The 115,320-nt window shown below is 38.1% G+C and carries 119 protein-coding genes, 4 pseudogenes and 2 riboswitches; of the genes and pseudogenes, 75 read left to right on the plus strand and 48 right to left on the minus strand.

Annotation, left to right across the window (positions count from 1 at the left end; genetic code table 11):
- Window positions 1-93 precede the first annotated feature (93 nt).
- Window positions 94-510, minus strand: a complete 417-nt coding sequence (locus BZK16_RS09425) for a hypothetical protein (protein WP_077928639.1) — start codon at window positions 508-510, stop codon at window positions 94-96.
- Between the two features lie 257 nt (window positions 511-767).
- Between BZK16_RS09425 and lolA the strand changes: the two genes are divergently transcribed.
- Genes lolA through BZK16_RS09440 form a run of 3 tightly spaced genes read left to right on the plus strand, consistent with a single transcriptional unit; the run spans window position 768 to window position 3,350 of the window.
- On the plus strand, window positions 768-1,385 hold the full coding sequence (gene lolA, locus BZK16_RS09430; protein ID WP_077928640.1) for an outer membrane lipoprotein chaperone LolA: 618 nt from the start codon (window positions 768-770) through the stop codon (window positions 1,383-1,385).
- The gene (locus BZK16_RS09435; RefSeq protein WP_077928750.1) at window positions 1,372-2,688 is read left to right on the plus strand and encodes a replication-associated recombination protein A; all 1,317 of its coding nucleotides are present in this window, start codon (window positions 1,372-1,374) and stop codon (window positions 2,686-2,688) included. Before lolA ends, BZK16_RS09435 begins: the two co-directional genes overlap by 14 nt.
- Window positions 2,689-2,741: 53 nt before the next feature.
- Entirely contained in the window at window positions 2,742-3,350 is a 609-nt protein-coding gene (locus tag BZK16_RS09440; protein ID WP_096777516.1) for an ankyrin repeat domain-containing protein, read from the plus strand.
- Window positions 3,351-3,368: 18 nt separating this feature from the next.
- Here the strand turns inward: BZK16_RS09440 and BZK16_RS09445 are convergent, their stop codons facing one another.
- Window positions 3,369-3,845, minus strand: a complete 477-nt coding sequence (locus BZK16_RS09445) for a macro domain-containing protein (RefSeq protein WP_077928642.1) — start codon at window positions 3,843-3,845, stop codon at window positions 3,369-3,371.
- 180 nt (window positions 3,846-4,025) lie between these two features.
- Between BZK16_RS09445 and BZK16_RS09450 the strand changes: the two genes are divergently transcribed.
- From BZK16_RS09450 to BZK16_RS09485, 8 genes are all read left to right on the plus strand, one after another.
- The gene (locus tag BZK16_RS09450; protein ID WP_077928643.1) at window positions 4,026-5,249 is read left to right on the plus strand and encodes an aminotransferase-like domain-containing protein; all 1,224 of its coding nucleotides are present in this window, start codon (window positions 4,026-4,028) and stop codon (window positions 5,247-5,249) included.
- 177 nt (window positions 5,250-5,426) lie between these two features.
- Window positions 5,427-5,936: a pilin gene (locus BZK16_RS09455; protein WP_158076840.1), complete on the plus strand. Its 510-nt coding sequence runs from the start codon at window positions 5,427-5,429 to the stop codon at window positions 5,934-5,936.
- A 50-nt stretch (window positions 5,937-5,986) separates the two neighbouring features.
- Window positions 5,987-6,094, plus strand: a riboswitch (TPP riboswitch).
- A gap of 18 nt (window positions 6,095-6,112) precedes the next feature.
- Entirely contained in the window at window positions 6,113-6,733 is a 621-nt protein-coding gene (locus BZK16_RS09460; RefSeq protein WP_077928645.1) for a thiamine phosphate synthase, read from the plus strand.
- A gap of 1 nt (window position 6,734) precedes the next feature.
- On the plus strand, window positions 6,735-6,941 hold the full coding sequence (thiS, locus tag BZK16_RS09465; RefSeq protein ID WP_077928646.1) for a sulfur carrier protein ThiS: 207 nt from the start codon (window positions 6,735-6,737) through the stop codon (window positions 6,939-6,941).
- Window positions 6,942-7,709, plus strand: a complete 768-nt coding sequence (locus BZK16_RS09470) for a thiazole synthase (protein WP_077928647.1) — start codon at window positions 6,942-6,944, stop codon at window positions 7,707-7,709.
- Window positions 7,709-8,023 (plus strand): ThiF family adenylyltransferase, encoded by a 315-nt coding sequence (locus tag BZK16_RS09475; protein WP_077928648.1) that lies wholly within the window; start codon window positions 7,709-7,711, stop codon window positions 8,021-8,023. Before BZK16_RS09470 ends, BZK16_RS09475 begins: the two co-directional genes overlap by 1 nt.
- A complete protein-coding gene (locus BZK16_RS09480) occupies window positions 8,023-9,060 on the plus strand; it encodes a ThiF family adenylyltransferase (protein WP_233145264.1) in 1,038 nt (345 codons plus the stop codon). Before BZK16_RS09475 ends, BZK16_RS09480 begins: the two co-directional genes overlap by 1 nt.
- 78 nt (window positions 9,061-9,138) lie before the next feature.
- Window positions 9,139-10,494: an esterase-like activity of phytase family protein gene (locus BZK16_RS09485; RefSeq protein WP_077928649.1), complete on the plus strand. Its 1,356-nt coding sequence runs from the start codon at window positions 9,139-9,141 to the stop codon at window positions 10,492-10,494.
- A gap of 54 nt (window positions 10,495-10,548) precedes the next feature.
- Here the strand turns inward: BZK16_RS09485 and prpR are convergent, their stop codons facing one another.
- Complete coding sequence (prpR, locus tag BZK16_RS09490) at window positions 10,549-12,174, minus strand: propionate catabolism operon regulatory protein PrpR (RefSeq protein WP_077928650.1); 1,626 nt, start codon at window positions 12,172-12,174, stop codon at window positions 10,549-10,551.
- A 242-nt stretch (window positions 12,175-12,416) separates the two neighbouring features.
- On the opposite strand from prpR, the gene prpB reads away from it, so the two are divergent.
- The 6 genes from prpB to putP all read left to right on the plus strand — a co-directional run bounded on the left by prpB (window position 12,417) and on the right by putP (window position 22,422).
- On the plus strand, window positions 12,417-13,304 hold the full coding sequence (prpB, locus tag BZK16_RS09495) for a methylisocitrate lyase (RefSeq protein ID WP_077928651.1): 888 nt from the start codon (window positions 12,417-12,419) through the stop codon (window positions 13,302-13,304).
- 38 nt (window positions 13,305-13,342) lie between these two features.
- Window positions 13,343-14,503, plus strand: coding sequence for a bifunctional 2-methylcitrate synthase/citrate synthase (prpC, locus tag BZK16_RS09500; protein WP_077928752.1), 1,161 nt, complete (start codon window positions 13,343-13,345; stop codon window positions 14,501-14,503).
- A 42-nt stretch (window positions 14,504-14,545) separates the two neighbouring features.
- Entirely contained in the window at window positions 14,546-15,973 is a 1,428-nt protein-coding gene (locus tag BZK16_RS09505; protein ID WP_077928652.1) for a bifunctional 2-methylcitrate dehydratase/aconitate hydratase, read from the plus strand.
- Between the two features lie 136 nt (window positions 15,974-16,109).
- Window positions 16,110-17,429, plus strand: coding sequence for a CitMHS family transporter (locus BZK16_RS09510; RefSeq protein ID WP_077928653.1), 1,320 nt, complete (start codon window positions 16,110-16,112; stop codon window positions 17,427-17,429).
- Window positions 17,430-17,656: 227 nt separating this feature from the next.
- Window positions 17,657-20,812 carry a bifunctional proline dehydrogenase/L-glutamate gamma-semialdehyde dehydrogenase PutA gene (gene putA / locus BZK16_RS09515; RefSeq protein ID WP_077928654.1) on the plus strand — a complete coding sequence of 1,052 codons (3,156 nt, stop codon included), beginning with the start codon at window positions 17,657-17,659 and terminating at the stop codon, window positions 20,810-20,812.
- A 62-nt stretch (window positions 20,813-20,874) separates the two neighbouring features.
- On the plus strand, window positions 20,875-22,422 hold the full coding sequence (gene putP / locus BZK16_RS09520; protein ID WP_408645571.1) for a sodium/proline symporter PutP: 1,548 nt from the start codon (window positions 20,875-20,877) through the stop codon (window positions 22,420-22,422).
- 116 nt (window positions 22,423-22,538) lie between these two features.
- Here the strand turns inward: putP and BZK16_RS09525 are convergent, their stop codons facing one another.
- From BZK16_RS09525 to BZK16_RS09540, 5 genes and pseudogenes are all read right to left on the minus strand, one after another.
- Window positions 22,539-23,873 carry a CoA-disulfide reductase gene (locus BZK16_RS09525; RefSeq protein WP_077928656.1) on the minus strand — a complete coding sequence of 445 codons (1,335 nt, stop codon included), beginning with the start codon at window positions 23,871-23,873 and terminating at the stop codon, window positions 22,539-22,541.
- Between the two features lie 121 nt (window positions 23,874-23,994).
- Window positions 23,995-24,150: pseudogene (locus BZK16_RS14890) on the minus strand (CoA-disulfide reductase); the annotation flags it as partial.
- Window positions 24,151-24,173: 23 nt separating this feature from the next.
- Complete coding sequence (locus BZK16_RS09530) at window positions 24,174-25,613, minus strand: L-cystine transporter (RefSeq protein WP_077928657.1); 1,440 nt, start codon at window positions 25,611-25,613, stop codon at window positions 24,174-24,176.
- A gap of 36 nt (window positions 25,614-25,649) precedes the next feature.
- Window positions 25,650-26,324, minus strand: a complete 675-nt coding sequence (locus tag BZK16_RS09535; RefSeq protein WP_077928658.1) for an MBL fold metallo-hydrolase — start codon at window positions 26,322-26,324, stop codon at window positions 25,650-25,652.
- Between the two features lie 10 nt (window positions 26,325-26,334).
- Window positions 26,335-27,180, minus strand: a complete 846-nt coding sequence (locus BZK16_RS09540) for a sulfite exporter TauE/SafE family protein (protein WP_077928659.1) — start codon at window positions 27,178-27,180, stop codon at window positions 26,335-26,337.
- A 225-nt stretch (window positions 27,181-27,405) separates the two neighbouring features.
- On the opposite strand from BZK16_RS09540, the gene BZK16_RS09545 reads away from it, so the two are divergent.
- The 6 genes from BZK16_RS09545 to thiE all read left to right on the plus strand — a co-directional run bounded on the left by BZK16_RS09545 (window position 27,406) and on the right by thiE (window position 31,415).
- On the plus strand, window positions 27,406-27,720 hold the full coding sequence (locus BZK16_RS09545) for a DMT family transporter (protein ID WP_077928660.1): 315 nt from the start codon (window positions 27,406-27,408) through the stop codon (window positions 27,718-27,720).
- The gene (locus BZK16_RS09550) at window positions 27,720-28,160 is read left to right on the plus strand and encodes a DMT family transporter (RefSeq protein WP_077928661.1); all 441 of its coding nucleotides are present in this window, start codon (window positions 27,720-27,722) and stop codon (window positions 28,158-28,160) included. The genes BZK16_RS09545 and BZK16_RS09550 overlap by 1 nt, the downstream gene beginning before the upstream one ends.
- 123 nt (window positions 28,161-28,283) lie before the next feature.
- Window positions 28,284-28,991 carry a fumarate/nitrate reduction transcriptional regulator Fnr gene (fnr, locus tag BZK16_RS09555; protein WP_077926341.1) on the plus strand — a complete coding sequence of 236 codons (708 nt, stop codon included), beginning with the start codon at window positions 28,284-28,286 and terminating at the stop codon, window positions 28,989-28,991.
- A 48-nt stretch (window positions 28,992-29,039) separates the two neighbouring features.
- A riboswitch (TPP riboswitch) is annotated at window positions 29,040-29,135 on the plus strand.
- A gap of 31 nt (window positions 29,136-29,166) precedes the next feature.
- Window positions 29,167-29,949, plus strand: coding sequence for a hydroxyethylthiazole kinase (gene thiM, locus BZK16_RS09560; protein ID WP_077928662.1), 783 nt, complete (start codon window positions 29,167-29,169; stop codon window positions 29,947-29,949).
- A 6-nt stretch (window positions 29,950-29,955) separates the two neighbouring features.
- Window positions 29,956-30,768, plus strand: a complete 813-nt coding sequence (thiD, locus tag BZK16_RS09565; protein WP_198932452.1) for a bifunctional hydroxymethylpyrimidine kinase/phosphomethylpyrimidine kinase — start codon at window positions 29,956-29,958, stop codon at window positions 30,766-30,768.
- Entirely contained in the window at window positions 30,765-31,415 is a 651-nt protein-coding gene (gene thiE / locus BZK16_RS09570; RefSeq protein WP_077928664.1) for a thiamine phosphate synthase, read from the plus strand. The genes thiD and thiE overlap by 4 nt, the downstream gene beginning before the upstream one ends.
- A gap of 38 nt (window positions 31,416-31,453) precedes the next feature.
- On the opposite strand, the gene BZK16_RS09575 is transcribed toward thiE, so the two are convergent.
- A complete protein-coding gene (locus BZK16_RS09575) occupies window positions 31,454-32,425 on the minus strand; it encodes a quinone oxidoreductase family protein (RefSeq protein WP_233145265.1) in 972 nt (323 codons plus the stop codon).
- Window positions 32,426-32,512: 87 nt separating this feature from the next.
- Between BZK16_RS09575 and BZK16_RS09580 the strand changes: the two genes are divergently transcribed.
- Window positions 32,513-33,112, plus strand: a complete 600-nt coding sequence (locus BZK16_RS09580; RefSeq protein ID WP_077928665.1) for a TetR/AcrR family transcriptional regulator — start codon at window positions 32,513-32,515, stop codon at window positions 33,110-33,112.
- Here BZK16_RS09580 and BZK16_RS09585 read toward each other — a convergent pair.
- The 3 genes from BZK16_RS09585 to BZK16_RS09595 all read right to left on the minus strand — a co-directional run bounded on the left by BZK16_RS09585 (window position 33,104) and on the right by BZK16_RS09595 (window position 34,466).
- Window positions 33,104-33,502, minus strand: a complete 399-nt coding sequence (locus tag BZK16_RS09585) for an Rrf2 family transcriptional regulator (RefSeq protein WP_077928666.1) — start codon at window positions 33,500-33,502, stop codon at window positions 33,104-33,106. The genes BZK16_RS09580 and BZK16_RS09585 overlap by 9 nt on opposite strands.
- A gap of 71 nt (window positions 33,503-33,573) precedes the next feature.
- A complete protein-coding gene (locus BZK16_RS09590; RefSeq protein WP_077928667.1) occupies window positions 33,574-33,978 on the minus strand; it encodes a RidA family protein in 405 nt (134 codons plus the stop codon).
- 17 nt (window positions 33,979-33,995) lie between these two features.
- Complete coding sequence (locus BZK16_RS09595) at window positions 33,996-34,466, minus strand: DUF2938 family protein (protein WP_077928668.1); 471 nt, start codon at window positions 34,464-34,466, stop codon at window positions 33,996-33,998.
- Window positions 34,467-35,598: 1,132 nt separating this feature from the next.
- On the opposite strand from BZK16_RS09595, the gene BZK16_RS09605 reads away from it, so the two are divergent.
- Both BZK16_RS09605 and BZK16_RS09610 read left to right on the plus strand, forming a co-directional pair.
- Window positions 35,599-36,552 (plus strand): AAA family ATPase, encoded by a 954-nt coding sequence (locus tag BZK16_RS09605; RefSeq protein WP_456300696.1) that lies wholly within the window; start codon window positions 35,599-35,601, stop codon window positions 36,550-36,552.
- Window position 36,553: 1 nt separating this feature from the next.
- A complete protein-coding gene (locus BZK16_RS09610; protein WP_077928671.1) occupies window positions 36,554-37,426 on the plus strand; it encodes an HNH endonuclease in 873 nt (290 codons plus the stop codon).
- Between the two features lie 107 nt (window positions 37,427-37,533).
- Here BZK16_RS09610 and gyrB read toward each other — a convergent pair whose 3' ends face one another.
- The 4 genes from gyrB to BZK16_RS09630 all read right to left on the minus strand — a co-directional run bounded on the left by gyrB (window position 37,534) and on the right by BZK16_RS09630 (window position 42,603).
- The gene (gene gyrB / locus BZK16_RS09615) at window positions 37,534-39,939 is read right to left on the minus strand and encodes a DNA topoisomerase (ATP-hydrolyzing) subunit B (protein WP_077928672.1); all 2,406 of its coding nucleotides are present in this window, start codon (window positions 39,937-39,939) and stop codon (window positions 37,534-37,536) included.
- Between the two features lie 69 nt (window positions 39,940-40,008).
- Complete coding sequence (gene recF, locus BZK16_RS09620) at window positions 40,009-41,103, minus strand: DNA replication/repair protein RecF (protein ID WP_077928673.1); 1,095 nt, start codon at window positions 41,101-41,103, stop codon at window positions 40,009-40,011.
- Window positions 41,104-41,106: 3 nt separating this feature from the next.
- Entirely contained in the window at window positions 41,107-42,207 is a 1,101-nt protein-coding gene (gene dnaN / locus BZK16_RS09625) for a DNA polymerase III subunit beta (protein WP_077928674.1), read from the minus strand.
- 36 nt (window positions 42,208-42,243) lie between these two features.
- Window positions 42,244-42,603, minus strand: a complete 360-nt coding sequence (locus BZK16_RS09630; RefSeq protein ID WP_077928754.1) for a response regulator — start codon at window positions 42,601-42,603, stop codon at window positions 42,244-42,246.
- 143 nt (window positions 42,604-42,746) lie between these two features.
- Here BZK16_RS09630 and pheA point away from each other — a divergent pair, with 143 nt between their 5' ends.
- The 3 genes from pheA to folB are packed head-to-tail and all read left to right on the plus strand — an operon-like array spanning window position 42,747 to window position 44,428.
- Window positions 42,747-43,673 (plus strand): chorismate mutase, encoded by a 927-nt coding sequence (gene pheA, locus BZK16_RS09635; RefSeq protein ID WP_077928675.1) that lies wholly within the window; start codon window positions 42,747-42,749, stop codon window positions 43,671-43,673.
- On the plus strand, window positions 43,627-44,046 hold the full coding sequence (locus BZK16_RS09640) for a prephenate dehydratase (protein ID WP_158076841.1): 420 nt from the start codon (window positions 43,627-43,629) through the stop codon (window positions 44,044-44,046). The genes pheA and BZK16_RS09640 overlap by 47 nt, the downstream gene beginning before the upstream one ends.
- Before the next feature lie 19 nt (window positions 44,047-44,065).
- Entirely contained in the window at window positions 44,066-44,428 is a 363-nt protein-coding gene (gene folB, locus BZK16_RS09645) for a dihydroneopterin aldolase (protein WP_077928677.1), read from the plus strand.
- Here folB and BZK16_RS09650 read toward each other — a convergent pair.
- The 3 genes from BZK16_RS09650 to ffh all read right to left on the minus strand — a co-directional run bounded on the left by BZK16_RS09650 (window position 44,414) and on the right by ffh (window position 47,177).
- Complete coding sequence (locus tag BZK16_RS09650) at window positions 44,414-44,677, minus strand: hypothetical protein (protein WP_233145266.1); 264 nt, start codon at window positions 44,675-44,677, stop codon at window positions 44,414-44,416. The genes folB and BZK16_RS09650 overlap by 15 nt on opposite strands.
- A gap of 122 nt (window positions 44,678-44,799) precedes the next feature.
- Window positions 44,800-45,789: a S49 family peptidase gene (locus BZK16_RS09655; protein WP_077928678.1), complete on the minus strand. Its 990-nt coding sequence runs from the start codon at window positions 45,787-45,789 to the stop codon at window positions 44,800-44,802.
- 32 nt (window positions 45,790-45,821) lie between these two features.
- Window positions 45,822-47,177, minus strand: a complete 1,356-nt coding sequence (gene ffh, locus BZK16_RS09660) for a signal recognition particle protein (RefSeq protein WP_077928679.1) — start codon at window positions 47,175-47,177, stop codon at window positions 45,822-45,824.
- Between the two features lie 114 nt (window positions 47,178-47,291).
- Here ffh and BZK16_RS09665 point away from each other — a divergent pair, with 114 nt between their 5' ends.
- From BZK16_RS09665 to rsmD, 9 genes are all read left to right on the plus strand, one after another.
- Complete coding sequence (locus tag BZK16_RS09665; protein ID WP_077928680.1) at window positions 47,292-48,086, plus strand: cytochrome C assembly family protein; 795 nt, start codon at window positions 47,292-47,294, stop codon at window positions 48,084-48,086.
- Window positions 48,087-48,088: 2 nt separating this feature from the next.
- Complete coding sequence (tatC, locus tag BZK16_RS09670) at window positions 48,089-48,829, plus strand: twin-arginine translocase subunit TatC (RefSeq protein ID WP_077928681.1); 741 nt, start codon at window positions 48,089-48,091, stop codon at window positions 48,827-48,829.
- Between the two features lie 53 nt (window positions 48,830-48,882).
- On the plus strand, window positions 48,883-49,512 hold the full coding sequence (locus tag BZK16_RS09675) for a LemA family protein (RefSeq protein WP_233145267.1): 630 nt from the start codon (window positions 48,883-48,885) through the stop codon (window positions 49,510-49,512).
- A gap of 21 nt (window positions 49,513-49,533) precedes the next feature.
- On the plus strand, window positions 49,534-50,943 hold the full coding sequence (gene gltX, locus BZK16_RS09680) for a glutamate--tRNA ligase (RefSeq protein ID WP_077928756.1): 1,410 nt from the start codon (window positions 49,534-49,536) through the stop codon (window positions 50,941-50,943).
- Window positions 50,944-51,015: 72 nt separating this feature from the next.
- Window positions 51,016-53,088: a glycine--tRNA ligase subunit beta gene (gene glyS, locus BZK16_RS09685; RefSeq protein ID WP_077928682.1), complete on the plus strand. Its 2,073-nt coding sequence runs from the start codon at window positions 51,016-51,018 to the stop codon at window positions 53,086-53,088.
- A 1-nt stretch (window position 53,089) separates the two neighbouring features.
- A complete protein-coding gene (locus BZK16_RS09690; RefSeq protein ID WP_077928683.1) occupies window positions 53,090-53,641 on the plus strand; it encodes a D-glycero-alpha-D-manno-heptose-1,7-bisphosphate 7-phosphatase in 552 nt (183 codons plus the stop codon).
- A 73-nt stretch (window positions 53,642-53,714) separates the two neighbouring features.
- Window positions 53,715-54,008, plus strand: coding sequence for a lysophospholipid acyltransferase family protein (locus tag BZK16_RS09695; RefSeq protein ID WP_456300697.1), 294 nt, complete (start codon window positions 53,715-53,717; stop codon window positions 54,006-54,008).
- Entirely contained in the window at window positions 54,008-54,691 is a 684-nt protein-coding gene (locus BZK16_RS09700) for a lysophospholipid acyltransferase family protein (protein ID WP_077928685.1), read from the plus strand. The genes BZK16_RS09695 and BZK16_RS09700 overlap by 1 nt, the downstream gene beginning before the upstream one ends.
- Entirely contained in the window at window positions 54,691-55,263 is a 573-nt protein-coding gene (gene rsmD / locus BZK16_RS09705; protein ID WP_077928686.1) for a 16S rRNA (guanine(966)-N(2))-methyltransferase RsmD, read from the plus strand. The genes BZK16_RS09700 and rsmD overlap by 1 nt, the downstream gene beginning before the upstream one ends.
- Here rsmD and BZK16_RS09710 read toward each other — a convergent pair.
- From BZK16_RS09710 to hemE, 5 genes are all read right to left on the minus strand, one after another.
- On the minus strand, window positions 55,243-55,782 hold the full coding sequence (locus tag BZK16_RS09710) for a biotin transporter BioY (protein ID WP_077928687.1): 540 nt from the start codon (window positions 55,780-55,782) through the stop codon (window positions 55,243-55,245). The two genes, rsmD and BZK16_RS09710, sit on opposite strands and share 21 nt — an antisense overlap.
- 50 nt (window positions 55,783-55,832) lie before the next feature.
- Window positions 55,833-57,065 (minus strand): amino-acid N-acetyltransferase, encoded by a 1,233-nt coding sequence (gene argA, locus BZK16_RS09715; RefSeq protein WP_233145268.1) that lies wholly within the window; start codon window positions 57,063-57,065, stop codon window positions 55,833-55,835.
- 1 nt (window position 57,066) lies between these two features.
- Complete coding sequence (locus tag BZK16_RS09720; protein WP_077928688.1) at window positions 57,067-57,453, minus strand: response regulator; 387 nt, start codon at window positions 57,451-57,453, stop codon at window positions 57,067-57,069.
- A gap of 95 nt (window positions 57,454-57,548) precedes the next feature.
- Complete coding sequence (locus BZK16_RS09725; RefSeq protein ID WP_077928689.1) at window positions 57,549-58,010, minus strand: NUDIX domain-containing protein; 462 nt, start codon at window positions 58,008-58,010, stop codon at window positions 57,549-57,551.
- A 19-nt stretch (window positions 58,011-58,029) separates the two neighbouring features.
- Window positions 58,030-59,088: a uroporphyrinogen decarboxylase gene (hemE, locus tag BZK16_RS09730; RefSeq protein ID WP_077928690.1), complete on the minus strand. Its 1,059-nt coding sequence runs from the start codon at window positions 59,086-59,088 to the stop codon at window positions 58,030-58,032.
- A 278-nt stretch (window positions 59,089-59,366) separates the two neighbouring features.
- On the opposite strand from hemE, the gene rpsB reads away from it, so the two are divergent.
- The 4 genes from rpsB to BZK16_RS09750 all read left to right on the plus strand — a co-directional run bounded on the left by rpsB (window position 59,367) and on the right by BZK16_RS09750 (window position 61,930).
- A complete protein-coding gene (gene rpsB, locus BZK16_RS09735; protein ID WP_077928691.1) occupies window positions 59,367-60,116 on the plus strand; it encodes a 30S ribosomal protein S2 in 750 nt (249 codons plus the stop codon).
- 97 nt (window positions 60,117-60,213) lie between these two features.
- Complete coding sequence (gene tsf / locus BZK16_RS09740) at window positions 60,214-61,089, plus strand: translation elongation factor Ts (protein WP_077928692.1); 876 nt, start codon at window positions 60,214-60,216, stop codon at window positions 61,087-61,089.
- Window positions 61,090-61,215: 126 nt separating this feature from the next.
- Entirely contained in the window at window positions 61,216-61,431 is a 216-nt protein-coding gene (locus BZK16_RS09745; protein WP_077928693.1) for a hypothetical protein, read from the plus strand.
- Entirely contained in the window at window positions 61,412-61,930 is a 519-nt protein-coding gene (locus BZK16_RS09750) for a hypothetical protein (protein ID WP_077928694.1), read from the plus strand. Before BZK16_RS09745 ends, BZK16_RS09750 begins: the two co-directional genes overlap by 20 nt.
- Window positions 61,931-61,996: 66 nt before the next feature.
- Here the strand turns inward: BZK16_RS09750 and BZK16_RS09755 are convergent, their stop codons facing one another.
- From BZK16_RS09755 to BZK16_RS09765, 3 genes are all read right to left on the minus strand, one after another.
- Entirely contained in the window at window positions 61,997-63,703 is a 1,707-nt protein-coding gene (locus tag BZK16_RS09755) for a proline--tRNA ligase (protein WP_077928695.1), read from the minus strand.
- A 76-nt stretch (window positions 63,704-63,779) separates the two neighbouring features.
- Window positions 63,780-64,286, minus strand: coding sequence for a DUF4124 domain-containing protein (locus BZK16_RS09760; protein WP_077928696.1), 507 nt, complete (start codon window positions 64,284-64,286; stop codon window positions 63,780-63,782).
- 51 nt (window positions 64,287-64,337) lie between these two features.
- Entirely contained in the window at window positions 64,338-65,540 is a 1,203-nt protein-coding gene (locus tag BZK16_RS09765) for an amidohydrolase (RefSeq protein WP_077928697.1), read from the minus strand.
- 190 nt (window positions 65,541-65,730) lie between these two features.
- Here BZK16_RS09765 and ndhC point away from each other — a divergent pair, with 190 nt between their 5' ends.
- The 23 genes and pseudogenes from ndhC (at window position 65,731) to BZK16_RS09880 (ending at window position 86,281) form a co-directional block, all read left to right on the plus strand.
- Window positions 65,731-66,084, plus strand: a complete 354-nt coding sequence (ndhC, locus tag BZK16_RS09770) for an NADH-quinone oxidoreductase subunit A (RefSeq protein WP_077928698.1) — start codon at window positions 65,731-65,733, stop codon at window positions 66,082-66,084.
- A pseudogene (locus tag BZK16_RS14090) lies at window positions 66,075-66,179 on the plus strand (NADH-quinone oxidoreductase subunit B); the annotation flags it as partial. The gene ndhC and the pseudogene BZK16_RS14090, both read left to right, overlap by 10 nt.
- 4 nt (window positions 66,180-66,183) lie before the next feature.
- Window positions 66,184-66,348, plus strand: a pseudogene (locus tag BZK16_RS15015) (NADH-quinone oxidoreductase subunit A); the annotation flags it as partial.
- On the plus strand, window positions 66,339-66,824 hold the full coding sequence (locus tag BZK16_RS09780) for a NuoB/complex I 20 kDa subunit family protein (protein ID WP_077926311.1): 486 nt from the start codon (window positions 66,339-66,341) through the stop codon (window positions 66,822-66,824). The pseudogene BZK16_RS15015 and the gene BZK16_RS09780, both read left to right, overlap by 10 nt.
- A 9-nt stretch (window positions 66,825-66,833) precedes the next feature.
- The gene (locus BZK16_RS09785) at window positions 66,834-67,529 is read left to right on the plus strand and encodes an NADH-quinone oxidoreductase subunit C (RefSeq protein WP_077928700.1); all 696 of its coding nucleotides are present in this window, start codon (window positions 66,834-66,836) and stop codon (window positions 67,527-67,529) included.
- Window positions 67,529-68,779 carry an NADH-quinone oxidoreductase subunit D gene (locus tag BZK16_RS09790; RefSeq protein ID WP_077928701.1) on the plus strand — a complete coding sequence of 417 codons (1,251 nt, stop codon included), beginning with the start codon at window positions 67,529-67,531 and terminating at the stop codon, window positions 68,777-68,779. The genes BZK16_RS09785 and BZK16_RS09790 overlap by 1 nt, the downstream gene beginning before the upstream one ends.
- 29 nt (window positions 68,780-68,808) lie before the next feature.
- Entirely contained in the window at window positions 68,809-69,324 is a 516-nt protein-coding gene (locus BZK16_RS09795; RefSeq protein WP_077928702.1) for an NADH-quinone oxidoreductase subunit NuoE family protein, read from the plus strand.
- Window positions 69,324-70,613 carry an NADH-quinone oxidoreductase subunit NuoF gene (gene nuoF / locus BZK16_RS09800; protein WP_077928703.1) on the plus strand — a complete coding sequence of 430 codons (1,290 nt, stop codon included), beginning with the start codon at window positions 69,324-69,326 and terminating at the stop codon, window positions 70,611-70,613. The genes BZK16_RS09795 and nuoF overlap by 1 nt, the downstream gene beginning before the upstream one ends.
- Window positions 70,606-72,906, plus strand: a complete 2,301-nt coding sequence (gene nuoG / locus BZK16_RS09805; RefSeq protein WP_077928704.1) for an NADH-quinone oxidoreductase subunit NuoG — start codon at window positions 70,606-70,608, stop codon at window positions 72,904-72,906. The genes nuoF and nuoG overlap by 8 nt, the downstream gene beginning before the upstream one ends.
- Before the next feature lie 3 nt (window positions 72,907-72,909).
- On the plus strand, window positions 72,910-73,953 hold the full coding sequence (nuoH, locus tag BZK16_RS09810; protein ID WP_077928705.1) for an NADH-quinone oxidoreductase subunit NuoH: 1,044 nt from the start codon (window positions 72,910-72,912) through the stop codon (window positions 73,951-73,953).
- Between the two features lie 14 nt (window positions 73,954-73,967).
- Window positions 73,968-74,459 (plus strand): NADH-quinone oxidoreductase subunit NuoI, encoded by a 492-nt coding sequence (nuoI, locus tag BZK16_RS09815; protein WP_077926302.1) that lies wholly within the window; start codon window positions 73,968-73,970, stop codon window positions 74,457-74,459.
- 12 nt (window positions 74,460-74,471) lie between these two features.
- Entirely contained in the window at window positions 74,472-75,137 is a 666-nt protein-coding gene (locus tag BZK16_RS09820; RefSeq protein ID WP_077928706.1) for an NADH-quinone oxidoreductase subunit J, read from the plus strand.
- A 2-nt stretch (window positions 75,138-75,139) separates the two neighbouring features.
- Window positions 75,140-75,472: an NADH-quinone oxidoreductase subunit NuoK gene (nuoK, locus tag BZK16_RS09825; RefSeq protein ID WP_077928707.1), complete on the plus strand. Its 333-nt coding sequence runs from the start codon at window positions 75,140-75,142 to the stop codon at window positions 75,470-75,472.
- A gap of 4 nt (window positions 75,473-75,476) precedes the next feature.
- Window positions 75,477-77,480, plus strand: coding sequence for an NADH-quinone oxidoreductase subunit L (nuoL, locus tag BZK16_RS09830; RefSeq protein ID WP_077928708.1), 2,004 nt, complete (start codon window positions 75,477-75,479; stop codon window positions 77,478-77,480).
- A 10-nt stretch (window positions 77,481-77,490) separates the two neighbouring features.
- The gene (locus BZK16_RS09835; RefSeq protein WP_077928709.1) at window positions 77,491-79,011 is read left to right on the plus strand and encodes an NADH-quinone oxidoreductase subunit M; all 1,521 of its coding nucleotides are present in this window, start codon (window positions 77,491-77,493) and stop codon (window positions 79,009-79,011) included.
- Between the two features lie 16 nt (window positions 79,012-79,027).
- Window positions 79,028-80,476: an NADH-quinone oxidoreductase subunit N gene (locus BZK16_RS09840; RefSeq protein WP_233145269.1), complete on the plus strand. Its 1,449-nt coding sequence runs from the start codon at window positions 79,028-79,030 to the stop codon at window positions 80,474-80,476.
- A 13-nt stretch (window positions 80,477-80,489) separates the two neighbouring features.
- Window positions 80,490-81,053 (plus strand): molybdopterin adenylyltransferase, encoded by a 564-nt coding sequence (gene mog, locus BZK16_RS09845; RefSeq protein WP_077928710.1) that lies wholly within the window; start codon window positions 80,490-80,492, stop codon window positions 81,051-81,053.
- A gap of 236 nt (window positions 81,054-81,289) precedes the next feature.
- A complete protein-coding gene (rmuC, locus tag BZK16_RS09855; RefSeq protein WP_077928712.1) occupies window positions 81,290-82,708 on the plus strand; it encodes a DNA recombination protein RmuC in 1,419 nt (472 codons plus the stop codon).
- A 74-nt stretch (window positions 82,709-82,782) separates the two neighbouring features.
- Window positions 82,783-83,265, plus strand: coding sequence for a hypothetical protein (locus tag BZK16_RS09860; RefSeq protein ID WP_077928713.1), 483 nt, complete (start codon window positions 82,783-82,785; stop codon window positions 83,263-83,265).
- Window positions 83,266-83,465: 200 nt separating this feature from the next.
- Window positions 83,466-83,624, plus strand: coding sequence for a hypothetical protein (locus tag BZK16_RS14285; RefSeq protein WP_158076842.1), 159 nt, complete (start codon window positions 83,466-83,468; stop codon window positions 83,622-83,624).
- Between the two features lies 1 nt (window position 83,625).
- Window positions 83,626-85,434: an aminodeoxychorismate synthase component I gene (pabB, locus tag BZK16_RS09870; RefSeq protein WP_077928715.1), complete on the plus strand. Its 1,809-nt coding sequence runs from the start codon at window positions 83,626-83,628 to the stop codon at window positions 85,432-85,434.
- Between the two features lie 58 nt (window positions 85,435-85,492).
- On the plus strand, window positions 85,493-85,705 hold the full coding sequence (locus BZK16_RS09875) for a hypothetical protein (protein ID WP_077928716.1): 213 nt from the start codon (window positions 85,493-85,495) through the stop codon (window positions 85,703-85,705).
- Window positions 85,706-86,281 carry an anthranilate synthase component II gene (locus BZK16_RS09880; RefSeq protein WP_077928717.1) on the plus strand — a complete coding sequence of 192 codons (576 nt, stop codon included), beginning with the start codon at window positions 85,706-85,708 and terminating at the stop codon, window positions 86,279-86,281.
- Here the strand turns inward: BZK16_RS09880 and BZK16_RS09885 are convergent.
- The 13 genes from BZK16_RS09885 to BZK16_RS09950 all read right to left on the minus strand — a co-directional run bounded on the left by BZK16_RS09885 (window position 86,278) and on the right by BZK16_RS09950 (window position 97,555).
- Entirely contained in the window at window positions 86,278-87,096 is an 819-nt protein-coding gene (locus BZK16_RS09885; RefSeq protein WP_077928718.1) for an oxygen-binding di-iron domain-containing protein, read from the minus strand. The two genes, BZK16_RS09880 and BZK16_RS09885, sit on opposite strands and share 4 nt — an antisense overlap.
- Before the next feature lie 96 nt (window positions 87,097-87,192).
- A complete protein-coding gene (locus BZK16_RS09890; protein WP_077928719.1) occupies window positions 87,193-87,846 on the minus strand; it encodes an ABC transporter ATP-binding protein in 654 nt (217 codons plus the stop codon).
- Window positions 87,847-87,855: 9 nt separating this feature from the next.
- The gene (locus tag BZK16_RS09895) at window positions 87,856-88,512 is read right to left on the minus strand and encodes an ABC transporter ATP-binding protein (RefSeq protein ID WP_077928720.1); all 657 of its coding nucleotides are present in this window, start codon (window positions 88,510-88,512) and stop codon (window positions 87,856-87,858) included.
- Window positions 88,503-89,216, minus strand: a complete 714-nt coding sequence (locus tag BZK16_RS09900; RefSeq protein ID WP_077928721.1) for an energy-coupling factor transporter transmembrane component T — start codon at window positions 89,214-89,216, stop codon at window positions 88,503-88,505. The genes BZK16_RS09895 and BZK16_RS09900 overlap by 10 nt, the downstream gene beginning before the upstream one ends.
- Window positions 89,213-89,788, minus strand: coding sequence for an ECF transporter S component (locus BZK16_RS09905; RefSeq protein WP_077928722.1), 576 nt, complete (start codon window positions 89,786-89,788; stop codon window positions 89,213-89,215). Before BZK16_RS09905 ends, BZK16_RS09900 begins: the two co-directional genes overlap by 4 nt.
- Window positions 89,789-89,810: 22 nt before the next feature.
- Window positions 89,811-90,239 (minus strand): PPC domain-containing DNA-binding protein, encoded by a 429-nt coding sequence (locus tag BZK16_RS09910; protein ID WP_077928723.1) that lies wholly within the window; start codon window positions 90,237-90,239, stop codon window positions 89,811-89,813.
- Window positions 90,240-90,508: 269 nt separating this feature from the next.
- The gene (locus BZK16_RS09915) at window positions 90,509-90,832 is read right to left on the minus strand and encodes a putative quinol monooxygenase (protein ID WP_077928724.1); all 324 of its coding nucleotides are present in this window, start codon (window positions 90,830-90,832) and stop codon (window positions 90,509-90,511) included.
- Window positions 90,829-91,311, minus strand: coding sequence for a hypothetical protein (locus BZK16_RS09920; RefSeq protein WP_143691164.1), 483 nt, complete (start codon window positions 91,309-91,311; stop codon window positions 90,829-90,831). The genes BZK16_RS09915 and BZK16_RS09920 overlap by 4 nt, the downstream gene beginning before the upstream one ends.
- Before the next feature lie 422 nt (window positions 91,312-91,733).
- Window positions 91,734-92,132 carry a hypothetical protein gene (locus tag BZK16_RS09925; protein WP_143691165.1) on the minus strand — a complete coding sequence of 133 codons (399 nt, stop codon included), beginning with the start codon at window positions 92,130-92,132 and terminating at the stop codon, window positions 91,734-91,736.
- Window positions 92,133-92,191: 59 nt separating this feature from the next.
- The gene (locus BZK16_RS09930; protein WP_143691166.1) at window positions 92,192-93,139 is read right to left on the minus strand and encodes a hypothetical protein; all 948 of its coding nucleotides are present in this window, start codon (window positions 93,137-93,139) and stop codon (window positions 92,192-92,194) included.
- A 434-nt stretch (window positions 93,140-93,573) separates the two neighbouring features.
- A complete protein-coding gene (uvrC, locus tag BZK16_RS09940; RefSeq protein ID WP_077928729.1) occupies window positions 93,574-95,382 on the minus strand; it encodes an excinuclease ABC subunit UvrC in 1,809 nt (602 codons plus the stop codon).
- Window positions 95,383-95,446: 64 nt separating this feature from the next.
- Window positions 95,447-97,225: an N-acetylglutaminylglutamine amidotransferase gene (locus tag BZK16_RS09945; RefSeq protein WP_077928730.1), complete on the minus strand. Its 1,779-nt coding sequence runs from the start codon at window positions 97,223-97,225 to the stop codon at window positions 95,447-95,449.
- 15 nt (window positions 97,226-97,240) lie between these two features.
- The gene (locus BZK16_RS09950) at window positions 97,241-97,555 is read right to left on the minus strand and encodes a HesB/IscA family protein (protein ID WP_077928731.1); all 315 of its coding nucleotides are present in this window, start codon (window positions 97,553-97,555) and stop codon (window positions 97,241-97,243) included.
- A gap of 329 nt (window positions 97,556-97,884) precedes the next feature.
- Here BZK16_RS09950 and BZK16_RS09955 point away from each other — a divergent pair, with 329 nt between their 5' ends.
- The 3 genes from BZK16_RS09955 to BZK16_RS09965 are packed head-to-tail and all read left to right on the plus strand — an operon-like array spanning window position 97,885 to window position 101,033.
- Window positions 97,885-98,802 (plus strand): hypothetical protein, encoded by a 918-nt coding sequence (locus BZK16_RS09955; RefSeq protein WP_158076843.1) that lies wholly within the window; start codon window positions 97,885-97,887, stop codon window positions 98,800-98,802.
- Window positions 98,803-98,804: 2 nt separating this feature from the next.
- Window positions 98,805-99,914: a hypothetical protein gene (locus BZK16_RS09960; protein ID WP_077928733.1), complete on the plus strand. Its 1,110-nt coding sequence runs from the start codon at window positions 98,805-98,807 to the stop codon at window positions 99,912-99,914.
- A gap of 9 nt (window positions 99,915-99,923) precedes the next feature.
- Complete coding sequence (locus BZK16_RS09965; protein ID WP_077928734.1) at window positions 99,924-101,033, plus strand: hypothetical protein; 1,110 nt, start codon at window positions 99,924-99,926, stop codon at window positions 101,031-101,033.
- Here the strand turns inward: BZK16_RS09965 and BZK16_RS14895 are convergent.
- Together BZK16_RS14895 and BZK16_RS14900 are read right to left on the minus strand one after the other, a co-directional pair.
- The gene (locus BZK16_RS14895; RefSeq protein ID WP_233145271.1) at window positions 101,000-101,530 is read right to left on the minus strand and encodes a DUF4166 domain-containing protein; all 531 of its coding nucleotides are present in this window, start codon (window positions 101,528-101,530) and stop codon (window positions 101,000-101,002) included. The two genes, BZK16_RS09965 and BZK16_RS14895, sit on opposite strands and share 34 nt — an antisense overlap.
- 45 nt (window positions 101,531-101,575) lie before the next feature.
- Window positions 101,576-102,004 (minus strand): annotated as a pseudogene (locus BZK16_RS14900) (thiol-disulfide oxidoreductase DCC family protein); the annotation flags it as partial.
- A 141-nt stretch (window positions 102,005-102,145) separates the two neighbouring features.
- Between BZK16_RS14900 and BZK16_RS09975 the strand changes: the two are divergent.
- A complete protein-coding gene (locus tag BZK16_RS09975) occupies window positions 102,146-102,961 on the plus strand; it encodes a DUF2314 domain-containing protein (protein ID WP_077928736.1) in 816 nt (271 codons plus the stop codon).
- Between the two features lie 65 nt (window positions 102,962-103,026).
- Here BZK16_RS09975 and BZK16_RS09980 read toward each other — a convergent pair whose 3' ends face one another.
- On the minus strand, window positions 103,027-103,788 hold the full coding sequence (locus tag BZK16_RS09980; RefSeq protein WP_077928737.1) for a methyltransferase domain-containing protein: 762 nt from the start codon (window positions 103,786-103,788) through the stop codon (window positions 103,027-103,029).
- Window positions 103,789-103,832: 44 nt separating this feature from the next.
- On the opposite strand from BZK16_RS09980, the gene coaD reads away from it, so the two are divergent.
- The 3 genes from coaD (at window position 103,833) to BZK16_RS09995 (ending at window position 106,091) form a co-directional block, all read left to right on the plus strand.
- Window positions 103,833-104,324: a pantetheine-phosphate adenylyltransferase gene (coaD, locus tag BZK16_RS09985; RefSeq protein WP_077928738.1), complete on the plus strand. Its 492-nt coding sequence runs from the start codon at window positions 103,833-103,835 to the stop codon at window positions 104,322-104,324.
- Window positions 104,317-105,399 (plus strand): tRNA epoxyqueuosine(34) reductase QueG, encoded by a 1,083-nt coding sequence (gene queG / locus BZK16_RS09990; RefSeq protein WP_077928739.1) that lies wholly within the window; start codon window positions 104,317-104,319, stop codon window positions 105,397-105,399. The genes coaD and queG overlap by 8 nt, the downstream gene beginning before the upstream one ends.
- 80 nt (window positions 105,400-105,479) lie before the next feature.
- Window positions 105,480-106,091 carry a pilin gene (locus tag BZK16_RS09995; protein ID WP_077928740.1) on the plus strand — a complete coding sequence of 204 codons (612 nt, stop codon included), beginning with the start codon at window positions 105,480-105,482 and terminating at the stop codon, window positions 106,089-106,091.
- A gap of 48 nt (window positions 106,092-106,139) precedes the next feature.
- Here BZK16_RS09995 and BZK16_RS10000 read toward each other — a convergent pair whose 3' ends face one another.
- The 4 genes from BZK16_RS10000 to BZK16_RS10020 all read right to left on the minus strand — a co-directional run bounded on the left by BZK16_RS10000 (window position 106,140) and on the right by BZK16_RS10020 (window position 111,900).
- Window positions 106,140-106,352, minus strand: coding sequence for a hypothetical protein (locus BZK16_RS10000; RefSeq protein ID WP_077928741.1), 213 nt, complete (start codon window positions 106,350-106,352; stop codon window positions 106,140-106,142).
- Between the two features lie 576 nt (window positions 106,353-106,928).
- Entirely contained in the window at window positions 106,929-108,059 is a 1,131-nt protein-coding gene (locus BZK16_RS10010; protein WP_077928743.1) for an ABC transporter permease, read from the minus strand.
- Window position 108,060: 1 nt separating this feature from the next.
- The gene (gene rbbA, locus BZK16_RS10015; RefSeq protein ID WP_077928744.1) at window positions 108,061-110,787 is read right to left on the minus strand and encodes a ribosome-associated ATPase/putative transporter RbbA; all 2,727 of its coding nucleotides are present in this window, start codon (window positions 110,785-110,787) and stop codon (window positions 108,061-108,063) included.
- An 18-nt stretch (window positions 110,788-110,805) separates the two neighbouring features.
- Window positions 110,806-111,900, minus strand: a complete 1,095-nt coding sequence (locus BZK16_RS10020) for an HlyD family secretion protein (protein WP_077928745.1) — start codon at window positions 111,898-111,900, stop codon at window positions 110,806-110,808.
- A 236-nt stretch (window positions 111,901-112,136) separates the two neighbouring features.
- On the opposite strand from BZK16_RS10020, the gene ettA reads away from it, so the two are divergent.
- From ettA to tsaB, 3 genes are read left to right on the plus strand one after another with little or no spacing between them, the layout of a single operon-like run.
- A complete protein-coding gene (gene ettA / locus BZK16_RS10025) occupies window positions 112,137-113,804 on the plus strand; it encodes an energy-dependent translational throttle protein EttA (RefSeq protein ID WP_077928746.1) in 1,668 nt (555 codons plus the stop codon).
- 24 nt (window positions 113,805-113,828) lie between these two features.
- Window positions 113,829-114,005 carry a zinc-finger domain-containing protein gene (locus BZK16_RS10030; protein ID WP_077928747.1) on the plus strand — a complete coding sequence of 59 codons (177 nt, stop codon included), beginning with the start codon at window positions 113,829-113,831 and terminating at the stop codon, window positions 114,003-114,005.
- Entirely contained in the window at window positions 114,002-114,709 is a 708-nt protein-coding gene (gene tsaB / locus BZK16_RS10035) for a tRNA (adenosine(37)-N6)-threonylcarbamoyltransferase complex dimerization subunit type 1 TsaB (protein ID WP_077928748.1), read from the plus strand. Before BZK16_RS10030 ends, tsaB begins: the two co-directional genes overlap by 4 nt.
- A gap of 68 nt (window positions 114,710-114,777) precedes the next feature.
- Here tsaB and BZK16_RS10040 read toward each other — a convergent pair whose 3' ends face one another.
- Window positions 114,778-115,095, minus strand: coding sequence for a hypothetical protein (locus BZK16_RS10040; protein WP_077928749.1), 318 nt, complete (start codon window positions 115,093-115,095; stop codon window positions 114,778-114,780).
- Window positions 115,096-115,320 lie beyond the last annotated feature (225 nt).

Raw genomic sequence — 115,320 nt, forward strand, 5'->3', positions numbered from 1 at the left:
AAATAGTCCGCCAATCTTTTTGGATTGCCAGTGAATTGAGCCAATTGCTCGTAGATATTTTCTTGCGTCATAGAATTACTCTCTGATGGGAATTTAGAATCGTCTGCCTGCGAGGAATGTTAACCGAATGAATGTCACGGTTGCGTCATTGGGCAATGAAAAAGGTTGATCAAGCGTTGCTTCATCATCATTGATGAATACGCGATATAAACCATCTTCCAACGCTTGTAAGGCATTATCAATGGCGGGTTGTAGAGCTTGCTCGGCATCGTTTTTACGATCATTGAAGCCAATCTTGCCAACATATTCACCATCTAAATAGGCTTCAGTTGTGAGATAGGGCATCAAAGGTGCATCAATCGCTTTTTGATTGTAAGCAGCAACTTCATTCGTCACGATCATGGTAATGAAATCTTGTAATGATTCGGGAGTTTTAGGTAGATGATAAGCATGCTTTTCTAAGATTGCTTTGCGTTTACCTGCTGCTTTGATTTGTAAGTGAGTTTTCATAAAGGCATTCAAATTAAAGATATTCTGCGAAGAATAGCACAGAATATTACACAGTTGTGTCCTAGAGAATATATCGAAAAATATTTTAAATTTTGCTTTCTCGCCTTAGGCGAGAAAGCTTCTAAACAAATGTTTCATAAATCTTGAAAGCTTGTGAATATATAGCGAGGCTATACATTAAAAATAACTATATTGAGATATGATTGATCATCATGAATACAGAGCCGTATAATGGGAAACAATTTTGAGGAGGCTGTATGTTAAAAAAAGTGAGTTTATTGAGTGCATTAGCAACTGTAATGTTTGTGCCAACATTCGCCAATGAAACATTTTTGGTGAATTATTTTAATGATCTATCCACGATTGAAGCGGATTTTGAGCAAACAGTCGTCCAACAGAAAAAGAAAGAAGTATCATCAGGTGAACTGAAAATTCGTAAGAAAACTGCTAAAAATTCAACAGCAGGTTTCTATTTTGACTACACAATGCCATTTGAGCAAAAGCTCATCAGCGATGGTAAAAAACTGTGGCATTATGATGTGGATTTAGAACAAGTTGTTATTAAAAACCTTGCAAATTTTGAGCAAGATTCACCAATGTTTATGATCTTTAATAATCAATCATTGAATGCACAGTTCGAGATTAAAACGATTAAAAATGAATCCAAATATCGCTTAACACCGAAGAGAAAAGGTGATGTGAATTATATTGAGATCGAGTTCAGCAAGGGTAATATTTCAAAAGTATCCGCGAAACAAGTGAATGGCTCGTTAGATTTGAAATTATCGAATGTGGATGTGAATCCAAACATTAATAACAGCGTATTCACGTTGAAAGTACCGAAAGGCGTTGATGTCATTGATGAAACAAAATAGTTTATTTGGTGGCAATGACCAAGATTTTGCACCATTAGCCGATCGCATTCGCCCGAGTAAAATCAGCGATGTGGTTGGGCAATCTCATTTGCTCGGTGAAAATAAGCCATTAACCATGGCATTTTCAGCGCAAAAGCCACACTCTATGATCTTTTGGGGGCCGCCGGGTGTTGGTAAAACAACATTGGCACGTTTATTGGCGGAAGTTTACGATTGTGCTTATATCGCGTTATCTGCGGTATTTTCGGGTGTGAAAGAGATTCGTGAAGCCATCGAAGAAGCGAAAAACTATCAGTTACAAGGCAGACAAACGATTCTATTCATTGATGAGATTCATCGTTTCAATAAAAGTCAGCAAGATGCGTTGTTGCCATATATTGAATCAGGTTTAGTGGTTTTTGTGGGCGCAACCACAGAAAATCCATCCTTCGAGATCAATCGTGCACTCTTATCTCGAGCAACGGTTTATCAATTAAAGCCCATTGATTCTGCTGATTTAGCTGAATTAGTGCAAAAAGTGATGGCAGAGCATTACGCGGATATTGCGATTGAAAGTGGTGCAGTGAATCATCTCGTTGAATATGCGGATGGTGATGCCCGCCGTTTATTGAATCGTTTAGAACAAGTATTGAATATCGCAGTTGCACAGAATATTATGAATGTCACGACTGAGTTTTTAACGGAAGTATTAACAGAACAACCGAAAGCTATGGATAAAGGCGGGGATCAATTTTATGATTTGATTTCAGCATTGCATAAATCTGTGCGTGGTTCTGATCCTGATGCTGCTTTATATTGGTTCTTTAGAATGCTTGAAGGCGGTGTTGACCCTCGTTATTTAGCTCGTAGAATTGTGCGCATTGCGTGGGAAGATATTGCGTTGGCTGATCCTCGTGCGATGCAGATCGCTAATGATGCTGCCACAACTTATGAGCGTTTAGGTTCGCCAGAAGGTGAATTGGCGCTTGGTACAGCATTGGTTTATTTGGCATGTGCGGCAAAATCGAATGCGGCATACAATGCGTTTAATATGGCACGCTCTTATGTGAAGCAAAATCGCTCGTATGAAGTGCCATTACACTTGCGCAATGCACCGACAAAATTGATGGCAGATATGGATTATGGCAAAGAATATCGCTATGCCCATAATGAGCCTTATGCTTATGCAGCAGGTGAGAAATATTTCCCTGATGAAGTACAAGAACAAACATGGTATGAACCCACAGATCGTGGCTTAGAGCGTAAAATTCAAGAGAAATTAGCATTTTTGGCGGAGTTGGATAGAAACTCAAACAATAAATAATAGGAGAAATGATGGTTAGAAATTTTCGTACATTATTGTTACTAGGAGGATTTATGACATTATCAATCTTTGCACATGGTCAAGCTTTACATGATGCCATTAAAAATAATGATATTGAAGCAGTAACTCAATTAGCAATTAAAGAGAATTTGGAAATTCGTGATCATCAGCAAAATACGCCCTTAATGTTAGCGACTCAAAATAATAATGCCAAAATTGCTGAAATTCTTATTTTAGCAGGTGCGGATGTGAATGCTAAAAATGGGATTCAAGATACACCGCATTTATTATCAGGTGCACAGGGTTATAACAAAATATTAGCACTGACTTTAGCGCATGGGGCAAATCTTAAAGACACAAATCGTTATGGCGGTACTGCAATTATTCCAGCAGCAGAGAAAGGTCATCCTGAAACAGTTAAAATGCTTTTAGCAGCTGGTGCTGACCCAGATCATGTGAATAATTTGGGTTGGACGGCATTAATGGAAGCGGTTTTGTTAGGTAATGGTTCTCAAACATATTTGGAGATTGTAACAATTTTATTAGAAGGTGGCGCTAATCCGAATATTCCAGATAATGATGGCGTAACGCCATATAAATATGCCAATCAAAAAGGTTTTAAAGATATTGCTGATGTGATTCAACAGCATGGCGGACAGTAAACAGATCATTGATCTTTTCTATTTTTTATAAATAACAATGCTAATCTGTGTATCTGTTGGTTGTTCATTCAATGTTTCCATAATCCACTGTTGAACCAATTCTGCTTTTTTGCCACCTGTGCCTGCACCAATTAATGGAAAAGCGACAGATTGAAAGCCTTGTTCATTCACAATTTGCATTGCCGAACGTACAGATTGGCGAATGGATTTTTCTGTGGAAACCCAAAATGCATTTAATCCTGCAACATGAATGATGCCTTTGTACGGGAGCTTTCCTGCGCTTGTTAAAACAGCACCACCTAAAGGCAATATTCCCACTTTAGATAATTCAACAAAAGGGCGAAAACCTGCTTTCTTTTTAATCGCGCCAGAAACGCCTTGCGGTAAAAGCAACCACCACGGGATAAAATTGCGATTCCAAGGATTCACAATGACATCAACTTCTTGAGTTAATAGGTCGCCATGGATGATGTGAATACTATTAATATTATGCATATTGCTATGAGAATTTAGTTATTTATATATAGAAATAACATTTTAGCCATTATGTTGTTGTATCACCAATAAAAACATTATTAAAAAATAATTTGTCTGATGTAACTATTGCAGAGGCTGTTTAAATTGACTATAACAATACTATTTGCACACATAAATTAGTATCAATAGGGAAAGGAAATGGAAGATTTAAACGCGCTTTTCGCCAGCAGAGTTGTTGGTGCACAGAGTTCAATTGTTCGTGAATTATTAGCATTCAGTAAAATGCCTCATATTATCTCATTGGCAGGCGGTATTCCTGCTGCAGATATGTTTGATCTTGAAGGCATTGAAGCTGCAACACTTGAAGCGATGAAAATGGGTGTTTCGGCGTATCAATACAGCGTCACAGATGGTGAGCCTGAACTGCGTGAGCGTGTTACACATTTGATCGCAGAGCGCGGTATTGAATCTGATAAAGAGCAAGTTGTGATTACAAGTGGCTCGCAACAAGGTTTGGATTTAGTGGCTCGTACTTTCATTGATGCAGGTGATGTTGTTTTGGTTGAACAGCCAACATACTTGGCAGCAATTCAGGTATTCCGTATGGCAGGCGCTGAAATTGCTTCGATTAAAGGTTCAACTGAAGGTTTAGATTTAGATGATCTAGAAGTACAAATCAAAGCACTCAAAGCGCAAAATAAGCGCATCAAAGCATTGTACATCGTGCCGACATTTGCGAACCCAACAGGTTCAACAATGAGTGAAGAAAACCGTGTGCGTTTGTTGTCACTTGCTGTTGAGTATAACTTTGTGATTTTAGAAGATGACCCTTATGGCGAAATTCGCTTTGAAGGTGATCGTGTGCCATCTATTTATGGTTTAGCAAAGCGTACAGAAACAGGTGAAGATCATGTTGTTTACTTGTCTTCATTCTCAAAAATTTTAGTACCTGGTTTACGTTTAGGCTTCATCGTTGCGAATAAAGCCATCCGTGAAAAAATCGTATTAGTGAAGCAATCTGTGGATTTACATACGCCAGTATTGCCACAATTAATTGTTGAAAAATATTTGGCAAGTGGCCGTTTGAAGGATCGTATTCCTGCGATTTCTTATACTTATGGTCAGCGCTGTACTTCCTTAATGAAAGCTTTAGATGAATATGTTGGCGAAGATTTGGAATATCAAAAACCAGTCGGCGGAATGTTCTTATGGGCTCGTTTGAAAAACGGCATCAGTGCAACAAAATTATTGAATTACGGTAAAGATGCTGGTGTTGTATTTGTACCTGGCTCTGCTTTCTATGCAGAAGGCGCTGATGATTCAACATTGCGTTTATCATTTGCGACAGTGAATCCTGAAGGAACGATAGAAGCAGCAAAACGTTTAGCTGTAGCAATTCAGAAATATAAAGAGAGTAATTAATAAAATTAATCTTACAAGAACCTGCTTTTTAGCAGGTTTTTTTGATTCAGGTTATGAAACTACGTACTTTTGAGCAAATGTTGTGTAAAACCATATAAATTCCATTTCTTTATATTAAGATAAAAAATATTAATGATTCGTGAGAATGTTTCTCAACTAGCACAAAGGAAAATGGGGATGAAGTATAAAGGTTTTACATTGATTGAATTGATGATCGTAGTGGCAATTATGGGAATCCTTTCGATGTTTGCGATGCCAGCTTATCAAAATTATACAAAGCGCACGTACATCTCCGAAGGTTTAGCACTTGCTGGGATTGCTAAATTAGCCATTGTGGAAACAGTTGCTGCAACAGGTGTTTGGCCATTATCAAATGAAGACGCAGGATTACCACCTGCGGAAGAAGTGATAGGGCAAGCCGTGAATGCGATGGGCATTGTGAGTGCGCATAACTTTGGTGGTAATAAAATTTCCTCTATTGTGATTCGTTTTAATGAGAAGGTGATTGAAGATCTAGTTATTTCACGTGATCCAACAAATTTTAAAAATGCTGTGGTGATTGAACCCAAGTTAGTAGGCGATGCAAAGAAGTATGGCTCATATCAATGGAAATGTTTTGCTTATGATAAAGAAAGCATTAAGGTCCAATGGTTGCCAGGCACTTGCCGCGATGAATTGAAAGTTTAGAGCATTATCACTCTTGCCATTGCAATAATAATTTTCCTTGATTATACTTTTCCCTTCACTAGAGGTGCTGTTGTGAACAGCTGAGATTGAAGTAAACTTCGGGACTCTTATGACCTGATCTAGTTAATACTAGCGGAGGCAAGTGTTCATGTCGCTCATCTCCGCAATGGAGAATTATGTTTCAAATACATGCAGTGACGAATGATCAATCATCAGAATCTATCGAATCTTTAAGCGAGCGCATTATTGCTCTGTCGCCGTTTGTGGATTTTATACAGATTCGTGAGAAATCTCGCTCACCGCAATCCATTGCGAAACTCATTGAGCTGATTTTAAACCATATGGACACTGCCAAGCTAATCATCAATGACAGGGCGGACATTGCGTTTGCAATGGGTTTATCACGTGTTCATTTGACGGAATCAAGCTTATCTTTATCTCAGTTACAAAATGTATTCCCCACATTAAAATTTGGGCGATCATTTCATGCTGTTGAGCCTATCCTTTCACATTTACACGATTATGATTATGGTTACATTGGTCATATTTTCCCGACTGCCTTAAAAACATATCTCCCTTTTGGTTTGGCACAATTGCAGTTGTTGGCAAATCAGCGAACACAAGGGCGATTGATAGCCATTGGTGGCATTGATGAAATAAATATTACAGAAGTTGCACCATTGGTTGGTGGTATTGCTGTGATGTCAGGTTTTTTTGCGAAATCCATTGAAGATAGCATTGCACATGCTCGTAGTCTTCGTTCATTGGCAGAGAATGCCATTACTGAAAGGAAATGATATGGAAATTATCGTGAATGGTGAAGTGATGACAATTACTGATGATGTGAAAACAGTTGCGGATTTAATTGCATCGTTGGATATTGCGCATCGCAAATATTTTATCGTGGAAAAAAATCGAGAAGTGGTGATGAAAGAAGATTACGAAAAAGAATCTGTGAATCACCAAGATTATTTTGAGATCGTACATTTTGTGGGAGGTGGTTAAATGACATTAAAAATTGGGGAATTTGAATTCAATTCGCGCTTATTTTTAGGCACAGGCAAATATCGTTCGTTTGAAGAGCAAAAAGGTGCTGTAGAAGCGAGCGATTCACAAGTATTAACATTTGCTGTGCGCCGTATGAACATTTTTGATGACAAGCAACCTGATCTATTGGAGCAGTTGGATTTATCTAAATATAAATTGCTACCTAATACAGCAGGTGCAAGTACAGCAGAAGAAGCTGTACGTACAGCGAGATTAGCAAAGGCATCAGGTTTATGTGACATGATCAAAGTTGAGATTATTGGTTGCCCAAAAACATTGTTGCCTGATCCTGTGGAAACATTGAAAGCGACAGAAATGTTGTTAGAAGAAGGCATGACAGTTTTAGTTTATACATCGGATGATGTTGTGCTTGCGCGTAAATTACAAGAATTGGGTTGTCATGCAATCATGCCAGGTGCTTCACCCATTGGTTCAGGTTTGGGCATTGTGAATCCTTACAACTTACATTACATCATTGATGATGCAAAAGTGCCAGTGATCGTGGATGCAGGTTTAGGTACACCAAGTGACGTTGCGATTGCAATGGAAATGGGTGCAGATGGCGTATTGTTAAATAGCGCAGTTGCGTATGCACAAGATCCTATCAAAATGAGCCGTGCAATGAGTTTGGCTTGCCAAGCAGGGCGATTGGCATTTGAAGCAAAACGTATGCCGAAGAAATTAACTGCCACAGCAAGTAGCCCATTAACAGGATTGATTGGTTAATGGCAAATATCTCGATTGATCCAAGATATCATCGCTTAGCGCGATTTCATCGTATTCAAAATGCAGGTGTTGAAAAGCTCAATGACGCAACGGTTGTAATTTTAGGTTGTGGTGCTTTGGGATCACAACATGCGGAAACATTGGCGCGTTCTGGCATTGGACATTTGATATTGATTGATCGAGATTTTGTGGAGCTGACAAATTTACAGCGTCAAACCTTATTTACAGAAGAGGATGCAAAATTATCTCTGCCCAAAGTGATCGCCTTAAAAAATCATTTAGCAGAGATCAATTCAACTATAAAAGTTACNTAATGGCAAATATCTCGATTGATCCAAGATATCATCGCTTAGCGCGATTTCATCGTATTCAAAATGCAGGTGTTGAAAAGCTCAATGACGCAACGGTTGTAATTTTAGGTTGTGGTGCTTTGGGATCACAACATGCGGAAACATTGGCGCGTTCTGGCATTGGACATTTGATATTGATTGATCGAGATTTTGTGGAGCTGACAAATTTACAGCGTCAAACCTTATTTACAGAAGAGGATGCAAAATTATCTCTGCCCAAAGTGATCGCCTTAAAAAATCATTTAGCAGAGATCAATTCAACTATAAAAGTTACAGCGCATATCGCCGATGTTTCAGGTGATAATATTGTGAATTTAATTAAAGGCGCTGATTTATTGCTGGATGGCACAGATAATCTAGCCCTACGTATGTTGATCAACGATGCGTGTTATCAATTAAATATGCCGTGGATTTTTGGCTCAGCTTTGGAAAGCTATGGCATGAGCCATAATTTTAATTTCCCACGTTTACCTGAATTGCCATGTTTGCGTTGTATTTTAGGGGCGATTCCCCTAGAAAGTGGCGATACTTGCAGTTCAGTTGGCGTGATTCAGCCCATTTTACAGCTGATTTCTAGCGTACAAACCATAGAAGCGATGAAATTTTTTGTGGATGCTGAAAGTTCGAGAGATACATTGTTTACTATGGATTTATGGGTTTCTCGATCACAAAATGTGAATTTAGTTAAGCTTAAAAATCCCAATTGCCCAACTTGTGGCAATCATCCCACTTATCCATCATTGCAAGAGAAGAAACGAGAAGCTCAGAGATTATGTGGTGATGGTTCTGTGATGATCAGAGAAGTTGAGCCTTTGGATCTAGCGAAAATTCAACAAAGCCTAGCAAAAGACAATATCAAACATCAATTCAATGAGTATTTTCTCAATATTCATTTAGAAAATCATCGTGTGATTCTGTTTAAAGATGGTCGCGGAATTGTGTATAACACGAGTGATATTGGTGAAGCCTTAGCTATTTATAAACGTGTTGTAGAAAAATAATTTCAGATTCAATTCGTTTGTAATAAAGCTGTCACAAAGCATTTATATAATCGCGCTATCTATTACAGGAGCGTTAAAATGCGTTTAAAACAGACTTTAGTTTCAATGGCTTTATTATCCAGTTTGAGTTTTGCTTGGTCGAATGAGATTGTCATTGATCGCTACGAAGTGGCATTTCCAGAGCAAAAGTCCGTTGCTTATCAAGGTAAATTTGCGGCTCAATTTCCTGAGGGATTACCAATAGGCATCGGCTCAGGTTTGTACTTTATCGGTGAAGACAATGGCGAATTGAAGTTTGTAACAGTGACAGATCGTGGCCCAAATGCGGATTCTCCTAAAGTTGATGGTACAGAAACGAAAATTTTCATTGTGCCAAATTACACGCCATTGATGATGGATGTGGCGGTTGGTAAAAATGGTGCAATCGCGACAAATGCTCGACCATTGCATGATGATAATGGCAATATTTCAGGTTTGCCATTACCAAAAGGTTTGGTGGGTTCAACACACGAAATTCCTTTAACTGAAACATTAGATATTTTAGAAAGCAAAACAAATGGTTTGGATGTTGAAGGCATTGTTGCTGATGGCAATGGTGGTTACTGGCTAAGTGATGAATATGGTCCTTTCTTAATTCATATTGATGCGAAAGGTAAAATTTTAGAGCAATTGGGGCCAACGCCGAACGAAGCTGAGAAAGGTATTGCGACAGGTTTGCCGAATATCATTAAATGGCGCCAGCCAAATCGTGGCTTTGAAGGCATTGCAAGATTACCTGATGGTACGATCGTTGCGCCTGTGCAAAGTACTTTAGATATTGATAGTAAAACTGCGAAGAAAGCGAGTTTTACAAGGTTAGTGAGCTATCATCCTGAAACTAAAGCCACTCAAATGATCGCTTATCCAATTGATGTGGATGCTTATGAATCACCAAAAGATGCGAAGATTGGTGACATCGTTGCATTGGATCAAGATCGCATTTTGATCGTGGAGCAAGGCAAAGATAAAAAGGGCGAAATGCGCAATTTAGTTTATGTTGTGAATATGAAGAATGCCTCTAATCTTGCACCATTTGATGAAAAACAGGCACCAGAATTCAATACAGCGGCTGAATTGAATCAGCGTGGCATTCAATTGGCTGAGAAAGAGTTGCTGATTGATCTGCGTGAATATGGGTGGAGACAAGAAAAAGCAGAAGGTTTGGCGCTCGTGAATGATCGCACAATTGCATTGATCAATGATAATGACTTTGGCGTGCAAACAACATTAGTGAACCCTGTTGGCAAAATCAAAATGAAGGATTATTCATTGAATGCTGATAAGCAATTGATGCTCGATGGCAAAGTTGTGGATACAACAATTGCAATTGAACCATTACCAACGCCTGATAATATCAGCGATTTCTGGGTGATTAAGTTCCCTGAGAAAATCTAAGGATTTGAGAAAATAAAAAGCAGCTAAATGATTTTTAGCGGTTTTTTTATTGGGTTAATTTTCTAGCTGTGCGGCTTTCAATTTACGCCACAATGTCGTGCGGCTCACGCCCAAATAGTTGGCAATGGCTTGTTTATCGCCTTTGAACTGCTTTAATAATTCACGCAAATGCTCTTCCTCTGATTGTGTTTTAGATTCCAAAGGATTGTTATTTATTTCATCGCTGTAAATATAGCGCTCATCCGATAAATCCAAGATCAATTCATTCGTGGGTAATTGGCGCGGATTGGCTTTGAGATAAATGGCAATGCGCTCCATGATATTACGCAATTCGCGAATATTGCCCGGCCAGTCATAATTTAATAGAGAATCATCACATGCTTGTAAGGCTGTCATATATTCTTGGCGAATGGGCATGTTTAATGAGGTTAACGCTTGGCGCAATAAGCTCTCAGCAAGCAGAATAATATCGCGACCACGTTTGCGTAATGGTGGATTAAAAATTCTTAATACGCCCAAACGATAGAATAGATCGAGCCTGAATTTTCCTTCTTTCACCCATTCATCCAAATGGGCATGTGTTGCTGCAATGATTTTGACATCCACAGGTATGGGATTATAACCGCCCACGCGCACAATGCTTTTTTCTTCCAAAACACGGAGTAAGCGGTTTTGCAGTGATAGTGGCATTTCACCAATTTCATCTAAAAACAGTGTGCCATTGTGGGCAATTTCAAAAACGCCCGCTTTACCGCCACGGCGCGAACCTGTAAATGCACCATCTTCATAGCCAAAAAGCTCAGATTCTAATAATGATTCAGGAATCGCACTACAGTTGATGGCGACAAATGGGCGCTGTTTTTTCCCTGTTTTATGTTGAAAGTGAGCCGTATATTCATGGTGAATTGCATGGGCAATGAGCTCTTTCCCTGTACCACTTTCCCCTTGAATCAATGTTGGTGCGGGTGTTTTTGCATAGAGCATAATGGCAGAACGCACGCGTTCAATGCTTGGGGAGAATCCTTTAATATCATTGAGATGGTATTTTGCATGGAGCGAAAAGTTATTCTCTTTGGTATGGCGATCTCGGAGTGCCATGGATTGCTTTGCAATCTTAATCGCATTTTTAAAAGCATCACGAATACTGTCTGTGGAATATAAAAATACAGAAGGCATATTTGCCAATCGACACAGCTCTGTGATCATGCCTGCGCCCACAATCACGCCAATACCAGCTTGCTTCATCTCATTGATCATGATCTTGGCATCATCTTTCGTGTAATAAGTGCGTTCAGTGATATTGATGTTAAATGCATCACGGAATTGTTCTAAAGCAGGAAAGGGTTTTCTGTAGCTGATGATCCCGATTTGTGAGCTGATCATTTTAGCGCGAGCGAGCGCATGCATTAAATCAAAACCGCTCTCTTTCACTGTAATCACAGGGATTGAGAGGCGATCTTTCAAATATGCACCATTAGAACCTGCGGCAACGATTGCATCGCAATGAAGCTCTTTTGTAGTTGTTCTAATGTAGCCTACAGCATCTTCAAAGCTCATTTTTACAGGAATTATTTCAGCAATTTCTGAGAATTCATTACTAATTTCCTGAAACGTTTCATAGAGATGTGTAATGGAAACAGTCCAAATTATGGGGCGATTTAAATTTTTACTCTGATTCATAGTTATTTTGTTTCAAATTTGAATAATGTGTTTCAATTGTTTCATAGATACTGAATTAATGAAACATTAATGTTTAATATAATAATTTATTTATCGAAAGATAAAATATTTTTCCAGTTATATAAAACAAGCAGATAAAGGTATTATTACAAAAAAACTACAAATAAAACAAAAGTTGGCACGCTACTTGCTTTAATCACTACAGGATCATCAAAACAAACAGAACAGAAAAGGAGTGATTTATGGCTGGACAATCTAAGGGGAAGGCATTCAGAAAAGCCTTAACGGTGGAATCACCATTGCAATTGGTGGGCGTCATCAATGCTAATCATGCATTATTGGCAAAACGTGCGGGCTTCAAGAGCATCTATTTATCTGGTGGCGGTGTTGCTGCAGGTTCATTAGGTGTGCCAGACTTAGGTATTGCAACGCTTCATGATTTTGTGACGGATATTGATCGCATCACAAATGTGTGTGATTTACCTTTGATTGCAGATGCGGATAGTGGTTTAGGCCCAACAGCATTTAACATAGCTCGTACAGTAAAAGAATATACAAAAGCAGGGGCAGCTGGTCTTCACATTGAAGATCAAGTGACAGCAAAACGTTGCGGTCATCGTCCGAACAAAGAAATCGTTTCTACCGCTGAAATGGTAGATCGTATCAAGGCAGCAGTGGATGCAAGAACAGATCCAAACTTCGTCATTATGGCAAGAACGGATGCGCTCGCTGTGGAAGGGATGGAAAAAACTTTAGAGCGTGCAGCAGCTTATATCGAAGCGGGTGCGGACATGCTTTTCCCGGAAGCCATTACAGAGCTATCAATGTACAAAAAGTTCGTTGATCGAACCAAAGTACCAGTATTAGCAAACTTAACAGAATTTGGTCAAACGCCTTTATTCACGTTAGATGAGCTACGTACTGTTGAAGTTGCGATTGCACTTTACCCATTATCAGCATTCCGCGCGATGAATAAAGCTGCGCAGAATGTGTACGAAACACTTCGCAGAGAAGGTACGCAAAGAAGTGTAGTGGATACAATGCAAACTCGTGAAGAGCTCTATCAAAGCATCAATTATTACCATTATGAAGAATTTTTAGATTCGTTATTCTCATCGCAAAAAAAATAATAAAGCGATAGAAAACCATCCAAAGGAGAATGGAAGTTATGACTCAGAAATTAGAAATTATCTCACCAACGTTTAAACCTAAAAAATCTGTAGCATTGTCAGGCATGATCGCAGGGTCAACAGGGCTTTGTACAGTGGGCTTGAATGGCAATGAATTGCACTATCGCGGATACGACATCTTAGATTTGGCAGAGCATTGTGAATTTGAAGAAGTTGCTCATTTATTGATTCATGGAAAATTGCCAACGCAGAATGAGTTGAACTTGTACAAGAAAAAACTCAAAACTTTGCGCGGTTTGCCAAAAAGCGTGCAAAAAGCACTGGAAACATTACCAGCTTCCGCTCATCCGATGGATGTATTAAGAACAGGCGTTTCTTTAATGGGCTGTATTTTGCCTGAGAAAGAAGGTCAAGATTGCGCAGGTGCACGTGATATCGCAGATCGCTTAATGGCATCTTTGGGATCAATGTTGGTTTATTGGTATCAATATAGCCACAATGGTGTGCGCATTGAATTGGAAACGGATGAAGATTCTTTAGGTGGTCACTTCTTACATTTATTGCATGGTCATGCACCTTCGTATGAATATGTGCGTGCAATGCATGTTTCATTGATTTTATATGCAGAGCATGAGTTCAATGCATCCACATTCACAAGTCGCGTAATTGCAGGTACTGGCTCAGATATGTATTCATGTATTTCTGGTGCAATTGGTGCTTTGCGCGGTCCAAAACATGGCGGTGCAAACGAAGTATCTTTTGAAATCCAACAGCGTTACAACACGCCAGATGAAGCAGAAGAAGATATTAAAAAACGTGTTGCGAATAAAGAAATCATCATCGGCTTTGGCCATCCTGTTTATACCATTGCAGATCCTCGTAACATCGTAATTAAGAAAGTTGCACACGATTTATCAGTGGATGCAGGCTCTTTGAAAATGTACAACATTGCTGAGCGCTTAGAAGAATTGATGATGCGTGAAAAGAAAATGTTCCCGAACTTAGATTGGTTCTCAGCAGTTTCGTATCACATGATGGGCGTACCAACAGCTATGTTTACACCATTATTTGCAATCGCACGTACATCTGGCTGGGCTGCACACGCAATTGAGCAAAGAAAAGACAACAAAATTATTCGTCCATCGGCTGAGTACACAGGTCCAGCGCCTATGGAATTTGTTTTCATCAACGAACGTTAATCATTAACGGATCAATCACTTGTTTATTTTAAGGAAAAAGAAATGCAAAAATTTGATCAAGTAATACAGGACATCGTATCTTATGTAACAGCTTATGAAATTAAGTCAGATTTGGCTTATCAAACAGCACATTATTGTTTATTAGATACTTTGGGCTGTGGTTTAGAAGCGCTAGATTATCCTGCGTGTACTAAATTAATGGGCCCAGTTGTACCAGGCACAACAGTACCGAATGGTGCAAAAGTTCCAGGCACACAATTCCAATTAGATCCTGTACAAGCAGCATTTAATATTGGTGCAATGATTCGTTGGTTGGATTTCAACGATACATGGTTAGCAGCAGAATGGGGTCATCCATCAGATAACTTAGGCGGTATCTTGGCAGTGGCAGATTGGTTATCACGCGTTGCAATTGCTAATGGTAAAAAGCCATTGACGATGAAAGCTGTGTTAACAGGTATGATCAAAGCACATGAAATTCAAGGCTGTATTGCTTTAGAAAACTCATTCAACAAAGTAGGTTTGGATCATGTTATCCTAGTTAAAATCGCATCAACAGCAGTTGTGGCTGAAATGTTAGGTTTAACGAATGATGAAATCTTGAATGCTGTATCTTTAGCTTGGGTAGATGGTCAATCACTCCGTACTTATCGCCATGCACCAAACACAGGTTCGAGAAAATCTTGGGCAGCAGGTGATGCAACTTCACGTGCAGTGCGTTTAGCATTGATGGCTCAGAAAGGCGAAATGGGCTATCCATCAGCTTTAACAGCTAAAACTTGGGGTTTCTACGACGTATCTTTCAAAGGTCAAGAATTCAAATTCCAGCGCCCTTATGGCAGTTATGTAATGGAGAACGTTCTATTCAAGATCTCTTTCCCAGCAGAATTCCACTCACAAACAGCAGTAGAAGCAGCAATGACTTTGAAAGGTGTGTTGGATAGCAAAGGCAAAACATTCGAAGATATCGAGAAAGTAACAATCCGTACACATGAAGCATGTATCCGCATCATTGATAAGAAAGGTCCATTGAACAACCCTGCGGATCGCGATCACTGTATTCAATACATGGTTGCAGTGCCATTGATTTATGGTCGCTTAACAGCTGCGGATTATGAAAATAATATCGCAAGTAATCCAGCGATTGACGTATTGCGCGACAAGATGGTTTGTGTGGAAGATGTTCAGTTCACTAAAGATTACCATGACCCAGAAAAACGCTCGATTGCAAACGCATTAACAGTGACATTGAAAGATGGCACAGTCCTAGACGAAGTTGTGGTTGAGTATCCAATCGGCCATAAACGTCGTAGAGCAGATGGTATTCCATTATTGATTGAGAAGTTCAAGATCAATCTTGCTCGCCGTTTCCCTGAGAAACAACAATCTACGATTCTCAACGCTTCATTGGATTTGAAAACTATCAGTGATATTCCAGTGAATGAATATGTAGATATGTATGTAATCTAAAACTCCTCAAGTTTTATTTTAAATATAAATAGTTGTAGATAAAAGGGCTTGTTTAGCATTTGCTAGGCAAGCACTCTTTTTCTGTGTCCAAAATTTAGTAGCAGGTGCTGTTAATGAAATAGATTAGGGGTAGAACATGGTTGAATTGGTTGGGTTTTTGACGGTTGGAATGGTTGTTTTACTATTAATTTTGGGTAAAACAAACCCTATTGTTGCACTGGTGGGCGTGCCTATTATTGGTGCATTGCTATTAGGTTATAGCTTGCAGGATATTAATGGGTTTTTCTCGAGTGGTTTAGGAAAAGTTATTAGTGTTGCTGTTATGTTCATCTTTGCCATTTTATTTTTTGGTGTGATGAATCATATAGGCTTATTCGATCCAGTGATTAATGGTGTGATTAAAATTACTCAAGGTCATGTTGTATTAATTGCTATTGGTACGGTCATCGTTGGGAGTTTGGCGCATTTAGATGGTTCTGGTGCAACAACTTTTCTAGTTTCAATCCCTGCCTTTTTGCCAATTTATCGAAAGATGAAAATGAGTCCTAATTTATTAGTTATGCTTGTGGCAGGCAGTATTGGTATTGTTAATTTATTGCCTTGGGGTGGTCCGCTAGCTCGATCAGCTTCAGTATTAAGTATGGATGTTGCTGCGTTATGGAGACCGTTAATTCCTCTTCAATTAATTGGACTTCTTTTCTTAGTTGTATTTGCGGCCATTATGGGATTGCGTGAGCAAAAACGTATTTTAGCAGGTAAAAATGATCATTTAACTGATGAAAATTTGATTGATAAAGTGACTCAAAAAATTGAAAGTTTTGCAGGTGCTCCAAGAGGAAAAACAAATCGTATGATTTATGCAATCAACTGGATATTATTTATTGGAATCTTAGTTATCTTGTTAGGCGATTTTCTACAGCCTTCGTTAGCGTTCCTTGTGGGACTTGTGATTGCTTTACCTTTGAATTATAAAACGACAAAAGAACAGGCTGACATTATTAAAGAAAGTGCACCCAATGCAATTTTGATGGCCTCGATTATTATTTCAGCAGGGATGTTTTTAGGTATTTTAAATGGCACGGGCATGTTAAAAGAAATGACGGTGAGTATTGTCTCCTTCATGCCAAATGTTATTTTACCGTATTTATATTTGATTGTAGGTTTCTTCGGTTTGCCTCTCGATTTAGTCACAAGTACAGATGCTTATTATTTTGCTCTATTGCCAATCATTTTAGAAATTTCAGCGCCATTTGGTGTTGATCCGAGTGCTGTCGTCTATTCTTTGGCGATTGGCAATAACTTTGGAGCAATGATTAGTCCTTTGGCACCATCAACATGGTTAGGCGTTGGTTTAGCGGGTGTATCAATTGGTAGTCATATTCGTTATTCATTTATTCCAATGTGGATATTTAGTTTGGTGTTGTTAGCTTTAGCATTTGTATTAGGTTTAATTTAATTAATTTCCCACAACAATAATTAGCAGTTAATCCCACTTTGCCCACAGATGTTATGTGGGCTTTTTTTATTTTTATGCTGGTTTCATGACAATGTAGAAAAAATAGATCAATTTTCAAAAAATTAATAACTTTATCAAAGATCTCTTGCGGGAAATTTATTTATGTCTCATGATGTGATTACATTACTACTACATAAAACTTAGGCAATAATATTAACGGAGGCAAAATGTACGATTTAAAGCACGTTATGTATGAAAATGGGCTAAATCAGTTAAGTGCAGCAGAATTTTTCAGTGAAATTGGGCAAGTATATTTAAAAGAAGAAAGTGATTGTATCGGTTCATTGAAAGCGATCATTGAACCCACTTCAAGCGTAGCGGAAGCTATCCATCAAAAAGCTTATCAACTCGTAGAAACCATCCGAAGCCAACCAGATATCGAAAGTTCCCTAGATGCTTTATTGCGTGAATATAACTTAACTTCTAAAGAAGGTTTAGTGCTCATGTGTTTAGCAGAAGCTTTCTTAAGAATCCCAGATAAGAAAAGTGCGGATGCTTTAATTCGCGATAAAATTGTGGGCGTGGATTGGGATGATCATAAAGGCAAAAGTAATAAATCACTCGTTAATTTCGCCACTTGGGGCTTGATGCTTACTAACAATATTGTGGATGTGAATGAAGCGAGTGGTGTGTTTAAGAAGCTTGTGAACTCCATGAGTGAACCAATGATTCGCCAAGCTGTACATTTTGCAATGCAAGTGATGGGTAAGCAATTTGTGTTGGGTGAAAATATGCCAGAAGCATTGAAAAATGGCATGAAGCAACGTGAAAAAGGTTATACATTCACATTCGATATGCTCGGTGAAGCAGCAATGACTCGCGAAGATGCTGAACGCTACTTTGAAGATTATATGAATGCGTTGCGTGCTGTGGGTAAAGAAAAAGCAATGCCAAATAGCCCAAAACCTTCATTATCTATTAAATTATCAGCGCTACATCAACGCTACAATGTTTCGCAAAAGCATTTAGTGATGACTGAACTATTTGAGCGCGTTAAAGCATTGGCATTATTAGGCAAAGAATTAGATGTAGAGATCAGCATCGATGCAGAAGAAGCAGATCGTTTAGAGCTTTCATTGGAATTGTTTGAAAAGCTTGTCCGCGTGCCTGAAATTGGTGAATGGGGCGGTTTGGGCTTAGTGATTCAAGGTTATGCAAAGCATGCGATGCCATCATTACTCTGGGTAACACTATTGGGCAGAGAACTTGGCATAGAAATCCCTGTGCGTTTGGTGAAAGGTGCTTACTGGGATACAGAAATAAAAGATTCACAAATTCGTGGTTTAAATAATTTCCCCGTGTTCACACGCAAAGAAAATACAGATGTTTCATATTTAGCTTGTGCAAGCTTTATGTTGAGCCAAGCGAAAGGCGTAATTCGCCCACAGTTTGCAACTCACAATGCACAAACAGTGATGACGATCATTGAGCTTAGCCAACAGCATAAAAATGATCAGTTTGAGTTCCAACGTTTACATGGCATGGGCGAAGCTTTATATAATGAAGTGATTCGTCAATATGGTAAGAATGTTCGTATTTATGCACCTGTTGGTTTACACAATGATTTATTGCCATATTTGGTGCGCCGTTTATTGGAAAATGGTGCAAACTCATCATTTGTGCATCAATTAGTGGATCCAACTGTGCCAATTGATGGCTTGATTCAGCATCCTGCTTTAGTCGTGAATAAAAATAAACCTGTAGAAAATCCTTTGATTGCAAAATCAGATACATTGTATGGTGATCGCCTTAATTCCCGTGGTTTAAACATGAACTTTACAAGTACATGGAAGCCTTTTGAAATCGCTTATGAAAATGAATTAAAACGTGAATGGCGAGCTGCGCCTGTCATCAATGGTGAAACCTTACAAGCGTTTCATGATGATTATGATGCTTTTGCACCATTTGATTTAATACGTAAAATTGGGCAAGTTCGCACAGCAACGGATCAACAAGCTAAAAAAGCTTTGGATGAATTAGCAAAAGCATGGCCAGTTTGGAATGCAACAGCTGTTGAAAAGCGTGCTGAAGTTTTAGAAAAAATGGCTGATTTATTGGAGCATCACCGCGTTGAGTTGATTGCATTGTGCACAATGGAGGCAGGTAAAACGATTCAAGATGGCGTGGATGAAATCCGTGAAGCTGCTGATTTTTGTCGTTACTATGCTTTAGAAGCGCGTCGTTATGGTGAAGTGAAAGAACTTAAAGGCCCAGTTGGTGAACGCAATATTTATTATCATGAAGGCAAAGGCATCTTTGTTTGTATCAGCCCATGGAACTTCCCATTGGCGATTTATTTAGGGCAAATCGCCGCGGCATTAGTTTCTGGTAATACAGTGATTGCAAAACCAGCGGAAGCAACGCCAATGATTGCTTATAGAATTGTGGAGTTATTGTTTGAAGCAGGCTTGCCAAAGAATGTGATTGCATTGTTACCCGGTTCAGGTAAACGCTTGGGTGATATTTTAACAACGGATAATCGTGTTGCGGGCGTTTGTTTCACAGGTTCAACACAAACGGCTAAAGCAATTAATATGAATTTAGCGAGTCGTGATGGCGCGATTGCGACATTGATTGCAGAAACAGGCGGGCAGAATGTGATGTTTGCCGATTCAACAGCATTGCCTGAGCAAGTTGTGCGTGATGCATTGCAATCAGCATTTGTGAGTGCAGGGCAGCGTTGTTCTGCATTGCGCGTGCTCTATCTACAAGAAGAAATTGCGGATCGCATTGTTGAATTATTGAAGGGAGCTTTAGCAGATTATGTGATTGGTTTGCCGTATAATCGCACGACTGATGTGACCTGCGTGATTGATCAACGTGCGAAAGATGGCTTAATGGCGCACATTGAATCCTTGACGGAGAAAAATAAATTAGTGGCTCAAGCACCATTAGATGCGGAGTTACAAGGTTATTTTGTTGCACCAACTGTTTTTGAAATTGATTCCATTCAAACATTAACAAAAGAGCATTTCGGCCCGATTTTGCACATTGTGCGCTATCAACGAGATAATTTATTGAAATGTATTGATGAAGTGAATCAAACAGGTTTTGGTTTAACAATGGGTATTCATACGCGTAATGATCATGTGATTGATCTCATAGAAAAACATGCACGTGTTGGCAACTATTATGTGAATCGAAATCAAGTGGGAGCAGTTGTGGGTTTACAACCTTTTGGTGGTCGTGGTTTGTCAGGCACTGGACCAAAAGCAGGTGGACCATTATATTTATCAAGATTCATGAATGAACGTTCAACATCCATCAATACAGCAGCCATAGGCGGTGATGCTGCATTGATAGGATTGTCGGCAAAACTTTAATAGGAGGATTTATGGGTAGCTTGCAACCCTTACATATAACGTTTTTCATCTATATCATAGCCATGATTGGTATTGGCTTTTATGCATATAGCTCGACACAAAACCTTTCTGACTATATTTTAGGTGGTCGTCGTTTAGGTAGCGTGGTGACTGCTTTATCAGCAGGTGCATCAGATATGAGTGGTTGGCTCTTGATGGGTTTACCAGGTGCTATTTTAATCTCAGGAATCTCAGGCTCTTGGATTGCGATTGGTTTAACAGTTGGTGCATATTTAAACTGGTTATTTGTGGCAGGGCGCTTGCGTATGTTCACAGAGAAAACAGGTGATGCATTAACATTGCCAGATTTCTTCCACTCTCGTTTTGAAGATAAAACTCGCTTATTGAAAATTTTCGCAGCGATCATTATCTTATTCTTCTTCGTGATTTACTGTGCTTCTGGTGTTGTGGCAAGTGCGCGTTTATTTGAAAGCACATTCGGCATGTCGTATGAAACAGCATTGTGGGTTGGCGCATTCGCAACGATCGCTTACGTATTCATTGGTGGATTCTTAGCAGTTAGCTGGACGGATACAGTACAAGCAACATTGATGATCTTCGCATTGTTATTGGTGCCAACAGTTGTGATTTTGAAAGTAGGCGATTTGGGTAGCTTCGATATTGCATCTAGCATTGAATTGGTTCGTAGTCACAGTCCTTCACATTTAAACTTCACACACGGTTTATCATGGATTGCGATCATTTCGTTGATGGCTTGGGGCTTGGGTTATTGTGGTCAGCCTCACATTTTAGTGCGCTTTATGGCGGCGGATTCAGTGAAAACGATTCCTAATGCTCGTCGTATTTCCATCACTTGGATGGCATTGTGTTTAGCAGGTGCGGTTGCAGTGGGCTTCTTTGGTTATGCATATTTCTTACAATATCCTGAGCATGGTTTGAGTGTAATGGGCGGTGTTGATCCTGCAACTGGTGCTGTGATCAAAGGTAAAGCGGAAACTGTATTCATGGAATTGGCAAAAGTATTGTTGAATCCTTGGGTTGCAGGCATCGTATTATCAGGTGTTTTAGCGGCTGTAATGAGTACATTGAGCTGTCAGTTATTGGTTGCTTCAAGTGCTTTGACGGAAGATTTATATAAAGGTTTCTTACGTAAAGATGCTAAAGAGCAAGAGTTGGTTTGGATTGGCCGTATGATGGTGTTTGCTGTTGCGGCATTGTCCATCTACATTGCGCATGATCCTGAAAGTAAAGTATTGGATTTAGTATCTTATGCTTGGGCTGGTTTCGGTGCTGCATTTGGTCCGATTGTAATTTTCTCAATCTTCTGGCGTAGAACGACTCGTAATGGTGCGTTGCTTGGTATGATCACAGGCGCATTAACGGTAATCATCTTCCCGAAAATCAAAGAGTGGTTAGCAACTAGCAACGGCGTTGAAGTGGATCAGATCTTATCTTCTATGCCTTTGTTGGGCTTATATGAAATCATTCCAGGCTTCGTTTTAGCATGTGTTGTGATTTTCGTTGTAAGCTTGATGGGCAAACCAACATCTTCGATGGTTTCTAACTTTGATAAAACTTCTGAAGATTATGTGAATGCAATGAAATCATAATACGGTTTCACGACCTTGCTCCCTATGGGAGCAAGGTAATACTAGGTTGAAATTGGAGATAAAAGAAAGGCTGATGAATTCATCAGCCTTTTTTATTACTTCAAATCTAGTAGTGCTTATTTCGCAATGCTGCCTGCAATGTTTAAAGCATCCCAAGCGCGAGCGAATGGTGGTGCATAGGCAAAGTCTAAGAATGCTAAATCTTCCGTAGTTAAACCCGTCATAATACCAACTGATAACGCGTGCATACGATGAACAGCACCGCCATTTTTACCAAATACTTGCGCACCTAAAATAGCTTTAGTATCTGCATGGTAAATGAGCTTAATCGTCAATTGTGCTTGGCCTTTGCAATAGTTTGCGTGGTTTTTATCATTCAAAAGAATAGATTTATACGGAATACCTGTTTCCTTCACTTCTTTTTCTGATAAACCTGTACGACCTGCTTCCACTGACAATAATTTCACAGCAGCTGAGTTTAAAACGCCGTTGAAGGCTTTATCTCCGCCCACAATATTGTCACCAATGATGCGACCAAGCTTATTGGCACCTGTTGCTAATGGCGAATAGATATCGCGTTTCAATTGAGCATGCCAAACAGTTGCACAATCGCCTGCAGAGAAGATATTTTTCAATGATGTACGACCATGATCATCCACACGAATTGCACCATTTGGTAACATATCTAAACCAATTTCTCTAACAAATTGGGTATTAGGGCGAACACCGGTGCAAAGGATTACCATATCCGTAGGATAGCTGCCTTTATCTGTTGTCACGCCTGCAACTTTATCTTCACCAGTGATGGTTTCGATGGATTCATTCAAATGTAGATCAATGTTGTCATATTGCTCTAATTCAGCTTTCAAAAGCTCTGAAATTTCAGGCTCAAAAGCTTCTGGCATGATACGATCTAAACGTTCAAATAAGCGAACTTGTTTGCCTAAATGCGTTAACGCTTCCACCAATTCTAAGCCAATGAAGCCAGAGCCAACCACAGTGATATTTTTGAACGTATCATTCTGCAATAATGATTTTAGCGTTAAACCATCTTCCATGGTTTTCAGCGTAAAAACATTATCTTTTTCTGTGCCTTTAATGGGTGGAATGATTGCTGTACCACCTGTTGCAATCATGAGTTTGTCATAATGATCACTGAAAGTATCGCCTTCATTTTCGATCACAACCACTTGCTCATCAGGATTCACTGCTAAAACTGTATGCTTCGTTTTTACAGTGATCCCTTTTTTTGCAAAATCTTCAGGTGTTAATTCAGACATATAGCTAGGATCATCGAATTCACCCGAAACAAAGTAGGGCAAGCCACAAGCACCAAAAGAGGTAATGTTGCTTGCTTCATAAACGACGATTTCAGCATCTGGATTCACACGTTTCGCTTTAGCAGCAGTGCTCATGCCAGCTGCTTCTGCGCCGATAATGATGATCTTCATAGGATCTCCTTATCTTAACTAGATTAGTTTAATTCGTTGGTTGATGCATCTGAATCCAATTGCACTTGTTCATTGCTATTGAATACAGTTGTATCCATTTCGCCCATCACGCGTGCAGTCNGAATTCACCCGAAACAAAGTAGGGCAAGCCACAAGCACCAAAAGAGGTAATGTTGCTTGCTTCATAAACGACGATTTCAGCATCTGGATTCACACGTTTCGCTTTAGCAGCAGTGCTCATGCCAGCTGCTTCTGCGCCGATAATGATGATCTTCATAGGATCTCCTTATCTTAACTAGATTAGTTTAATTCGTTGGTTGATGCATCTGAATCCAATTGCACTTGTTCATTGCTATTGAATACAGTTGTATCCATTTCGCCCATCACGCGTGCAGTCACTGTACCTGCTGTGATTGAGCCTGATACGTTCAATGCAGTACGACCCATATCGATCAAAGGTTCGATCGCGATCAACAAACCAGCCAATGCAACTGGATAATCCATTGCTGATAATACGATCAATGCAGCGAATGTTGCACCGCCACCAACGCCTGCAACACCAAATGAGCTGATTGCGATGATGATTAATAAAGGTAAGATGAAACCTAAAGACCAAGGATCAACGCCCATTGTTGGTGCGATCATGAATGCCAACATTGCAGGGTAAATACCGCCACAGCCGTTTTGACCAATTGTTGCACCAAATGATGCTGAGAAGTTCGCAACGCCGTCAGAAATACCTAAACCTTGAGTTTGTGTGCGAATGTTGAAAGGAATTGATGCCGCACTACTTCTTGATGTGAATGCGAAAATTAATACAGGGATAATTTTTTTAACAAACTGTACTGGATTTAAACCTGTTAACGTTACAATCAACAAATGTACGAAGAACATGATGATCAATGCAACGTAAGATGCTGCAACAAATGAGATCAATTTTGCAATCTCTGCAAATTCAGAAACAGCTACCATTTTCGCCATTAAAGCTGCAACGCCGTAAGGTGTTAAACGTAAAACGATTGTGACTAAACGCATAACGATTGCTTGCGAAACTTGCATGAAGTGTTCAAAAGAAGCAAATAACTCAGGCTTCTTCTTTGCAATACCCATTGCAGAAATACCAATGAAGATTGAGAAGATTACAACAGCAATGGTTGATGTGCTACGTAAACCCGCGATATCTTGGAAAGGATTTTCAGGAATGAATGCGATGATCATCTTAGGTAAAGAGAATTCGCCCATACTTTGGTTTGTATGTAACAGTGCTTCACCGCGTGCAATTTCAGCAGCACCTGCTGTCATGCCTTCAGCATTCAATCCGAATAAATGTGCAACTACAATACCTACTAATGCTGCAATCACCGTAGTACCTACTAATGTACCAATAGATAGGGCACTGATTTTACCAATGGAATTTGCCCCTTTTAGTTTGATGATGGCAGAAATCAATGAAACCATGATCAAAGGCATAATGATCATTTTTAATAGTTTTACATAGCCCGTACCAATGATCTCTGTGTACTCAATAGTATGTTTTAGAATCACAGCATTATCGTGAGTCAGTGTTTCCGTATCTGAAACATAGATAAAGTGTAAAACTAATCCAAATAAAACACCCAAGCCCAATGCACTGAAAACACGCTTGGCGAAAGAGAAATATTTTTTCTGCATCCAAAAGAGCAGAAGTAAGATGGCCACAAATGCAACTAAGTTGAGTATGATGGGGAATGTTGTACTCATTGTGATTTTCCTTATTAGTTATGGAATTTTTTACAATTAATTATTCATTCTATAATCGACAAACTCATGACGGTTTGCTCTTTTTAAGTATGGATTTGTTTTAATTTGTGATTCTAATGTTGCTGTGTCGCTTGGCCCATAAGCATGACCAGTGTGTAATGTGACATGATGCGGTACAGTTTTAACAATTTTGGTTAGAGACTCAAATAACTCAGTAGGATTAGAACCAGGTAAGTCTGCTCGGCCACAACCATCAATAAAGATGGTATCACCTGTAATCATATCATCTTCTAGCAAAAAGCAAACTGAACCTGAGCTATGTCCTGGTGTATGAATGATCTTTGCTTTTGTTTCACCGAGTTGTAATGTATCGCCATCGTTGAAGCTCTGGATATCATTTGGCAATGGTAAAAATACTTTGCTACCAATCGCTTCTGGTACATTTTGGATGAAATCAATTTCAATTTGTGATGCGTAAACAGGCACATTATGAATGGCACGTAACGCATTTAAAGCATTTGTATGATCATGATGTCCATGTGTTAACCAGATGGCTTCTAAAGTTACACCTAATTTTTCTAAGCGTTGTGCAATGTAATCCGCATCCCATGCTGGGTCGAAAACCACTGCCTTTTTAGTTGCTTCATCGACTAAAATATGGCTGAAGTTCTGATAAGGTCCAAAAAGTTCTGTGTGAATACTGTAAGACATAAAATTTTCCTTAATGTGACATAGATGAATGATCCATTGGTGCATTCATATTATGTTCTTGGATAGAATTAGTATCAGGATTGTGGGTATTGTGGTCAATAGTCAATTTTTGTAAAGAATGATCTACATCAGACTTATTATGAGTTGTATCATGGCTCATTTCATTGTGGTTCATTGCACTATGATCCATGCCTTTGCTCATACCCAAATCTTTCATGATCATTGGGATCATATAAATTAAAGTCATGGCTAAAATTAATATGCCAGAGGCGATTCTCAATTTAGGGTGAGTCAAAAATTTTCCTGCATAGTTGCCAAAAATAGACAATGAAACCATGACTGCAAATGTGCCTAATCCAAAACCAAACATGATAAGCGGCGCTTGAATAAAGCTTGTGGCACTTAAACTGATAGCAAAAGCTGCATAAACCATCCCGCAAGGAAATAATCCCCAAACCATACCTGCACAATAAGCACGAAGTTTAGTATTAATAGGAAAAAATCTTTGTGAGAGTTTTGTAATGGGCTTTGTGAAATTCTTGAGAGGTTTTTCTACAAATGCTAGAAACTTGGGAAAACCAAAAAATTGTAATGCCACAAAGAGCATTAAAATACCCGCTAAATAGCGCAAGGTAAGCTGTATAGGTTTTAGATCATTCATTGCAATACTTAAGATGGCAGCAATGACGCCCAATAATGAATAAGTAGTAATTCGCCCAAGATTATATAGAAAAGCTGCTGTAATTCGGTTGGTTTGAGTATTCATACCCAAAATTCCAACCACAGGACCACACATTGAAATGCAATGCCCTGATCCATATAAGCCGAGTAGAAAGGCTGTGATGATTAGCTCCATGTGATGATCGCTCCATCGATCTAGTAGATAACAGCATTAACTTATAATAATAAAACAAAGGCTGTAACATTAACAGTGCGGTTCAAATTAATTAGCCATAGTTTGTTTAGGTAATTGAAACAGTTATGTAAAATGGTACAGATAGATTAAATATTATGATAACGCAACACAATTGCATATTTAATGCTAGAATGACCCTTTTTTAATTAGAATATTAAGTAAAGAATGCCTGCAAAACTATTACTCGCAGGTGCTATAGTCTTTGAAGCACTTGGAATTGTTATGATGAAGGAAGCTCATGGCCTAACGGTTTGGTGGGCTGTGGTTCTAATGGCGGTATTTTTTGCAATTTCTTTTACTTGTTTTACATTCTGTTTACGCAAAATGGAAGTGGCTGTGACATATGCCATTTGGTCTGCGTCTGGTGCGATACTGATATTTTTAATAGGATTCTTCTTCTATAAAGAAGCAATTACTATTCCTATTGCAATTTGCCTAGCATTAATTATTCTAGGCGTATTAATATTAGGGTCGAAATAATGGTAGAATTAATTGCTAAGATCATTCAATATGTTGATAGCTTCAACCCATGGGTGATGTTGGTAGTTTCAATTCTATTTAGTACAATCGGCACAATTAGTCTAAAATATTCCGATGGATTTAAGAATAAAAAACCAATCATTGGCATTATCGGCGGATACAGTGTTTTTTTTGTATTAATAAATATAATATTTAAAAATTTAGATGTTAGTATTGGGTATGCTGTTTGGTCAGGATTATCAACGTTAATGGTGTCAATTTCCGGCATATTGATTTTTAAGGAACCTTTAACATCACGAAAAGGTGTTGGGTTATTACTAATTATCATTGGTGTTTGTGGTTTGAGTTATTTCAGTAGAAGTCAGATGGACTTAGAAACTGAGCCAAATACACATGAGAGCATTGTTATTTCTCAGCAAGAATTAACAACAATCTCATAAGATAGAGGAAAGAGCCTGTTAAAGTTAAAAAGATTTGATACAAAATATAGATCGTGATATTTCTGTGTTAATATCAAGTAGCATTTAAAGTTTGAATATTCAATAAATAAGTGAAGTTAATATATGTCCGTATTGAGAAATCTAAAAATTGCATGTAACAATTGTAGCTTACAGCAACTGTGTATTCCCGTCGGTTTGGAAGGCGAGGATTTCACTAAGCTTGAGTCTATTGTTGGGCATAGCCGACCATTGCCAAGAGGCAAGCATATATATCTTCCTGAGGATAGATTTACATCGTTGTATGCTATTCGTTCGGGCTCGGTCAAAACATATAACGTAGCTTCAGATGGTACTGAATACGTTACAGGATTCTATTTGCCTGGTGAAATCATCGGTTTAGATGCTGTAGCAACAGGGATTCATCCATGTGGTGCACGAACATTAGAAACTACGAGCTTGTGTGAATTACCTTACGATCGTTTAGAAGATCTATCAGCGATTATCCCAAGTATTTCTAAACAATTGCTCAGAATTATGAGCCAAGAGCTACATTCAGAAGAGCAATTGTTGATGATGGTAGGTTCACAATCCGCAGAAGCACGATTAGTGGCACTGTTTTTAAGCTTATCATCTCGTTTCTCTCGCCGTGGTTACTCGGCAACAGAGTTCGTATTAAGTATGTCTCGCTCTGATATTGGCAGCTTCTTAGGTTTGGCAGTAGAAACAGTGAGCCGATTATTGAAGCGCTTACAAGAGCAAGAGCTGATTCAAGTGAATCACCGAGAAATTAAATTATTGGAGATGGAAAAACTTCGCGCAATGGTGAAGTAGTTTCATCTTAAAATTCAAAAGCCGTAAGTTAATCTTACGGCTTTTTATTGTATCCACTAGGGGAGCATTTGCTGAGAAGGAATTTCCTGACCCTTGGACCTGATCTGGTTAGTACCAGCGTAGGGAATGTGGTTTTCGCATTCTCTAGGCTTATCTATAATTTATAGGAGGCTTTATGGATGCGTATTCGTATCTCCACGCATTGCGCCAAACATCCCCACTTGTTCATAACATGACCAATCAAGTCGTGGCGAATTTTGTCGCCAACGGCTTATTATCTTTGGGTGCTTCTCCAATTATGGCGTATGCAGAAGAGGAAGTTGGCACCATCACCAGCATTTGTAATGCAACTGCACTTAATATTGGCACAATTACTTCTGAAGTTTTCTATGCAATGCTATTGGCAGGAAAAGCTGCGAATGAATTATCTCATCCTTTAGTTTTTGATCCTGTGGGCATTGGTGCGAGCGATTATCGTAAGGATTGCGCTGAGAAACTATTGGACACTGCCTGCATGACATTAATTCGTGGTAATGCAGGTGAAATTGCAGCATTATGTGGCATTCAATGGCAATCTAAAGGTGTGGATAGCGGTGATGGTGATTATGACCTTCAAAACCTTGCTAAAGAAGCTGCCCTAAAATTCAATTGTATGGTTGCTATCAGCGGAGAAACTGATTGGATCAGCGATGGTAAACGCACTGTTGGCGTAAAAAATGGCCAACCATTGATGACACAAGTTACGGGAATGGGTTGCTTATTAACTGCTGTTTCTGCTGCATTTCTAGCGGTAGATCAATCATTGGATAGTGTGATTGCTGCACATAGCTTATATGGCATTGCTGGTGATCATGCTTACCAAAAATCCCAAGCGCCAGGCACATTCCAAATGCATTTTATTGATCAGTTACATTTACTCAATGAAGCTGATAATCAATACATTAATATTATTGAATAGGAGAGAATTATGATTCCACAAGTTTGTACGATTGCGGGCAGTGACAGTGGCGGTGGCGCAGGTATTCAAGCGGACTTGAAAACATTTCAAGAGCGCGATGTATTTGGCACTTCTGCAATCATTGCATTGACGGTACAGAATACTTTGGGTGTTCATGGTGTTCATCCTGTGCCAATGGAATATGTGATTGGGCAATTGGACGCGCTATTTGCTGATTTTGATTTGAAAGCGATTAAAACGGGCATGTTATTAAATAGTGATTATATAATCACTATTGCGGATTATCTCAAACAGCACTCTAAAGCAGCATTGATCGTTGATCCTGTAATGGTTGCTAAAGGTGGTGCTGCTTTGATGGAAGATACCGCAACGCAAGCAATGATCGAACACATGCTGCCATTGGCAATATTGGTAACACCAAATATTCCTGAAGCTGAAACGATTTTGGGGCGTAAAATCGAAACGGAAGAAGATATGGTGCAGGCTGCGAAAGATATCCAGGATTTAGGCGCAAGCAATGTATTGATGAAAGGTGGACATTCTCTGAACGAAGAGGAAGCTCGTGACTTTTTGTGGACGGAAGATGGCGAAGGCTATTGGTTTGCAAGCCAGCGCTTTCACACGAAAAATACACATGGTACAGGTTGCACATATTCCGCGTGCATCACAGCAGAAATTGCTAAAGGTAAACCTTTGAAAGAAGCAATCGCAACGGCTAAAGAGTACATTACATCAGCAATTTATCATGGCATTGAAGTTGGGCATGGTCATGGACCAACCAATCATGCTGCTTATCGTAAATTTGGGGCTGTTAAATGATCGAGTGGCACAAAGCTTTAAGATTGTATTTCATCGCTGGTACACAAGATGTGGTGAACCAAGAACAGTTAGAAGATGTATTGGAAGAAGCGATTGCACTTGGTATTACATGCTTTCAATATCGTGAGAAAGGGCAAGGTTCACTACAAAATGCAGAAGATCGATTAGCGATGGCTAAGCGATTACAATTGCTGTGTAAAAGTGCGAGCATTCCTTTTATTATTAATGATGATGTGGACTTAGCAATTAAAATTGGTGCGGATGCCATTCATGTTGGGCAATCTGATAAGCCCATTGCAGAAACCATTGCATTGGCAAAACAGCACAATATGGATGTTGGTTTATCCGTCAATACGATTGAGCAGTTGAAGATCGCAAGCACGGTGGATGGTTTAGATTATGTTGGCGTTGGCCCAATATTCCCAACCACTTCTAAAAGCGATGCAGAACCTGCAATTGGTGTGGATGGCCTAGCTGAAAGAATTGCGCTGTATCCCAACATTCCAAAAGTTGCCATTGGTGGAATTAGCACTAAAAATGCAGCAGAAGTTCTTCATACAAAAGTGGAAGGCATAGCTGTCATTTCAGCAATTATGGCATCACAATACCGTGATCGAGATATTGATATCTTATTAACGAATGATTAATTGAAAGCCTCTATTTTAGAGGCTTTTTACTATGCAATTTATGGGTTAAATACAATACGTTTTTTGCTTGCACTTGCCCAAATATTAGCAACTTCGCTTAAAGGATAAGCATCATATTCCACAGTTAATTTACTAGAAACAGCTTCTTGTAGAATGCGTTCGATGATTTCTCTCATGATATGATTGGGTGGAAAATTGCCTGTGCCACTGCCTAAAAGCGTTAAAAAACTACTGCGAAATACAGAAGATGGTAAGGCGATTTCAGCACCTGCTAGCGCGCCAACTGAAACATAACGTACACCACGTTCGGCTGTTGTTTCATCAATCTTTAAGCTTTTAGTCATTAACGCTTTAATCATGAATTCGGCAGGTTTTCCCCACAGATAGTCCACAACAATATCTACGCCATTTTGTGCCAAGGCTTGGAATGCTTTTAATAAGTTTGATTCATCTTGATCAGTATCGATATATTCATCTGCATCTAAATCCATTAAGCCACTTTTCATTCGCCCAGCAGCAATCACTTTTTTTGCACCTAAGATTTTTGCGGCTGCTAATGCTTGTTTGCCTGTTTCACCTGTTGCACCGATGACTAAAACGGTCTCTCCTTTCATCATTTTGGCGCGCCAAACTAATGGTAGCCAAGCGCCTAATGTTGGGTTAATCAATGTTGCAACAAAATTACTATCTAATTCATCAGGAATTTTTACAGTGAAAGATGCTGGTGCATATTCAGCCATTGAACCAAATTTTTGTGATGTGGTTTGATAGTAAACTCGTTCGCCATTATCAGTTATGCCAACGCCATCAGTGCCCACAACAACAGGTAATAGATCAGCATTCGGGCTGCCATAATGTGTGCCTGCCACAATGGCTCGATCCAATTGTTTCAACGAGGTTGCGATAACTTTTACTAACATTTCGCCATCTGTTAAAGTTGGCATGTCATAAGTTCCGTAATATGGCATATCACCTAATTTCGTAAGCACTGCTGCTTTCATTGTTGCCATGAAAATCTCCTAGAGAAATGATTTGATATATAATATGAGTAATTACTTATATTTTCAGCTCACATTCTGAGTGAAGGATTTTTCAGTATGGAACAGTCGCTCAAGCCTCTAAAAATACCAACTCAAGCACGGTCACGTTTAACTTATCAGTCAATTTTGGAAGCAACAGCTTACATTTTAATCGAAGGTGGTTATGCGAGTTTAACTACAAATCATGTGGCAGAGCGGGCAGGTGTAAGCATTGCCTCGCTGTATCAATATTTTCCCAATAAAGAATCTTTAGTGGTGACATTACACCATGAACATGCAAAATCAACACGCACACAAATTCAGCGCGCTTTTGTGAATGAAGAAAATACTTCATTAGCAACTTTGGTAAATATTTTTGTGGATGCAATGATTAATGTGCACTCTGTAGAACCAGAATTACACAGAGTATTTCAGGAAGAGATTCCAAGGTTATTGAAAAGTGAAATCATTAAAGAGGGTAATGATGAATTTATTACTGTATTAATGAAATTGACCCAATATTCAACGGATTCACTAGAAGCACAAAAGAACTTGGCTTGGATGATTCGTACAATGGCACATTCAGTGATTCATCAAGCATTGATCGATCGACCAGGTGATTTAGTATCAGGGCAATTAGCGATAGAATTGAAAGCTATTCTGTTAAAGTTACTGTGAAATGTTCCCTTTGAGAATATCGACTAATGTTGTGGAAGCTAATATATTGTCCATTTTAGCTTCTGCATTGAGCATAATGTGCTTGATGGTGCAGTTTTCATCTTCATGAACATAGCATTCGAAGAGCGATTGCTTGCCTTCGATGGCTTGAATAATATCAAGTACAGAAATTTCTTCCCAACCACGACGCAAAGAATACCCACCATTTGCACCAGAAATTGCGCTAATTAATCCATCTTTAACCAATTTTGTGAGAATTTTGGAAAGATACGTCGGCGAAATATTTTGTAATTCCGCCAATTCGATCACGCTGGTGGGTGAATCACTGCCTTTTTTTGCAAGGAACATCATCGTATGCAAAGCATAATCTGTTGCTTTTGAATATTTCATATGATGTCCTTATAGAATGATAGATAATGATCATCCATGATAGCTTTAAATGCTCAGCTGTCAATGTTGGATTAGTTAGGAATCACTGCTTGCGCTTCGATTTCAATTAGCCATTCAGGCAATGCTAAACCAGTAACTACAACCCAAGATGATGCTGGTGCACAATCTACAAAAAATTCTTGTAAAGCTTCTGCAATATCATTTTGTGCTTCTGGAGTATTTGCACTTTCTTTAATGTAAATACGAAGCATAGAAACATGTTCTTTTTGTGAATTAGCTTCTTTCAAAACTTTTTCGATATTTTCCAAACAAACGCGTGTTTGATCTTTCATACCAGTTGCGATGGTATTTTGATTTTCATCTGTTGCCACTTGGCCTGATAAAAAGAGCTGTTGACCGCCATTTGTTAATACTGCTTGGCTAAAACCATATTGCAGGCTATTGAATACAGACTTAGGATTAATTAATTTATGCATAGTAAACCTCGTAAAAATTAAAGGATGAGATACCAAGCTAGGCTTAATCCGATACCAAAATATAAATGCGCTAATAAACTTCTTAAGCGAGCAATATTTGGAATTGGAGTTTTATTGGCAGCAATACCAAATCCAAATGCAGGCTGCATGATAAAAAATGGAAAACCAACAGTGATAATTCCAAAAAGGAACGCATATAAATATGAATTGAGTGGTATTAGCCCGACTTGGAAAAGCCAGATCATGATGAAAGCAATGACTATACCAATAGCATAGTGCATAAACCAGCCAAATGATTTCTCACCTGATAATGGCGCACTTCGAATAATATTTGTATGAGTAAATTGACCTTGTTTCATATATAGGAACCATCGCCCAACCCAAGCATAATCTAAAAATGGGATTTTAAAGATTCTCTTAGTTAGCAAAGAAAGGACATCGGCAATCAAAGTTCCAAGAAGACCAATGAATAAAGCATTTAAAAACATATTTTTTCTTTTCAATTAGAACTATTAAGGACATTAGATGTCTATAATAATCTTGAAAAGAGTTTTGTCAATAATTATATATTCATTTGATCTAGTAAATTAAAATACGATAAATTCTAAAAAGTTTATTTGTTATGTTAGTATTTCGACATAATAAAGACTTGGAATTATAAAATGGAATTCTACTTTTCTGAAACTTTAAACATTGATACCCTTTCAGGTGTTCATTTATTACAAGACCATATAGGTACAAGTTATACGGTCCCTTGGGATGATTTCGGTTATACAATAACATTTAAAATTTATTATGTTGATGCTAGTAATAGAGTACAAAAAAATATTGGCATTATAAAAATGTTATCTAAAGATTATGAAGACACGGCCGAGTATTTTAGAAGTAAAGGAAAGCTAGTAGAGAAGAAAATATTTTTAATTACTGAATTACTACATATAAAATTTGTTGTATCAATAGGCGATGGGATAGATTTTTATAAGAAAATTTATTCTCTATTTCAAGAGCCAGGGCAAAGAAGTTATATTTTAGAATCTTTATGCGATGCAGGATATTTTCGAGATAATTACGCCGAATATTCTGAGTGGAATGGCTATCATGGTAGCCTTATGAGAGGGAGCTCATCCAAAACTATCTTTAATAAAGGCTATCAAGTAGCACAAGGTAATTATTTAGCTAAACAACAATTTGAAATTTNTTGTATCAATAGGCGATGGGATAGATTTTTATAAGAAAATTTATTCTCTATTTCAAGAGCCAGGGCAAAGAAGTTATATTTTAGAATCTTTATGCGATGCAGGATATTTTCGAGATAATTACGCCGAATATTCTGAGTGGAATGGCTATCATGGTAGCCTTATGAGAGGGAGCTCATCCAAAACTATCTTTAATAAAGGCTATCAAGTAGCACAAGGTAATTATTTAGCTAAACAACAATTTGAAATTTCTATTAGAGGGCTGGGTGAAACATTTGAACCTGTGAGATTTAAATTTAATATAAATAATGATTTTAGTAGATCAAATATTTGCTTGTTAATCGGGAAGAATGGTGTTGGCAAAACTCACATTTTGAGAAACATTAGTGAAATAGTGACTGGAGTAACGAAATGTGATGGAGAGATGCCATATTTTCATAAGTTAATAGTAGTTGCTTATTCTCCTTTTGAAAATTTTTATACAAAAAATGAGTTATTTGAAAAGTTGACTGCAACATATAATCGGGATGGATTAGTAAATAAAAAAAGTGCTACTCGAAAACGTTTACATGTGAATGAATATTCATATATTGGTTTTAAAAATGATGAGGGAAGTTTTTCTCTAACTAATCCTCTAACTAAAAGTATTAATTCAATCATTGATATCTTAAAATATGACGAAGAAAATAAATGGTGGATGCTTGGAAAGAAAACTAAATTTACATTATTTAAAGAAGCACTGTCTCTTTCGATAGATTTTGACTCTCTAGGATTATTTGATGATGAAGGTAACGAGATAAAGTTAGATTTAGAAGAATTTTCAATTCTAGATTTAATCAATGAGGTTGATGTAAATAAAGGAATAGTTTTTTATAAAAATGGAAGTATGATTCCTTTAAGTTCAGGGCAGAAGATTTATACTTATATGATTCCATCGATTATTGCTGAACTTGATACAGAAAGTTTGTTAATTTTAGATGAACCTGAATTATACTTGCATCCAGAATTAGAAGTTGGTTTGATTAAGATGTTGAAATACATATTAGTAGAAAGTGATTCTATTGCGATTATAGCAACTCATTCTGCCATCTTAACAAGAGAGGTGAGCCAAGAATCTGTGAGTGTTTTAAGAAAAATAGAAGGTGTTACAAGATCAGATAGGCCAACCATTGAAACTTTTGGGGAATCAATTGATACAATTGTAGCAGAAGTTTTTGATGATCAATTGGTTAGCAAACCATATCAATCAGATATAAAATCCTATGTATCTGGATCAGAGGTATCGATAGATAATATAAGAAATAAAATAGGAGATAATGCTTTGGCATATGCTCTATCGCTTAGTACTGACGATACTTTGCTTATAGAGGATGTGTAGAATGAAATATATTGATGAGTTTATTTTGGAGGCATGTGATTGGTTAGTAGCTGCAAAGCGTGGAAATAAGGTGAGTGTGAAAGAAATAACCTCCTTAGAGCCCCAATTATTACAGGAATATGCCAAATATTTAGTAAAAATAAAGGAATACAAGGTAAATTTGTCACCAAGCGGTTTTAATCAGCATTATAATTTAATGAAAGATTTTTATGATAGCCCATCTGTAGCTTTGAAAGCTTATATTCAGAAACGTAGATGTGAACATCAATTAGCTTTTTGCCCATATTGTGGTAAACCTACTGCACCTGATACGTTAGATCATTTTATTCCTAAAAAGCAATGGCCAGAGTTTGCAATTTTTTCTAATAACCTAGTTCCTCAATGCAGGTCATGTGCACCTATAAAAGGTGAGAAATACTATGATCTTGAGGAGAAGTGTGCATATTTTTTACACCCATTTTATAATGAGTTTTTAGATAATTTTAGATTTAAGATTAAAGTGGAATTTGATGAAATAACTAAGCAAGTAACATTTAATGTAACATTATTAGTGGTAAAACAGGTTTCTGATGAAGATAAAGCAAGAGTACTTAAACATGTCACAGCTTTAAAAGTAAAGAAGCGTATTGTTGAATTTTGTGCCCGAGAACTCAAGAAATGGGAATCTTTATTATTACAAAAGAATTTTAGTTTCAGAAGGGCATTAACACAGAGATTAAGTGAACATGATAAAAAAAATATAGGTAGGGATTGGAAAACAGCATTTTATGAGGGAATGATAAGTAATATGAGTTTATTAGATTATATGGATACGCTACAACCGTCATTAACGAAACAGCCCCCGACTGTTATACTTAGTGAAATCAATATATAACATTAAAGTATAAGGGAAGAAATATGTAGTTATATATTGTTATAGTTAAAAACCCCCTTAGAGTATTTTCCAAGAGGATTTATGTTTAATTAAATCAATATGTTATATTAAATATCCAAGTTGCCAACGAGCTGGGCATTACTTTCTATGAATTCTCTACGAGGTTCCACTTCATCGCCCATCAACATTGTGAAAGTTTCATCTGCTTTTTGTGCATCTTCCACTTTAACTTGTAATAAGCTACGAACATTAGGATCCATCGTAGTTTCCCATAATTGTTCCGCATTCATTTCACCGAGACCTTTATAGCGAGAAATTGCTTGGCCTTTTTTCGCTTCTTCGATCAACCAATCAATACCTTCTTTGAAGTTTTCGATGGTAAATGATTTATCGCGGTACATTACATAAGCACCTTCTTCGATTAAGCCATGCAATTTTTTCGCAAGTTCTGCAATGCGTTGATATTCCACAGAGCGAATGAAACGGCCATCTAAAGCATAAGTTTTCGTGTGATCATAATGCTTAACATCTACAGCAATGAATGGGCTGTTAGTTTCTGCATCTTCATCTAATCTCACAGCATAGCTTGTGCCAACCATTGGATTTTTATTTAATGCAGTTGTTAATGCATTCATCCATGCTTGCGCTTCATTTGATGATAAAAGATCAATCGTTAATGGTGCTAAATCTGTTAAAGCAGATAACAATTTTTCAGGATACATGTATTTCATGCGTTCGATTAATTGCTCGATATTCGTAACGTTGCGTGCTAATTCTTCTACTTGCGATGCAGCCATTGCAGGTGCATCTTTACTTGCGAATACTTGGCTGTTATCCAATGCATTGCTTAAGAAGAAGCGAACTAATTCACTTTCATCTTTCAAGTAAGTTTCTTGCTTACCTTTTTGGATTTTATATAACGGTGGTTGAGCAATATAGATGTGTCCATTTTCAACCAATTCACGCATTTGGCGATAGAAGAAAGTGAGCAACAATGTACGAATGTGCGCACCATCCACGTCGGCATCCGTCATGATGATAATGCGGTGATAACGTAATTTTTCGATGTCAAATTCATCACGGCCAATCCCGCAGCCCAGTGCTGTGATCAATGTGCCAACTTCAGCTGATTGAATAATGCGATCAAAGCGAACACGTTCAACGTTCAAGATTTTACCTTTCAATGGTAAAATTGCTTGGAATTTACGGTTACGACCTTGTTTTGCTGAGCCGCCCGCTGAGTCCCCTTCCACGATGTAAAGTTCTGATAATGCAGGATCTTTCTCTTGGCAGTCAGTCAGTTTACCTGGTAGGCCAGCAATATCTAATGCACTCTTACGACGAGTTAATTCACGAGCGTTACGAGCAGCTTCGCGTGCGCGAGCAGCTTCGATAATTTTGCCTGTAATTAATTTTGCATCATTTGGACTTTCTTGTAAAAAGTCTGCAACTCTTGCGCTTACAATGCTTTCAACAGCACCACGAACTTCACTGGAAACTAATTTATCTTTAGTTTGTGATGAGAATTTTGGTCCTGGTAATTTAACAGAAACAACAGCTGTTAAACCTTCACGAGCATCTTCACCAGATGTGCTAACTTTAGCTTTCTTGAGAAGATCATTCTGTTCCATGTATTGGTTCAATGTACGTGTGATTGCAGCTCTGAAGCCCAATAAGTGTGTACCACCATCTTTTTGTGGAATATTATTTGTGAAGCAGTAAACGTTTTCTTGGTAATCCGTTGTCCATTGTAATGCAACTTCAACAATGACATTATCTTGTTTATTATCGCAGTAGAAAACGACAGGGTTGATGATAGTTTTCTTACGATTGATGTGTTCAACGAACGCTTTAATGCCACCTTCATATTCAAAGATGTCTTCAACATTGTAACGTTCATCTTTTAAATGAATTTTGATGCCAGAGTTCAAAAAAGACAATTCACGTAAACGTTTTTTTAGGATTTGATAATCGAATACTGTGATTGTGAAAATTTCAGCACTTGGCTTGAAGTAAACAGTTGTACCTGTATCTTCTTCATCTACTGTGCCGATTTCACGTAATGGATAAACTGGTGTTCCCAATTTATATTCTTGTTCGAATAATTTACCATCTTGCTTGATGAGTAGGCGCAAGTCAGAAGATAGGGCGTTTACAACAGAAACACCAACGCCATGCAAACCACCAGAAATTGCGTTATCGTCGAATTTACCACCCGCATGAAGAACTGTCATTACAACTTCAGCAGATGAAATGCCTTCTTCAGGGTGCATTTTAGTTGGAATACCACGACCATTATCAGTCACAGTGATTGAATCGTCTTGGTGGATAGTCACGGTAATGTCATCACAGTGGCCAGCCAATGCTTCATCGATGGCATTATCCACAACCTCAAACACCATGTGGTGTAAGCCGGTGCCGTCATCGGTATCACCAATATACATGCCAGGACGTTTACGTACGGCATCTAATCCCTTGAGAACCTTAATACTTGGGCTATTTTCAGAGGTCATTCAAATATCCTTTTTTAATTCTAATGAAACATGCAGTTATCGTTGTGATTATCTGCATTCAAAAACGAGTTATTGTACCATTTTTTGAACAAAACCTGTAGTGATCTTATATTGATGTGGTTGATTGATCAGATCATTGTTAATGAGCTCTGGGAACTCATTTTCTTCTAAACATGTAATGAATAATTGGACATTTAATTTCAAAAACTCTTCCAATAAAATTTCACGATGCTGTTTATCAAGCTCTGCGCTCATATCATCCATCAATAAAATGACATTTTGAGCTTCATTATAATTTTGAAAGAGCTGAATTTGTGCGAGTGTGAGCGCGATGCTTGCTAATTTAATTTGCCCACGAGATAAATATTCGCTGACATTTTTATGGTTTGCTTTTACTACAAAATCACCACGATGTGGGCCAGCTCTTGTATGCCCCATGATAAAATCTTTTTCACGTTGGTTTTTTAGCTCTTCTGCAAAATTATTGCCTGTAAAACCTTTGCGATATTCCATTGACCATTCAAAAGGCTGATTGATGAGTTTGGATAATAAAGGTGATGCTTTTTCAAAAATAGCTGTGATGAATGCTTCGCGTTTTTGTGTGATTTGATCACCAAATTGAACCAATAATTCGTCATAACTATCTAAGAGCCTTGGATTTTGTTTTTGCCTTAAGATGATATTGCGCTGTTTTAATGCACGATCATAATTTTGCCAAAGGTGATGATAGTTCGCTTCAGTATGGAACAATCCCCAATCCATAAATTGGCGGCGAAATTTCGGGCTATCTGTGAGTAATTTGCCTGTTTCAGGATCTAAATACAGGCAGGGGAGCATTTTAGCTAATGTAGAGCGCTGTTTTAATGGTGTTGCATCCACACGAACGATGTGCTCTTGTTTATTAACCTCGATACCGACCAAATGCTCAGAAATATCATTGTGGCATTTTGTGATTAGGCGCAAAAACTCATGCTCATCTCCAATGATTTTAGCGAATTCACGCTGGCGGAATGAGCGAAGGTGGGATAAATAGTAAATCGCCTCAAGTAAACTTGTTTTACCTGAGGCATTTGCGCCATAGAACACATTACATTTTGAGTGGAAGTCGATGCTTTGTGTGGCGAGATTTCTAAATCCTGTGAGTGATAATGATCGAATGATCACGTTTTAGAGGCGCATTGGCATAACAACGTGGTCAACAGTGTCATCTTCAGGGTTTTTGATTAAGCAGCTTGAGTTATTTTCAGTGAAGCTTAATTGAACCATATCACCTTCAATATTTTTGAAAGCATCTGTGATGTATGAAGCATTGAATGCGATCATGAAATCATCACCTTGATAGTTCACTTCAACTTCTTCTTCTGCAACTTCTTGCTCAGGGTTGTGTGCAACCAATTTGATTAAGCAATGAGATATATTCATGCGAATGCCACGGAATTTATCCTGAGATAAAATCGAAGTACGCGTCAATGATTCAATCATTTCAACGCGATCCGCCATGATGATTTTTTCACCCACTGGTGGAATCACACGTTTGTAATCTGGGAATTTACCTTCGATTAACTTTGTTGTGAAGATCATGCTGCCCAACTCAACGCGCAAATGGTTTGCACTCAACTGTAAATGCATTGGTGCAGCTTCATTTTCAACGAGTTTTAATAGCTCTTCAATCGCCTTACGTGGAATGATGTATTGATTGCTGATGTCTGTTACGCTTTCTAATGCATATTTGCTGAGTGCCAAGCGGTGACCATCTGTCGCAACTGCTGCGATCTCTAGGCTTTGTACATCCAATAACATACCATTTAAGAAATAGCGAACATCCGCACTTGCCATTGCGTAAGCAACACGTTGAATCAATAATCTAAAGCGATCTTTAGGTAAAGTTAATGTTTCAGTGAAATCAATGTGATCAAGCACTGGGAATTCTTCCAAAGGCAAACATGCCAATGAGAATTTAGAGCGGCCTGCTTTGATCTCAACTTTATCAGGATTGATAGTTAAGTGAACATCAATGCCCGATGGTAAAGCCTTTAGGATATCCAATAGCTTTTTCGCAGGAATGGTTGTGCCTCCTGTTAATGAGGAGATATAAGGCAATGCACAAGAGAGCTCAATCTCAAGATTAGTCGTAGTCAGAATAATTTCTTCTGCTTTGACCAATAATTTCACATTCGCCAAAACAGGCAATGTTTGGCCTTTTTCAGTCACACCAATTAATGCTTGCAATGGCTGTAGCAATTGCTCTCTTTGTACGATTAGTTCCATAATAAAAATATTCCACTCATGAATACATTGAATTAATTACAAATTTTTATTGATTTCATTTTCTAGCAAATTAAAATCAATCGGCTTTGTAATATATCCTACCGCACCTTGTTTGCTTGCCCAAATTTTATCTATGTCTTCACTTTTTGTGCTGACCATAATGATAGGGATATGCTTCACTTTGTCATTATTTTTAATTCGACGTAGAGCACTAAATCCATTGCAATCAGGCATAACAACATCCATTAAAACAAGATCGGGCATGAATTGTTCAACAACTTGCACAGCTTCATTTCCATCTTTGGCTTCTAGAACTTGATGGCCTAACTTTATTAAAAATTTTGCGATTTCTAGTTTTTGTAATTTTGAATCATCTGCAATTAGTATCTTAGCCACGAATACACCTTTAATGTTACATTCCACGGTAATTCATTATACAAGAAAAAAAGACTTTTTAATAACTTGTCTGAAGATAGATTGACATTAATTAGAGATTTTGTAATGTTTAAGTGATCAAAAACCACTTTTTAGAGTTAGAAATGTCCACAATCGCAATCCACCGTACAGAAATTGATCAGATTGATCAACAGCTTTTGAAATTATTAAATGAGCGCGCCAAACATGCCATGACAATTGGTGAAATTAAAATCGCGAGCGGAGATACAGAGATGTATCGCCCAGAGAGAGAAGCGCAAGTCTTAGCGAATTATATGGAGAAAAATCAGGGGCCAATTCCTGATCAAGAAATTGCTCGTTTATTCAGAGAAATCATGTCCACTTGTTTATCGTTAGAAAAACCATTGGAAATTGCATTTTTAGGGCCAGAAAAAACATTCTCAGAATTAGCAGCGCGTAAACAATTTGGTGGTTCAGCTAATTTATTGCCACAAGCAACAATTCCCGAAGTATTTAGGGCGGTGGAAACAGGATTGGTGGATTTTGGTCTTGTGCCTGTGGAAAACTCAACGGAAGGCGCGGTGAATTTAACATTGGATTGCTTTGCTCAAACGTTATTATCCATTTGTGGAGAAACAACGCTACGCATTCATCAGAACTTAATTTCGAGCGCTGCGGATGAAAAATCTGTGACGAAAGTATTTGCCCATCCTCAATCATTGGCACAATGTCGCGGTTGGCTAGATAAACATTTACCGCATGCGGAACAAGTTGCTTGTCATTCGAATGTGGATGCTCTGATGCAATCACAGCAATCACCTACAAATTCAGCAGCGTTGGCGAGTGAAGAAGCTGCGCAGTTTTATAATATTCCGATCTTAGCGAAATATATTGAAGATGATACTTCAAACACGACGCGCTTCTTAGTGATTGGCAATAAAAAAATTGCACCGAGTGGCGATGATAAAACAACATTTATGGTTTCAGCCAATGATCNCTTGTCATTCGAATGTGGATGCTCTGATGCAATCACAGCAATCACCTACAAATTCAGCAGCGTTGGCGAGTGAAGAAGCTGCGCAGTTTTATAATATTCCGATCTTAGCGAAATATATTGAAGATGATACTTCAAACACGACGCGCTTCTTAGTGATTGGCAATAAAAAAATTGCACCGAGTGGCGATGATAAAACAACATTTATGGTTTCAGCCAATGATCGCCCAGGCTTGTTAAATCAATTGATTGAACCATTATCAGCGCACAATGTGACAATGTCGAGAATCGAATCTCGTCCAGCGAAGCACACAATGTGGGGATATTGCTTCTATATTGATATCATGGGACATCAAGATGATGTGAAAGTGCAAAAAGCTTTGAACGAAATTCACAATCGTGCATCATTATTGAAAATTTTGGGATCATACCCGCAAGCTCGTTATTAGGAAGTGGTTTAGCATTATTATGGACAAAGTATTTATTCGTAACTTAACGGCCGATGCCATCATTGGTATTTATGATTTTGAACGCGTGAAAAAGCAACCTGTAATCATCACGCTAGAAATGGCATTTGATAATAAAAAACCAGCATCCACAGAAAATATTTTGGATGCATTGGATTATGAAAAAATCTCGAACAGCGTTAAAGAGCTGATCGAGACTTCATCATTTCAATTGGTGGAAACTTTAGCAGAAACGATTGCCAAGCATATACTCACAACATATCGCACAGAAAAATTAACATTAGAGTTAAATAAACCTGAAGCAATCGCTTTTGCTGATTCTGTGGGAATTGTGATTACACGTGAACGATCAGATTATCTCTGACTCATCATCTGATAAAAATAAGGCAGATAGGATTGCTGCATGGTGTCCTGCTGTCTTTGTTAAATCTGCTTCGATATTCGTTGCAAATCGATGTGCAAGTTCTAAAAAAATACTATCTTTTTCTTCTGTCATATAATGTTTGTGATCTAATTTTAAATGAACTAGAACGTATAACTTAGCTAATTTTTTAGCAATGACCTCGCCATCTTTTTTTTGTACGCAACGAATGAACATGTCTTCTGCCATCATTCTTTTATGCCTTTAATACTCATTGAATCCCTTAAAACCCTTGCTTCACCTTAATAGCAGTAATGCTAAGTGTAGTACACAGGTTTTGGAATTGTTTGTTATTGTCAATAATTATGTAGTAATTATCGCAATTGTATCTCGGATGAAGAATAAAAGAAACTTTGAATTGTTTCAGAACCTAACTTTTTCATGAAACGAGTGAAGCCATCTTCTTGTACAGTAAAGTCAACCAATTCAGGTGCTTGTATCACATCACGTGCAAGACTGCCTGTAGATGCTAAGCCATCAATTAAGCCTAATGGCAATGCTTGTTCACCACTCCAAATTAATCCGCTGAATAATTCTGGTTTGTCTTGTAAACGATCACCACGGCCTTTTTTCACAGCATTGATGAATTGAACATGTACTGTATTCAATACATCTTTCCAAAATTCATTTTCACTTGAATTTTGTGGTGAGAATGGATCTAAGAATGCTTTATGTTCACCAGAAGTGTATAAGCGGCGCTCAATGCCTAATTTCTCAATAGTACCCACAAAGCCAAATGATGCTGCAGTTACACCAATTGAGCCAACTAAACTTGCTTGATCAGCATAGATTTCGTCAGCCGCCGATGCAATGTAATAAGCACCAGATGCACCGATATCCATAATCACAGCATAGATTTTCTTATTATGAATTTTCTTTAAACGATTAATTTCATCATAAACATAAGCGCTTTGTACTGGTGATCCGCCGCCTGAATTGATGCGTAATACAATCGCTTTTGCTTTAGGATCTTTAAATGCTTTGCGTAGGGCAGTGGTGATTTTATCTGCGCTTGCATCAGTACTGGCTGCAATTTCACCTTCAATGCGAATCACAGCTGTATATTCATTCATTGGATTACCATCACTATCTATGAATTTACGCTGTTCATTGAGCACTGGTGTTGCTGCAAACATGCCAATGATGATTAGAAAATAAAGTGCAAAGAGTAGCTTGAAGAAAATACCCCAGCGTCTTTTTCTGCGTTGTTCAATCACGCCAGCTTGTAGCGTTTTCTCTAACACAGAGTAAAGCTGCTTATTTAAAGCGTTGTCATTATTATTGTTATTATTAAAGTCACTCATTTGCAATTTATTCCTTGTGATTATGCTTGCGATTACTTAGGCATGAATTTTTTCATGCCTTGGAAAGATCTCATCACTTTACCGATGCCACCTTTTTTCAGCTCTTTCATCATGCGTTGCATTTGCTCGAATTCTTTCACTAAGCGGTGAACATCTTGGATATCCACGCCAGAACCTTTTGCAATACGCATACGACGAGGCGCTTTCAAAAGTTTGTAATCTTTACGCTCTTTCATCGTCATTGAATTAATGATGGCAATTTTCTTCTGGAATACAGAATCATCAGCCTTATCTTTAACTTTCTGAGAAATATCGCCCATGCCAGGCAATTTATCTAAGAATGTATTGATACCGCCCATGTTCAACATCTGTTCCATTTGCGTTTTGAAATCGTCCAAATCGAATTGTTGATTCTTTTTGAATTTTTCAGTTAATTCAGCAGCTTTATCGTGATCCACTTTAGATTGAATTTCTTCAACTAATGATAAAACGTCGCCCATATCTAAGATACGAGAAGCCATACGATCAGGGTAGAATGGATCTAATGCATCCAATTTTTCGCCCATACCGATGAATTTGATCGGCTTGCCTGTAATTTGACGAACTGATAACGCTGCACCACCGCGTGCATCACCATCTACTTTTGTTAATACAACACCTGTCAATGGCAATGCTTCATCGAATGCTTTGGCAGTATTCACAGCATCTTGACCTGTCATACTATCTACAACGAACAATGTTTCAACAGGTTCAACTGCAGCATGAATGCCTTTGATTTCATCCATCAACACATCATCAATGTGTAAACGGCCTGCTGTATCCACGATCAAAACATCAGCGCCACTTTTCTTTGCCCAATCTTTTGCACGGATGACAATATCTACAGGTTTTTCTGAAGGATCAGAAGGAATCCATTCTGCACCCACTTTACCAGCAACTGTTTTCAACTGTTCGATTGCAGCAGGACGATAAACGTCGGCACTCACAACCATAACTTTCTTATTTTGTTTTTCTTTTAAGAAAGCAGCTAATTTACCTGTTGTTGTTGTTTTACCAGCACCTTGCAAACCTGCCATCAAAATAACGGCTGGTGGTTGCGTACGTAGATCTAGTTCAGCATTTTCAGCGCCCATGACAGCGATTAACTCTTCATGAACCACTTTAACTAAAACTTGACCAGGATTTAGGCTCGACATTACTTCGCGGCCAACAGCTCGCTCTTTAACTCGCTCAATAAAGCTCTTAACAACTGGTAATGCTACGTCTGCTTCTAAAAGCGCCATTCTAACTTCGCGTAGAGCATCTTTAATATTATCTTCTGTCAGTCTCGCTTGTCCGCGGAGTGATTTCATCGTTTGGCGTAAACGATCACTTAAATTTTCAAACATAATGCCTCAGAAATGTATTAAATTAGTGTATTATAGTCTAGATAGTCGCCTAGTTTACTTTAATTAGGCATTCCTTTAAAGTCATTCTTCAACAATGTTGATCCCAGTAAGATTATGAATACTCTACTCTTCATAGTAAACATTACATGTTACCTAATAGCAATATTAGGAATTTTCTGTTTTGTTAAAGGAAAGCTTTCCAGAAATTGCATTAAAGTTGGCACTTTCTTTGCATGGACGGCTGTCATTTTGCACGCTTGGATGTTGAGTCAAGCTTTGGTTGGTGCAGGCGGTATCAATTTAGGTGCGTCCAATGCATTTTCGTTGACGATTCTTGCGACTTTAATGATCATCCTGCCGAATATTCGTAGGCATCCAGATATTTCAATGGTGCTATTTACCTTAGCAATCATCTCGTTGATTGTGTCAGAAAGCTATGATTCGCAATTGACACTTAACAGTGCGCGCCCAATTTTAAGTTTACACATTATTTTATCCATCATTGCTTACGCAGTGTTAATGGTTGTTGGTGTACAAGCAGCATTGATCGTGCTTCGCCATAGTTATTTGAAGAAGCCAACAGGCTATTTCTTAAACCATTTGCCACCATTGATGAGCATGGAGAAATGGTTATTCCAGTTGATGGCAATTGGTGCTGTGTTATTAACATTAAGCTTATTAACAGCATTGTCTTTTATGGATAGCTGGTTTGATAAGCAATTCGTTCACCGATCAATTTTATCTATTGTATCGTTGATCATCTTTGTCACATTGTTGACATTGCATCACTTCAAAGGTTTGCGTGGGAAACCCGCAGCTAAATATGCTTTAATCGCATTTGTTGTCCTCTTGATCGGTGTTTCAGGTTCAAGAGTGGTTCAAGAACTTTTATTTAATCGCACATCTTAATTATGACAGATTCAAACGTAAGCAAAGAAGAGAGTCCACAGCAATCTTTAATTCAACACTTAATGGAGCTCAGAAGCTGTATTCTAAGAGCGCTATTGGGTGTGGTTGTAATATTTTTTGGTTTAATTTGGTTTAGAAATGATATCTATACATTTGTTGCAATGCCATTAACTCAAGTATTGCCAGCAGGTAGTAGCTTGATCGCAACAGAAGTAACCTCTACATTCTTGGTGCCAATTAAGCTAACGTTGTGGATTTCGTTCTTTATTTCAGTGCCTTGGGTGATTTATCAAATTTGGCGCTTCATTGCACCAGGTTTGTATCAGAAAGAACGCCGTTTGGTATTCCCGATGATTTTCTCGAGCATCATGTTGTTTTATCTTGGCATGATGTTTGTTTACTTTGCTGTAATGCCATTAATGTTTAAGTTTTTAGTGGGCACAACGCCAGATGGTGTTGTAATGTCTACCGACATTAGTCAATATTTATCAGTAATTTTGAGATTATTTTTCATTTTTGGCATAGCATTTGAAGTACCTGTTGTGATTATTTTATTAGTATTAATGAATGTCATTACAGTGGAAAAAATTAGCGCAAAAAGACCATATATCATCATTGGTGCGTTTGTGGTTGCGGCTGTTGTTACACCGCCAGATGTGTTATCTCAGGTTGCATTTGCAGGGATGACGATAATTTTATTTGAAGTGGGTTTGTGGATCGCCAAACAGTTAAAGCGATCATAAAAAGCAATTGGGTTGTACAGAAATAAGAATATTAAGAAAGAACGGAGAAAAGTATGATTGCAAACATCGCGGAATTTTTAGGAATGTCCACAACAGCAGTTGTTGTTTGGGCAGTGGTGATTGTCATTGTGATCGCATTGATTATGATGATAATTTCTGTGTATAACGGCTTAGTGTTAAAACGCAATAATTACCAAAATTCATTTGCGCAAATTGATACAGCATTGATGCGCCGTTTTGATTTGATTCCAAATTTAGTGGAAGTTGCTAAAAAATATATGGATCACGAACGTGAAACATTGGAAGCAGTGATTTCGGCACGTAATCAAGCAAAAGGCAATTTGGATGCAGCTAAGGAAGACCTAGGCAATGCTGCATTGATGAATGCCGCTTCAAAAAGTGAAGGTGTATTGAATAGTGCGTTAGGTCGCTTGATGGCAGTTGTGGAATCATACCCTGACTTGAAAGCGAATGAACAGATGCAATCATTGCATCAAGAGCTAGCAACAACTGAGAACTTAATTGCTGCACATCGTCAAACTTACAATATTGATGCAACGGAGTATAATAACTATCTGCAGGTTTTTCCGAATAATATGGTCGGAGGAATATTTAGTTTTAAACCAGGTGCATTGTATGAAATTGATGAAGTACAACGTGAAGCACCTAAGGTTAAATTTTAATTATTTGAGATAAAGATGAGTATGAAAGTTAGAACGCGATTTGCCCCTTCTCCTACAGGGTTTCTGCACATTGGTGGTGCAAGAACGGCCCTTTATTCTTGTTTATATGCATTGCACAATAAAGGCGAGACAGTATTAAGAATTGAAGATACGGATTTAGAGCGTTCTACTCCAGAAGCTGTTGAAGCAATCATTGATGGTTTGGATTGGTTAGGTTTGAACTTCAATGAAGGTCCTTTCTATCAAACTAAACGTTTCGATCGCTACAAAGAAGTGATTGCTGAAATGTTGGAAGTAGGCACAGCTTATTATTGCTACTGCACGCAAGAAGAGTTACAAAAAATGCGTGATTTGGCAGAAGCTAATAAGGAAAAACCACGTTATAACGGTATGTGGCGCCCTGAAGAAGGTAAAGTATTGCCTGCGATTCCTGAAGGTGTTCAGCCTGTAGTTCGTTTCCGTAATCCTGAAACTGGCGTAACAAGCTTTGATGATTTGGTGCATGGCACAATCACATTCCAAAATACAGAGTTGGATGACTTAATCATTGCTCGTCCAGATGGTACGCCAACTTACAACTTCTGCGTTGTGATTGATGATATGGATATGGGCATTACGCACGTTGTGCGTGGTGATGATCACATCAATAACACACCAAGACAAATTAATATCTTAAAAGCATTGAATGCACCAGTGCCAGCTTATGCGCATGTTGCGATGATTTTGGGTGATGATGGTCAGAAATTATCAAAACGTCATGGTGCTGTGAGCGTGACGCAATATCGTGATGAAGGTTATTTGCCAGAAGCAGTATTGAACTACTTAATTCGTTTAGGTTGGTCACATGGCGATCAAGAGATTTTCTCTTGGGCTGAAATGATTGAACTATTCGATTTGAAAGATGTGAACAAAGCAGCAAGCGCATTCAATACAAGTAAATTATTGTGGTTGAACCAACATTATATGGTTCAAAAAGACCCTGCTGAATTGGCAGTATTATTAGTGCCATACATGCAAGCAATCGGCATTGAAATCACAGATATGGCTTATTTAGAAGCTGCTGCAAAAGCGCACGTTGCACGTTGTCAAACAATGGTTGAATTGGCAGCGATGATTCAATATCTCTATGTTGAAGAGTTAACATATGATGAAGAATCTGTTGAGCATCATTTAACAGCTGTATCAAAACCAACTTTGATTGCATTGCGTGATGTGTTTGCAGGTTTAGATGATTGGTCGTCAGCACCTTTAAAAGCTGAGATGAAAGATCTCACAAAAACATTGAACATTAAAATGGGTGAAATTGGCATGCCACTTCGTACAGCGATTGTTGGTAGAGCAGCATCCCCGAACTTGGATGAAACTTTAATCCTCGTTGGTAAAGATAGAACGCTTGCTCGTTTAGAGAAAGCAATTGAAAAAATTGGTTAAAACTTTGACCGAATCAACTAAAAAACTATAATCTTAAAGGATTATAGTTTTTTCTTTTATGGACGAAATTGAATGAGCACAGCAGACTTATTAATTGAAATTGGAACAGAAGAGCTTCCACCAAAATTCTTGAATACATTATCGAATGATTTCAAAGGATTAATCGAAGCAGAATTGAAACAGGCAAAATTAGCATTTGATGGTTGTGAAGTATTTGCATCGCCTCGCCGTTTTGGTTTGTTGATTAAAAATTTAGTGGGTCAGCAAGCAGATTACGTGAATGAAAAGCGTGGTCCAGCGGTTGTTGCAGGTTTCAAAGATGGCGAACCAACTAAAGCATTATTAGGCTTTGCTCGTGGTTGTGGTGTTGAAGTGGATCAATTGATCAAGGTTGCAACGGATAAAGGCGAATGGTTTGCTTTTGAAGAGAAAATCATTGGCCAAAAAACAGCAGATTTAGTGCCTGCAATGTTGGTGAATGCATTGAATAAATTGCCAATTGCTAAAAGAATGCGTTGGGAATCTCATGAATTTGAATTTGTTCGCCCAGTTCGTTGGATCGTACTATTGTACGGTAACGATGTGATTGATACCGAAATCATGGGTGTGAAATCTGATCGTGTTACTCGTGGTCATCGTTTCCATACAGAAGGCACTTTGACAGTTACAGCGCCAACTCAATATGAAACATTGCTAGAAACTGAAGGTAAAGTTGTACCAAGCTTTGCAAAACGCCAAGCAAGCATTGTTGAGCAAGTGAATAAGGCAACTGCACAATATGGTAAAGCGATCATGGAGCCTTCATTGTTAGATGAAGTGACTGCATTGGTTGAATTGCCAGTTGTATTAGTAGGTCAGTTTGAAGAGCATTTCTTGGATGTACCACAAGAAGCATTGATTTCTACGATGCAAGATAATCAAAAATATTTCCCAATCGTGGATAATGATGGCAATTTAACGCGTTATTTCTGCTTTGTGAGTAATATTGAAAGTGAAAACCCACAAGAAGTGATCAGTGGTAATGAGCGTGTCATTCGCCCTCGTTTCAGTGATGCAGATTTCTTCTGGAATTCGGATAAGAAAATTCCTTTGGCAGATTATTTGCCTCGTTTAGCAACTACAATTTTCCAAACACAATTGGGTTCACAAAAAGATAAAACTGATCGTGTGGGCGCATTGAGTACTGTGATTGCAAAATCAATCGGTGCGGATGTTGATGTAGTTTCAAAATCTGCTGAATTATACAAATCAGATTTATTGAGCAACATGGTGCAAGAATTCCCAGAGTTACAAGGTATTATGGGTCGTTATTATGCACTTGAACAAGGTTTGGATGCGTGCATTGCTCATTCATTGGAACAAGTTTATTGGCCAAAATTTGCAGGCGATCGTTTACCTGAAACTAAAGAAGCTCAAGCATTAGCCATTGCAGAGCGTTTAGACACAATCGTAGGTATTTTTTCGATTGGCCAAATCCCAACAGGTTCACGTGACCCGTACAGCTTGCGTCGTGCAGCACTAGGTATTTTGCGTATTTCAGTGGAGCAAAATGTTGATTTATACTTGAAAGATTTAATCAATGTTGCTTACTTGAACTTACCTGCGGAATTACAAAATCCAGAAGTTGAAGCTAAAGTATTGAACTATATTTTAGAAAGAATGAAGGCTTATACAGCTGAGTTAGGTATTGCACACGATACATTCGAATCCATTTCTGCATTGGAATTGAATAATCCTTTAGATATTTTGCGTCGTTTGAATGCGATCACTGAATTCAGAACAACTGAAGCAGCACATAGTTTGATTCAATCTAACAAGCGTATTTCTAATATTTTAGAGAAAAACTTGAAAGATCAAACAGCAATGGTTGTAAATGCTGATTTGTTGAATGAAGATGCTGAAAAAGTGTTATTCAAGGCGATCACAGAAATTGCACCAGCGTTAGAAAAATCAACGGCTGAGCATAACTATGTGGAAACATTATCACATTTATCAACATTGGCAGGCCCATTGGATCAATTCTTCACAGATACGATGGTGATGTGTGATGATTTAGCTGTGCGTGAAAACCGTTTGCATTTGTTGAATCGTATTCGCCAATACTTCAAAGCAATGGCTGACTTGTCCTTGTTGCAAGACATTTAATATGTTGCCAAAGCTCGTCATTCTCGATCGAGATGGGGTTATTAATTACGATAGCCCTGATTATATTAAATCACCTGAAGAATGGATTCCGATTGAATCGAGCCTTCAGGCGATTCGGTTGTTGAATGAACATGGAATCTTGGTTGGCGTTGCTAGCAATCAACGTGGCGTTGGCCGCGGTTTATATGATGAAGCAACGCTCGCTTTGATCACTGAAAAAATGTATCAAGCTTGTGCTGATGTTGGTGCGCATATTGATGCTTGGCGTTATTGCCCAGCATTGGAGCGTACGCATCCTGATCACAAGCCTAATCCTGGAATGTTGCTATCCATTATGGATGAGTTCAATATTTCACCGCAGGATGATTCAGTCTATTTTGTGGGTGATAAATTGAGTGACGTAGAAGCTGCAATCAATGCCCAATGTTTGCCGATTATGGTGGAAACAGGCTATGGTAAAGAGAGCAGTGCAGAAGCAATCGCACAATATCTAGATTTACCCATTTATACAAATTTACTCGCGTTTGTCGAAGCGCTATTAAAGGATGATTAGTATGATTCAATGGATTCGCTCGTTAATCTTTTTTATCTTATTAATGGTAATTGCCGTTATTTTTATTCCATTTATGATTATCTATTCATATTGCGTATCAGAACGACGTTATTATCCAATTGTAAGATTATGGTGTGCTTTATCACTATTTTTATTACGCATCACAACAGGCGTGAAATATCGTGTTAATGGCATTGAAAACATTGGCTTGATTAAAGATCACCCTGCGGTAATTATTTCTAATCATCAATCCACTTTTGAAACATTTCTATTTCCAGTAATTTTTCCTACGTATTGTTTTGTTTTGAAAAAAGAGTTGTTGAGAATCCCGCTATTTGGGCAAGGTTTAGCTCGANTATCTTATTAATGGTAATTGCCGTTATTTTTATTCCATTTATGATTATCTATTCATATTGCGTATCAGAACGACGTTATTATCCAATTGTAAGATTATGGTGTGCTTTATCACTATTTTTATTACGCATCACAACAGGCGTGAAATATCGTGTTAATGGCATTGAAAACATTGGCTTGATTAAAGATCACCCTGCGGTAATTATTTCTAATCATCAATCCACTTTTGAAACATTTCTATTTCCAGTAATTTTTCCTACGTATTGTTTTGTTTTGAAAAAAGAGTTGTTGAGAATCCCGCTATTTGGGCAAGGTTTAGCTCGATTGCATCCAATTGCAATTGATAGATCTGAAGGTAGAGAAGCGCTCAAGATGATGATTGCTAATACTAAGTCGCGATTAGAAGAAAATATTTCTGTGATTATTTTCCCTGAAGGCACGCGAGTTGCACCAGGTGAATCTTTGCCTTATAAAAACGGAGCATTTTTGGTTGCTTCTAAATTAAAAGCGCCCGTGTTACCTGTCAGTGTTAATTCAGGTTTAGCATGGCCAAGAGGGCAGCTTTTAAAGAATAAAGGCACGATTGATATCACAATTGGTGAATTGATTGAGAGCGAAGATAAAAGTGTGCAAGAGTTGAATGATGCAACTTATGCTTGGATTAAGGCAAATGAACGAACGACGTTGGCAAAGTAATGGCAAAGCAACAGAAACATACCGTTAGAATCATTGCGGGTGATTATCGCACACGTTTATTGGAAGTTGTGGATCGTGATGGCTTGCGCCCAACGGGCAATCGCATGCGTGAAACATTGTTTAACTGGTTGCAACCTTTTCTGTATGGCTCGCGTTGTTTGGATCTATTTGCAGGCAGCGGTGCATTAGGATTAGAAGCATTGTCTCGTGGCGCACATGCTGTGACTTTCAATGAAAAAGATCGAGAAGCTTTTCAGGTATTACGTAAAAATGTTGAAGGTATCTGTAAAGAGAAAGATCGCTTTCAATTAATGAATATCGATGCAATTCAGTTCTTATCCAAGCATACCGAAGAATTTTCAATGATCTTTTTAGATCCGCCATTTGGCATGCCAGAGTTATTGATGAAATCAGTAGAGTTAATCAATACGATGCCAATTTATCAAAGTGTGAAATATTTAGTGGTTGAGCGGTCAATCCAAATGCCAGCAATTCAATTGGATGGTTTCGTGGTTCATCGTGAAATGAGAACAAAAGAATCGAATTTATCTTTATTTGTTCGATCGTCTTGAATATAACATTGCACTGTAACCAATCACCGCGGATAACGTAGATTTGATGATTCCTGGCACGATGAAAGGAATCATCACCACATCGATCACTTTCATCATAGATAAATCTTTGCTGATATATAACCAAGTACAACCAAAAACTAGCGTGATGAATGTTGCCAATAAATTGGCAGCAATAAAAGCGATCAGCTTTTTAGAGAAATTCAGGCATGTTCGTACAGTGATCACATAGAAAATAAAGCCCACAAGAAAACCGCCTGTTGCGCCAATGATGGTATCGATGCCACTTTTCTGATTAGCAAAAACTGGTAAGCCTAATGCGCCTAATAATAAATAACCTAAGACAACAGCTAATCCAATTCTGAGTGAAAAAATAGATGCAATAATGCCAATAGCTAGAGTTTGTCCTGTAATTGGAATCATGCCAATGGATATGGATAATTGAGCAAATAGGCTTAGAAAAGCGATTAAAATAAGTATTAATGCTGTTGTTTTCAGGTAATTTTGTGACTTGTTCATGATTTAGTAAACTTAAACTTTAAAATCAAAGTTTACTTGAAATGAATCACCTAAACAATATGCTTAAAGAAGACTTTAGAGTTTCTTGTGTAATCGTATACAGCTAGTTTGTCTTTAGGTAGATCGATGATTTTAGCTTCTTTAAAGCCATTACCCATAAACCAGTGTGCAGTTTGTGTTGTGAGTAAGAAAATAGAATTAAAACCATCTTCTTGTGCTTTATGCTCCACAAATTGCATCAATTGATTTGCTTTTTTGCCTTTGCGATAATCAGGGTGAACAATGAGGGAGGCTAGCTCTGTCGTTTTCTCTTCAGGATAAGGATAATACGCAACGGCACCGATGAGCGAGTTATCACGGAACATTAAATAGAAGTTGTGAATATCTTTTTCTAAATCTTGAATGCTACGTTTTTTCAGTGTGCCATCATCTTCTAAAGGCTGCATTAAAGCTTTCAATGCTTGAATATCTGTCAACTCAGCTGGCTTGATTTCATCATAAGGTTCATTGGTAATCATCGAGCCAACACCATCTCGTGTTAGAAGCTCAATGATTAATTCACCTTCAGTCGCTTTATTCAATAAATGAATACGATCTACACCATGTTCAATGGCAGGAATACTATTTTTAATTAATGCACGAGTGTTGTTTGGTAGATTGCTATCTTGGCACAGTAACTTTGCTTGAGTTGCATTCATTTCTCGTGGCAAATTTTCATGTTCTGTGAGAATCATGAGTTTCTGGCATTGTAAGCTACTTGCAATTTTTTCTGCCATTTCCAGACCATCCATGATGAATGTTTCACCCGTTGGCGCAAAACCAAACGTTGGAATGATGAGGCAAGATGCACTTTCTAAAATATGATTGAGCAGTTCTTTCTTAATGCTTCTCGCTTTGCCAAAGAAACCATAATCTGTACCGTTGTGAATGCCATAAGGCTTAGTTGTCACAGCGCTACTGGAAACAATTGCAGAGTTGATTTGGTATTGATAAAACGCTTGGTTGAGCAGAACTTCAGTTTTGCGCTGAGTAACTTGCGTTTTAATGAGAAATTCTTCTAATTTCTCTTCGGATTCTATGACAAAAGGCTGCCCAATTGCATGTGTTGGCGCGATCAGAATAATTTTGATATTGAGCGCGCAAAGTAGGGCGATATCTTTAGCGATGGTGCTTGATTGCTCTTGCGAGACTTGATCCAATAAAACAACAAAAGTACTACCTGAATAGGTATGAAAATATTGTCCTGCATCGTGCAGTACTTTTAGTATTGTTTGATTGAGCATATTACATGAACTCATCCCAAAGTTTTTGGATGCGCTCAGGTAACTGCATTGGATCGAAAGGCTTAGTTAAAACCCCTAATAATTTTGGTGGTTTAGCTTCAGAATATGCAGCAAAGTTTGCATTCGCAGTTAAGAAAATTGCTGGTGTTGAAGCATATTGTGGTTGCTTGTGTAATTCAGCTAAAACTTCTGGGCCACTCATGCCTGGCATCATCACGTCAATTAAAAACAGTTGTGGCGCAAAACCATCAACTTTTTCTAAAGCTTCGGCGCCAGAGTTACAAGCCAATACTTCAAAGCCTCCAACTTCTGAAAGAGAAAACTCGATGATGCTGAGGATATCTTGGTCATCATCAATACATATAATTTTAGTTAGTGGTGCTGCCATTAGTATTCTCCAATTCATCAATATAGCGCATGTTTTCTTACTATATACTATATGACTAATAAAATAAATTTTGAGTTTTGTATGATCAAACTACCTTATATTATTCTCGGGTCGTGGGCGAGAAAAAGATCAGACCAATAGATTGCTTCTCTAACTCTTGGTGTAACCAATTTCAGTGCTTGCGCGCGGGTTGCCCATATCCAATCATTGTGTTCAGGATGTCCTAATTCAGGATTCACAGGCAATGATATCTCATTTCTTTGTGTTTCTGCTAAGTGATAGCGTGCGATTTTCTTACCTTTAAAGTAAGCAGGTGTTTGATAAAAATCAAACCCCCAGCGGAAGTTCAAATCTGTGATTGTTGTCTCTTCTTGGACTTCTCTTATTGTTGCTTCAATTGCACTTTCACCCAGTTCAACTTGTCCTTTAGGAAAATCCCAAAAATTGTAAGCTTTCAGTAATAAATACCGAAAGCTTTTATTTTCTAAGCGCACAATGATCGCACCCGAAGAGAAGATCTCAACATCATCACTCCAATGTTTATCTTCATATTGCATGGGCGCTCTCTTATTGTTGTTAGTGATAGGCTGGGCTAAGTTCACGGACTGCGTCCACCATAGCTTTTACGTTTTCAGGATCGATGCCAGGGAAAATACCGTGACCCAAGTTGAAAATGTGACCGCCACCTACGCCGAATTTATCCAATACTTTCTTAACTTCAGCGCGAACAACTTCAGGATTGCTTAACAATACAGCTGGATCCATGTTCCCTTGCAATACAACTTTGTTACCAATCAATGCACGAGCGTGATCCAAATCTGTCATCCAATCTAAGCCAACTGCATTTGCGCCAACGTTTGCTTGTTCAGATAGCCATGCACCACCATTTTTTGTGAAAATAATGGATGGGATTTCTTGGTTTTTATAAGTTTTGATCAAGCCATTGAGGATTTTTTGTGTGTAACGTAAAGAGAACTCTTTGTAGCACTCTTTGCTTAATAATCCACCCCAAGTATCGAAGATTTGTACAGCAGCAACGCCATTCACAATTTGTGCATTTAAATAGTCAATCACAACATCTGCTAACTGATCTAATAGAGCATGTAATAATGCTGGGTTTGTATACATTAAACCACGAATTTTTGTGTATTCTTTACTTGTTGAACCTTCTAGCATATAAGTTGCTAAAGTCCATGGGCTGCCAGAGAAGCCGATTAATGGTACGCGATTGTCTAATTCTTTAACGATCATGCGTACTGCATCCATTACGTAACCTAGCTCTTCTTCCATCCCAACTTTGCGAAGATTTCTGATCTCTGCTTCAGTTGTTAATGGTTTTCTGAAGATTGGGCCTTTGCCTTCTTCAAATGTTAAGTCCAATCCCATTGCATCAGGAATCGTTAAGATGTCAGAGAAAAGAATTGCAGCATCAAAACCGAAACGATCTATAGGTTGTAAAGTCACTTCTGTTGCCAATTCAGGCGACATGCAAAGGTTCATAAAGTTACCAGCTTTTGCACGTGTTGCACGGTACTCTGGTAAATAACGACCTGCTTGGCGCATCATCCAACAAGGAGTCTTGTATGTTTGCTCTCGCAGAAGTGTTTTAATGAAACAATCATTTTTATAACTCATTACGCTCATTCCTTAAAAATTAACCTGTGTAGTCTACCACGAAAAGACCGAATCTTGTAGTTGATACATCGCTATTAAATACAGCTTAATATTTGAAAAAAATTGAATTTTTTAAATCTATATGGTATAAAGCCGTGCTTAGTTTTGGTTTCTTAATTAAAGATCTGAACTAAGCATTTAATAAACGACTCACAAGCTGAACTGTTTAAGTGTTGGGTGCTGATAAAGTCCGCTTAAATATGCTTGGAGGCTCAACCCTAAATTTTAAAGGATAAAATATGTCAAACGTTACTATGCGCGATATGCTAGAAGCTGGTGTTCACTTCGGTCACCAAACACGTTACTGGAACCCACAGATGAAAAACTACATCTTTGGCGACCGTCAAAAGATTCATATCATCAACTTAGAAAAAACTGTTCCATTATTTGAAGATGCAATGAATGCAATTTCAAGCATTGCTGCAAAAAATGGCCGTATTATGTTTGTTGGTACAAAACGTGCAGCACAAGAAACTATCGCAGCTGAAGCAACGCGTGCAGGACAACCATACGTTGATCACCGTTGGTTAGGTGGTATGTTGACTAACTTCAAAACAGTGAAAAACTCTATCAAGCGTTTACGCGAAATTGAAGCAATGAAAGAAGATGGTTCTATCGAACGCTTCAACAAGAAAGAAGGCATCATGCTTGCTCGTGAATTAGAAAAATTAGAGCGCAGCTTGGGTGGTATCAAAGATATGCCTTCTATTCCTGATGCATTGTTTGTAATCGATGTTGGTTACGAAAAAAATGCTGTTGCAGAAGCTCGTAAAATGGGTATTCCTGTAATTGGTATCGTAGATACAAACAACTCACCAGAAGGTGTTGATTATGTTATCCCTGGTAACGATGATGCGATCCGTGCAATCCAATTGTACGCAAAAGCAGCAGCTGATGCTGTAATCGCGGGCCGTGGTTCTAACGCTAAATTGGCTGCTGAAGTTATCGAAAAAGATGGCTACGTAGAAGCTGAAGCTACAGAAGCATAATCAGTCTCAACAGATTGTTTTCAAGCATTGAGTAAGAGTCGCCCGTTTCTTGGGCGCTTTTATTTTAGAGATATTCATTAATTAATGAGGTTATAAAATGTCAAATATTACTGCTGCAATGGTTAAAGAACTCCGTGAACGTACTGGTTCAGCGATGATGGATTGTAAAAAAGCATTGACTGAAACTAACGGTGACATGGAAGCGGCTATCGATTTGATGCGTAAAAATGGTTTGGCAAAAGCTGACAAGAAATCTGATCGTGCTGCGGCAGAAGGTTTATTGTTGGTTCGTCAAAACGCTTCAAAAGCTTTGATCTTAGAAGTTAACTGTGAAACAGACTTCGTAACTAAGAACGAAGACTTCTTGAAATTTGCTAACGACGCTGCTGATATCGCGTTGAATAGCGATGTAACAACAGTTGAAGAATTAGGTGCGCAAGCATTGAACGGTTCTACAGTTGATGAAGTTCGTAAAGGTTTAATCGCTAAAATCGGCGAAAACATGAACGTACGTCGTTTAACAGTATTGAACGCAACTGGCATTTTAGGTGGTTACGTTCACGGTGGTCGTATTGCTGCAATCGTTGAAGTTGAAGGTGGCGACGAAGATTTAGCAAAAGACGTAGCAATGCACATTGCTGCTGCTAACCCAGTTTGCATCGATGCTTCTGAAGTTCCAGCTGAATTATTGGATCGTGAGCGCGATATCTACTCAGCACAAGCTGCTGAATCAGGTAAGCCAGCTGACATCGTTGAAAAAATGGTTGAAGGTCGTATCCGTAAGTACTTAGAAGAAGTTACTTTGGAAGGTCAAGCATTCATCAAAGATCCAGACATGAGCGTTGGTAAATTGTTGAAATCTAAATCAGCTAAAGTTAAAGCGTTTGTACGTTTTGAATTAGGTGAAGGCGTAGAAATCACAACAATCGACTTCGCTACAGAAGTTATGGCTCAAGCAGGTTTGAGCAAGTAATTTAAACTTAAGTTTAAATTAGCGAGCAAAGAGCGTCTGATTATTCAGGCGCTTTTTTGTTGTTGGCTATTTTATTCATTGTTCTTATATTAATCATGTTTTTATTATTTTATATTGTAGGGCATTATGAACTTCTCAGAACCACTATTGATTATTAAGGCATTTAGTAAACGTGAATATATGGAGGATTTCTTGAATGGTAATCTCTATATGAATAATTTGTCTTTCTTTAGAAAGGAAGATATATCGGGTGAATTAAGAGATGATGCTTTAGAAGGGGTAACTCTTGTTAAGAGCTCCAAGCATGGTTACGATGACATCAATGGATGGGACGGAAATTAAGCCAATTGAAAATATTGTTTTTAGTAATTTCGCCGTAGATTATCAGAAAATATTTTGCTGTTATGGCATTAAAGCATTGGATGTATATCAAAATAATTGCAGTGTAATAGATTTATTCCCAATTGAGGCATTATCAGGCTTAGGGCCTTATTTTGTACTTGTTGTAAATGTTGGGAGTTTTTTAGATAGATTTGAAAAAGCGTGTGAACGAGAGAAACACTTAGGTTTTCATTATGATTTTGTTGATTATGTGGAATTGTCTAATGATATATATATGCGAGAAAGAGATTTATTTTCTGCATGTTTCTCTAAGGATGTAAAGTTTAGTCATCAGAAGGAATTTCGGTTTGCTATTCCACCTTCTTCTTCAGAAGATACAGCGCCTAAATTGTTAAATATTGGGAAGATAGATGATATTGCTCGATCTTTTCATGGTGTAGATAATCTAAAAAATGCAGAACTTAATTTTAGTAGGTTTGAATTTACATTTGAGCCATAAAAAATCCTGCCGAGCAAAGCAGGGCAGGATGATTTAAGTTAATTGTTAAGAATTAATCTGTGAAGATTATTTCTTCAATTGATTCATGATGAATTCAACCGCAGAATCTACAGGGATAAATGTGCTTTCTGCATCTTTACGGCCTTTGTATTCTAGTTCGTTGTTTTTCAAGCCACGTTCACCGATCACTAAACGATGCGGTACGCCGATTAACTCATGGTCATTGAACGCATTGCCTGGGCGAATATCACGATCTTCCAATAATACTTCAACGTCCAATGCTAAGAATTCTTTATACAATTTATCTGCCAATTCTTTCACAACTTCTGATTTGTGATAGTTCATTGGGATCAAAGATAATTTGAATGGTGCCATTGCATCTGGCCAGATAATGCCTTTATCGTCATGAGATTGCTCAATCGCAGATGCAACAATACGAGTTACACCGATGCCATAACAACCCATTTCCATGAAAGTTTGTTCACCATTTTCATTCACAACCGAAGCATTCATCGCAGTACTGTACTTATTGCCCAGTTGGAAGATATGACCAACTTCGATCCCACGAATAAACTTGACTGTTCCTTGCCCATCTGGAGAAATATCACCTTCTTCGATATTGCGGAAATCATGCGTGCCTGAAAGTGGTAGATCACGTTCAAAGTTTACGCCAACATAATGGAAGCCATTTTCATTAGCGCCACAAATGAAGTCGCTTTCTGAATATAAAGCATGATCAAACAATACAGGAATTGGTAAATTGACAGGGCCAATAGAGCCAGGTGAAACACCTAATTTTTCAATGATTTCAGCATCTGTTGCGAATTGTACAGGGTTTGCAATGCCTTTAAAGTTACCTGCTTTTACTTCATTTAATGAATGGTCGCCACGTAAGCAGATTGCGATTAAGCTACCATCTTCTGCATGAACAATTAATGTTTTCGTGATTTTGGCAATCGGCACATTTAATTGTTTTGCAACATCTTCTACTGTGCGTGCATTTGGTGTCGCCACTTTTTCAAATGCTTGTTGTGGTGCTGCATATTTTGCGCCAGCATTTGTTTCAGCACGTTCAATGTTTGCTGCATATGTAGATTCTGTTGAAATTACAATTGCATCTTCACCTGAATCAGCCAACACATGGAATTCTTGTGAACGATCACCACCAATTGCACCTGAGTCAGCTAATACAGCACGATACTCCAATTGCAAGCGATCAAAAATCGCAGAATATGTGCGATACATGTTTTGGTATTCAGCTTCCAATGATGCAGTATCAATGTGGAATGAGTAAGCGTCTTTCATCAAGAATTCGCGGGAACGCATTACACCGAAACGTGGGCGAATTTCATCACGGAATTTCCATTGAATTTGATAAAAGCTGATTGGCAATTGACGATAGCTTTTTAATTCTTGGCGCGCAAAGTCTGTGATTGCTTCTTCATGCGTTGGGCCTAAGCAATAATCATTTTCGTGGCGATCTTTCAATGTTAGTAATTGCTTACCAAATTGATCCCAACGACCTGTTTCTTTCCATAATTCAGCAGGAATCACTGAAGGCATTAATACTTCTAGGCTACCAGATTTATTCATTTCTTCGCGCACAACATTTTCAACTTTATGCAAAACGCGTAAACCTAACGGTGACCAAGTATACAAGCCTGATGCCAAACGGCGGATCATGCCTGATTTGATCATTAACTGATGTGAGATGATCTCAGCATCTTTTGGGAATTCCTTAGTGGTACTCAATGGAAAATGAGAGGTTTTCATATGTGGCTTTCTCAGAAAAAGTGTGACAAAAAAATGGAGCGCCAGCGCTCCATTTATATATAGAACTAAACACAGACTATTGTAAACAATATTTCTCTAAATTATCTATAGTTGTCTTGTATTGATCTTGAATATGTTCAGGAGAAATACGAGTTTGCGTGCCTGATTGAGCAACTAACAATAATTGATCAAATTCACCATTTTCTAACGCTGTAAAAGTTTCTAGATTTTTATGGATGATTTGGCAATAAGTCATTGCTGAAGGATCCAAAGCTTCTGCTGCAACTGTTACGCCTGTTGAAGTTTTCTTTCTATCTGCTGGATCAAAAGTTTTCTTTTCTTCAATTTGTATCAGCACTGCTTGTGTTGGTTGCATGATATTGAGATTTTTCACATCTTTTGCTGAATTATCAATATGAGGTTGATCTTTGTCAAAGTTTAGAATTTGTTGACGAGCTTCATCTGGTGCGTATTCTGTGTAGTGAACAACGCCTTTGCTATCAGTCCAACGATACATTTGCTGAGCTTGTGCTACAGTAGATGCGGCGATGAATAGCATGCACAAATATAGGGTTTTTTTCATAATAGTTAGCTATTTAGTCATTAATGTTAGTATGATGATTTTATCATACTATTAATCTTGTGCGTTATCCAAATAATATTGTGCAAGCACAGACCAATAAACGCCGCCATATAATAAATTGCGATCATCAAAATCAAATCCTGCATTATGAAGTTTATTAGTGGATGAATCAGGGCCATTACCAATATAGAAATATGAACCTTTTTGGTCAGCTAACATGAAGCCAAAATCTTCTGCGCCCATGGATGGTGCTTTTTCTGTTGAAATTGCTTCTGCTTTGAATAGTGTTTGAGCAGCTTTCAGTGCAATTTCAGTTTCTTTAGTATGGTTTACGGTTGCAATATATCCATCTTGTAAGCGAACGTCAGCACGTGCACCAAAAGCAGTGCAAATACCTTCTGTAATTTCATGAATACGTTTTTTAGTTAATTCGCGAATTTTCGGATCAAAGTAGCGCAATGTGCCTGTGAGTTTAACTGTTTCAGGAATGACATTGTGTGCAGTGCCACCATGGATTGTACCAATAGTAATGATTACGCTATCAGTGGCTGCCATATTACGGGTTGGAATAGATTGAAGTGCAACGATGACTTGTGCCGCAGTGACGATTGGGTCAACGCCTTTATAAGGATGCGCAGCATGGCAGCCTACGCCATGAATATCAATCTCAATACTCACAGTACCTGCCATTTGAGGGCCATCACAGATTAAGAGTGTGCCAACATCTGCACCAGGGAAATTATGTGCAGCATAAACTGCATCGACAGGATATTTTTTAAATAGCCCAGCTTCAATTAAGTCACGAGCGCCTGCGCTATCTTCTTCATTTGGTTGGAATATTAATAGGATTTCTCCATCAAAGTCAGCTTCTTCTTGTAGGTATTTAGCTGCAAAAAGTAGCATTGCTAAATGCCCATCATGACCACATGCATGCATTATCCCAGCTTTTTTTGATTTATATGTTAGATCAGTGTTTTCGTCAATTGGTAGCGCATCAATATCTGCACGTAAACCAATTCTTTTTGAACTTGTCCCTTTTTTAATAAGTCCAACGACACCTGTTTCTAAAAATGAACGGTCAGTTTTTATGCCCCATGATTCAAGTAGCTTATTGATTTTGTCGGTTGTTGCAAACTCTTTTTTGGAGAGTTCAGGATTTTCATGAAAAAATTGACGCATTTTAATGAAGTCATTTTCATGCTTTTTGAACCACTGAATCTTTTCTTGATTTTCGTCTAGAAAGTGTAAGGTCATCGTGTCGTCGCTCCCAAATAGGTTATTTTCTGTTACTATATGGTACCTTGAAAAAGCGAAAGAGTTGAATGCTTTCTTGGTTACAATTAATATAAGTAATTAGCTTCATAAAAGCTTTTTATGCGAAATAAAGTTTTACAAGGCATGCTTGCCACCAAAAATTGATGTTTATTAGAAGAGGATAATCGCTATGATGGATTATTTACCAGTGCTTGTGTTTATTGGGTTCAGCCTCATCTTTGGGATAATACTAGTTGCGCTAGGTTATTTCCTATCTCCCAAGAAAGACAGTGTAGAAAAACTTTCACCCTATGAGTGTGGTTTTGAAGCATTTGAAGACGCACGAATGAAGTTTGATGTTAGATTCTATTTAGTGGCGATTTTATTTATAGTTTTCGATTTAGAGTTAGCATTTTTAATCCCTTGGGCAGTCGTATGGCGTGAGGTTGGAATGGTTGGTATTGCTGCTGTTTCAGTTTTCTTATTCTTGCTCGTTGTGGGATTTGCATATGAGTGGAAGAAAGGGGCATTAGAATGGGAATAGAAGGCGCTTTAGATAAAGGTTTTGTCACCACAACATTAGACAGCGCAATTAACTGGGCAAGAACAGGTTCTTTATGGCCTGTAACTTTTGGTTTAGNCGATTTTATTTATAGTTTTCGATTTAGAGTTAGCATTTTTAATCCCTTGGGCAGTCGTATGGCGTGAGGTTGGAATGGTTGGTATTGCTGCTGTTTCAGTTTTCTTATTCTTGCTCGTTGTGGGATTTGCATATGAGTGGAAGAAAGGGGCATTAGAATGGGAATAGAAGGCGCTTTAGATAAAGGTTTTGTCACCACAACATTAGACAGCGCAATTAACTGGGCAAGAACAGGTTCTTTATGGCCTGTAACTTTTGGTTTAGCATGCTGTGCAATTGAGATGATGCATACAGGGGCTGCACGTTACGACTTAGATAGATTCGGTAACTCTGTATTTAGACCATCTCCACGTCAATCAGACTTGATGATCGTTGCGGGAACGTTAACAAATAAAATGGCTGTGGCATTGCGTAAAGTTTACGATCAAATGCCAGAACCAAAATGGGTTTTATCTATGGGATCATGTGCGAATGGCGGGGGCTATTATCACTACTCATACGCAGTTGTGCGTGGTGTAGATCGCGTTGTTCCAGTAGATGTTTATGTACCAGGTTGTCCACCGACACCTGAAGCATTGATTTACGGTATTTTGCAATTGCATAAGAAGATTAAGCGTACAAGTACCATTGCGCGTTTAAGCTAGGGGGAGCCAATGTCGGTTATTTTACGACCAGAAACTATTCTGACGACATTATCGTCTGTATTGGGTGATCGAATCGTTTCAAGCAAGATCGCCAAAAATGAATTGACCATCATCGTTGATAGCGATCATTTACATGAAACCATGGAGCTATTGCACACCAATGACAAACTACCATTTGAAAACTTAATGGATGTTTGCGGTGTTGACTATGCAGCTTACGGCATCGCAGAGTGGGATGTTGAAGCAAGTAACCATGGCTTTAGCCGCGCGGTTCACGAGACATCTGTTGGGCGCAAAGAATCATCTTTAGATGAAGTGCGCAAAAACGCAGAAATGCCAAATCGTTTCGCAGCCGTTTATCATCTACTATCTGTGAAATGTAATGCGCGAGTCCGCATCAAAACATTCATGAAAGATGATAACTTTCCAATGGTTGATTCAGTGAATGATATTTATAAAAGTGCCAACTGGTTTGAGCGTGAAGCGTTCGATCTATTTGGCATTATTTTTAATGGTCATCCAGATTTACGTCGTATCCTAACTGACTACGGTTTCATTGGTCATCCATTACGCAAGGATTTCCCATTAACAGGCCATGTGGAAATTTGGTATGACCCAGAGTTAGAAAGAGTGGTTTATCAGCCAGTGAGTATTGAGTCTCGCGTTGTGATCCCTCGTGTGATTCGTAAAGAGGAGCAGAACTAATGGCAAATATTGAAAACTACACATTAAATTTTGGTCCTCAGCATCCTGCGGCGCATGGTGTATTGCGTCTGATTTTGGAAATGAACGGTGAAACCATTATGCGTGCTGATCCACACATTGGATTGTTACATCGTGGTACTGAAAAATTAGCGGAGGCTAAACCTTACAATCAATCGATTGGTTACATGGATCGTATGGATTACTCATCTTGTATGTGTAATGAGCACGTTTATGTGTTGGCAATTGAGAAAGCTTTGGGCATTGAAGCACCGATTCGTGCGAAATATATCCGTACTTTATTCGATGAAATCTATCGCTTACAAAATCACTTAATGTGGTTGGGCGCACATGGTATCGATTTGGGTGCGATGGGTATGTTTTTGTACTGCTTCCGTGATCGTGAAGATTTGATGGATATGTGTGAAGCTGCAACAGGCGCACGTTTGCACCAATTCTATTATCGCCCAGGCGGTGTTGCAAAGGACATTCCTGATGAAATGCCTAAATATGAAGTAAATAAATTCCGTAATCAGAAGAAAGTGGATCGCTTGAATAAGCCACGTGAAACATTCTTGGATTTTGTTAGAGATTTTACAGTTCGTTTTGATCAGCATTTAGAAGAATACAAAACATTATTGTTTGAAAATCGGATTTGGAAACAACGTGTTGTTGGTATTGGTCAAGTAACTGCGGAAGATGCAATGAACTTAGGCTTAACGGGCCCAATGTTGCGCGCTTCGGGTGTTGCTTGGGACTTACGTAAAACTCAGCCATATGCAGCTTATGAATATTTAGATTTTGATATTCCAGTGGGCAAAGAGGGCGATTGTTATGATCGTTTCTTGGTTCGTTGGGAAGAAATGCGCCAATCTAATCGCATTATGAAGCAATGTGCTGATTGGTTAGAGAAGAATCCTGGTCCTGTAATGCTAGAAGATAGCGTTGTATCTCCACCAAAACGTGCTGAAATGAAAGAGTCGATGGAAGATCTGATTCAACAATTTAAGTTGTATTCAGAAGGTTATTGCGTTCCTGAGGGGGAAGTTTACGCGGCAATCGAGCATCCAAAAGGCGAAATGGGCGTTTATCTTGTATCAGATGGTGCAAATAAACCATACCGTGTAAAAGTTCGTCCAGCAGGTTTCCCACATTTAGCAGCATTAGAGACTTTGACAAAAGGTCACATGTTGGGTGATGTGGTGGCGGTTGTAGGTACGTTGGACTTAGTGTTCGGCGACATTGATCGTTAAATATTGATAACTGAATTAAGGCATAGATTATGAGTGCAAAAGAAATTTTAACGGAGCGTTCACGACAAGAGATCGATAAATGGTTGAAGCATTTCCCAGAAGATCGTAAACAGTCTGCGCTTTTAGCTGCTTTAAGAGAAGTTCAGCATGATAATAATGGATATTTAACAACAGAATTGATGGATGGCATTGCCGAATACTTGGAAATTCCGCCAATCGCTGTTTATGAAGTTGCGACATTCTACTCAATGTATGAAACGAAACCTTGTGGTCGTAACTCAATTTCGATCTGCACTAACATCTCTTGTATGTTACGTGGTGGCGAGAAGATTCTTGCACACGTTGAAGGTAAGCTTGGCATTAAAGCAGGCGAATCGACAGAAGATGGTGTTTTCTACTTGAAGAAAGAAGAAGAGTGCCTGGCAGCTTGTAGTTATGCGCCAGCGATGCAGATCAATCATGTCTATTATGAAAATATCACGATCGAAAAGATCGATGAAATATTGGATGCAATTGCAGCAAGTGCAGAGAAAGGTGAACACTGATGATGAATCAAGTTTGTTATTTTACACTTGGTCATGATGAGCCGTGGTCATTAGCAACCTACGAAAAGTTAGGTGGTTATGACGCATGGCGCCGTATTCTCAACGGTGAATTAAGTCGTGATGAAGTGATTGATATGGTGAAAGCCTCTGGGCTTCGTGGTCGTGGTGGTGCAGGCTTCCCAACAGGTGTGAAATGGAGTTTCATGCCAAAAGGTGAAGGCATCACACGTTACTTAGTTTGTAACTCGGATGAATCTGAGCCAGGCACTTGTAAAGATCGTGATATTTTACGCTTTAACCCACATGCTTTGGTTGAAGGTATGGCGATCGCAAGTTATGCAATGAATGCGCGTCATTCATATAACTATATGCGTGGTGAGTTCTTGGATGAGCCAGCAATTCGCTTCCAAAATGCATTAGATGAAGCATATGCAGCAGGATTACTCGGCGAAAATATCAAAGGCACAGGCATTTCTGTGGATATTCACCCTGCAATTGGTGCAGGTGCTTATATCTGCGGTGAAGAAACAGCATTGTTAGAATCATTGGAAGGTAAAAAAGGCCAGCCACGATTCAAGCCACCATTCCCTGCAGCTGTGGGTTTATATGGCAAACCAACAACGATCAATAATACTGAATCATTATCGTCAGTTGGCCGTATTATTCGTAATGGTCCTGAATGGTTCTCTGGTTTAGGTATTCCAGGTGCTGGTGGTCAAAAGCTATTTGCAGTTTCTGGTCATGTTGAAAAACCAGGCAACTATGAAATCAATATGGGCACATCTTTTGCTGATTTATTGGCATTATCAGGTGGTGTTTGGAAAGGCCGTAAATTAAAAGCTGTGATTCCAGGCGGATCATCTGTACCTGTTGTTCCAGGTGATTTGATGATGCAAGCAAATATGGATTATGACTCAATTGCTAAAGTCACAGGTTCAATGTTAGGTTCTGGCGCTGTGATCGTGATGGATGAAACAACAGATATGGTTAAAGCATTGCGTTGCTTATCTCGTTTCTATTTCAGCGAATCATGTGGTCAATGTACACCATGTCGTGAAGGTACAGGTTGGTTATATCGTGTTCTTGATCGTATTTTGCAAGGCAAAGGCGTTCCTGAAGATTTGGAACGTTTAGAGCATATTGCAAATAACATCGGTGGACGTACGATCTGTGCACTTGGGGATGCAGCAGCAATGCCAGTGTTGAGTTTCATCAAACACTTTGGTCATGAGTTTGCATATTATATTGAACATGGTAGATCTATGGTTGAAGGAGCGAATAATGACTGATAAGCAGATGCTCTCTATCGAAATAGATGGCAAAAAATATGATGTAGAAGCAGGGCGCTCTGTGATTGAAATCGCAGATGAAGTTGGTGTGCCAATTCCTCGTTTCTGTTATCACGATAAATTGTCTATCGCTGCAAGTTGCCGTATGTGTTTGGTGGACATTGAAAGAATGCCAAAACCAATGCCAGCGTGTGCGACTCAAGTTTCTGATGGCATGATCATTCGCACACGCAATGAAAAAGCGCGTGCAGCACAGAAATCTGTGATGGAATTTTTATTGATTAACCATCCTTTAGATTGCCCTGTGTGTGATCAAGGTGGTGAATGTGAATTACAAGACAACTCAGTAGGTTTCGGTAGCCAACATTCAATGTACATCGATGAAAAGCGCCATTACGAAAAAATCGATATTGGCCCATTAGTAGAAACATTCATGAATCGCTGTATTCAATGTACACGTTGTGTGCGTTATGGCGAAGAAGTTGCAGGCTTACGTGAATTGGGTGGCGTAGATCGTGGTGATCGTTTAGAGATCACAACTTATGTGAAACACTCATTATCATCAGAAGTTTCAGGCAACATTATTGATTTGTGTCCAGTCGGTGCTTTGACAGCAAAACCTTCTAAATTCCAAGCAAGACCTTGGGAATACAAAAAGAATGATTCTGTAAGCATTCATGATGGTCTAGGTACAAATACTTCAATTCATACATTGCGTGGCAAAGTTGCTCGTGTGGTTTCACGTGAAAATGAAGCAATCAATCAAGTTTGGATCTCAGATCGTGATCGTTTCAGCTATGAAGCAAACTTCAGCGTTGATCGTGCGAAATCACCAATGATCATGAATGAGAAGAAAGCATTAGAGCAAGTGGATTGGATCAACGGCTTGAAAGCAACTCGTATGGCAATTGAAGGTGCTGTACAGAAATTGGGTGCGGATCAAGTGGGTATCTTTGTTTCACCATCTGCAACAGTTGAAGAGCAGTTCTTAACGAAGCAATTGGCTGATCAATTAGGTATCAAAAAAATTGATTCACGCTTTAGACAAGTGGATTTCAGCAGTGATTCAGTTGAACCTACATTCCGTTCACTTGGCGTTGCGATTAAAGATGTGAAATCTTTAGATTCCATTTTCTTAGTGGGCGCTGATCCAAGAATGGAAGTGCCAGTATTGGCAATCGACATTCGTGAAGCTGTGAAAAACGGTGCGAAAGTTGCATTGTTGAACACTTACGATACTGATCAATTGCATCCGACAGAAGCAGTAATTGCGGCACCGAATCAATGGGTGAACGTGCTAGCTAATGTATTGGCAGCTATTTCTCAGAAGATGCAAAAAACTGTTGCGCCTGAATTGGCGAGCATTGTTGAAAAAGCAAGCAGTGATGCGAGATCAATTGAGATCGCAAACATGTTTGGCAATGACAATAAGCAGTGGATTGTATTAGGTAAAGATGCTGTATCTAATCCTGACTTTTCAGTGATTCGTGCTCTTTGCCAAAATATTGCAGAGATTTCTAATGGTGCATTTGGCTACATCGCAGAAGGTGCGAATATGTCAGGCGCTTCATTGATGGGTGTTGCGAAAGGCAATACACATGCAATGATCGAAAATCCATTGAAAGCTTATATCTTAGTAGGGGCGATTGATCCTGAACATGATTTCATTGAGCGTAAAGCTGTAATGAAAGCGTTGAAGCAAGCGGAATTGGTTGTGGCGATGACACCATTTGTTTCTGAAGCATTGCGTGATGTGGCAACGATCATTTTGCCAGCAGCAGCTTGGGGCGAAACGGATGGTAGCTTGATGAACTTAGAAGGCAAATTGCAAACTGTGAAAGCAGCAGCAGAGCCAAGTTTTGAATCTAAGCCATTATGGAAAATCTTGCGTGTATTGGGTAACGAATTTGAGTTCTCAGGTTTTGATTATGTTCATTGTTCAGATGTATTGGCAAAATGTGCAAATCAATTAGCAACAAATGCTCATACAAACTTCATGTCATACGCAAAAGATTTGAATTGGAAAGCAGCAGAACAAACAGGATTAGTTGCTGTACCAATGGAATCCATCTATTCAACGGATGCTTATGTGCGCCGTGCACCAGCATTACAAGCAACACCATTGGCAGCGCGCAAGCGTGTTGTGGGTAATGAAGCAGTGAATCAAACACAATGGGTTTTGGAAGGTCAAGAATTCAATGTGCGTTCAACAGCGAAGATGGCGGCCAACTGCTTAAGAATCCCAAGGGAGTTTGGTTTAATGATTGATTATTATGAAGCGATCGAGGGGTAAATAATGGAAATTATTAAAGCAATTATTTTTTACCCTCTCGTTTGGGCGCTTTTGAAAACATTGGCGGTTGTTTTGCCAGTGGTGATTGCGGTTGCATATATGACATATGCAGAACGCCGTGTTTTGGCAGTAATGCATACACGTTTAGGTCCAAACCGTGTCGGTCCATTTGGTTTACTACAGCCATTTGCTGACTTAATCAAAATGATCTTTAAAGAGTGGGTGATTCCATCTGCTGCGAATAAAGTATTTTTCGTATTGTCACCAATCATCATCGTAACGACAGCTTTTGCTGCATGGGCAGTTGTACCATTTGGTGATGGTTTAGTGGGCGCGAATATTGATGCAGGCATCATGTACATTTTGGCGATGACATCGTTGGGTGTTTACGCAATCATCATTGCAGGTTGGGCTTCTAACTCTAAATATGCGATGTTGAGTGCGATCCGAAGCGGTGCACAGGTGATATCTTATGAATTAGCAATGGGCTTTGCATTGATTACTGTGATCATGTTGGCAGGCTCGTTGAACTTAACGAAGATTGTAGAAGGGCAACAAGGCATGAGTATTTTGAGATGGTATTTCATCCCATTGTTCCCAATGGCTGTGTTGTACTTTATCGCAGGTGTTGCTGAAACAAACCGTGCACCATTCGACTTAGTTGAAGGTGAATCTGAAATCGTTGCAGGTTTCCACGTTGAGTATTCAGGTACAGGCTTTGCATGCTTCTTCTTAGCAGAATATGCAAATATGATCTTAGTTTCAGCGTTGGCATCACTATTATTCTTCGGTGGCTGGTTATCACCATTTACAGGTATTCCTGGTTTGGAAAGTATTCCTGTGATTGGCCAAGATGGCATTTTCTGGATGTTAGTGAAAATGGCATTCTTCCTTTTCACATACATTTGGTTGAGAGCAACATTCCCGCGCTACCGTTATGATCAGATCATGCGGTTGGGTTGGAAAGTTTTCATCCCATTGTCCATCGGTTGGATTTTCTTTGTGATCGTGTTGTACGCGCTCGGTATTAACTATTGGTTTCAATAGAGTAGGAATTAGCAATGTTTAAGAAATTAAAATCTATCTATGCAACCTTCTCTTTACTAGAATTAAGAAAAGGCTTAGCGATAACATTTCGCTATATGTTTCGTCCTAAGATAACGATCAGTTATCCTGAGGAAAAAACTCCACAATCTCCACGTTTCAGAGGCTTACACGCATTGCGCCGTTATCCAAATGGGGAAGAGCGTTGTATCGCATGTAAATTGTGTGAATCAGCATGTCCGGCACAAGCAATCAACATTGAATCAGATGAACGTGCAGATGGCACTCGCCGTACAACACGTTACGACATTGATCTATTCAAATGCGTATTCTGTGGTTTGTGTGAAGAGGCTTGTCCTGTTGATTCAATCGTATTAACACGTACTTTTGATTACCACATGGAAACAAAAGGTGACAATATTATGTGTAAAGAAAAACTATTAGCACTTGGGGATCGTTTAGAACCTCAAATCGCTAAGGATCGCGCAGCAGACGCGAAATTTCGCTAAGGAGGCTGCAGAATGTTATTAAAAATATTATTTTATGTATTCTCTTTGATCCTACTTTACGCAGCAGTGCGTGTGATTACAGCACGTAACCCTGTGACAGCAGTGATGCACTTGATTCTATGCTTTGTGACAACAGCAGCATTGTGGATGTTGATTCAAGCTGAATTCTTAGGCTTAGCACTTGTAGTGATCTACGTGGGTGCTGTGATGGTTCTCTTCCTCTTCGTTGTGATGATGATCGACGTTTCTACTGAATTAGTGAAACAAGGCTTCATTAAATACTTGCCACTTGGCATCGTATTGACGTTGATTATGATCGTAGAAATGGGCATGGTTCTAGTGGGTAAGCAATCAGTGTTCTCAGAAACTCATCCATATGCTGTGGAAGTTGTTTCATCAGCAGTTTCAGCGAGCTACAGCAATACAGCAAACTTGGGTATGTATCTATATACACACTACATTTATGCATTTGAAATTGTGGCATTGATCTTATTGGTGGGAATGATCGCAGCGATCAGCTTGACGATTCGTCCACGCCGTAGTTACACAAGATATATGCCTGTGAGCGAGCAGTTAAAAGCTAGACCAGAAGAAAGATTAAAAGTGGTGAAATTGGATGCATCTCAGTGGGAAGCTTTGCCAGTTGAAACACCAACAGCTGAGAAAGGGGAGGGCTAAGCATGCAACTATTGGCAACAGATTATATTATGCTGGCCAGTGCAGTATTCTGTATTGGTATGGCAGGCATTTTCATTAACCGTAAAAACATCGTTGTCTTATTGATGTCGATCGAGTTGATGTTATTAGCTTCCAACATCTTGTTTGTGGCATTTTCTAAGTTCTCAGGTAATTTCTTAGTACCATCTTCAGAAGATCCAGCAGGGCAAGTTTTTGTTTTCTTTGTATTAGCGGTTGCAGCTGCGGAAGTGGCGATTGGTTTAGCAATCTTGATTCAAGTTTATAGAAAACGTCAAACCATCAATGTCGATGAAATGGATGAGTTAAAAGGATAATACTATGAAGACTATCTATTTATTAATCGCATTTTTACCTTTGATTGGTGCTGCACTTGCTGGGTTAATGTGCCGCATTATTTCTAATAAAGTTGCGCATACTATTACAATTGGCTTGGTGGCTGTATCAGCAGCGTTGTCAGCATATACTTTATATGTGCATGCAACAGGCGCTGTGCCAACATTCAATGGCAATGTTTACGAATGGATGAGCGTTGGCTCGATTTCAGTGGCTGTGGGTTTCCTTGTGGATAACTTAACAGCGATGATGCTTGTGGTTGTCACGTTTGTATCGTTGATGGTTCACATCTATTCAATCGGCTATATGAAGGGCGATGAAGGTTACAATCGTTTCTTCAGCTACATTTCATTGTTCACATTCTCAATGTTGATGTTAGTGATGTCGAATAACTTAATGCAACTCTTCTTCGGTTGGGAAGCAGTAGGTTTAGTGTCATATCTATTGATCGGTTTCTGGTTCAAGCGCCCAACAGCAACTTATGCAAATATGAAAGCATTCGTTGTGAATCGTGTGGGTGACTTCGGTTTCATCGTAGGTATTGCGAGCTTGGTATATCTAACTGGCAACTTACATTACGATGATATCTTTAGTTCAGTGAGTGCAAACCCTGGTTTGTTGTCACAAACTTGGAGCTTCTTAGGCACAGAGTGGAATGTATTAACATTTGCAGCGATCTTCTTATTCATTGGTGCAATGGGTAAATCAGCACAAGTTCCATTACATGTTTGGTTACCAGATTCAATGGAAGGCCCAACACCAATCTCTGCATTGATTCACGCAGCGACAATGGTTACAGCGGGTATCTTCATGGTTTCTCGTTTATCACCAATCTTTGAGTTATCAGATGCAGCATTATCATTCATTATGATCATTGGTGCGATCACTGCATTGTTTATGGGTATTTTGGGTATCTTCCAAAATGACATTAAGCGTGTGGTTGCATATTCAACGTTATCTCAATTGGGCTATATGACAGTTGCATTGGGTGCATCAGCATACTCAGCAGCAGTATTTCACTTGATGACTCACGCATTCTTTAAAGCATTATTGTTCTTGGCAGCAGGTTCTGTGATCATTGGTATGCACCATGAACAAGATATGCGTTTTATGGGCGGTTTACGTAAGAAGATGCCAATCACATGGTTAACATGTTTGATCGGTACATTGGCATTGATTGGCACGCCATTCTTCTCAGGTTACTTCTCAAAAGATGCAATCATTTTAGCAGTAGGCAATAGCAATATCTTTGGTAGTGGCTTTGCATATTTCGCAGTGATTGCGAGTGTGTTTATTACTGCATTGTATTCATTAAGATTATATTTCTTAGTGTTCCACGGTAAAGCACGCTATAAAGTTGATCCAACATTGGATGAACATGATCACAAACAAGGTTTCTTGGCACATGAGCCACATGAATCGCCATTAGTTGTGACTGGTCCATTAATTTTGTTAGCAATTCCATCATTATTAGTGGGTATGTTTGTTGCTGGTGATTTCATCACAGGTTCTTTCTTGAAAGATGCAATTACAGTGAGCAGTGCACATGATGCAATGGCTAAAGTAGCTGAAGAGTTCCATGGTGTATTAGCAATGGGCTTACATGGCTTTATTACTTTACCAGTTTGGTTAGCAATTTTCGGTGCGGCAGCTGCTTGGTATATGTACTTGAAAAATCCAGCAGTGGAAGCAAGCTATACAGCAACATTACAGCGTACTGGTTTGATGAAGATCTTTGCTAACAAATACTACTTTGATGATATCAACCAGAAATACATTGCTGATGGTGCTGTATCTTTAGGTAGCTTCTTCTGGAAGAAAGTGGATGATCGCATCATCGATCAAACAGCTGTATATGGTTCTGCTGCTTTAATGTCTAAATTAGGTGGCGTATTTAGAAAACTTCAAACCGGTTATCTCTACCACTCTGCGTCATTAATGGCAGTTGGGTTGGTTGTATTGATGACTTGGGTAATCATTTTTAAATAAGGACATAATGATGAGTATCGAAAATATGCCTTGGTTGAGTTTAGTGATTTGGGTTCCGATCATTACAGGGATTGCAACACTACTAATTGGCGATAAAAATGCTTGCCGTGTAAGAATGTTTGCATTGGCAGCAAGTATTGTGACATTAATCGTGTCATTACCATTGTATGGCGCGTTTAACACAGAAACATACGCAATGCAGTTTGTGGAGCTGAAATCTTGGATTCCAGCGTTGAGCATCAACTATCATTTGGGTGTGGATGGTTTATCTATGCCATTCATCCTATTAACCAGCTTCATGACAGTGATTGTTGTGATTGCAGGTTGGGATGTGATTACGTATAAACGTCACCAATACTTTGGTGCGTTCTTAATCATGGCTGGTTTGATGAACGGTGTGTTTGCAGCAATGGATTCAGTATTGTTCTATGTATTCTTTGAAGCAATGTTGATTCCAATGTTCTTGATCATTGGTATTTGGGGCGGCCCGAATCGTGTTCAAGCAGCATTGAAATTCTTCTTATACACATTCTTAGGTTCAATTTTCTTATTGGTTGCAGTGATCTATTTGTACTTACAGTCAAATGGTCAAACATTTGGTATCGAAGCATTCTCACATTTAGATCTAACATTATCTCAGCAAAAATGGTTGTTGTTGGCATTCTTAGCAGGTTTTGCGGTAAAAGTACCAATGTGGCCAGTTCACACATGGTTGCCTTCAGCTCACGTTGAAGCGCCTACTGGTGGTTCTGTGATTTTGGCGGCAATTACGTTGAAAATCGGTGGTTATGGCTTCTTACGTTTCATGTTGCCAATCGTACCTGAAGGTATCGCATTCTTCGCACCAATGATCATCGCAATGAGCATTATCGCAATCATCTACATCTCATTTGTTGCTTTGGCACAAAAAGATATGAAGAAGTTGATTGCTTATTCTTCAATCGCTCACATGGGTTTTGTGACATTAGGTTTCGTATTGCCAGTTGCATTCACAGATGCACCGTTGGCAGCTAACCAAATGGCAATCCAAGGCGGTATGATGCAGATGATCTCTCATGGTTTCGTATCAGCGGCGATGTTCTTATCCATCGGTGTTTTATATGACAGAGTTCATTCACGTGAAATTGCGGATTACGGCGGTGTGATTAACCGCATGCCAATTTTCGGTGCATTCTTCATCTTCTTTGCAATGGCAAACTCAGGTTTACCAGGTACATCCGGCTTCATCGGTGAGTTCTGGGTATTATTGGCGAGCTTCCATTATGGTATCTACATCACAATTGCAGTGGCAACATCATTGATCTTGAGTGCAGCTTACAACTTATGGTTAACAAAACGCGTAATCTTAGGTGAAGCAGTGCATCAACATGTGAAAGAGTTAAAAGATATCAATTCTCGCGAATATTTCTTGTTAGCAATTTTAGCAATCTTTATTGTTCTATTAGGTGTATGGCCAGCGCCACTCGCCAATGTTATGCAGGCATCAATCGATCACCTCTTAACAAATATTACAATCATTGGTCAGCCATAGAAAGGATTAAATCATTATGAGTAGCGGATTAACTTCAATGGACTTTATTGCAATCTTGCCGGAATTAGTTCTGACAATTGCAGTGATTGGCGTCCTGTTATTGGAATGTTTTAGTAAGCAAAGTCGCATTATGACGATCCATCTTTTCAGCATGGCTTCAATTTTAGTGGCATTTGTTTTGTTGTTAACGATGGTTCCATCAGGATTAGAAAATCAATATTTTTGGAATAGCGAGATCGTTGTGAATAGCACGAATGGGCAACTCAAAAGTGCAATGCTGTTAGTTGTATTATTGGGTTTGATCTACAGCTTCCCAAAGCTATCAGAATCTAACTTAAACCATTCTGAATATTACATTTTGATCCTATTATCAACGATTGGTATGTTGGTATTGGTTTCAGCGAATACATTGTTAATGGTGTATTTAGGTTTAGAGTTAATGTCATTGCCAATGTACGCATTGGTGGCATTCAATCGTAAAGATGGCAAAGCAACAGAAGCTGCGATGAAATATTTCGTGATGGGTGCAATGGCATCAGCGATCTTATTATTCGGTATGGGCTTGTTGTACGGCGTGGGTCAATCGTTGAATTTAGAAACAATTGGCAAAGCAATGGTGGCATTAGCTTCTCAGAACTTTGATCAAAACATCTTAATTTTAACGTTCTCATTAGTATTCATTGTTGTGGGTATTGCATTCAAATTGGGTGCAGCACCTTTCCATTCTTGGGTACCAGATGTGTACGAAGGTGCACCAGCACCAGTTGCAATGTTCATTGGTGCAGCACCAAAGATTGCAGCAATCAGTATGGCTTATTCATTGTTGAAAGTGGCTGGTTATGAAGTGACATTGCAATGGCAGCAAATGTTGGCAATCGTTGCAGTGTTATCATTCATCATCGGTAACTTTGTGGCACTTCGCCAAACGAATTTGCGCCGTATGCTCGGTTATTCAGCAGTATCACATGCAGGTTTTATGTTGTTAGGTTTGTTTGCAGGTAACGATACTGGCATTCCATCTGCTGCATATTTCTATGCGATCACTTATGCATTCACAACAACAGCAGCATTTGGCTTCATTTTGTTGGTGAATAAAGATGGTCAATCGATTCAAAATATTTCTGATTTGAAAGGTTTTGGTCGTCAGCATGGTTACTTAGGTGTATTGATGGCATTGATCATGTTATCAATGGGCGGTATTCCTCCATTTGTTGGCTTCTTTGCAAAATTATTCGTATTGCAAAATGCTTACAATGCAAGTTACGGCTTCTTAGTGATCATTGGTTTATTGGCATCAGTTGTGGGCTTGTTCTACTACTTACGCGTTATCAAAGTAATGTTCTTTGATCAACAAGATGACAATGCAAATATCTCCATTACAAATTGCATCGGTTCACGTACAATTTTCTCTGTAAATGTGTTCTTGATTGTATTGTTGGGTTTAGTACCAACATTGATTATGTAATAAAGGGAAAGAGATGATGAAGATTGGTTTAGTATCTGTGAGTGACCGCGCGAGCCAAGGCGTTTATCAAGATGAAGGCATTCCTTCTTTGAAAGCTTGGTTAGCAAAAACAATCACAACACCTGTTGAGTTTGTGGAAGCGCTCATTCCAGATACACAATCTGAAATCGAAGCAACATTGATTCGATTAGTAGACAATGAAAACTGTTCTTTAGTATTAACAACAGGTGGAACAGGACCAGCGATTCGTGATGTAACACCAGAAGCGACATTGGCTGTAGGTACAAAGGAAATGCCAGGATTTGGTGAGCAAATGCGCCAAATTAGCTTGTATTATGTACCAACGGCGATTTTATCTCGCCAAGTTGCAGTGATTCGTAATCAAGCTTTAATTGTGAATTTGCCTGGTCGCCCTAAAGCGATTGAAGAAACATTGGGCGGCGTTCTTGGTGAAGACAATGAAGTAATTGTGCACGGTATTTTCTCAGCGATTCCCTATTGTTTAGATTTGATTGGCGCACCTTTCATTGAAACTGATGAATCTATTTGTAAGGCTTTTCGTCCGAAAAAGAAATAAATGATCGAATTATTCAAACAAATTGAATGGAATAATGCTCTCCTTATTTTGATAGGGGGAGCTTTTCTTTTAGGGATTGGGCTAATGGCGATCATTGGCTCGATGAAGCAAACTCGTTTGCGTGCGGAGCATGATTATTTGCAGGATGCTCATCATCAATTGCAAAGTACAAATCATGATCTCATANTGCTCTCCTTATTTTGATAGGGGGAGCTTTTCTTTTAGGGATTGGGCTAATGGCGATCATTGGCTCGATGAAGCAAACTCGTTTGCGTGCGGAGCATGATTATTTGCAGGATGCTCATCATCAATTGCAAAGTACAAATCATGATCTCATACAAGAATTAAAGCAGAGCCAAATCCAAGCACATGCGCACGAAACTAATTTGGCGCGAGCGGTTGCCAATATTCAAGCGGCGAAAGAACATATTGAAGATTTAAGAAGCCGCTTACAAAAGTTTGAGCAATTGATGCTGACCAAAGAGAGTGAAATCAGAAATCTCTTTGAAAAGAATCAGCAGTTGGAATTAGATGCTACAAAAATCTACACTTATGTGGAAGAGCGTGAAGCATTCTTTGATTCACAAATTTTGCAGTTACAAGAAAATAAAGTGGCATTGAGCCAAGAATTTGAAAACTTAGCCAACAAAATTTTTGAAGAGAAAGGCAAAATTTTTAAAGAGCACAATCAAGCAGGATTGGAATCTCTATTGCAACCTTTCAAAGAACAAATTGAAGGATTCCAAAAGCGTGTGAATGAAGTGCACACAGAATCCAGTAAAGATCATTCCACACTGAATGCAGAAATTCGTAAAGTGATGGAAATTGGTTTAGCTATGAGCGAAGAAGCGAATAACTTGGCCTCAGCATTAAAAGGTGATTCACAAAAACGTGGTGCTTGGGGCGAAGCACAGTTGCGTAAAACATTAGAATTGAGTGGATTGATGAAAGATGCTCACTTTGAAATTCAAACGAGTTTCCGTGATCAAGAAGGTAAACAGAAAATCACTGATTTCTTGATCAATTTACCCGATGGAAAACATATTATGATTGATAGTAAAGTTTCCTTAAATGCATTTGAGCGTGCAATGTCCGCGGAAGATGATTTGGATTTTGAACGTGCAATGAAAGAGCATGTGAATGCAGTGAAGCGTCACATTGAAGATTTATCACGTAAGGATTACAGCAGTTTATCTGGCGTTCATAGCCCGAATTTTGTGTTGATGTTTATGCCGATTGAATCTGCTTACATTGAGGTTTTGAAGTATCAGCCTGAAGTTTATGATTATGGTTATCAGAAAAATGTGATTCTGGTTTCCCATACAACATTGATGCCAATTTTACGAACCATTTCCAATTTATGGATGATAGAGCATAGCACAGCGGAAGCGAGAGAAATCAGTGAACGTGCAGGAGAAATTTATAATCAAGTGTGCACAATTGCGGAGCGATTACAAAAACTTGGTGGTTCATTGAATACAGTGAGCATGCATTATAATGGCACAGTCACAGCTTTGGTTGGGCAACAAGGTTTGTATGGTAAGGTGGAACGATTCAACCAACTATCCGCCAAAGCTCATAAAGAGATGCCTAAAGTTGAAGCAATTTATCCCGATCATCAAATTGAGCGTTTAATTAATATCAAAGAAGCATGATTGAAATAGCAGTTTAGTAATTCTTAGCCTACAATACACAGATTGCTACATATTTTTCTTGTTAAGGATTTTTCATGGATATCGTTATTCTCTTTGCCCCAAATTTTCCTGAGCTGGCAGAGCAGTTTGCTTCATTAAATGCTCAGAAGTTAACAGTGATCGAGCAAGATCACGATATCTATCCTTTAGTTGAAAAACACAAATTAGTCAGTGTTTCATATGAAACATGGGACTTTGTGTGCATGAATATCGAGAGCTGTTTTGATGATAACTTTGCACAAAATCTGAAAAAACTCTCTAAAAATCAAGAATTATATATGTTTGCTGTGAATGATTCCGTGAATGGTTTGTGGTTTGAGCAATATAAAAATGGCCAATTATCACGTCATTGGATGGAAGTGGATTTAGAAATTGAAGGTAATATGGGCGAATATTTGCCTGCTGAACATGCTCTAAATTATCCTTTCATTGATGAGCCTTACGAAGATGTTGGCCAAGAGTTATTCTACGAAATGATCTTTGAGATCACAGGCTTTGATATCACAGAAACATTCTAATATGTCATTCAATTTAGATCAGAAAGAATTTTTCATTCTTTTAGAAAACACTAAATCTACAGAACATGATGCATTTTTATTTGAAAATCCTGTGGCAGAGATCATTTGCCGCAAGGGTGAAGACTTGCGTGCTTGTTTTCAAAAGATTGATGAGTTAAGACAAACAGGGCATTACATTAGCGGTTATGTGAGCTATGNAAGTGGATTTAGAAATTGAAGGTAATATGGGCGAATATTTGCCTGCTGAACATGCTCTAAATTATCCTTTCATTGATGAGCCTTACGAAGATGTTGGCCAAGAGTTATTCTACGAAATGATCTTTGAGATCACAGGCTTTGATATCACAGAAACATTCTAATATGTCATTCAATTTAGATCAGAAAGAATTTTTCATTCTTTTAGAAAACACTAAATCTACAGAACATGATGCATTTTTATTTGAAAATCCTGTGGCAGAGATCATTTGCCGCAAGGGTGAAGACTTGCGTGCTTGTTTTCAAAAGATTGATGAGTTAAGACAAACAGGGCATTACATTAGCGGTTATGTGAGCTATGAAGCAGGTTATTATTTGGTGGATAAGAATGATTTTAAAATTATTTACCAAAATAATGAGGATGCTATTTTATTGCATCTCTATGCTTTCAAAAATGTGATAAAAATCCCACAAGCCAACTTGAATGATTATTTTAGTCAATTAAATGTAGGTGGAATTGCTTTAAATAACCTCTCATTTGGTTTGAGTAAAGCTGAATATGCGAAGGGTTTTGAAACCATTCAACAGAATATTAAAGATGGTAATACTTACCAAATCAACTTTACGACAAAGTTCCATTTTGATTGTGTAGGCAGTGATTTATCGTTGTATCAAGCATTGCGTGCACGCCAAAAAGTGGAGTTTGGTGCATTTTTAAAATTCCCTGAACATTCTGTATTATCCATTTCACCTGAACTATTTTTTAAGAAAACAGGGCAATACATCGAATCCAAACCCATGAAAGGTACATTTCCACGTGCTAAAGATCCCATAGAGGATCAAGCCATTGTGGATTTCATGCGTCAAGATGAAAAAACATTGTCTGAAAATGTGATGATTGTGGATTTAATCCGCAATGATATTAGCCGAATCACACAACCTGGCTCAGTTGCTGTTAAAAATCTATTTGAAATTCAAAGCTACGAAACTGTACATCAGATGATTTCTACAGTGACAGGTAAAGTTGATGAGACAATTTCTGTAGAAGAGATTTTCACTAATTTATTTCCTTGTGGCTCGATTACTGGTGCGCCTAAAATCAGCACAATGACAATAATTGAGCAAATCGAGAAAGCACCGCGAGGAATTTATACAGGTGCGATTGGTTATATTACGCCAGAAAATGATATGTGCTTCAATGTACCAATTCGTACAGCGATTTTACAAAAAGATGGCAGTGCAGAATTGGGTGTGGGTGGTGGCATTATTCATGGTTCAGTGTGCGAAGATGAATACAATGAATGTCTATTGAAGGCGAAATTTTTAACATCAGTGCAGAACTATCAATTAATAGAATCCATGCTGTGGGAAGCGAAAGCACAACAATTATTGCGATTGGATCAGCATATTGCACGCTTAACTGAATCAGCACAAGCTTTGAGCTTTCAATGTGATATTTCAGAACTTATGCAGAAATTGTGCACTTTCACTGAATTAAAGATTCAGCAAGATTCTAAACTCCGCATATTATTACATCGTGATGGGCAATTGGAAATCTCGCACTCTGTGCTTGAAACACCGAATGATGAAGTAAAGTACATTATGCTGAGTGAGCATAAAATTGATGCCAATAATATTTTGCTAAAATATAAAACTACAGAACGTAGCTTGTATGAGGCTGAGTTTCAAAAGGTAGCAGATCAGAATTGTTACGATGTGCTTTTCATAAATACCAATAATGAAATCACAGAATGCTCGCGCCATAATATTTTTATTGAGAAAGCAGGGCAATGGTTTACGCCACCAATAGAATCTGGCTTATTGGGTGGCGTGAAAAGAGCAGAATTAATAGCTGAATTGAAAGAAAAGTGCACAGTACAAGCCTTAACTTTGGATGATGTTCTAAAAGCTGATCGTATTTTTGTGACCAATTCTGTTCGTGGTTTAGTGGAGGTAAAATTATGGATAATGTAAGATTTTTATATGTTAATATTATATAAATTAATATTTAATTTAAATAGAGGATGATTTTATGTATAAGGCTTTAATATTATTAATGTTATCAATAGCAATTACAGCTTGTTCATCAACACCTTCATGGAAAAAGAAAGGTGCAAATAGCGAGGATGCTGAGAGTGCATTGGCAATGTGTCATTATCAAATTAACTTGGCAAAAATTGATGGTGTAATAGAGGATGAAATGGTGAAAAACTGTATGGTAGGTCAAGGGTATAGATTTAAATAGATGATCTGTTTAATTGATAACTATGATTCTTTTACTTACAACATTGTATCGTATTGTCATCAATTGGGGCACCCATTAACACTCTATAAAAACGATCAAATTGCATTGGATGAATTTGCAGAGTTACCTGTGAAATCTGTGATTTTATCTCCAGGACCAGGAACCCCCGATGATTCAGGAATTACATTAGACATCATTCGTGAATATGCAGGAAAATTACCTATTTTAGGAATTTGCTTAGGGCATGAATGTATTGGGCAAGTTTATGGCGCAAAGATCATTCATGCTAAAAAAGTTATGCATGGCAAAGTATCTATGGTGCACCATGATGGAGAGGGTGTTTTTATGGGGGTGCCAAATCCTATTAAAGTGGCTCGTTATCACTCTTTAATCATTGATCCTGTAACTTTATCTGATGAGTTTGTAATTTCTGCATGGTGTGAAAATAGTGATGGTATGCGAGAAATCATGGGCATTCGCCATAAAACTTTGGCGATAGAAAGCGTGCAATTCCATCCAGAGTCTATCTTGACGGAATATGGGCACTTAATCTTTGCGAATTTCTTGAATCGTTAAACGACTTTCATATCTTCAATTGGCATACGCAATTTAGGGATTTGATAAGTATCTTGATCCACTAAATCTACACCACAGCGCAATTGTGCAACCCAACTAATAAAATCTTGAATCACTTGTTTATCTAACATTGGTGAACCATGTTGTGGCAGAATCATATCAATATCTAGTTCACGAATCATGTGCGCCCACAAACGGCATGCTTTATTAGAAATCATATAGCGTTGATGGAAGCCTTCCATATAGGGAATATAATCCTTAAAGGTTTTAATGGGTGTTGCCACTTGCTTAGGATCCACCAATGAAACACCTAGATCACCACTGAAAAGAATCTTGCTGATAGGATCATATAACTGAAAATTGCCTTCGCTGTGTAGATAGTGTGCGGGAATGAAGCCATATTCCGCACCTTCAATTGTCATCCAAATGCCTTTGTCATGTAAGGGAATGATGCGATCTGTGGTTTTACCTTCAGGACAGAAGTGTGGTACAAAGCGCGTCCATAGTTCGGAAATGATGAGCTTTGTATCAGAAAAACTGAGCCAGCGAGATAAGGACGCCACGATATCAGGGTCTTGGTGTGATGCAAAAATAGCTGAGAGTTTTTTAGGGGAAAAGTAATGGCTGATGGCCATATATAATTTGTTATAAGTCATTGCACCACCAGGATCGAGTAAAATGCCTGAATCACCATGGACAATTAGGAATTGATTCGATTGAACAGCTTCGATGTGGTCATCTTCTTCCACTAAGTCACAAAACATGATGACTTTGTGAAAGCCATCATCAAATAATACTTCACCTGTTCCACTCATTTTTGAATCTCCTATCTATATTATTTAAATCTAATAATTATTCGTTATAGATAATGATTATAAATTAAAAAAATGTTTAAGTAAAAGAGGCTCAAATCAATCTATAGATGTTTTGCCTTGCATTAAGTGAATACTTCTTTTAGTATTTCTTTCAATAAATTTTGAATCATGGCTAATGGCAATAATGGTTGTGCCATTGACTTGTGATTTTTTAAGCCATTGCTCTAAGATTAATAGCCAATCATCATCTAAATCTCGGCTTGGTTCATCGAGCAATAATACAGGCAAATCTAAAACAGCCAACGATGCTAAAGTTACCATGCGTTTTTCGGCAGAATTTAAATCCAAAGGATGATCATCTTGGCGATGTGTCAGATTAAATTCTTGAAGAATGACTGCAACTTTTGTATCAATCTCTGAAGTAGGATACTTCTGTATTTTCAATCCATAGGCAATTTCGGCTTTCACAGTATTATGGAAGAATTGTCGCTCAGGCTCTTGGAACAATAAACCTACTAATTTGGCGCGTTCGCCTGCATGAAGCTTAGTGATATCTTGATCATGAATAATGATCGAGCCTTGTTTTGGTTTAAGTAATCCACAGATTAATTTCAATAATGTGGATTTACCCGCGCCATTATCACCAATTAATGCAATGGCTTCGCCTTTAGTTATGTTTAAATGAATATCATGTAAACATTCGGTATCGCTTTTTGGCCAAGCAAAATGAATGTGATTCAACTGCAACATAAATGATCCTCACTTTGGCAGTGTTAAAAGATGTTCACAAAATGGCATGAATTCACTTTTTCGCTTTTCTAAAATGATGACATTTATGGGTTGCTCTGAATTCAACGCTTTTAATCGTTCAAGGATTTTGGTTTGATAAGCTAAAGTCATTCGGCTAAAGGATTCATCTAAAATTAACAGTTCAGGTTGCATCATTAAAGCAGCACCGATCATCAAGCGCTGCATTTCTCCACCTGACAAAGTGCTAGGATCACGTTTTCGTAAATGAGTTAAATCCATCAATACTAAAATTTTTTCCAATTGTTCAAGGATAATAGTGCTGTCCATTGCTAAGTTTTCAGGGCCAAAGGTTAATTCTTCTTCCACTGTAAATGCACAGCCTGATAATTGCCACTGTGGTGCTTGTTGTACATATTGAATTTTGGATGATAGTTCAATAACAGATCGCCCTAAAATCTCTTCATCATTTAAAGTGATATTACCTTGAACGTTACCTAACAATAATGTTGGCACCCAGCCAGCAATGATGGCAGCAATCGTGCTTTTTCCACTACCATTGCCACCTTCAATGCAAAGCCATTCATTATCATACAATGTGATATCTTCAATGAAAAATGTAGATTGCTCTAACGGCGTGAATTGTAGATCATGAATGATTAACGCCATAATAAAACTCCAATCACTTCGATGATTAATAGCAAAATTGCACGATAACGGAAATATTTTTGTGCGCTTGTATCCTTTGGCGCCCAAAGATTCGTGCGTTTGGTTTGATATCTAAAACCTTTCGATTCCAATGTGGCGATTTTGATGGAAAGATTGGCAAATGTGCTATTAATTAAAGGAAAAATAATGGCTAGCATTGCTTTAGCACGTTGAAATAGATTGCCATCCAAACGAACGCCACGCGCTAATTGTGCTTCTTGAATGTATTTAATTTGATTGGATAACTGTTGCATTAGCAATAATGGGCTTGCCAATAAATAGGATAAGCCAATCGGCAAACGAGAAGCAAAGAGCGATTGAATCATTGTAATGGTTGGTACATATTGCATCCAAATTTGCGCTGCTGTGAAAATTGCTAATAATCGCCACCAAATCGTCATTGCATGTTGTAAGGCAATGGGAGAGGATTCACCACCCAACCATGAATGCAATAATCCACCATGTACTAAATAAATACCTAAAGCCATTGGAATCATCAAATAAAGAACATAGCGAAAACGATGGCGCGAAGCTGGCCAAGCAACCAAGCACAATAAAGCGCTGATTGCTAAAGCCATTAATGGAACGCCAAGCGGTAACAATAAGGCTTGTACTGCAATTATTGCCCATATTGTTAGCGCTGTGAAAGGATGTAATTTCTTCATTTATGTTGTGGGAATTGTTGCTTGGTACGTTTTGGTAAATGCTTCACTAATTGCCATGCGATTAAACCAGTGATGATTTTATCGGCTAAGTTTGCCAATATGATGGTTGAAGCCACGGATTGCCATAATTTTTCGCCTGTTGCATGAATATAAGCCACGATGAAATCTGCGCCACTGCCTGTTACGCCCGCAAATAAATATGTGCGAATTGGTGTTGCCACCAATGTTAAGCAAATCGTGATGATCACACCGCTGATCACAACTTTATACCAAGTGTTGAACATGCCAGCGCGAGCCAAGAAGCCTGCGGATAAACCAATCACAATCGCAACTGGTGCGAATGCTGCGGCAACAGGAGAAGAGATTAATCCCCAAATTAAATTAGTCAATAAACCTGTCAATGCAGCAATCCAAGGTCCACCCAAAAGTGCTGCGATGAATGTACCGATGGAATCTAAGAAGATTGGGAGTTTAATCATGGAAGCCACTTGCCCAAGCACCATGTTAATGGCGATACAAGTAGAAATTAATACAAGCATATGTGTGGTTAAAAATTTACGATCAATAGCCATGTTGTTTCCTTTAAATATAAAATTAAATTGATTTGATAACGAGTTCTTCGTAGCCTGAGAGCTCACAATGTTCTCGGCTATATTGGCAATTCTCTAAAATGCCGATAACAATTTCTAAAGTCGTGCGCACTATGCAACCTTTCATCACATGGCCACCGAGCATTGCACCATTTTCATCAGATACTGATAAATGAATGTGCTCACCTGTTGTTTCGATTGTGCCGATTAGGGAAACGATCTCAAAGCAACCTTGCTGAATCGTTGCATCAGGTTTGCCCGCATAGCGCAATCCAAATTGGGATAAACTACCGACAGATGAAGCAATGAAGCCTGCTTTGATATTATGCGTTGTGGCTAAAATTCTGATTTCATGGAGTAGATCATCGCCAGGTTTTAAGCGAATTGTGCAAAACCTTGCAGGATGAAATGAGAGAGAAAGATTAGGATTCATGAAAATTACCTTGGTAAAAAGCGGACACGACAAAAAGCCATTCACACAGAATGGCAATAACATCATGTTTATATTGAAATAAATTCATCTTTAGCACTTTTTTGGAATGATAGAAGTTGTGCTAAAGGCGATAACAAGCAGCAGCGTTAAGTCTTTAACACATCCGAGCGTGACACTAAACTAGTGCCTAAAGCTGTCATTCACTGCTTGCGAAAGATCATTATGAGAATATCCAAAAGATATTGGGAAAGATCTAGCTATTATAGTGCTTAATCTTTAAATAAAACAGATTCCATATGAGTGAATCTGCCTTCTGCGATTCGATAAGCATCAATTTGTGGCACTAAACGTTGGAAATGCTCGGATGTAATATGAGCATCCAATGCATCATAATCTTGCCATTCTTCTAAGAAAATAAAGTGCCCAGGATTTTTAAGATCATGGCAAAGCTCATAGTTAATGCAACCTGTTTCTTTTCGAGTTGCTTCTACGAGCTCTTGATATAAAGGTAAAACGATCTCAATTTTTGTGGGATCAATAAAATCTTCAGCGATAAGTTTTAAAGTAGGTATTTGGATGGATGGCTTATTCATTTTGATTGTCCTGTTTGGTGAGTTTGTGTTTGCCATTCGTTCATTAGCTGATGATATACCTTGATAAGGCTTGTTTCTTCTAAGTCATTTCGGATATAGAAGTAAGAACCAAATACAATTTTGGCTAAGTAAGCTCTTATTTTTCCACGTAAAGTAAGAGCTTTAATATAGGCTCGTTCATTATGCTGGCGGATGACTATATATCCCCCATGTAGAGTTCTACGTTTAATTTGTATTGATTTAATATTGTGCCATAGAATTACTTTATTAGTTTGAACTAGGCTTTCGTTTTGTATGCCTTGGGGAATAATTTTCAAAGCAATTTTATCAGTTTGAAAATAGGCTTTGATGAATTGAACAGAGAAGAGCATTAGGATGAAAATTGTCATCGTAATAATAGTTAATATATTCTCAATATCTTCAAGTTCAGCTAAATAATAAATAAGCACAGTAATAATTGTGACAATCGTAGGGTACAAGCCGAATGATGCTAAAGGTAGTTTAGTAGTTTTATAGTTGAAGGTGGTAAATGAGGACGACTCTTGTGATAATAATCCCTTATTTTGCCAGTTTTCCCAATAATAATTGACTTCATCGAAAACTTCTTTTGGAGAATGTAATTTAACATGATCAATAGAAATAAGGATAGATGATAACTCAGGATCTTTGGCTCGGATATCGATAAAATATGTATAATGAACCGATTCTTGGTTTTTGAAAAAAAATTACTTCTGGTTTTTCAATGAAATAAAGATAGTGAATATTTTCCCATGAAATAGCTCGGTTTGGGGGAAGAATAAGAGCTTTATCTGTAATTTTACNATAATAATTGACTTCATCGAAAACTTCTTTTGGAGAATGTAATTTAACATGATCAATAGAAATAAGGATAGATGATAACTCAGGATCTTTGGCTCGGATATCGATAAAATATGTATAATGAACCGATTCTTGGTTTTTGAAAAAAAATTACTTCTGGTTTTTCAATGAAATAAAGATAGTGAATATTTTCCCATGAAATAGCTCGGTTTGGGGGAAGAATAAGAGCTTTATCTGTAATTTTACAAGCAAATTTCTTTTGAGTATACGCAGTATCTGAGGCAGATAACACAATAAGAATGGGGAGTAGGCTAAAAACACTACTCATATACATGATAGCACCTTGCTCGATATCTATTTGCTGCACAAATTTAAGAAGATTTATAACGAGGTATATAGAAACCCACACCAGTAAAATGGAAAATATTTTATAGGGTATTTTTTTTAGGTTATAAGCAAAGATTTTTTCTGGCATGGACATTGGTTCTTATAGTATGTGATTATTATGGAGAATAGTAATTCTTTTATTTGAGAGAACTTTTAAGAAAATTCCTCGTAGAGTTGGATTGTCTGACCAGTATGCTTTTGCCATTCCTCGGTTAAAACTCGATAGGTATTGATAAAGCTCGCTTCTTTTAGATCGCTGCGAACACAAAAATAGGTTAGACCTATTTTTTTATACACCCATGCAGCTATTTTTCTACGAACTGAAATGGGATCAAGATAGATATTATTATCATAGAGATTAATGGTAATATGGCCGCCAAAAACTGTACGCTTGATAGTTATTGATTGAATATCTTCCCAAAAGATCGTTTTATTAACAGCAATTAGCCCTTCATTTTGTATGCCTTGTTCAGAGACATAAAGCGCAATGCTATCCATCCTTGTGAGGAGATAAGAGGCATGGCTTAAAAGTCCCATACATAATAAAATGAGAATAATTGTTGCTGTAGCTAGGTTAAGGTTATCTCCTAAAGTAGAGAAATAACTCATTACCATAATGATAAATAACGCTAAGAAAACATAAAAGCCTTCGGTGCCTTTTTTCACAGTGTTATAGCGAACAACATAAGGTAGATTGATATTCGTCGGAGGAATTTTGTTATGTAGTATACGTTGCCAATGATAATTCACTTCATCAAACACTTCATTAGGCTGATAATGCTCAATTTTATCCAACGACACTCTTATGACAGATTGAGTATGATTATTCACATAAATATCCATGAAATGATAATACAAAATCTCTTTGCCATGTTTAGTCACAATGATTTCAGATTCGGTAATATAGTGGATATTAATAATATTATCCCATGTTAAGAAGGCATTAGTAGGTAGTTGCATACCACGATTAGTGACGCGACAAGCAAAAGTATAGCGATGATTCGTGTGTGATTTTGGTAAAGAAATTAGTAGTAGTGACATTACACCGAAGAAAGCTGTGAATATTAAAATATCATTTAGTGATAAATCCAGTCGCATCACATGATTAATCAATAATAAAAATAGCGGTATGCCTAATGTNTATCCATGAAATGATAATACAAAATCTCTTTGCCATGTTTAGTCACAATGATTTCAGATTCGGTAATATAGTGGATATTAATAATATTATCCCATGTTAAGAAGGCATTAGTAGGTAGTTGCATACCACGATTAGTGACGCGACAAGCAAAAGTATAGCGATGATTCGTGTGTGATTTTGGTAAAGAAATTAGTAGTAGTGACATTACACCGAAGAAAGCTGTGAATATTAAAATATCATTTAGTGATAAATCCAGTCGCATCACATGATTAATCAATAATAAAAATAGCGGTATGCCTAATGTAATTAGGAATGCAATTCCCAATCTTGCTGCCCATGATAATTTTCGGTAATAAAATGTTTTATCTAGCATTTTTATAATCTTTTTTAATAATTAATTCTCATGCAATGCATCATAAATCACTTTGGCTAAAGCTTCACTGATTCCGGGAACTTTGGCGATGGCTTCGATGTCTGCTTTTTTCAAAGCTTCCAATCCACCAAAATGGCTGAGTAAAGTTGCTCTGCGTTGTGGACCAACGCCTTTAATGTCTTCGAGTAATGATCGACGGCGCAATTTATCACGCTGTGAACGATGCCCTTCGATGGCAAATCTGTGCGCTTCATCGCGAATTTGTGTGATTAGATGAAACGCGGCGCTTGTGCTTTCAATCGGAATGGGAATATCATCACCAGCTTTCCATAAGGTTTCTAAGCCAACTTTTCTGCCTTCGCCTTTGGCAACGCCAATCAATAAGACCGAATGAATATTAAGCTCATCCATTACTTCAATCCCAACATTTAATTGATTTTTTCCGCCATCAATCAATAAAATATCAGGCAAAGGATTATCTTCAATATTACTGAAACGGCGTGTTAATGCCTGGCGCATTGCAGCATAATCATCACCGCCTGTAATACCTTCAATGTTGAATCGGCGATAGAATTTCTTTGTAAATCCTTCATGCATATAAACCACATCAGAAGCCACAGTTTTTTCACCAAAGCTATGGGAAATATCGAAGCACTCAATACGTTTAATGATATCGAGATCCAATACTTTCGCTAAACTATGCAAACGATGCGTGATATTGCTCGAGCTTGCGAGCTTAATCTCGATCGCTTGCTCTGCATTTTTAGCTGTAAGTTCGAGCCAACGAGCACGTTGGCCTTTCACATTATTTTGTAATACAACTTTGCGCTCAGCTAAATCCGTTAAGCTACTTTCTAGCCAAACTTGATCTTCTAATTGCAGTGGAATATTGAGGATAATATTGCGCGGTGGCTTTCTGGCAATATCATAATATTGCTCGATGAAGCTTCGCATCACTTCGTCTGCTTCTGTATCATCTGGGACTTTCGGGAAATACGCGCGTGCACCTAAAACTCTACCATCACGAATCGTTAAAACTTGTAGCACATGAATGTCTGATTCACGCACGTAAGCGATGAGATCAATGGAAGCATTGCCTTGTTCAATATCGTTTTTGGATTGAATGAATTGCAAAGCTTTCACTTGATCGCGAATAATCGCCGCTTTTTCAAAGGCTAAAGCATCCACATATTCTTGCATTTTGCTGACTAATTCAGAGATTAATCCTTGTGAGTTGCCTTCTAAAAACATCACAGCATTGTGCACATCTTTTTGATATTGCTCGGCTGAAATTTTCTCAACGCAAGGCGCACTGCAACGTTTGATTTGGTATTGCAGGCAAGGGCGCGTGCGATGCTTAAATACTGAATCCTCACATTGGCGAACTAAGAAGATTTTTTTCATTAAATCTAATGTTTCTCGCACAACGGAAGAGGAAGGATAAGGTCCAAAATATTGGCCTTTTAATTTTTTGCTGCCACGATAATAAGCTAAGCGTGGATATTTACCTGTGGAAAGATAAATATAAGGATAGCTTTTATCATCAATCAAGCTCACGTTATAACGTGGGCGATGTTTTTTGATGAGATTGCTCTCTAATCGTAAAGCATCGTTTTCGCTATTGGTAATTGTGACTTCAATAGAATGAATGTTTGCAACGAGCGCCATGGTTTTCGTGGATAAACCAGACGCACGAAAATAGCTCGTTAAACGATTTTTAAGATTTTTAGCTTTACCCACATAAATGATGACATCTTTGTCATCACGCATGATGTAGATGCCAGGTTTAGTGGGTGTTGTTTTAAGAAACTCCGCAGAATTAAAAGCCATATTATTTTAATAATTAGCATCATCCCAGCAGGGATGATGCATAGTTAATGGTTGGAGCTATGAATTACAAAACTTCTTGTAACCAAATTTCTAATAGGGCAGAGTGCCACAATTTAGAACCTTGAATGCGTGTGAAGTTATCAGGTGATTCAGGGTGATTCAACAAACGATCAACATATTTGGGATTGAATATACCGCGTGATTTCGCTTTCTCGCTTGTTAATGCTGAATGCATCATGTCATAGAATTCACCACGAACATATTTCAATGCAGGCATTGGGAAATATGCTTTTGGACGATCAATGATGCTGTCAGGAATTTTGCCACGTGCGATCTCTTTCAAAATGCCTTTGCCACCGTGCATTAATTTATAATGCTCTGGCATGCTTGCAGCCAATTCCACTAATTCATGATCCAAGAATGGAACACGCGCTTCTAAGCCATGCGCCATTGTCATGTTATCCACACGTTTTACAGGATCATCGACGATCAATGCTGTGGTATCAAAGCGGAATACTTGATCCAAATAAGTTGAAGCATAAGGCTTCGTTAATTGATCACGCACATATTCGCCCACAATGTCATCCATTTGGAATTTCGGTGCAAATGTATCGCATAATTCAGGATAATCGCGGTCAAAATAGTATTGGCTGAAACGGAGTAAAGGATCACGCTCTTTGCTTTCTTGCATTTGTGGATACCAGAAATAACCACCAAAGACTTCATCCGCACCTTGTCCACTTTGTACTACGCGAACTTGCTTAGAAACTTGCTCAGATAATAAGTAGAAGCCAATTGCATCTTGCCCAAATAAAGGTTCCGCCATTTGTGAAACAGCTTCAGGTAAGCGCGTTAAAGCTTGACCATTTTCAATCAAATATTTGAAGTGATTGGTTTGGTAGCGCACAACGACTTGATCAGAGAATTCAAACTCTGAACCTTTTTCTTCAGGTTGATCTTCAAAGCCAATAGAGAAAGTCTGTAAATCCTTAATACCTTCTTCGTGTGCTAAAGCAACAATCAACGATGAATCTAATCCACCCGATAATAAAACGCCGACAGGAACATCCGCTGCCAATAAACGACGGCGAACTGCTGTACGCAATTTATCTTCAATTGCATCGCGCCAATCAGCATCTGTCCAATCGCTGTGCTTATTTTCAGCATCCAATGACCAATATTGAAATTCTTCAATTTTGCCTTGTAAATCTACCCATAAATAATGAGCAGGCTTCAATTTGTGAATGCCTTTAAAGATCGTATAAGGCGCAGGTACAACTGCATGCAATGTATACATATATTGCAAGGCAATTGGGTTGATGTCTGTATCTACTAATTTAGAAGCCAATAAGCTCTGAGTATTCGATGCGAATAGGAAATTCTTTTGATTATGTGAGAAATACAATGGCTTAATACCAATGCGATCACGCGCTACAAACATCTTTTGTTTCTTACGATCCCAAATAGCAAAGGCAAACATACCAATCAAGTGATTCAAGCATTTTTCACCCCATTCAGCATAGGATTTCAATAAGACTTCTGTATCACTTTCTGTATGGAATTTATGGCCTTTGTCTTTTAATACAGAACGCAGTTCACGATAGTTATAGATCGTACCGTTGAAAGCCATTGTGTTGCCAGTTTCTTCATCATGGAATGGTTGATCCGCACGCGAATCTACGTCAATGATACCCAAACGACGATGTGCAAAGCCAATCGGTCCTTCACAAAATACTTTTCCGCCATCGGGCCCACGTCTTTGAAGTGGCACACTCATTTTCTCCAAAAGCGATGCTTCTGGGCGAACGTCTGTAAAACTTAGTATCCCTGCAATTCCGCACATAATTTATTCCTCAGTTTAAAACGTAAAGCTTTCGCCACAACCACATTCGCCTTTAGCGTCAGGATTGCTAAATTTGAAGCTACGATTTAAACCTTCTTGCAGGTAGTCGAGTTTGACATTTTGCATGTAAGGTTCGTTAGCTTTATCCGTAACAATCGTTACAGGGCTTTCTGTTAGGATTAATTTGTCTGTTGTATCATCACACAATTCGATGAAATATTTATAACCAGAGCAACCTGATTTACGAATTGCGATGTTGATGTATTTTTCAGCAGATGCTGCTAATTGTGCATCGAGCTGTTTGAATGCGTTGTCTGTTACTGAAAACATAAGATTCTCCAAGTAAAACATGAATAACTAATTATAGGATAATTACATCAATCAATGGGGATCATTTTAGTACTTTTAAATAGGTGGGCTAAAAAGATGCTTTATGGGGGCAATAAAAAGATTGAATGGATCAGGTTATGGGCGAATATTATTGATAATATGCTAATGTAACAGCGCTTTTCGATTGATTAATATAGAAATAGTTATAAATGGGATTATTTAACATGAAAATTTATAGAGATATGAAGAGAATTTTGTGGCGTTATATGCTTTATATTTTCTGCTTCTCCATTCTATTTATTGTAATGTTGGAGTTAGTCGAATTACTAATGATCGATAAAAGTGGTGGTGGGTTAGGGTTTATCCTCGTCTTACTTTTAATTGGTGTTGGGATAATAGTTTTGTACAGCGTGTATTGTGTTATTCTTCACCTGTTTTGTATATATCAACCAACTATAGAGATTACAGAGACAGGTATTCGCTATCCTTATTTATTGCATGATAATCCTGAAATCAGTTGGGAAAATATTAAAAAATTTGAATATATTGAAGATAGTGATGGAGATTCTACAAGTTATTATATAGTCGTTCAGTTAGAAATTAGCATTGATATCGGTTCTTTCAGAAAAGTGCCAAATGCTAGCCTCATAGGTATAGTACAGAAAAAATATGATCATCCGATACTCATATTTTTTGAAGACATCATTAAAGATTATAGTCTTCCTGATCTAGCTGATCGTTTAAATGCTGAATGCAAGAGTTTAACCAGATCACCACAATTTATTAATAATGAACCTGTTTTATACAAAAAGAGTGAAAGATCAATTCGAGAAATATTTAAGAAGCTCATTGTGGGAAGCATTGCGTTTTTGATTGTGCCTTCGTTTTTTATGCTCAGGAATTGGAATGCAAATGCTAGATTATTTTTCATTATTTTTGGTGTTATCGTCGCATTTATGGTTCTCAAAATATTGTATGATCATTTTTTTGAATCATTTCAACCAAAGGTTGCACTTCGTTTTAATGAGCAGGGTATTTCCATCATCAATGATCAGGCATTTGCCATGCCAATTGCTTGGAAAGATGTTCAGCATGTAGAGCTCAGAACACAGAAACAGTCACCACTTTTGATCATTGAAGCAATAGATGCAGAAAGTAGGGAAGTTAAAAGTTTTGAGATCAAAAATGATTTAAAAGACACAAGTGTTTATGAAGTGATAAGTTCATTGAAGTATTATTGGTGGTGAACATGAAAATTCAAATTTCTATTTATAATGTTCTAATCACTCGTTTATTGCCTATCATTTTATTGAGTGGCTTTTTCGTATTGTTAATAGTCATGATGATTTCAGAGCCTAAAACACGTTATGAATGGACAGTTTGGGCATGTATTTTAGGCCTAGGTGCACTAATCATTGGATTATTCTGGTCCATGTTGGATGCTTTCATTAGATATAAAAAAGGTGTTTTAATTTTAACGGATGAAGGTTTCTACTGCCCTTATTTGTTAGCAGAAGATCAACTAATTCGTTGGCAAGATATTGCATTTATACAAACTGAAGTTCTGAATGCTCGTGGGATTGATGTGGTATTTGTAGTGATCGCTTTTGCCAATCATGTTCCATTAAAGCACCGCCGTTACATGATGGATAATAATGCGGGCTATTTTACAAAGAAATATTCGCTCACAACATTGGTATTTTCCACTCGAATTATGAGCGATTACATGTTGCAGGATATCTGTGATGTGATGAATTTTTATTATAAAAAAGCGATCGGAGAGTCATTTGAAATCACAACAGTACCAACGACAGAGCATTGGGAAATTTTACATAAACCTTTAGCGAAAGAACGTAAACGAACATTTGTTTATTATGCACAGTGTTTTAGTTTTCGAGATTATTTTTTATGCTTTAGTGTATTGTTAATTGTTGTGACTTCAGTTGTTCTTCTATTTTTGATTAGAGATAAATTTGCATTAGGCATTTCATTTAGCATATTGGCGAGTTTTATCATTTTTGGATTCTTAGCGCAAAACGACAGCATAGATAAATATTCTGCCAGAAGATTAAAACCTGTTGCAATAGATATGGATAAAGATTGGTTTTATCAAATTAATACAGATAGATTCTTTTTACCATTGCCATGGAAAAATCTGAAAAGTTTTGAGCTGAAAAGAATCCGAAAAGGGCGGTTTACAGTGCCTTATTTATTGGTTAAATATGTGGATTATAATCAAAAAATATATACAGCTAAGATTCATAGTGAGTTATTGGATACTTCTATCTATGAATTGCATGAAATAATGCAACAACATTATGAAAAGAAAACGCAGCATTTAAAAGATACAAAAATTTAAATTAATAATATGAAAATACAAACCTCAATTTATAACATCCTATTAACTCGTTTATTGCCTATCATTTTGATAGGTTGTTTTTTTGTACCAATATCAATATTGTTTTATGGAAAGTGGGATGATGTTGGAACAAAAGATTTATTAATGTTTTTGATATTGAGTATAGCTTTTGTCATCCCATGTTTATTAACATTATTCTCACTCTGTAAGAGAAATAAGGATGTTTTGGTTTTAACACAGGAAGGTTTTTATTGCCCTTATTTACTAGATGCAAAATTTTTTATTCATTGGCAAGATGTTAAATATGTAGATTTGGCTGAAATTACAAGTTCTGGTGGTAATGGTTTACGTGTTGTGACGCGGTATGTGGTTATAGGTATAGATCCATCTATTGAACTGAAGAAAAAGCGTACTGTGTGGGATGCTTGGAATAAATATTTTGATAAACATAGCTCTCATAAAAATCTTGTGCTTTCACGCAGAACCATGAGTAATCATGATTTATCAGACATTTATAGTTTATTGAGTTTATATAGAAACAAATATCTTCAAAAGCCTTTTAGTGTCAATACAAAACCTATTCGAGAACACCAACGAACCTACCATGAAAGATTGAATCATCGAAAGAACCCAGCATTTGTTTATTATAAAACGTATTTTAGTTGGATATATTATGGGGCGATTTATAGTGGTATTTTCGTTTTGTCGTGGTTGGTGATTAGCTTCTTTTTCTTTAGTTTAAGCATAATAAAGGCTCTAATGATTAGTGCTTTATTTAGTTTATTTCTCATGTGTTTTATAGAACAAAACAATGCTATTGGTAAGTTTGTTGCTAAAAAATTAAGGCCACTTGCAATTGCTTTTGATAAAGATGGAATTTATCAGCTGAATAATTCTCATTTTGAATACCCAATACTATGGAAAAATGTTGTTGCTGTTGAATTAACGAGAAAACAACGAGGCAGGTATTTAGTGCCATATTTGTTTGTCACGATAAAAGATCAGAATGAAAAGGTGCGTACAGCTAAAATCCGTAATGATTTGCATGATACTTCTGTATATGAATTATATGAAGTTATGACAAACTATTTAGAGGCAGGCTCTAATTCTCCATCATAATCCACCAATGAGCCTAACATCGGTAAATGAACATATGCCATAAATTGGTATTTGCCGTATTCTGAAATACTTTCACGAGCATTCGCTTTGGGGGCTAGAAACTTCGGTAAAGGGCAATGTAGGAAAGAGAAAGAATCAAAATCCCAGTGCAGTGCATTTGCTTCGACGCGTAATTTAAAATAAAACCGTAATAGCCCAATGCGTTCATACATTAATTTCTTATTGAGATCACAACCTAAATAAGATGTAAAAGTATTTTGCCCAAATTGTCTTACCCAAACTTCTTCATTGTCACGATAATGCACGCTGACATTAATTGGTGCTTGTGGTGCTATTTTCGGCAATGAATTTATTGTGCGAATGATATTGAGCAATAGCGAATTATTGCCACCAACTCGAGCTGAGCCTTGCCAAACACTATTAGGTGATTGATGAAATTCTTTGATGATTGGTGGTAAATGCTGATATTGATCTTTACCTAGTAATAAATACAGCATTTGATATTCATAGCTAGATTTATCAATATCATCGATGGCTTTGTCCAAAAATCTTGCAGTATGATCTGGCGTTGGCATGATGCAGGAATCATTTTTACCAAATAGGCGATAACGATTCAGGGCGATTTTCTTATAGAGATAATCACGGATAAATTTAGGAATGATCCAACAGATTGCTGCGCCTTTAAAAATCCAAGGCAAACGTGCCATAACACGAATGAAGGCAGTGGATTGAGTATATATTTGTGTACCCTCAATTAACGCCATAGCTTCGTAATGATCTAAAGGTAAATTGAAATGTGCGAGTAAAGCTTGTCCTTCAGGTGATTGCACAGTAACAAGTTTAAAATGATGCTTGTGATCATGCCGAATAATAAATTTTGCCCAACCTGCACATAAACGGCAAATTCCATCATAGAGAATCACTTTGTCATGAAGGCTGACATAAGGTGGTAATGAATTATTGTTATGCATATAATCACTTCATCTTAATCCGTAATAGTGCCTGATATTAACATGTTAACGGAGATTAAAATTAATATTATCCTGCTTTATTAAAGAATATATAATCCACTCAAATAAGAACTTTTAGAAATATTTAATTGAAGGAAAATCATGGGCATATTTAACTTTTTCAAGCGTAAAAATACAGATGTTGAAGACACAAATAAGGAAGATTTGATCACTTTTGTTGAGCAAGATGAAGAATCTTTAATGAAAGCATTTGAACATGCACAAGCAACATTTCCATATTTCTGGCGTGAATTATCATGGGAATATCGCAGAATCATTCCTGCATTGTCGATTGCGAGCGTTAAAGCTGCATTTTCTCAAGATGTGGAAGATGGCGAACCAATTGTGGAACACATGTGGATCAACGATATCTACTTTGATGGCGAAGCAATCATGGGCACTTTGATCAATGAGCCAAATGAGTTGACGAATGTAGAAGTGGGTGATCAAGTAAGCATTCGTGTGAGCGATGTGGAAGATTGGTTATTGAGTGATGGTGAAAAAGTTTGTGGTGGTTTTTCTATTCAAGCTATTCGTCAATTAATGGATGCTAAAGAGCGTAAAGAACATGATCAAGCTTGGGGTTTAGCATTCAATGAAGATTTCTCTGTATCATTGATGTTATTTGATGATGCTGAGCATGATATTCATCCAATGGATCAAAATATGGAAGAATCGTTGGGTGAATTTTTGGCAGAAAATCCTGCCGAATTGGCAAACATTGATGAAATGGGCAATACAATGCTCATTCGTGAAGCGATCGCAGGCAATTTAGTTTCTGTGAAAACTTTATTGGCAAAAGGTGCAGATGCATCTGTTAAAAATAATTTTGGCAAAACAGCAGAAGATTATGCTAAAGCTTATGGTTGGAATACATTGGCTGAGTTATTGAATAACAAGAGTGCAACAGTTCACTAGTTATAAAATGCTCTTCACATTTGATATGCGTGAAGAGCAATTGAATACTTTAGATGATCCAAAGATTATAAATTCTGAGTACGGAGCTTTTTCAAATCAAAGAAAGCTTCGTTCTTTTCATTCAATGGCGCAGCATGCAATGGTGGCATTTGTGCATGACCATATAAAATCTCGATGGTGATTTCATAAATGCCATTATCATCAGCTTGTTGATACATGTGATTCACCCAGGCTTGGTACCAGTTTTTAGTACGTAAGCCTTTCATCAATGGTGATTGTAATCGCCCGCCAGCAACACGAATATCTTTCAATAATGCTTTGAGATCATTGTATTGCAAAGTAATTTTCTCTAAATGCATAATCACATCTACGAAGCCTTGTGAATGCAAGTAATCACCTAAGCGCTTAATGGAAGGATATTCATTAAATTCTGGGCCATCCACCATCATACAATTTTCAAAACTGCCTTCAGCAATTGTGCTTAGGAATATTTTGCCATTGGGATTCAAATGATTTTTCATCGTTTGAATTGTAGTTTCAATATTGGCAGAATTCTGTAGGTATAGATTGCTGATGATGAGATCTACATTGGCTTTATCATCGCCCTCATGTAATTCTTCATAACTTGTATTTGGGTAAGCTTCCTGAAATACAGCCATCAATTGTTGATCTTCTTTGCCCATTTCTAAAACGCTTTTTGGGGCAAAATTAGGATTCTCTTGCAGATAAGTTACGAGTCTTTCTGCGATTTCATGGTGTAAAAAAGCATGATCTTTAAATAAATCAGGATTTTTATGCAATAAAGCTCGGTGATTGAATGCCGACATAAGCTATAATACCCACTTTCTTTTGTGACAATAAAGAGATCATTATGACACAAACCATCGCTGTTTATCCTGGAACATTTGATCCCATCACGAATGGGCACATCGATATTGCAAGAAGAGCTGCGCGCATCTTTGATAAGGTGATTGTGGCAGTTGCGAGTGAAACATCGCCATCCAAACGCCCATTGTTTACAGTGGAAGAGCGCATTGCAATGGCTCAAGAGATTTTTCAAAATGATGCAAATATTGAAGTGCAAGGTTTCAGAACATTGTTGGTTCATTATATGAAAGAAACAAATGCAAATGTGATCATTCGTGGATTGCGTGCAGTTTCAGACTTTGAATATGAATTCCAAATGGCGAGCTTAAATCGTAACTTGCGTCCAGAAGTGGAAACACTTTTTTTAACACCTTCAGAAAAATATTCATTCATTTCTTCATCCATGATTAAAGAAGCATTCCGTTTACACGGCGATGTGAGTAATTTTATTCATCCGATTGTTGAAGTAGGGTTACATAGTAAGTTACGTGGATAAGCAGTTTACCAATTGTAATGATGCAACATTCATTACCGCATTAACCGATAAAGCCCAAGAATTGGGCTTTACACATGTTAGTAGTCAATCGCCCGATCCATTGGATGTGAAAGCAGGCTATGAAGCTTGGTTAGCGAAAGGTTATCATGGCACGATGGATTACATGGAAAAGCATGGTGATTTGCGCTTTGAGCCTGGGCGCTTGATGGATAATACACAAAGTATTTTGACGTTCCGATTGCCTTATTATCATAATAATGACGAAGCCATGATTACGCTTAAGCAGGATCAACAAGCTTATATTGCGCGTTATGCTTTGGGGCGTGATTATCATAATGTGATCCGTAAGCGCTTAACAAAGTTGGGTGAATGGATTCGTGAGCATTTTCCTGATACGGAATTTCGTGCATTTACTGATAGTGCGCCGATTTTAGAGCGTGAATTAGCAGAGCGATCAGGTTTAGGATTCAGCGGTAAAAATACATTGATCATCGATCGAGAAAAAGGTTCTTATTTCTTTTTGGGTGAATTATTCATTACATTGCCAATTGTTATCCCCAGTGAACCTGTGGATAAACACTGTGGCCGCTGTACTAAATGTATTCAAAAATGCCCAACAGGGGCAATTGTTTCACCGCATGTTGTGGATGCACGCCGTTGTATTTCCTATTTAACGATCGAACATTATGGTGAAATTGATGAAGAAATTCGCCCATTAATGGGTAATCGAATCTTTGGTTGTGATGATTGTCAGCTATTTTGCCCATGGAACCGTTTTGCAAATCATGAAGTTTTAGAAGATTTCATGCCAAGGCATTCACTTAATAATATTAGCTTATTGGATTTGTTGAAGTGGAATGAAGCTATGTTCCTAAAGAAAACAGAAGGCATGCCGATTCGCCGAATTGGTCATGCAAGATTTATTCGAAATATTACTGTTGCGCTTGGTAATGCGAGCTATAGCGAAGAGATTGTCACTGCTTTAATTGCATTAGAAACTGAAGAAGAGTTTCTGAAAAATCATATTCAATGGGCGATCGATCAGCAGAATTATAAAAGAAATTTATTAAATTAATTCACTTTTAAATATAAAAGCATAATATATCCATCTTGAAAATATAAAAATATTATGAATATTCAGAGATTGAGAGATTTATGCGTTTAGAAAAAGGTTTTACATTAATAGAGCTGATGATTGTTGTGGCGATCATTGGTATTTTATCTATGATGGCATTGCCAGCTTATCAAGATTATACAAGAAGAACATATGTGGCAGAGGGGCTAGCGCTATCTTCTACATTGAGAAATGCAGCTGTTGAATATTATTCTACAACAGGTAAGTGGCCTGATAGCAATGGCATGGCTGGATTATCTGCTGCACCAACTTATACAGGGCAAGCAGTCATTGGTATCGGTATAGGACATGGCCCATCGGGTGTGCCTGCAGATACTACAAGAACAGGAGTAGGTCTCAATAGAAAAGTTTCTAATATTAAAATTTTCTATACAAATAAAGTAACAGGCGTATTAGGAGATGGCTTAAAAGTTGGTAGTGGGCAAGATGCAAATGATCCTTATGTTTCACCGATAGAACATAAAAATTCTTTGACCTTAGCTCCAGTAACTGACAGTGAAGGAAATGTATCTGGTAGTTTTCAATGGGTTTGTATAAATCCTCAACCAGATGGGCATTTAAAGGTAAAATGGCTACCAGCAAATTGTAGAAGTGAAACATATATTAATGATCCACATCAGCCAAAACCATAGAATTCTTACAATAAAAACTCTGCATTTGCAGAGTTTTTTATTACTGATTTAAGCCATTTCAGGATAAAGTGTAATCATTGAAACACCAAGTTTCTCTAATTCATGAATAATGGATTTTTTTGCATCTTGGTTCACAATGATTTCAATGGGTGCTTTGCTGAGTTTATCTTGTGCTAAAAGGCTTGCTTCGTGTTGTTGGTCATTTACGAAAATGAATGTGCCACGTTCTGTACGTACTAAAATATCATTATCATGTCCCATTAGTGCACGGCTAATTTTCTGTTTTGGAATATGGTAAATAATAATTTCACCATTATTTGGGCTATTATCGACACAAGCAAAAAATAGGGCGANTAATCATTGAAACACCAAGTTTCTCTAATTCATGAATAATGGATTTTTTTGCATCTTGGTTCACAATGATTTCAATGGGTGCTTTGCTGAGTTTATCTTGTGCTAAAAGGCTTGCTTCGTGTTGTTGGTCATTTACGAAAATGAATGTGCCACGTTCTGTACGTACTAAAATATCATTATCATGTCCCATTAGTGCACGGCTAATTTTCTGTTTTGGAATATGGTAAATAATAATTTCACCATTATTTGGGCTATTATCGACACAAGCAAAAAATAGGGCGATTAATGGATTTCGCGAAACATCTAAGGCTGTTTGTTCACCACAATTTGCAACATCGTTAGGACTATTTAAACCCAAATAGAATAAATGATGACTAGGAGATAATTCAATTTGTTGAACTATCTTTAAAAGATCTACAGGTGAAGATATTGTATGTGTTGTTGGGATTGGTTGAGTCATTTCGTTCCTCTTATAATTCTTTATTAAGCCATTTTGCTAATTGTAGATCGAAAACGCTTATGAGCAAAGTAGAAAAACACTATGCCAATGATTAAAAGCATCAAGAATTGTTGCCAAACAATTGCAAAGCCAGCATCTTTAAAGAGAATAGCTTTACTTAATTCAATAAAATGAGTTGTGGGGGCAATTAGCATAATATTTTGAATGATTTCTGGCATGCTTTCGCGTGGTGTCATTCCACCTGAGAGCATTTGCAATGGAATTAATACTAAGAGCATTAACATCCCAAATTGTGGCATATTGCGGGCAATTGTCGCTAAATAAATACCAATAGAGCTGATGGCAAATAAATGCAATACAGAGCCTAATAGGAATAATGGAATCGAGCCAATAATAGGTACATTTAAAGCGCCTTTAACAATGAATATCAATGATAAAGTTGCTGAGATTAAAACCACCATACCCATTGACCAAATTTTGGATAGCATGATTTCAAATGGTGTTAATGGCATGACCAATAAATGTTCCACAGTACCTTTTTCTTGCTCACGGATCAAAGCTGCACCTGTTAATACGATAGCAAGCAGAGTGATTAAGTTAATCACTTCGATCAAAGCACCAAACCATGAAGCTGTAAGGTTTGCATTAAAACGCATGCGCTCTTCAATTGTGACAGGATACTCTACTGGTGTTCTAGCACGCTCTAGAAACTCACTTACTTCGCCATTGATGATTTGATTCACAATCATATTACCTGTAAAAGCTTGTGACATACGAGTAGCATCGATATTCAATTGAATGGACGGTTGTTTACCTGCCATCACATCCTTTTGAAAGTAGGGCGGAATATTTACAACGAAAGTATATTCGCCTTTATCTAAACCACGATCCATTTCATCCAAATTAATATCGTGTGGTTTGGTGAATTCAGGTGGATAAAATGCTGTTTTAATACGATTAGATAATGTGGAACGATCTTCATCCACAAAAACAATCGATGCATTTTGTAAGCCATCTGGCATTGCTGTTGCAGCTGTATAAACCATACCTGTGAAAGCAAATACAATGAGCACTAATAAAATAGGATCGCGAATCAAGCTCCACAATTCTTTAATGCCTAAATGATAGATGTTGGCAGTTCTTTGAGCTTTCATGTTATGCCTCCTGCTTCTTCAATAATGCAACGCTTGCCAAAATAATGATTGGCACAACAATGATTAACACCATCAATTCGTGTGTCAATGAATTCAAGTGCAGTGCTTTGCTGAAAACCCCACGTGTTGCTGTGAGCATGTGAGAGGTTGGATAAATTTGCCCAACAATTGCACCAAAACCCTCTAAGGATGAAACTGGGTTAATTAAACCTGAAAATTGCACAGCAGGAATCAATGTGAGAATCACTGTGAAAAAGATTGCCCCAATTTGGCTATTGGTTAACGTTGAAGCCAATAAACCAAATCCTGTGGAGAATATACAGAATAGTAATGTCACTAATGATAGTGCTAGGAAGCTCCCTTTCATGGGGACGCCAAAGAAGTAAATGGCAAGAATCACCATTAATGTATAGTTCAGCATTGAAATTGCAACATACGGAATTTGTTTACCTAGTAAGAATTCCAATTTAGTCACAGGTGTAACATATAAATTGATGATGGAACCCATCTCTTTTTCACGTACAACGGATAATGCTGTCAACATGGATGGAATTAATAACAATAAAATAGGAATGATTGCAGGTACAATAGCTTGGATGCTTTGAATATCAGGATTGTAGCGATAGCGCATTTCTACATTAAATGCGGGTTTCAATTCCATGCCATACTCATATTTTGCAATACTAGTTAGCCAGCCTTGATGCAAGCCTTGTACATAACCACGAATGGTTTCGGCACGTTTTGGCATTGCGCCATCTACCCAAGCACCAATGGCAATTGGCATACCTTTTGCTACATCACGCGCGAAGTTGCCTGGTATTTCTATGGCTAAAGCAATGTCACCACTTTGCATTCGTCGATCCAATTCTTCATAACTATGGATCGGTGGTTTTTCTACAAAATAGCGAGAGCCAGAAATATTGTTGGCATAGTTATGGCTTAAAGTTGTTTGGTCACGGTCAAAAATTGCATAAGGTAAATCTTCAACATCCAATGTCACGCCAAAACCAATGGCAAACATCAGAATAATTGAGCCTAATAATGCCAAAGTTGCACGAATTGGATCACGCTTTAATTCTAAGGTTTCACGCCATGTATAACTGAGTAATCTCTGCCAACTAAAACGATGGAAATGCTCTGTAGAAGTAGTATTGCCTTGAGTCAGTGATTCAGGTTGCTCTTCATCATCTGTGCCTGCACCTGCATCAATTAGATATTTAATGAAAGCTTCTTCGAGCGTTGCTGTACCTTGCTTTTTAATGAGATTTTGTGGGGCATCACTGTCAAGCACTTTACCCGCATGCATCATGGACATTCGATCACAGCGCAATGCTTCGTTCATAAAGTGTGTTGATATAAAGATTGTTACACCATCATTTCGAGATAAATCTATCAATAAACGCCAGAAATTATCACGAGCAACGGGATCCACGCCAGATGTTGGTTCATCCAAAATCAACAATTCAGGTTTATGTACCATTGCCACAGCTAAAGATAAACGCTGGCGCATTCCAAGCGGAATATCATCAGGCAATGAATGTAAAACATCTTTGAGTTCAAAGCGTGCAACCATTTCATTGATGCGAGCATTGATTTCATTTTCGGGTACATGGAATAAACGTGCGTGCAGTTCTAAGTTTTGTAATACCGTTAATTCACTATATAAAGAGAATGCTTGTGACATATAGCCAACGCGGCGGCGGGTATCCAAATCTTTAGGATCGATTTCTCTACCAAATAACCAGGCTTGACCTTCAGTTGCGGGTAATAAGCCTGTGAGCATTTTCATAGTAGTGGATTTACCACAGCCGTTAGAGCCTAAGAATCCAAAGATTTCACCTTTATGGATTTCAAAGCTAACATTATCAACCGCAGTAAAATTACCAAAGCGCATGGTTAAGCCTTCAGCTTTAATAGCGATTGGTGAATTTTCATCTAAGTTTAATGGCGGAACTGTGACTGGCTCAAAGTTCTCTCGTTTTTCTTTGGGTAGTAATTTAATGAAAGCACTTTCTAAATTATCGCTATCCGTTTTTTCTAATAATTCTTTTGGTGTGCCTGTATCCAATATTTTGCCATCATCCATGGCAATCAGCCAATCAAAACGTTCAGCTTCATCCATATAAGCAGTTGCAACGATTACGCTCATCTGTGGGCGCTCTAATCGAATACGATCAATGAGATCCCAAAATTGTGCTCGTGCTAATGGATCAACGCCTGTGGTTGGTTCATCTAAGATCAAAAGATCAGGGTCGTGAATGAGAGCACAGCATAATCCAAGCTTTTGCTTCATTCCACCAGATAATTTACCAGCAGGGCGATCTAAGAAAGGGTATAACCCTGTACTTTTGGTGAGATTATCGATGCGCTGCCTGCGCTCATGTTCATCGTGCCCAAACAAGCGACCAAAGAATTGTAGATTCTCTTCAACAGACAATGTTGGATAGAGGTTCTTACCTAATCCTTGTGGCATATAGGCAATACGAGGGCAAATTTCATCACGCACAGATTTCTCACGCATATTGCCATTGAGAACGATGACTTCGCCTGATTGAATCGCACGAGCACCAGATATCAATGACAATAGACTGGATTTTCCAACTCCATCAGGACCAATCAATCCCACAACGATATCAGTGGGAATGTTGATAGATAAATGATTCAGCGCTTTGATTTCACCATAATTGAGTGAAAGATCGCTGACAGATACAACGAATTGATGTTTCATGTGATCTCCTTCCGTTCTTTATTCAGCAGAAGGTTCTTCCAATAATTTGATGTCAAAGCGTTTCGGCCATTCCATATTTTTATCTGTTTTGATGTAAGCTTCGCCAGTAACACCTGTTTTAATGTACTTTTGATACTTTTCTAATAATTCAGGATCAAATTTCGCTTTCACGCGGTACATTAATTTTTGGCGTTCATCTTCCGTTTGCACAGTTTTTGGTGTGAATTGTGCTTCAGCAGAGATGAATGTAATACGTGCAGGAATTACATATCCAGGCGCACCATCTAAGATAATACGTACTTCAGAACCATCTTTTTCGCCTGCAACTAAGCCTATGATTGCTTGAGTTGGCAAGAAGAATGTCATGTGAACTTTGGATAAATCTAATAAGTTTAGAACTTTTCCACCAGCACCTAGAACTTCACCAGGTTCTGCAATTCTGTATTGAATGCGGCCTTTTACAGGGGCGATTAAGTTAGCATCTTTAATGTCAGCTTGAATACGGTCAATCGTTGCTTGTGCTGCTGTAATTTGTGACTCAGTCGCAATAAATTGCGCTTTAGCTGCATCAATGGCTGCTTGTGCTGCTTGCACTCGTGCTTCTGCTGTTTCAATTTCAGCTTGAAGAACTTTTGTGTAAGCTTCTTGATCATCTAAATCCTGCTCAGTTGCAGCACCTTTGGCTGTTAATGTTTTGATACGTTGGAATTTACGATTAGCAGCATATAACTGGCTTTCTTTTGCAGATACTGCGGATTGTGCTGCCGCTTTATCACTTTCTCTTGCTGCAATTACCGATTTAGCGCTATTAGCTTGGTGAATAGCTTGTTGGTGATGAGCTTTGGCTTCGTTCAATTGAGCTTCTAATGAATCTAATTGCATCACAGCTAAGATTTGGTTTTGATCTACATAATCACCTTCATCCGCTAATATTTTATCAATGCGTCCAGGGAGTTTGGTTGAAATATCTAAAGGTGTCACTTCAATGCGACCGTTGCTCACTGTGATGCCGTGCAAATTATCACGAGAAAAATACCAGCCTGCGCCAATAATGACAGCGACAGCTGCGATGATAATACCTGTTTTAGCCTTATTGTTACTTGGCGAGCTCATATACACCTCTACAATTCAATTAATTATTAAAATATTTTCATAAGTTTATATGTATTAGTTTTATCATTTTTCCTAATAAATAGCCATTTTAAGCTGTGATTAATATCTATCAAGCGTATTGATTCCACTGTAAATGTGAGAGGTTTTGACAATTGTCATCGAAAACAAGCGTTTTCAAATCGAATAGGGTAAAATGGCTTCATTTTTCATATTTAATACTAAGGAAAGCAATCAGTATGGCGCAGTTTATCTATACTATGAACCGAGTAAGCAAGATCGTTCCTCCGAAAAGAGAGATCTTGAAAGACATTTCCCTTTCTTTCTTCCCAGGTGCCAAAATTGGTATTTTGGGCTTGAATGGTGCGGGTAAATCAACATTGTTGAAAATCATGGCAGGTGTTGATAAAGAGATTCAAGGTGAAGCGCGTGCACAAGCTGGCATTAAAATTGGCTACTTAGCGCAAGAGCCACAGTTAGATGAAACAGTAGATGTTCGTGGTAACTTAGAACAAGCATTAGGCCCAATCAAAGAAGCATTGGCTGAGTTAGATAAAGTTTATGCCGCATATGCAGAACCAGATGCAGACTTTGATGCATTGGCTTCTAAACAAGCTGAATTGGAATCTTTCTTGAGCACAGTTGATGGTCATGCTTTGGATCGCCAATTGGAAATCGCAGCGGATGCATTACGTTTGCCACCAATGGATGCAGATGTAAAAGTATTGTCAGGCGGTGAAAAGCGTCGTGTTGCTTTGTGTAAATTACTACTGTCTAAACCTGATATGTTGTTATTAGACGAACCAACGAACCACTTGGATGCTGAATCAGTTTCTTGGTTGGAGCGTTTCTTGCATGATTATCCTGGTACTGTTGTTGCGGTAACGCATGACCGTTACTTCTTAGATAACGTTGCAGGCTGGATCTTAGAACTTGACCGTGGGCATGGTATTCCATGGGAAGGTAACTACTCTAACTGGTTAGAACAAAAAACTAAGCGTTTAGAAACAGAACAGAAGCAAGAAGAAGCATTTGCGAAAACATTGAAGCAAGAATTGGAATGGGTTCGTCAAAATGCTAAAGGCCGTCAAGCTAAATCTAAAGCACGTATCCAACGTTTTGAAGAATTAGAAAGCCAAGAGTTCCAAAAACGTAACGAAACAATGGAAATCTATATTCCAGCAGGTCCACGTTTGGGTGAATTAGTGATTGAAGCGACAGATGTAGCGAAAGCATTTGGCGACAAGTTATTATATGAAAACTTGAACTTCAACTTGCCACGTGGTGGTATCGTTGGTGTGATCGGTCCAAACGGTGCAGGTAAATCTACATTGTTTAAGTTAATGACAGGCCATTTACAAGCAGATGCTGGTGTATTCCGCGTAGGAGAAACTGTTCAGTTGGCTTATGTAGATCAAAGCCGTGATACTTTAGATGGTAGCAAAACTGTTTGGGAAGAAATTTCTGAAGGTCAAGATATCATTCGTGTGGGTACTTATGAAATCCCATCACGTGCATACTGTGGTCGCTTTAACTTTAAAGGTTCAGATCAGCAGAAATTCATCAAAGATTTATCAGGTGGTGAGCGTAACCGTGTTCATTTGGCGAAAGTTCTTCGTGCAGGTGGCAACGTTATTCTACTGGATGAACCGACGAATGACTTGGACGTTGAAACATTGCGTGCGCTAGAAGATGCTATCTTGGCATTTGCTGGTTGTATCGTGGTAATCTCGCATGATCGCTGGTTCTTGGATCGTGTTGCAACGCATATCTTGGCATTTGAAGGTAACTCGCATGTTGAATGGTTCCAAGGTAACTATGCAGATTATGAAGTTGATCGTAAACGTCGTTTAGGTATGGATGCGGATCAACCACATCGTTTGAAATATAAATCAATTACTCGTTAATTAAAGTTATAGAGGGAAGATCTAATGAATGCTCATCCGGTGACTCACCAAGTAAAAGATAGAGAAGTGATTGTTTGTTGCCCACCAGAGAATGTTGATGTGTGGGATTTGCATCCAAGAGTTTATTTAGCACTGAATGAGAACGGTTCAGTGACATGCCCATACTGTGGTGATATTTACACAATGGATGAGCAAGCGTGAAAATTTTAGCAATAGATACATCAACGGAAGCTTGTTCAGCTGCACTATATATAGATGGTGAATTGATAGAGCGTTATTTAGTTGCACCTCGTAAACATATTGAGCTGTTAAAGCCGATGGTTGATGAAGTCATGAAAGTTGCTGAAGTTGATGTCAGTGAACTGACAGGATTGGCATTTGGTGCAGGTCCTGGTAGTTTTGCTGGCTTGCGTGTGGCTTGTGCATTTGTGCAAGGCATGGGCGCTGGTTTAGAAATTCCTGTTGTTCCTGTTTCTACTTTAAAGGCAATGGCGCAACAAGTTTTGGATACGCATGCTGATCGTACCGTATTAGTGATGTTGGATGCCAAAATGAAAGAAGTTTATTGGGGCGTTTATCGTTTAGAAGATAAAGAAGTTGTAACGGTATTACCTGAGCAAGTGACAAAGATCGATGAAATTCCTAATTTCGCAGGTATTGTTGGCTTGGCTAATATTATTGGTGCTGGTGATGGTTGGAATGTCACACCTAATTGGGTGGAAGCATTGAAACCAGAATTCATTGAAAAGAATGTTTATCCACGTGCTGGTGAAATTGCATTGTTATCCATTGATGATTTTGAAAATGGCATGGCATTAGATGCGGATCAGGTTTCGCCAATTTATCTTCGTAATAATATTGCATTGACAATAGAAGAACAGGAAGCTTTGAAGAAAGAGTCTTAGTACTATTTGTATTGTGTGAAAAAAAACCGCTGATTAAGCGGTTTTTTTATTTATTTTGTACATTGTACTTATTTATGAACACTTAAAGGTACACAAACTGGGTTAGTTACACTTGGAGGTGTTGATAATAAACCTGGTTGCATATTAGCAGTACAATCTAAAGTACGGCCCCTTTGAGTTTTTGCACGGTATGAGATTTTTTGGCCACCAAAAGCATCAGGCTCATTGAAAGATACTTTGGAAACAGTCAGTTCATCAGAAGATGCTAAACCCATCATGCTTGCAGTTGCTTTTTGTAGTTGAACTACAGCAACGTTTTTATCCATAGTTGTACAGCCAGTTAAGATGAGTGCAAATGCTGCAATAGCAATAATATTTTTCTTCATATTGTTTCTCTAAATATATATTTAATTTATCGGAATACTAAGTCCAAAGTAATGGCTTAATTGTAGTACAGGTAATTCTGTAAATACTAAGTTTATATAATTATCAATAATGTTCAACTGGAATTTTGAATGTTTTATGGTTTTCTTGGATAAACTGTAATGATTATTAGAATGTTTTGATAAATCTCATGCTAAGACATGGTAGTTGTTCTGGTAATTCTATTG

This window comes from Wohlfahrtiimonas populi (genome assembly GCF_002006795.1).
Taxonomy (GTDB): domain Bacteria; phylum Pseudomonadota; class Gammaproteobacteria; order Cardiobacteriales; family Wohlfahrtiimonadaceae; genus Wohlfahrtiimonas; species Wohlfahrtiimonas populi.

Coding starts and splice junctions, on each gene's coding strand:
- BZK16_RS09425 (WP_077928639.1), bottom strand. CDS start 510: ATGAAAACTCACTTACAAATCAAAGCAGCAGGTAAACGCAAAGCAATC.
- lolA (WP_077928640.1), top strand. CDS start 768: ATGTTAAAAAAAGTGAGTTTATTGAGTGCATTAGCAACTGTAATGTTT.
- BZK16_RS09435 (WP_077928750.1), top strand. CDS start 1,372: ATGAAACAAAATAGTTTATTTGGTGGCAATGACCAAGATTTTGCACCA.
- BZK16_RS09440 (WP_096777516.1), top strand. CDS start 2,742: ATGACATTATCAATCTTTGCACATGGTCAAGCTTTACATGATGCCATT.
- BZK16_RS09445 (WP_077928642.1), bottom strand. CDS start 3,845: ATGCATAATATTAATAGTATTCACATCATCCATGGCGACCTATTAACT.
- BZK16_RS09450 (WP_077928643.1), top strand. CDS start 4,026: ATGGAAGATTTAAACGCGCTTTTCGCCAGCAGAGTTGTTGGTGCACAG.
- BZK16_RS09455 (WP_158076840.1), top strand. CDS start 5,427: ATGAAGTATAAAGGTTTTACATTGATTGAATTGATGATCGTAGTGGCA.
- BZK16_RS09460 (WP_077928645.1), top strand. CDS start 6,113: ATGTTTCAAATACATGCAGTGACGAATGATCAATCATCAGAATCTATC.
- thiS (WP_077928646.1), top strand. CDS start 6,735: ATGGAAATTATCGTGAATGGTGAAGTGATGACAATTACTGATGATGTG.
- BZK16_RS09470 (WP_077928647.1), top strand. CDS start 6,942: ATGACATTAAAAATTGGGGAATTTGAATTCAATTCGCGCTTATTTTTA.
- BZK16_RS09480 (WP_233145264.1), top strand. CDS start 8,023: ATGGCAAATATCTCGATTGATCCAAGATATCATCGCTTAGCGCGATTT.
- BZK16_RS09485 (WP_077928649.1), top strand. CDS start 9,139: ATGCGTTTAAAACAGACTTTAGTTTCAATGGCTTTATTATCCAGTTTG.
- prpR (WP_077928650.1), bottom strand. CDS start 12,174: ATGAATCAGAGTAAAAATTTAAATCGCCCCATAATTTGGACTGTTTCC.
- prpB (WP_077928651.1), top strand. CDS start 12,417: ATGGCTGGACAATCTAAGGGGAAGGCATTCAGAAAAGCCTTAACGGTG.
- prpC (WP_077928752.1), top strand. CDS start 13,343: ATGACTCAGAAATTAGAAATTATCTCACCAACGTTTAAACCTAAAAAA.
- BZK16_RS09505 (WP_077928652.1), top strand. CDS start 14,546: ATGCAAAAATTTGATCAAGTAATACAGGACATCGTATCTTATGTAACA.
- BZK16_RS09510 (WP_077928653.1), top strand. CDS start 16,110: ATGGTTGAATTGGTTGGGTTTTTGACGGTTGGAATGGTTGTTTTACTA.
- putA (WP_077928654.1), top strand. CDS start 17,657: ATGTACGATTTAAAGCACGTTATGTATGAAAATGGGCTAAATCAGTTA.
- putP (WP_408645571.1), top strand. CDS start 20,875: ATGATTGGTATTGGCTTTTATGCATATAGCTCGACACAAAACCTTTCT.
- BZK16_RS09525 (WP_077928656.1), bottom strand. CDS start 23,873: ATGAAGATCATCATTATCGGCGCAGAAGCAGCTGGCATGAGCACTGCT.
- BZK16_RS09530 (WP_077928657.1), bottom strand. CDS start 25,613: ATGAGTACAACATTCCCCATCATACTCAACTTAGTTGCATTTGTGGCC.
- BZK16_RS09535 (WP_077928658.1), bottom strand. CDS start 26,324: ATGTCTTACAGTATTCACACAGAACTTTTTGGACCTTATCAGAACTTC.
- BZK16_RS09540 (WP_077928659.1), bottom strand. CDS start 27,180: ATGGAGCTAATCATCACAGCCTTTCTACTCGGCTTATATGGATCAGGG.
- BZK16_RS09545 (WP_077928660.1), top strand. CDS start 27,406: ATGCCTGCAAAACTATTACTCGCAGGTGCTATAGTCTTTGAAGCACTT.
- BZK16_RS09550 (WP_077928661.1), top strand. CDS start 27,720: ATGGTAGAATTAATTGCTAAGATCATTCAATATGTTGATAGCTTCAAC.
- fnr (WP_077926341.1), top strand. CDS start 28,284: ATGTCCGTATTGAGAAATCTAAAAATTGCATGTAACAATTGTAGCTTA.
- thiM (WP_077928662.1), top strand. CDS start 29,167: ATGGATGCGTATTCGTATCTCCACGCATTGCGCCAAACATCCCCACTT.
- thiE (WP_077928664.1), top strand. CDS start 30,765: ATGATCGAGTGGCACAAAGCTTTAAGATTGTATTTCATCGCTGGTACA.
- BZK16_RS09575 (WP_233145265.1), bottom strand. CDS start 32,425: ATGGCAACAATGAAAGCAGCAGTGCTTACGAAATTAGGTGATATGCCA.
- BZK16_RS09580 (WP_077928665.1), top strand. CDS start 32,513: ATGGAACAGTCGCTCAAGCCTCTAAAAATACCAACTCAAGCACGGTCA.
- BZK16_RS09585 (WP_077928666.1), bottom strand. CDS start 33,502: ATGAAATATTCAAAAGCAACAGATTATGCTTTGCATACGATGATGTTC.
- BZK16_RS09590 (WP_077928667.1), bottom strand. CDS start 33,978: ATGCATAAATTAATTAATCCTAAGTCTGTATTCAATAGCCTGCAATAT.
- BZK16_RS09595 (WP_077928668.1), bottom strand. CDS start 34,466: ATGTTTTTAAATGCTTTATTCATTGGTCTTCTTGGAACTTTGATTGCC.
- BZK16_RS09605 (WP_456300696.1), top strand. CDS start 35,599: ATGCCATATTTTCATAAGTTAATAGTAGTTGCTTATTCTCCTTTTGAA.
- BZK16_RS09610 (WP_077928671.1), top strand. CDS start 36,554: ATGAAATATATTGATGAGTTTATTTTGGAGGCATGTGATTGGTTAGTA.
- gyrB (WP_077928672.1), bottom strand. CDS start 39,939: ATGACCTCTGAAAATAGCCCAAGTATTAAGGTTCTCAAGGGATTAGAT.
- dnaN (WP_077928674.1), bottom strand. CDS start 42,207: ATGGAACTAATCGTACAAAGAGAGCAATTGCTACAGCCATTGCAAGCA.
- BZK16_RS09640 (WP_158076841.1), top strand. CDS start 43,627: ATGCAATCACAGCAATCACCTACAAATTCAGCAGCGTTGGCGAGTGAA.
- folB (WP_077928677.1), top strand. CDS start 44,066: ATGGACAAAGTATTTATTCGTAACTTAACGGCCGATGCCATCATTGGT.
- BZK16_RS09650 (WP_233145266.1), bottom strand. CDS start 44,677: ATGATGGCAGAAGACATGTTCATTCGTTGCGTACAAAAAAAAGATGGC.
- BZK16_RS09655 (WP_077928678.1), bottom strand. CDS start 45,789: ATGAGTGACTTTAATAATAACAATAATAATGACAACGCTTTAAATAAG.
- ffh (WP_077928679.1), bottom strand. CDS start 47,177: ATGTTTGAAAATTTAAGTGATCGTTTACGCCAAACGATGAAATCACTC.
- BZK16_RS09665 (WP_077928680.1), top strand. CDS start 47,292: ATGAATACTCTACTCTTCATAGTAAACATTACATGTTACCTAATAGCA.
- tatC (WP_077928681.1), top strand. CDS start 48,089: ATGACAGATTCAAACGTAAGCAAAGAAGAGAGTCCACAGCAATCTTTA.
- BZK16_RS09675 (WP_233145267.1), top strand. CDS start 48,883: ATGATTGCAAACATCGCGGAATTTTTAGGAATGTCCACAACAGCAGTT.
- gltX (WP_077928756.1), top strand. CDS start 49,534: ATGAAAGTTAGAACGCGATTTGCCCCTTCTCCTACAGGGTTTCTGCAC.
- glyS (WP_077928682.1), top strand. CDS start 51,016: ATGAGCACAGCAGACTTATTAATTGAAATTGGAACAGAAGAGCTTCCA.
- BZK16_RS09690 (WP_077928683.1), top strand. CDS start 53,090: ATGTTGCCAAAGCTCGTCATTCTCGATCGAGATGGGGTTATTAATTAC.
- BZK16_RS09700 (WP_077928685.1), top strand. CDS start 54,008: ATGGTAATTGCCGTTATTTTTATTCCATTTATGATTATCTATTCATAT.
- rsmD (WP_077928686.1), top strand. CDS start 54,691: ATGGCAAAGCAACAGAAACATACCGTTAGAATCATTGCGGGTGATTAT.
- BZK16_RS09710 (WP_077928687.1), bottom strand. CDS start 55,782: ATGAACAAGTCACAAAATTACCTGAAAACAACAGCATTAATACTTATT.
- argA (WP_233145268.1), bottom strand. CDS start 57,065: ATGCTCAATCAAACAATACTAAAAGTACTGCACGATGCAGGACAATAT.
- BZK16_RS09720 (WP_077928688.1), bottom strand. CDS start 57,453: ATGGCAGCACCACTAACTAAAATTATATGTATTGATGATGACCAAGAT.
- BZK16_RS09725 (WP_077928689.1), bottom strand. CDS start 58,010: ATGCAATATGAAGATAAACATTGGAGTGATGATGTTGAGATCTTCTCT.
- hemE (WP_077928690.1), bottom strand. CDS start 59,088: ATGAGTTATAAAAATGATTGTTTCATTAAAACACTTCTGCGAGAGCAA.
- rpsB (WP_077928691.1), top strand. CDS start 59,367: ATGTCAAACGTTACTATGCGCGATATGCTAGAAGCTGGTGTTCACTTC.
- tsf (WP_077928692.1), top strand. CDS start 60,214: ATGTCAAATATTACTGCTGCAATGGTTAAAGAACTCCGTGAACGTACT.
- BZK16_RS09745 (WP_077928693.1), top strand. CDS start 61,216: ATGAACTTCTCAGAACCACTATTGATTATTAAGGCATTTAGTAAACGT.
- BZK16_RS09750 (WP_077928694.1), top strand. CDS start 61,412: ATGGATGGGACGGAAATTAAGCCAATTGAAAATATTGTTTTTAGTAAT.
- BZK16_RS09755 (WP_077928695.1), bottom strand. CDS start 63,703: ATGAAAACCTCTCATTTTCCATTGAGTACCACTAAGGAATTCCCAAAA.
- BZK16_RS09760 (WP_077928696.1), bottom strand. CDS start 64,286: ATGAAAAAAACCCTATATTTGTGCATGCTATTCATCGCCGCATCTACT.
- BZK16_RS09765 (WP_077928697.1), bottom strand. CDS start 65,540: ATGACCTTACACTTTCTAGACGAAAATCAAGAAAAGATTCAGTGGTTC.
- ndhC (WP_077928698.1), top strand. CDS start 65,731: ATGATGGATTATTTACCAGTGCTTGTGTTTATTGGGTTCAGCCTCATC.
- BZK16_RS09780 (WP_077926311.1), top strand. CDS start 66,339: ATGGGAATAGAAGGCGCTTTAGATAAAGGTTTTGTCACCACAACATTA.
- BZK16_RS09785 (WP_077928700.1), top strand. CDS start 66,834: ATGTCGGTTATTTTACGACCAGAAACTATTCTGACGACATTATCGTCT.
- BZK16_RS09790 (WP_077928701.1), top strand. CDS start 67,529: ATGGCAAATATTGAAAACTACACATTAAATTTTGGTCCTCAGCATCCT.
- BZK16_RS09795 (WP_077928702.1), top strand. CDS start 68,809: ATGAGTGCAAAAGAAATTTTAACGGAGCGTTCACGACAAGAGATCGAT.
- nuoF (WP_077928703.1), top strand. CDS start 69,324: ATGATGAATCAAGTTTGTTATTTTACACTTGGTCATGATGAGCCGTGG.
- nuoG (WP_077928704.1), top strand. CDS start 70,606: ATGACTGATAAGCAGATGCTCTCTATCGAAATAGATGGCAAAAAATAT.
- nuoH (WP_077928705.1), top strand. CDS start 72,910: ATGGAAATTATTAAAGCAATTATTTTTTACCCTCTCGTTTGGGCGCTT.
- nuoI (WP_077926302.1), top strand. CDS start 73,968: ATGTTTAAGAAATTAAAATCTATCTATGCAACCTTCTCTTTACTAGAA.
- BZK16_RS09820 (WP_077928706.1), top strand. CDS start 74,472: ATGTTATTAAAAATATTATTTTATGTATTCTCTTTGATCCTACTTTAC.
- nuoK (WP_077928707.1), top strand. CDS start 75,140: ATGCAACTATTGGCAACAGATTATATTATGCTGGCCAGTGCAGTATTC.
- nuoL (WP_077928708.1), top strand. CDS start 75,477: ATGAAGACTATCTATTTATTAATCGCATTTTTACCTTTGATTGGTGCT.
- BZK16_RS09835 (WP_077928709.1), top strand. CDS start 77,491: ATGAGTATCGAAAATATGCCTTGGTTGAGTTTAGTGATTTGGGTTCCG.
- BZK16_RS09840 (WP_233145269.1), top strand. CDS start 79,028: ATGAGTAGCGGATTAACTTCAATGGACTTTATTGCAATCTTGCCGGAA.
- mog (WP_077928710.1), top strand. CDS start 80,490: ATGATGAAGATTGGTTTAGTATCTGTGAGTGACCGCGCGAGCCAAGGC.
- rmuC (WP_077928712.1), top strand. CDS start 81,290: ATGGCGATCATTGGCTCGATGAAGCAAACTCGTTTGCGTGCGGAGCAT.
- BZK16_RS09860 (WP_077928713.1), top strand. CDS start 82,783: ATGGATATCGTTATTCTCTTTGCCCCAAATTTTCCTGAGCTGGCAGAG.
- pabB (WP_077928715.1), top strand. CDS start 83,626: ATGTCATTCAATTTAGATCAGAAAGAATTTTTCATTCTTTTAGAAAAC.
- BZK16_RS09875 (WP_077928716.1), top strand. CDS start 85,493: ATGTATAAGGCTTTAATATTATTAATGTTATCAATAGCAATTACAGCT.
- BZK16_RS09880 (WP_077928717.1), top strand. CDS start 85,706: ATGATCTGTTTAATTGATAACTATGATTCTTTTACTTACAACATTGTA.
- BZK16_RS09885 (WP_077928718.1), bottom strand. CDS start 87,096: ATGAGTGGAACAGGTGAAGTATTATTTGATGATGGCTTTCACAAAGTC.
- BZK16_RS09890 (WP_077928719.1), bottom strand. CDS start 87,846: ATGTTGCAGTTGAATCACATTCATTTTGCTTGGCCAAAAAGCGATACC.
- BZK16_RS09895 (WP_077928720.1), bottom strand. CDS start 88,512: ATGGCGTTAATCATTCATGATCTACAATTCACGCCGTTAGAGCAATCT.
- BZK16_RS09900 (WP_077928721.1), bottom strand. CDS start 89,216: ATGAAGAAATTACATCCTTTCACAGCGCTAACAATATGGGCAATAATT.
- BZK16_RS09905 (WP_077928722.1), bottom strand. CDS start 89,788: ATGGCTATTGATCGTAAATTTTTAACCACACATATGCTTGTATTAATT.
- BZK16_RS09910 (WP_077928723.1), bottom strand. CDS start 90,239: ATGAATCCTAATCTTTCTCTCTCATTTCATCCTGCAAGGTTTTGCACA.
- BZK16_RS09915 (WP_077928724.1), bottom strand. CDS start 90,832: ATGAATAAGCCATCCATCCAAATACCTACTTTAAAACTTATCGCTGAA.
- BZK16_RS09925 (WP_143691165.1), bottom strand. CDS start 92,132: ATGTCCATGCCAGAAAAAATCTTTGCTTATAACCTAAAAAAAATACCC.
- uvrC (WP_077928729.1), bottom strand. CDS start 95,382: ATGGCTTTTAATTCTGCGGAGTTTCTTAAAACAACACCCACTAAACCT.
- BZK16_RS09945 (WP_077928730.1), bottom strand. CDS start 97,225: ATGTGCGGAATTGCAGGGATACTAAGTTTTACAGACGTTCGCCCAGAA.
- BZK16_RS09950 (WP_077928731.1), bottom strand. CDS start 97,555: ATGTTTTCAGTAACAGACAACGCATTCAAACAGCTCGATGCACAATTA.
- BZK16_RS09955 (WP_158076843.1), top strand. CDS start 97,885: ATGATCGATAAAAGTGGTGGTGGGTTAGGGTTTATCCTCGTCTTACTT.
- BZK16_RS09960 (WP_077928733.1), top strand. CDS start 98,805: ATGAAAATTCAAATTTCTATTTATAATGTTCTAATCACTCGTTTATTG.
- BZK16_RS09965 (WP_077928734.1), top strand. CDS start 99,924: ATGAAAATACAAACCTCAATTTATAACATCCTATTAACTCGTTTATTG.
- BZK16_RS14895 (WP_233145271.1), bottom strand. CDS start 101,530: ATGCTGTATTTATTACTAGGTAAAGATCAATATCAGCATTTACCACCA.
- BZK16_RS09975 (WP_077928736.1), top strand. CDS start 102,146: ATGGGCATATTTAACTTTTTCAAGCGTAAAAATACAGATGTTGAAGAC.
- BZK16_RS09980 (WP_077928737.1), bottom strand. CDS start 103,788: ATGTCGGCATTCAATCACCGAGCTTTATTGCATAAAAATCCTGATTTA.
- coaD (WP_077928738.1), top strand. CDS start 103,833: ATGACACAAACCATCGCTGTTTATCCTGGAACATTTGATCCCATCACG.
- BZK16_RS09995 (WP_077928740.1), top strand. CDS start 105,480: ATGCGTTTAGAAAAAGGTTTTACATTAATAGAGCTGATGATTGTTGTG.
- BZK16_RS10000 (WP_077928741.1), bottom strand. CDS start 106,352: ATGGGACATGATAATGATATTTTAGTACGTACAGAACGTGGCACATTC.
- BZK16_RS10010 (WP_077928743.1), bottom strand. CDS start 108,059: ATGAAAGCTCAAAGAACTGCCAACATCTATCATTTAGGCATTAAAGAA.
- rbbA (WP_077928744.1), bottom strand. CDS start 110,787: ATGAAACATCAATTCGTTGTATCTGTCAGCGATCTTTCACTCAATTAT.
- BZK16_RS10020 (WP_077928745.1), bottom strand. CDS start 111,900: ATGAGCTCGCCAAGTAACAATAAGGCTAAAACAGGTATTATCATCGCA.
- ettA (WP_077928746.1), top strand. CDS start 112,137: ATGGCGCAGTTTATCTATACTATGAACCGAGTAAGCAAGATCGTTCCT.
- BZK16_RS10030 (WP_077928747.1), top strand. CDS start 113,829: ATGAATGCTCATCCGGTGACTCACCAAGTAAAAGATAGAGAAGTGATT.
- BZK16_RS10040 (WP_077928749.1), bottom strand. CDS start 115,095: ATGAAGAAAAATATTATTGCTATTGCAGCATTTGCACTCATCTTAACT.